Source organism: Celerinatantimonas marina (assembly GCF_046054165.1).
Classification (GTDB): Bacteria; Pseudomonadota; Gammaproteobacteria; order Enterobacterales; family Celerinatantimonadaceae; genus Celerinatantimonas.
On the sequence record NZ_JBFNXK010000005.1, the window covers coordinates 115,184 to 230,526 of the forward strand.

107 protein-coding genes, 2 tRNA genes and 1 riboswitch (2 of these 110 running past the window's edge) are annotated in these 115,343 nt (G+C 41.9%); of the genes, 49 read left to right on the forward strand and 60 right to left on the reverse strand.

Annotated features, from left to right (window positions below; all coding sequences use genetic code 11):
• Nucleotides 1-243: the 3' portion of a 23S rRNA pseudouridine(955/2504/2580) synthase RluC gene (gene rluC, locus ABUE20_RS07075; RefSeq protein ID WP_408619176.1), read on the forward strand. The gene continues 717 nt to the left of window position 1, outside the view; 243 of the gene's 960 nt are visible here — the last part of the coding sequence; its start codon lies off the left edge, out of view; the stop codon is at nucleotides 241-243.
• Between the two features lie 216 nt (nucleotides 244-459).
• Here rluC and ABUE20_RS07080 read toward each other — a convergent pair whose 3' ends face one another.
• On the reverse strand, nucleotides 460-1,047 hold the full coding sequence (locus ABUE20_RS07080) for a Maf family protein (protein ID WP_408619178.1): 588 nt from the start codon (nucleotides 1,045-1,047) through the stop codon (nucleotides 460-462).
• 132 nt (nucleotides 1,048-1,179) lie between these two features.
• Here ABUE20_RS07080 and yceD point away from each other — a divergent pair, with 132 nt between their 5' ends.
• The 12 genes from yceD (at nucleotide 1,180) to ABUE20_RS07140 (ending at nucleotide 10,719) form a co-directional block, all read left to right on the forward strand.
• Nucleotides 1,180-1,710 (forward strand): 23S rRNA accumulation protein YceD, encoded by a 531-nt coding sequence (gene yceD, locus ABUE20_RS07085; protein ID WP_408619180.1) that lies wholly within the window; start codon nucleotides 1,180-1,182, stop codon nucleotides 1,708-1,710.
• A 12-nt stretch (nucleotides 1,711-1,722) separates the two neighbouring features.
• Complete coding sequence (gene rpmF, locus ABUE20_RS07090; protein ID WP_408619181.1) at nucleotides 1,723-1,896, forward strand: 50S ribosomal protein L32; 174 nt, start codon at nucleotides 1,723-1,725, stop codon at nucleotides 1,894-1,896.
• Nucleotides 1,897-1,906: 10 nt separating this feature from the next.
• Nucleotides 1,907-2,932 (forward strand): phosphate acyltransferase PlsX, encoded by a 1,026-nt coding sequence (gene plsX / locus ABUE20_RS07095; protein WP_408619182.1) that lies wholly within the window; start codon nucleotides 1,907-1,909, stop codon nucleotides 2,930-2,932.
• 182 nt (nucleotides 2,933-3,114) lie between these two features.
• Complete coding sequence (gene fabD / locus ABUE20_RS07100) at nucleotides 3,115-4,053, forward strand: ACP S-malonyltransferase (RefSeq protein WP_408619183.1); 939 nt, start codon at nucleotides 3,115-3,117, stop codon at nucleotides 4,051-4,053.
• A 10-nt stretch (nucleotides 4,054-4,063) separates the two neighbouring features.
• Nucleotides 4,064-4,798 carry a 3-oxoacyl-ACP reductase FabG gene (gene fabG / locus ABUE20_RS07105; protein ID WP_408619184.1) on the forward strand — a complete coding sequence of 245 codons (735 nt, stop codon included), beginning with the start codon at nucleotides 4,064-4,066 and terminating at the stop codon, nucleotides 4,796-4,798.
• Between the two features lie 148 nt (nucleotides 4,799-4,946).
• Nucleotides 4,947-5,183 (forward strand): acyl carrier protein, encoded by a 237-nt coding sequence (acpP, locus tag ABUE20_RS07110; RefSeq protein WP_408619185.1) that lies wholly within the window; start codon nucleotides 4,947-4,949, stop codon nucleotides 5,181-5,183.
• 75 nt (nucleotides 5,184-5,258) lie between these two features.
• The gene (fabF, locus tag ABUE20_RS07115) at nucleotides 5,259-6,500 is read left to right on the forward strand and encodes a beta-ketoacyl-ACP synthase II (protein ID WP_408619186.1); all 1,242 of its coding nucleotides are present in this window, start codon (nucleotides 5,259-5,261) and stop codon (nucleotides 6,498-6,500) included.
• Between the two features lie 73 nt (nucleotides 6,501-6,573).
• Nucleotides 6,574-7,383: an aminodeoxychorismate lyase gene (gene pabC, locus ABUE20_RS07120; protein ID WP_408619187.1), complete on the forward strand. Its 810-nt coding sequence runs from the start codon at nucleotides 6,574-6,576 to the stop codon at nucleotides 7,381-7,383.
• Between the two features lie 3 nt (nucleotides 7,384-7,386).
• Nucleotides 7,387-8,376, forward strand: coding sequence for an endolytic transglycosylase MltG (gene mltG / locus ABUE20_RS07125; protein ID WP_408619188.1), 990 nt, complete (start codon nucleotides 7,387-7,389; stop codon nucleotides 8,374-8,376).
• Nucleotides 8,369-9,001, forward strand: coding sequence for a dTMP kinase (gene tmk, locus ABUE20_RS07130; RefSeq protein WP_408619189.1), 633 nt, complete (start codon nucleotides 8,369-8,371; stop codon nucleotides 8,999-9,001). The genes mltG and tmk overlap by 8 nt, the downstream gene beginning before the upstream one ends.
• Nucleotides 8,994-9,947 (forward strand): DNA polymerase III delta subunit-related protein, encoded by a 954-nt coding sequence (locus tag ABUE20_RS07135; RefSeq protein WP_408619190.1) that lies wholly within the window; start codon nucleotides 8,994-8,996, stop codon nucleotides 9,945-9,947. Before tmk ends, ABUE20_RS07135 begins: the two co-directional genes overlap by 8 nt.
• Nucleotides 9,937-10,719: a TatD family hydrolase gene (locus tag ABUE20_RS07140; protein ID WP_408619191.1), complete on the forward strand. Its 783-nt coding sequence runs from the start codon at nucleotides 9,937-9,939 to the stop codon at nucleotides 10,717-10,719. The genes ABUE20_RS07135 and ABUE20_RS07140 overlap by 11 nt, the downstream gene beginning before the upstream one ends.
• A gap of 121 nt (nucleotides 10,720-10,840) precedes the next feature.
• Here ABUE20_RS07140 and rsmF read toward each other — a convergent pair whose 3' ends face one another.
• Nucleotides 10,841-12,268 carry a 16S rRNA (cytosine(1407)-C(5))-methyltransferase RsmF gene (gene rsmF / locus ABUE20_RS07145; RefSeq protein WP_408619192.1) on the reverse strand — a complete coding sequence of 476 codons (1,428 nt, stop codon included), beginning with the start codon at nucleotides 12,266-12,268 and terminating at the stop codon, nucleotides 10,841-10,843.
• Between the two features lie 148 nt (nucleotides 12,269-12,416).
• Here rsmF and ABUE20_RS07150 point away from each other — a divergent pair, with 148 nt between their 5' ends.
• The 4 genes from ABUE20_RS07150 (at nucleotide 12,417) to prc (ending at nucleotide 15,917) form a co-directional block, all read left to right on the forward strand.
• The gene (locus tag ABUE20_RS07150; RefSeq protein ID WP_408619193.1) at nucleotides 12,417-12,689 is read left to right on the forward strand and encodes a YebG family protein; all 273 of its coding nucleotides are present in this window, start codon (nucleotides 12,417-12,419) and stop codon (nucleotides 12,687-12,689) included.
• The gene (locus ABUE20_RS07155) at nucleotides 12,679-13,152 is read left to right on the forward strand and encodes a free L-methionine (R)-S-oxide reductase MsrC (protein ID WP_408619194.1); all 474 of its coding nucleotides are present in this window, start codon (nucleotides 12,679-12,681) and stop codon (nucleotides 13,150-13,152) included. The genes ABUE20_RS07150 and ABUE20_RS07155 overlap by 11 nt, the downstream gene beginning before the upstream one ends.
• Nucleotides 13,153-13,237: 85 nt before the next feature.
• Nucleotides 13,238-13,864 carry an RNA chaperone ProQ gene (gene proQ, locus ABUE20_RS07160; RefSeq protein WP_408619195.1) on the forward strand — a complete coding sequence of 209 codons (627 nt, stop codon included), beginning with the start codon at nucleotides 13,238-13,240 and terminating at the stop codon, nucleotides 13,862-13,864.
• A 37-nt stretch (nucleotides 13,865-13,901) separates the two neighbouring features.
• Nucleotides 13,902-15,917: a carboxy terminal-processing peptidase gene (gene prc / locus ABUE20_RS07165; protein ID WP_408619196.1), complete on the forward strand. Its 2,016-nt coding sequence runs from the start codon at nucleotides 13,902-13,904 to the stop codon at nucleotides 15,915-15,917.
• A gap of 55 nt (nucleotides 15,918-15,972) precedes the next feature.
• On the opposite strand, the gene ABUE20_RS07170 is transcribed toward prc, so the two are convergent.
• The 3 genes from ABUE20_RS07170 to ABUE20_RS07180 all read right to left on the reverse strand — a co-directional run bounded on the left by ABUE20_RS07170 (nucleotide 15,973) and on the right by ABUE20_RS07180 (nucleotide 20,831).
• Complete coding sequence (locus tag ABUE20_RS07170) at nucleotides 15,973-16,887, reverse strand: tyrosine-type recombinase/integrase (RefSeq protein ID WP_408619323.1); 915 nt, start codon at nucleotides 16,885-16,887, stop codon at nucleotides 15,973-15,975.
• Between the two features lie 536 nt (nucleotides 16,888-17,423).
• Nucleotides 17,424-18,794: an amino acid permease gene (locus ABUE20_RS07175; protein WP_408619197.1), complete on the reverse strand. Its 1,371-nt coding sequence runs from the start codon at nucleotides 18,792-18,794 to the stop codon at nucleotides 17,424-17,426.
• A gap of 90 nt (nucleotides 18,795-18,884) precedes the next feature.
• Complete coding sequence (locus tag ABUE20_RS07180; protein WP_408619198.1) at nucleotides 18,885-20,831, reverse strand: exoribonuclease II; 1,947 nt, start codon at nucleotides 20,829-20,831, stop codon at nucleotides 18,885-18,887.
• A gap of 319 nt (nucleotides 20,832-21,150) precedes the next feature.
• Here ABUE20_RS07180 and ABUE20_RS07185 point away from each other — a divergent pair, with 319 nt between their 5' ends.
• Complete coding sequence (locus tag ABUE20_RS07185; protein WP_408619199.1) at nucleotides 21,151-22,593, forward strand: MFS transporter; 1,443 nt, start codon at nucleotides 21,151-21,153, stop codon at nucleotides 22,591-22,593.
• 11 nt (nucleotides 22,594-22,604) lie between these two features.
• On the forward strand, nucleotides 22,605-23,540 hold the full coding sequence (locus tag ABUE20_RS07190) for a family 43 glycosylhydrolase (RefSeq protein WP_408619200.1): 936 nt from the start codon (nucleotides 22,605-22,607) through the stop codon (nucleotides 23,538-23,540).
• A gap of 10 nt (nucleotides 23,541-23,550) precedes the next feature.
• Here the strand turns inward: ABUE20_RS07190 and ABUE20_RS07195 are convergent, their stop codons facing one another.
• The 3 genes from ABUE20_RS07195 to ABUE20_RS07205 form a co-directional block, all read right to left on the reverse strand.
• Complete coding sequence (locus tag ABUE20_RS07195; RefSeq protein WP_408619201.1) at nucleotides 23,551-24,561, reverse strand: LacI family DNA-binding transcriptional regulator; 1,011 nt, start codon at nucleotides 24,559-24,561, stop codon at nucleotides 23,551-23,553.
• A gap of 193 nt (nucleotides 24,562-24,754) precedes the next feature.
• Nucleotides 24,755-24,831, reverse strand: a tRNA-Val gene (locus ABUE20_RS07200).
• Nucleotides 24,832-24,841: 10 nt separating this feature from the next.
• Nucleotides 24,842-24,918: transfer RNA gene (locus tag ABUE20_RS07205), tRNA-Val, on the reverse strand.
• A 380-nt stretch (nucleotides 24,919-25,298) separates the two neighbouring features.
• On the opposite strand from ABUE20_RS07205, the gene putP reads away from it, so the two are divergent.
• Nucleotides 25,299-26,783 (forward strand): sodium/proline symporter PutP, encoded by a 1,485-nt coding sequence (putP, locus tag ABUE20_RS07210; RefSeq protein WP_408619324.1) that lies wholly within the window; start codon nucleotides 25,299-25,301, stop codon nucleotides 26,781-26,783.
• A 134-nt stretch (nucleotides 26,784-26,917) separates the two neighbouring features.
• Here putP and ABUE20_RS07215 read toward each other — a convergent pair whose 3' ends face one another.
• On the reverse strand, nucleotides 26,918-27,844 hold the full coding sequence (locus ABUE20_RS07215; RefSeq protein WP_408619202.1) for a chemotaxis protein: 927 nt from the start codon (nucleotides 27,842-27,844) through the stop codon (nucleotides 26,918-26,920).
• Between the two features lie 652 nt (nucleotides 27,845-28,496).
• Between ABUE20_RS07215 and ABUE20_RS07220 the strand changes: the two genes are divergently transcribed.
• On the forward strand, nucleotides 28,497-29,012 hold the full coding sequence (locus tag ABUE20_RS07220; RefSeq protein ID WP_408619203.1) for a helix-turn-helix transcriptional regulator: 516 nt from the start codon (nucleotides 28,497-28,499) through the stop codon (nucleotides 29,010-29,012).
• 20 nt (nucleotides 29,013-29,032) lie between these two features.
• On the opposite strand, the gene ABUE20_RS07225 is transcribed toward ABUE20_RS07220, so the two are convergent.
• The 21 genes from ABUE20_RS07225 to ABUE20_RS07325 all read right to left on the reverse strand — a co-directional run bounded on the left by ABUE20_RS07225 (nucleotide 29,033) and on the right by ABUE20_RS07325 (nucleotide 38,471).
• Nucleotides 29,033-29,239 carry a hypothetical protein gene (locus ABUE20_RS07225; RefSeq protein WP_408619204.1) on the reverse strand — a complete coding sequence of 69 codons (207 nt, stop codon included), beginning with the start codon at nucleotides 29,237-29,239 and terminating at the stop codon, nucleotides 29,033-29,035.
• A 7-nt stretch (nucleotides 29,240-29,246) separates the two neighbouring features.
• A complete protein-coding gene (locus ABUE20_RS07230; RefSeq protein WP_408619205.1) occupies nucleotides 29,247-29,402 on the reverse strand; it encodes a hypothetical protein in 156 nt (51 codons plus the stop codon).
• 3 nt (nucleotides 29,403-29,405) lie between these two features.
• Nucleotides 29,406-29,537: a hypothetical protein gene (locus tag ABUE20_RS07235; protein WP_408619206.1), complete on the reverse strand. Its 132-nt coding sequence runs from the start codon at nucleotides 29,535-29,537 to the stop codon at nucleotides 29,406-29,408.
• Entirely contained in the window at nucleotides 29,537-29,785 is a 249-nt protein-coding gene (locus ABUE20_RS07240; RefSeq protein WP_408619207.1) for a hypothetical protein, read from the reverse strand. Before ABUE20_RS07240 ends, ABUE20_RS07235 begins: the two co-directional genes overlap by 1 nt.
• An 85-nt stretch (nucleotides 29,786-29,870) precedes the next feature.
• A complete protein-coding gene (locus ABUE20_RS07245; RefSeq protein ID WP_408619208.1) occupies nucleotides 29,871-30,317 on the reverse strand; it encodes a structural protein P5 in 447 nt (148 codons plus the stop codon).
• A complete protein-coding gene (locus tag ABUE20_RS07250) occupies nucleotides 30,317-30,856 on the reverse strand; it encodes a hypothetical protein (RefSeq protein ID WP_408619209.1) in 540 nt (179 codons plus the stop codon). The genes ABUE20_RS07245 and ABUE20_RS07250 overlap by 1 nt, the downstream gene beginning before the upstream one ends.
• Nucleotides 30,853-31,497, reverse strand: a complete 645-nt coding sequence (locus ABUE20_RS07255) for a hypothetical protein (RefSeq protein WP_408619210.1) — start codon at nucleotides 31,495-31,497, stop codon at nucleotides 30,853-30,855. Before ABUE20_RS07255 ends, ABUE20_RS07250 begins: the two co-directional genes overlap by 4 nt.
• The gene (locus ABUE20_RS07260; protein ID WP_408619211.1) at nucleotides 31,497-31,955 is read right to left on the reverse strand and encodes a hypothetical protein; all 459 of its coding nucleotides are present in this window, start codon (nucleotides 31,953-31,955) and stop codon (nucleotides 31,497-31,499) included. Before ABUE20_RS07260 ends, ABUE20_RS07255 begins: the two co-directional genes overlap by 1 nt.
• Before the next feature lies 1 nt (nucleotide 31,956).
• Nucleotides 31,957-32,169 carry a hypothetical protein gene (locus ABUE20_RS07265; protein ID WP_408619212.1) on the reverse strand — a complete coding sequence of 71 codons (213 nt, stop codon included), beginning with the start codon at nucleotides 32,167-32,169 and terminating at the stop codon, nucleotides 31,957-31,959.
• The gene (locus tag ABUE20_RS07270) at nucleotides 32,162-32,329 is read right to left on the reverse strand and encodes a hypothetical protein (protein WP_408619213.1); all 168 of its coding nucleotides are present in this window, start codon (nucleotides 32,327-32,329) and stop codon (nucleotides 32,162-32,164) included. The genes ABUE20_RS07265 and ABUE20_RS07270 overlap by 8 nt, the downstream gene beginning before the upstream one ends.
• Nucleotide 32,330: 1 nt before the next feature.
• Nucleotides 32,331-32,642: a hypothetical protein gene (locus ABUE20_RS07275; protein ID WP_408619214.1), complete on the reverse strand. Its 312-nt coding sequence runs from the start codon at nucleotides 32,640-32,642 to the stop codon at nucleotides 32,331-32,333.
• A gap of 9 nt (nucleotides 32,643-32,651) precedes the next feature.
• On the reverse strand, nucleotides 32,652-33,485 hold the full coding sequence (locus ABUE20_RS07280) for a major capsid protein P2 (protein WP_408619215.1): 834 nt from the start codon (nucleotides 33,483-33,485) through the stop codon (nucleotides 32,652-32,654).
• A gap of 217 nt (nucleotides 33,486-33,702) precedes the next feature.
• Entirely contained in the window at nucleotides 33,703-34,515 is an 813-nt protein-coding gene (locus ABUE20_RS07285) for a DUF2971 domain-containing protein (protein ID WP_408619216.1), read from the reverse strand.
• Nucleotides 34,516-34,573: 58 nt separating this feature from the next.
• Nucleotides 34,574-35,299, reverse strand: a complete 726-nt coding sequence (locus tag ABUE20_RS07290; RefSeq protein ID WP_408619217.1) for a hypothetical protein — start codon at nucleotides 35,297-35,299, stop codon at nucleotides 34,574-34,576.
• Nucleotides 35,296-35,790 carry a hypothetical protein gene (locus tag ABUE20_RS07295; RefSeq protein WP_408619218.1) on the reverse strand — a complete coding sequence of 165 codons (495 nt, stop codon included), beginning with the start codon at nucleotides 35,788-35,790 and terminating at the stop codon, nucleotides 35,296-35,298. The genes ABUE20_RS07290 and ABUE20_RS07295 overlap by 4 nt, the downstream gene beginning before the upstream one ends.
• Nucleotides 35,787-36,077 carry a hypothetical protein gene (locus ABUE20_RS07300; protein WP_408619219.1) on the reverse strand — a complete coding sequence of 97 codons (291 nt, stop codon included), beginning with the start codon at nucleotides 36,075-36,077 and terminating at the stop codon, nucleotides 35,787-35,789. Before ABUE20_RS07300 ends, ABUE20_RS07295 begins: the two co-directional genes overlap by 4 nt.
• 2 nt (nucleotides 36,078-36,079) lie before the next feature.
• The gene (locus ABUE20_RS07305) at nucleotides 36,080-36,313 is read right to left on the reverse strand and encodes a hypothetical protein (protein WP_408619220.1); all 234 of its coding nucleotides are present in this window, start codon (nucleotides 36,311-36,313) and stop codon (nucleotides 36,080-36,082) included.
• Nucleotides 36,310-36,468, reverse strand: coding sequence for a hypothetical protein (locus tag ABUE20_RS07310; RefSeq protein WP_408619221.1), 159 nt, complete (start codon nucleotides 36,466-36,468; stop codon nucleotides 36,310-36,312). Before ABUE20_RS07310 ends, ABUE20_RS07305 begins: the two co-directional genes overlap by 4 nt.
• Nucleotides 36,438-38,003 (reverse strand): rolling circle replication-associated protein, encoded by a 1,566-nt coding sequence (locus ABUE20_RS07315; RefSeq protein WP_408619222.1) that lies wholly within the window; start codon nucleotides 38,001-38,003, stop codon nucleotides 36,438-36,440. The genes ABUE20_RS07310 and ABUE20_RS07315 overlap by 31 nt, the downstream gene beginning before the upstream one ends.
• The gene (locus ABUE20_RS07320; RefSeq protein ID WP_408619223.1) at nucleotides 38,000-38,206 is read right to left on the reverse strand and encodes a hypothetical protein; all 207 of its coding nucleotides are present in this window, start codon (nucleotides 38,204-38,206) and stop codon (nucleotides 38,000-38,002) included. Before ABUE20_RS07320 ends, ABUE20_RS07315 begins: the two co-directional genes overlap by 4 nt.
• Nucleotides 38,199-38,471: a hypothetical protein gene (locus ABUE20_RS07325; RefSeq protein ID WP_408619224.1), complete on the reverse strand. Its 273-nt coding sequence runs from the start codon at nucleotides 38,469-38,471 to the stop codon at nucleotides 38,199-38,201. The genes ABUE20_RS07320 and ABUE20_RS07325 overlap by 8 nt, the downstream gene beginning before the upstream one ends.
• A gap of 197 nt (nucleotides 38,472-38,668) precedes the next feature.
• On the opposite strand from ABUE20_RS07325, the gene ABUE20_RS07330 reads away from it, so the two are divergent.
• The gene (locus ABUE20_RS07330) at nucleotides 38,669-38,926 is read left to right on the forward strand and encodes a helix-turn-helix domain-containing protein (RefSeq protein WP_408619225.1); all 258 of its coding nucleotides are present in this window, start codon (nucleotides 38,669-38,671) and stop codon (nucleotides 38,924-38,926) included.
• Between the two features lie 286 nt (nucleotides 38,927-39,212).
• Here ABUE20_RS07330 and proA read toward each other — a convergent pair whose 3' ends face one another.
• The 3 genes from proA to ABUE20_RS07345 all read right to left on the reverse strand — a co-directional run bounded on the left by proA (nucleotide 39,213) and on the right by ABUE20_RS07345 (nucleotide 46,415).
• Nucleotides 39,213-45,074, reverse strand: coding sequence for an anti-phage protein ProA (gene proA / locus ABUE20_RS07335; protein WP_408619226.1), 5,862 nt, complete (start codon nucleotides 45,072-45,074; stop codon nucleotides 39,213-39,215).
• 431 nt (nucleotides 45,075-45,505) lie between these two features.
• Complete coding sequence (locus ABUE20_RS07340) at nucleotides 45,506-45,943, reverse strand: GNAT family N-acetyltransferase (protein ID WP_408619227.1); 438 nt, start codon at nucleotides 45,941-45,943, stop codon at nucleotides 45,506-45,508.
• A gap of 7 nt (nucleotides 45,944-45,950) precedes the next feature.
• Complete coding sequence (locus tag ABUE20_RS07345; protein ID WP_408619228.1) at nucleotides 45,951-46,415, reverse strand: carboxymuconolactone decarboxylase family protein; 465 nt, start codon at nucleotides 46,413-46,415, stop codon at nucleotides 45,951-45,953.
• A 62-nt stretch (nucleotides 46,416-46,477) separates the two neighbouring features.
• Here ABUE20_RS07345 and ABUE20_RS07350 point away from each other — a divergent pair, with 62 nt between their 5' ends.
• Nucleotides 46,478-46,975, forward strand: coding sequence for a MarR family winged helix-turn-helix transcriptional regulator (locus ABUE20_RS07350; RefSeq protein WP_408619229.1), 498 nt, complete (start codon nucleotides 46,478-46,480; stop codon nucleotides 46,973-46,975).
• A 64-nt stretch (nucleotides 46,976-47,039) separates the two neighbouring features.
• On the opposite strand, the gene ABUE20_RS07355 is transcribed toward ABUE20_RS07350, so the two are convergent.
• Both ABUE20_RS07355 and ABUE20_RS07360 read right to left on the reverse strand, forming a co-directional pair.
• A complete protein-coding gene (locus tag ABUE20_RS07355; protein ID WP_408619230.1) occupies nucleotides 47,040-48,257 on the reverse strand; it encodes an esterase-like activity of phytase family protein in 1,218 nt (405 codons plus the stop codon).
• Nucleotides 48,258-48,327: 70 nt separating this feature from the next.
• Nucleotides 48,328-49,704 carry an alanine/glycine:cation symporter family protein gene (locus tag ABUE20_RS07360; RefSeq protein ID WP_408619231.1) on the reverse strand — a complete coding sequence of 459 codons (1,377 nt, stop codon included), beginning with the start codon at nucleotides 49,702-49,704 and terminating at the stop codon, nucleotides 48,328-48,330.
• A gap of 112 nt (nucleotides 49,705-49,816) precedes the next feature.
• Nucleotides 49,817-49,915, reverse strand: a riboswitch (glycine riboswitch).
• Nucleotides 49,916-50,592: 677 nt separating this feature from the next.
• Between ABUE20_RS07360 and fnr the strand changes: the two genes are divergently transcribed.
• The 3 genes from fnr to ttcA all read left to right on the forward strand — a co-directional run bounded on the left by fnr (nucleotide 50,593) and on the right by ttcA (nucleotide 53,364).
• Nucleotides 50,593-51,333: a fumarate/nitrate reduction transcriptional regulator Fnr gene (gene fnr, locus ABUE20_RS07365; protein ID WP_408619232.1), complete on the forward strand. Its 741-nt coding sequence runs from the start codon at nucleotides 50,593-50,595 to the stop codon at nucleotides 51,331-51,333.
• Between the two features lie 113 nt (nucleotides 51,334-51,446).
• Nucleotides 51,447-52,367, forward strand: a complete 921-nt coding sequence (uspE, locus tag ABUE20_RS07370) for a universal stress protein UspE (protein ID WP_408619233.1) — start codon at nucleotides 51,447-51,449, stop codon at nucleotides 52,365-52,367.
• Nucleotides 52,368-52,440: 73 nt separating this feature from the next.
• Complete coding sequence (ttcA, locus tag ABUE20_RS07375; RefSeq protein ID WP_408619234.1) at nucleotides 52,441-53,364, forward strand: tRNA 2-thiocytidine(32) synthetase TtcA; 924 nt, start codon at nucleotides 52,441-52,443, stop codon at nucleotides 53,362-53,364.
• 64 nt (nucleotides 53,365-53,428) lie between these two features.
• On the opposite strand, the gene ABUE20_RS07380 is transcribed toward ttcA, so the two are convergent.
• A complete protein-coding gene (locus tag ABUE20_RS07380) occupies nucleotides 53,429-54,214 on the reverse strand; it encodes a glucosaminidase domain-containing protein (protein WP_408619235.1) in 786 nt (261 codons plus the stop codon).
• Nucleotides 54,215-54,265: 51 nt separating this feature from the next.
• A complete protein-coding gene (cobB, locus tag ABUE20_RS07385) occupies nucleotides 54,266-54,976 on the reverse strand; it encodes a Sir2 family NAD+-dependent deacetylase (protein ID WP_408619236.1) in 711 nt (236 codons plus the stop codon).
• 465 nt (nucleotides 54,977-55,441) lie between these two features.
• Between cobB and ABUE20_RS07390 the strand changes: the two genes are divergently transcribed.
• The 6 genes from ABUE20_RS07390 (at nucleotide 55,442) to ABUE20_RS07415 (ending at nucleotide 62,491) form a co-directional block, all read left to right on the forward strand.
• Nucleotides 55,442-56,464, forward strand: a complete 1,023-nt coding sequence (locus tag ABUE20_RS07390; RefSeq protein ID WP_408619237.1) for an amino acid ABC transporter substrate-binding protein — start codon at nucleotides 55,442-55,444, stop codon at nucleotides 56,462-56,464.
• A 90-nt stretch (nucleotides 56,465-56,554) separates the two neighbouring features.
• Nucleotides 56,555-57,745 (forward strand): amino acid ABC transporter permease, encoded by a 1,191-nt coding sequence (locus tag ABUE20_RS07395; RefSeq protein ID WP_408619238.1) that lies wholly within the window; start codon nucleotides 56,555-56,557, stop codon nucleotides 57,743-57,745.
• Between the two features lie 3 nt (nucleotides 57,746-57,748).
• Nucleotides 57,749-58,849, forward strand: coding sequence for an amino acid ABC transporter permease (locus tag ABUE20_RS07400; RefSeq protein ID WP_408619239.1), 1,101 nt, complete (start codon nucleotides 57,749-57,751; stop codon nucleotides 58,847-58,849).
• 19 nt (nucleotides 58,850-58,868) lie between these two features.
• Nucleotides 58,869-59,639 carry an amino acid ABC transporter ATP-binding protein gene (locus ABUE20_RS07405; protein WP_408619240.1) on the forward strand — a complete coding sequence of 257 codons (771 nt, stop codon included), beginning with the start codon at nucleotides 58,869-58,871 and terminating at the stop codon, nucleotides 59,637-59,639.
• Nucleotides 59,640-59,828: 189 nt separating this feature from the next.
• Nucleotides 59,829-60,287, forward strand: a complete 459-nt coding sequence (gene tnpA / locus ABUE20_RS07410) for an IS200/IS605 family transposase (RefSeq protein WP_408619241.1) — start codon at nucleotides 59,829-59,831, stop codon at nucleotides 60,285-60,287.
• 296 nt (nucleotides 60,288-60,583) lie between these two features.
• Nucleotides 60,584-62,491 carry a methyl-accepting chemotaxis protein gene (locus ABUE20_RS07415; protein ID WP_408619242.1) on the forward strand — a complete coding sequence of 636 codons (1,908 nt, stop codon included), beginning with the start codon at nucleotides 60,584-60,586 and terminating at the stop codon, nucleotides 62,489-62,491.
• 307 nt (nucleotides 62,492-62,798) lie between these two features.
• Here ABUE20_RS07415 and ABUE20_RS07420 read toward each other — a convergent pair whose 3' ends face one another.
• From ABUE20_RS07420 to thrS, 7 genes are all read right to left on the reverse strand, one after another.
• On the reverse strand, nucleotides 62,799-63,110 hold the full coding sequence (locus ABUE20_RS07420; protein WP_408619243.1) for an integration host factor subunit alpha: 312 nt from the start codon (nucleotides 63,108-63,110) through the stop codon (nucleotides 62,799-62,801).
• A 2-nt stretch (nucleotides 63,111-63,112) separates the two neighbouring features.
• Nucleotides 63,113-65,500, reverse strand: a complete 2,388-nt coding sequence (pheT, locus tag ABUE20_RS07425; RefSeq protein WP_408619244.1) for a phenylalanine--tRNA ligase subunit beta — start codon at nucleotides 65,498-65,500, stop codon at nucleotides 63,113-63,115.
• Nucleotides 65,501-65,511: 11 nt separating this feature from the next.
• Complete coding sequence (gene pheS / locus ABUE20_RS07430; protein ID WP_408619245.1) at nucleotides 65,512-66,492, reverse strand: phenylalanine--tRNA ligase subunit alpha; 981 nt, start codon at nucleotides 66,490-66,492, stop codon at nucleotides 65,512-65,514.
• A 173-nt stretch (nucleotides 66,493-66,665) separates the two neighbouring features.
• Nucleotides 66,666-67,019 (reverse strand): 50S ribosomal protein L20, encoded by a 354-nt coding sequence (rplT, locus tag ABUE20_RS07435; RefSeq protein ID WP_408619246.1) that lies wholly within the window; start codon nucleotides 67,017-67,019, stop codon nucleotides 66,666-66,668.
• A 17-nt stretch (nucleotides 67,020-67,036) separates the two neighbouring features.
• Entirely contained in the window at nucleotides 67,037-67,234 is a 198-nt protein-coding gene (gene rpmI, locus ABUE20_RS07440) for a 50S ribosomal protein L35 (RefSeq protein ID WP_408619247.1), read from the reverse strand.
• Between the two features lie 96 nt (nucleotides 67,235-67,330).
• Complete coding sequence (gene infC, locus ABUE20_RS07445) at nucleotides 67,331-67,873, reverse strand: translation initiation factor IF-3 (RefSeq protein WP_408619325.1); 543 nt, start codon at nucleotides 67,871-67,873, stop codon at nucleotides 67,331-67,333.
• A gap of 3 nt (nucleotides 67,874-67,876) precedes the next feature.
• The gene (gene thrS, locus ABUE20_RS07450) at nucleotides 67,877-69,802 is read right to left on the reverse strand and encodes a threonine--tRNA ligase (RefSeq protein ID WP_408619248.1); all 1,926 of its coding nucleotides are present in this window, start codon (nucleotides 69,800-69,802) and stop codon (nucleotides 67,877-67,879) included.
• Between the two features lie 413 nt (nucleotides 69,803-70,215).
• On the opposite strand from thrS, the gene ABUE20_RS07455 reads away from it, so the two are divergent.
• The 5 genes from ABUE20_RS07455 to ABUE20_RS07475 all read left to right on the forward strand — a co-directional run bounded on the left by ABUE20_RS07455 (nucleotide 70,216) and on the right by ABUE20_RS07475 (nucleotide 76,932).
• Nucleotides 70,216-71,607: an MATE family efflux transporter gene (locus ABUE20_RS07455; RefSeq protein ID WP_408619249.1), complete on the forward strand. Its 1,392-nt coding sequence runs from the start codon at nucleotides 70,216-70,218 to the stop codon at nucleotides 71,605-71,607.
• Between the two features lie 615 nt (nucleotides 71,608-72,222).
• Nucleotides 72,223-73,758 (forward strand): ABC transporter ATP-binding protein, encoded by a 1,536-nt coding sequence (locus ABUE20_RS07460; protein WP_408619250.1) that lies wholly within the window; start codon nucleotides 72,223-72,225, stop codon nucleotides 73,756-73,758.
• Nucleotides 73,755-74,831, forward strand: a complete 1,077-nt coding sequence (locus ABUE20_RS07465) for an ABC transporter permease (RefSeq protein ID WP_408619251.1) — start codon at nucleotides 73,755-73,757, stop codon at nucleotides 74,829-74,831. The genes ABUE20_RS07460 and ABUE20_RS07465 overlap by 4 nt, the downstream gene beginning before the upstream one ends.
• An 18-nt stretch (nucleotides 74,832-74,849) precedes the next feature.
• Entirely contained in the window at nucleotides 74,850-75,776 is a 927-nt protein-coding gene (locus ABUE20_RS07470) for an ABC transporter permease (RefSeq protein ID WP_408619252.1), read from the forward strand.
• 82 nt (nucleotides 75,777-75,858) lie between these two features.
• Nucleotides 75,859-76,932 carry a BMP family ABC transporter substrate-binding protein gene (locus ABUE20_RS07475; protein WP_408619253.1) on the forward strand — a complete coding sequence of 358 codons (1,074 nt, stop codon included), beginning with the start codon at nucleotides 75,859-75,861 and terminating at the stop codon, nucleotides 76,930-76,932.
• A gap of 62 nt (nucleotides 76,933-76,994) precedes the next feature.
• Here the strand turns inward: ABUE20_RS07475 and ABUE20_RS07480 are convergent, their stop codons facing one another.
• Both ABUE20_RS07480 and ABUE20_RS07485 read right to left on the reverse strand, forming a co-directional pair.
• Nucleotides 76,995-78,650, reverse strand: coding sequence for a tannase/feruloyl esterase family alpha/beta hydrolase (locus ABUE20_RS07480; RefSeq protein WP_408619254.1), 1,656 nt, complete (start codon nucleotides 78,648-78,650; stop codon nucleotides 76,995-76,997).
• Nucleotides 78,651-78,768: 118 nt separating this feature from the next.
• Nucleotides 78,769-79,653, reverse strand: coding sequence for a LysR family transcriptional regulator (locus ABUE20_RS07485; RefSeq protein ID WP_408619255.1), 885 nt, complete (start codon nucleotides 79,651-79,653; stop codon nucleotides 78,769-78,771).
• 817 nt (nucleotides 79,654-80,470) lie between these two features.
• Here ABUE20_RS07485 and ABUE20_RS07490 point away from each other — a divergent pair.
• A complete protein-coding gene (locus ABUE20_RS07490; RefSeq protein ID WP_408619256.1) occupies nucleotides 80,471-81,991 on the forward strand; it encodes a carbohydrate porin in 1,521 nt (506 codons plus the stop codon).
• 99 nt (nucleotides 81,992-82,090) lie between these two features.
• Here ABUE20_RS07490 and ABUE20_RS07495 read toward each other — a convergent pair whose 3' ends face one another.
• From ABUE20_RS07495 to ABUE20_RS07535, 9 genes are all read right to left on the reverse strand, one after another.
• Complete coding sequence (locus ABUE20_RS07495; RefSeq protein WP_408619257.1) at nucleotides 82,091-82,630, reverse strand: cell division protein ZapC domain-containing protein; 540 nt, start codon at nucleotides 82,628-82,630, stop codon at nucleotides 82,091-82,093.
• A 71-nt stretch (nucleotides 82,631-82,701) separates the two neighbouring features.
• The gene (gene pyrD / locus ABUE20_RS07500; RefSeq protein WP_408619258.1) at nucleotides 82,702-83,712 is read right to left on the reverse strand and encodes a quinone-dependent dihydroorotate dehydrogenase; all 1,011 of its coding nucleotides are present in this window, start codon (nucleotides 83,710-83,712) and stop codon (nucleotides 82,702-82,704) included.
• Between the two features lie 53 nt (nucleotides 83,713-83,765).
• Nucleotides 83,766-88,592 carry an NAD-glutamate dehydrogenase gene (locus ABUE20_RS07505; protein WP_408619259.1) on the reverse strand — a complete coding sequence of 1,609 codons (4,827 nt, stop codon included), beginning with the start codon at nucleotides 88,590-88,592 and terminating at the stop codon, nucleotides 83,766-83,768.
• A 127-nt stretch (nucleotides 88,593-88,719) separates the two neighbouring features.
• On the reverse strand, nucleotides 88,720-88,941 hold the full coding sequence (locus ABUE20_RS07510; RefSeq protein ID WP_408619260.1) for a DUF2835 domain-containing protein: 222 nt from the start codon (nucleotides 88,939-88,941) through the stop codon (nucleotides 88,720-88,722).
• Nucleotides 88,942-89,096: 155 nt separating this feature from the next.
• Nucleotides 89,097-91,706, reverse strand: a complete 2,610-nt coding sequence (gene pepN, locus ABUE20_RS07515) for an aminopeptidase N (protein ID WP_408619261.1) — start codon at nucleotides 91,704-91,706, stop codon at nucleotides 89,097-89,099.
• A gap of 164 nt (nucleotides 91,707-91,870) precedes the next feature.
• Nucleotides 91,871-93,283, reverse strand: coding sequence for a sodium-dependent transporter (locus ABUE20_RS07520; protein ID WP_408619262.1), 1,413 nt, complete (start codon nucleotides 93,281-93,283; stop codon nucleotides 91,871-91,873).
• 307 nt (nucleotides 93,284-93,590) lie between these two features.
• A complete protein-coding gene (dacB, locus tag ABUE20_RS07525) occupies nucleotides 93,591-94,961 on the reverse strand; it encodes a D-alanyl-D-alanine carboxypeptidase/D-alanyl-D-alanine endopeptidase (RefSeq protein WP_408619263.1) in 1,371 nt (456 codons plus the stop codon).
• 106 nt (nucleotides 94,962-95,067) lie between these two features.
• Nucleotides 95,068-96,735, reverse strand: a complete 1,668-nt coding sequence (locus ABUE20_RS07530) for a DEAD/DEAH box helicase (protein WP_408619264.1) — start codon at nucleotides 96,733-96,735, stop codon at nucleotides 95,068-95,070.
• A 104-nt stretch (nucleotides 96,736-96,839) separates the two neighbouring features.
• Nucleotides 96,840-97,187: a Grx4 family monothiol glutaredoxin gene (locus ABUE20_RS07535; protein WP_408619265.1), complete on the reverse strand. Its 348-nt coding sequence runs from the start codon at nucleotides 97,185-97,187 to the stop codon at nucleotides 96,840-96,842.
• A gap of 299 nt (nucleotides 97,188-97,486) precedes the next feature.
• Here ABUE20_RS07535 and sodB point away from each other — a divergent pair, with 299 nt between their 5' ends.
• Nucleotides 97,487-98,068, forward strand: a complete 582-nt coding sequence (gene sodB, locus ABUE20_RS07540) for a superoxide dismutase [Fe] (protein ID WP_408619266.1) — start codon at nucleotides 97,487-97,489, stop codon at nucleotides 98,066-98,068.
• Between the two features lie 50 nt (nucleotides 98,069-98,118).
• Here the strand turns inward: sodB and ABUE20_RS07545 are convergent, their stop codons facing one another.
• From ABUE20_RS07545 to ABUE20_RS07555, 3 genes are all read right to left on the reverse strand, one after another.
• Entirely contained in the window at nucleotides 98,119-98,427 is a 309-nt protein-coding gene (locus ABUE20_RS07545; protein WP_408619267.1) for an Rdx family protein, read from the reverse strand.
• On the reverse strand, nucleotides 98,424-102,314 hold the full coding sequence (gene hrpA / locus ABUE20_RS07550; protein ID WP_408619268.1) for an ATP-dependent RNA helicase HrpA: 3,891 nt from the start codon (nucleotides 102,312-102,314) through the stop codon (nucleotides 98,424-98,426). Before hrpA ends, ABUE20_RS07545 begins: the two co-directional genes overlap by 4 nt.
• A 76-nt stretch (nucleotides 102,315-102,390) precedes the next feature.
• On the reverse strand, nucleotides 102,391-102,810 hold the full coding sequence (locus ABUE20_RS07555; protein ID WP_408619269.1) for a CBS domain-containing protein: 420 nt from the start codon (nucleotides 102,808-102,810) through the stop codon (nucleotides 102,391-102,393).
• Between the two features lie 349 nt (nucleotides 102,811-103,159).
• Between ABUE20_RS07555 and sbcB the strand changes: the two genes are divergently transcribed.
• From sbcB to ABUE20_RS07600, 9 genes are all read left to right on the forward strand, one after another.
• Nucleotides 103,160-104,572 carry an exodeoxyribonuclease I gene (gene sbcB, locus ABUE20_RS07560; RefSeq protein WP_408619270.1) on the forward strand — a complete coding sequence of 471 codons (1,413 nt, stop codon included), beginning with the start codon at nucleotides 103,160-103,162 and terminating at the stop codon, nucleotides 104,570-104,572.
• Nucleotides 104,573-104,695: 123 nt separating this feature from the next.
• Complete coding sequence (locus ABUE20_RS07565; RefSeq protein ID WP_408619271.1) at nucleotides 104,696-105,052, forward strand: CidA/LrgA family protein; 357 nt, start codon at nucleotides 104,696-104,698, stop codon at nucleotides 105,050-105,052.
• Nucleotides 105,049-105,738 carry an LrgB family protein gene (locus ABUE20_RS07570; protein WP_408619272.1) on the forward strand — a complete coding sequence of 230 codons (690 nt, stop codon included), beginning with the start codon at nucleotides 105,049-105,051 and terminating at the stop codon, nucleotides 105,736-105,738. Before ABUE20_RS07565 ends, ABUE20_RS07570 begins: the two co-directional genes overlap by 4 nt.
• 3 nt (nucleotides 105,739-105,741) lie before the next feature.
• The gene (gene cdd / locus ABUE20_RS07575) at nucleotides 105,742-106,593 is read left to right on the forward strand and encodes a cytidine deaminase (RefSeq protein WP_408619273.1); all 852 of its coding nucleotides are present in this window, start codon (nucleotides 105,742-105,744) and stop codon (nucleotides 106,591-106,593) included.
• 251 nt (nucleotides 106,594-106,844) lie between these two features.
• Nucleotides 106,845-107,045, forward strand: a complete 201-nt coding sequence (locus ABUE20_RS07580; protein ID WP_408619274.1) for a DUF1656 domain-containing protein — start codon at nucleotides 106,845-106,847, stop codon at nucleotides 107,043-107,045.
• A gap of 8 nt (nucleotides 107,046-107,053) precedes the next feature.
• The gene (locus ABUE20_RS07585; RefSeq protein WP_408619276.1) at nucleotides 107,054-107,914 is read left to right on the forward strand and encodes an efflux RND transporter periplasmic adaptor subunit; all 861 of its coding nucleotides are present in this window, start codon (nucleotides 107,054-107,056) and stop codon (nucleotides 107,912-107,914) included.
• A gap of 37 nt (nucleotides 107,915-107,951) precedes the next feature.
• The gene (locus ABUE20_RS07590; protein ID WP_408619326.1) at nucleotides 107,952-109,994 is read left to right on the forward strand and encodes an FUSC family protein; all 2,043 of its coding nucleotides are present in this window, start codon (nucleotides 107,952-107,954) and stop codon (nucleotides 109,992-109,994) included.
• A gap of 191 nt (nucleotides 109,995-110,185) precedes the next feature.
• Nucleotides 110,186-111,364 (forward strand): formate-dependent phosphoribosylglycinamide formyltransferase, encoded by a 1,179-nt coding sequence (gene purT, locus ABUE20_RS07595; RefSeq protein WP_408619277.1) that lies wholly within the window; start codon nucleotides 110,186-110,188, stop codon nucleotides 111,362-111,364.
• Nucleotides 111,365-111,367: 3 nt separating this feature from the next.
• A complete protein-coding gene (locus ABUE20_RS07600; protein ID WP_408619279.1) occupies nucleotides 111,368-112,720 on the forward strand; it encodes a hypothetical protein in 1,353 nt (450 codons plus the stop codon).
• On the opposite strand, the gene ABUE20_RS07605 is transcribed toward ABUE20_RS07600, so the two are convergent.
• The gene (locus ABUE20_RS07605; protein WP_408619280.1) at nucleotides 112,695-113,450 is read right to left on the reverse strand and encodes a Nif3-like dinuclear metal center hexameric protein; all 756 of its coding nucleotides are present in this window, start codon (nucleotides 113,448-113,450) and stop codon (nucleotides 112,695-112,697) included. The genes ABUE20_RS07600 and ABUE20_RS07605 overlap by 26 nt on opposite strands.
• An 86-nt stretch (nucleotides 113,451-113,536) precedes the next feature.
• On the opposite strand from ABUE20_RS07605, the gene ABUE20_RS07610 reads away from it, so the two are divergent.
• Nucleotides 113,537-114,304, forward strand: a complete 768-nt coding sequence (locus tag ABUE20_RS07610) for a DUF1853 family protein (RefSeq protein ID WP_408619281.1) — start codon at nucleotides 113,537-113,539, stop codon at nucleotides 114,302-114,304.
• 40 nt (nucleotides 114,305-114,344) lie between these two features.
• Here the strand turns inward: ABUE20_RS07610 and fbp are convergent, their stop codons facing one another.
• Nucleotides 114,345-115,343, reverse strand: partial view of a class 1 fructose-bisphosphatase gene (fbp, locus tag ABUE20_RS07615; protein WP_408619282.1) — the 3' portion only. It continues 27 nt past the right edge of the window; 999 of the gene's 1,026 nt are visible here — the last part of the coding sequence; its start codon lies beyond the right edge, outside the window — the gene reads right to left on this strand; it ends in the stop codon at nucleotides 114,345-114,347.

Consider the following 115,343-nt stretch of genomic DNA (forward strand, 5'->3'; position numbering starts at 1 on the left):
CGAACTCATCAAATTCGGGTTCATTGCCAACATAGTGGCTACAGTATTGCCGGTGATACAAAATATTCATCACATGAACAACAACACGAAGCTCAGCAAAAAGGGATCGAACGATTATTTTTACACGCTTGGCAGATCCATTTTACTCATCCGAAAACAGGAGAAAAAATGACGATTCAGGCACCATTGGCACCTGAATTACAAGCGGTGGTCGATCAACTAGCAAATGAACTATCCTATTAGCGCGATCACTCCTAATCGAGTGTTTAGCATGCTAGGGCTATTGGCCTGTCAGCGTTAAATTTGTTCAGATAAACGCATTTTGATCAAGTCGTAGACTGTAAAACTCAATGAATCGAGCCAGCAGGATCAGCATAAAGTTCAAGATGCGTTTCATTCAATGAAACCTCTTTGCTCCAAGCTATCATAACGCTTATTCAATGGGCTGTTGCATTTGCATTACTCGGTGAGCAATTCAATACCCTGAGCTTCAAGAAGCTGATATAAAGCGATAAGGGGTAAACCGACTAGGGTATTTGGATCTCGCCCATAAAGCGCATCAAACAACACAATTCCAGCACCTTCGCTCTTAAAACTGCCAGCACAATCGAAAGGTTTTTCGACCGCAAGATAGCGCTCAATGATCGCTTCATCTAATGTGCGGAAGCTAACGTCAAAGGGTTCAACTAAGGATGACACCGATCCTGTTTCACTATCATACAGCGCAAGCCCAGTGACAAATCGAATCGTTTTGCCACTAGCTCTAATCAACTGCTGTCGAGCGACTGTTGCCGAATGCGGTTTTCCGACAATGTTGCCATCTAAGGTACAAACTTGATCGGAGCCGATGATCAGGTGACAGGGGAAAGAGCTAGCTAACGCTTGTGCCTTTGCAATCGCTAATCGTTCAACCAACTGTTCTGCCGTTTCACCATCCTTTGGGGTCTCATCAATTTGAGGGGATTGACAACTGAACGGAATATGTAACTTTTTGAGGATCTGTTGTCGATATTTTGAGCTAGATGCTAAAACAATGTTTTTTTGCATAAAATGATCTCGCTATTTGCTTGGGGCAATTGTAAACTTTGTCCGCTGGTTTAGCGAGAGCAGACCTAAGCGCGGGGTTTTTTCGTAAAACCCTTTGACTATCAAGCTCTCTAACTATATGATGCGCGCCTTATGCAAAAGGTTAAATTACCGGTTGAGGTCGAACCGTTCCGAGCGGCGAAACGTCGATTGGATTATCAAGGCATTTTACCGAAAGAACAGATGCCTCGACTAACGGAAGCAACCTTAGCTGTAGAGACAGATGCTGAAGCTTGGATTCGTTTTGAGGTCGATTCACAAGGATTGACTGTCATGACAGGCACAGCAACGACCGAAGTTGTATTGGAGTGTCAACGGTGTGGTGGGGCTATGCCTTTAACCTTAACTGTTGAATTTCAATATTCTCCGGTTTTCGACGAACAGCAGATGGAACAATTACCGGAAGCATATGAAGCTCTTGAGCTTAATGAAAACGGCGAGTTTCACTTACATGAACTGCTTGAAGATGAATTTTTATTAGCTCTTCCATTGATAGCGAAGCATTCTTTGGAAGACTGTGGAATTCATACCGAAGAGCAGTCTTTTGGTGAACTAGCGGCTCAAGTAGAAGATATGAAGCCAAATCCATTTGCGATTTTACAAAGTTTAAAAAAAGATAATTAGGAGAAAGGGTCAATGGCCGTTCAACAAAACCGTAAAACCCGTTCTAAGCGTGGCATGCGTCGTTCTCATGATGCGATCACTAACAATGCAGCTCTGAGCGTTGATACAACTTCAGGTGAAACTCACCGTCGCCATCATGTAACAGCTGATGGCTATTACCGTGGTCAGAAAGTTATTAACAAGTAAGGCGACGCCATTGCAAAATCTAACCATTGCGTTAGATGCTATGGGGGGCGATTATGGCCCCCTAGTAACAATTCCAGCCTTAAAACAGGCTGTTCAGGAATTTCCTCAAGTTTCATTTGCAGTGTTTGGCAGTTCTAACCAGATTATGCCATTGCTCAGCAAATATCAGTTATCTAAAAATCCTCGAGTTAAATTTTTTGCATCAGCGAGTGTCATTCATAACGATGATAAACCCATCACAGCGCTTCGTGATCGCAGGGATTCGTCCATGTATCTAGCTCTTGAATATGTGGCGCAGGGACTGGCGCATGGCTGTGTTAGTGCCGGAAATACCGGGGCTTTAGTCGCTTTATCTCGATGGATTATAAAACCATTAGCCGGAGTTAGACGACCTGCATTAGTGAGTTTATTACCAACCCGTTCAGGTAAAACGTCAGTGATGCTAGATTTGGGGGCTAATCCCAATTGTGGTGCAGATGTTTTATATCAATTCGCCGTTATGGGAAATGTTTTTGCACAACAAATTTTATCTCGGTCGACGCCTAAAATAGCATTGCTGAATATTGGGCAAGAAATGATTAAAGGGAATCAAGTCGTTCAGAAGGCTAGCCAGCAATTATCTGCGGTACAAGATTTAAATTATTGTGGCTTTGTTGAAGGGAACCGTATTTTTGATGGTGATCTAGATGTTATTGTCTGTGATGGTTTCTCGGGAAATGTTGCCTTAAAAACTGCAGAAGGGACTGCTGATTTAGTTTTATCTTCAATTAAGCGAGTTGTTGAGAAAAGTTTTTGGCAAAGGTGGCTAATTAAACTATTTATGCCAAGACTGAGTACCCATATCAATTCGCTTAAACCTTCACGACATAACGGGGCTGTGTTATTAGGTTTAAAAGGGATTGTGATAAAAAGTCATGGAAGTGCTAACGAAGATGCATTTTTTCAGGCCCTCCGTCAGGTTATTGAGTACTCAGATCAACAGATCCCTGAAAAAATTGATGCTCAGATTCAGAAAATTTTGGCACCTCATTCATGACAATCGATGATTTTAATATCGTTTTGATTATATTTTAGCCAAGCGAGCATTAACTTAGTATGATGGCACTTGGGAAGAAAGCGTTAAGTCGTTATACTCTCAACCATTCGTTGAAAGTTTAGTAGTCAGAGATAAACTATCTCAGCCGATTGCTAAAAGGATTTATTTACTAGGAACCGCTCATGCCTCAATTTGCTTTTGTATTCCCTGGGCAGGGATCTCAATCTGTCGGGATGTTGTCTGAACTGGCGGGGGCAAATGCAACCGTTCAGGAAACCTTTCAGCAAGCCTCAGCTGCTCTCGGATATGATTTGGCGAATGTTATTCTTAACGGCCCAGCCGAGAAATTAAATGATACCTCAGTCACTCAGCCTGCTTTACTTACATGTTCCGTTGCCATGTGGCGGGTATGGCAAGATAGCGTTGACTTCAAGCCGACCTTCATGGCAGGGCACAGTTTGGGCGAGTATTCAGCATTAACCTGTGCCGGTGTTTTAGATTTTGCAGATGCAGTAAAACTCGTTGAATATCGTGGACAGTTAATGCAGCAAGCAGTTCCTGCTGGTGTTGGCGCAATGGCGGCTATTATTGGCTTGGATAACGATACAATTATTCAGATATGTCAGCAGGCTGCAGGTGACGAAGTTGTATCTGCGGTGAATTTTAACTCTCCAGGGCAGGTTGTTATTGCAGGGCATAAAGCGGCTGTAGATAGAGCGAGTCAGCTATGTAAAGACGCTGGGGCAAAACGTGCGTTACCGTTATCAGTGAGCGTTCCATCTCATTGCGAATTAATGCGTCCAGCAGCACAAGAGCTCGCCGCTCATATGGAAACAATTGCATTCCGTGAACCACTTTTCAAAGTAATAAATAATGTCAATGTAGCTATGCCGAGCGATCCGGCTGCGATTAAACAGGCTTTAGTCGAACAGCTGTATAGCCCGGTTCGTTGGACTGAGACTGTAGAATTCATGGCCAAAGAAGGCGTTACACAGTTAATTGAATGTGGTCCAGGTAAAGTTTTAGCAGGATTGACAAAACGGATTAACAAACAAGTCAGTGCTGTAAGCATTAATGATAATGCCTCATTAGAGGCAGCGATTACCACTGTATCAAAATAGGGGTTAAGGAATGTCTCTGACTGGTAAAATAGCGCTCGTCACCGGAGCAAGCAGAGGAATAGGAAAAGCAATTGCTCTGCAATTAGTTAAGTCAGGTGCCACAGTAGTTGGGACTGCGACCTCTGAATCAGGTTCGGCTGCTATTTCCGAATATCTGGGTGAACATGGTTTAGGTTTGGTTTTGAATGTGACCGACAATGAATCAATTAACCAATTGTTTTCAAGAGTAAAAGAATCCCTTGGAGATATTGATATATTAGTTAATAATGCAGGTATCACTCGAGACAACTTGCTAATGCGAATGAAAGACGATGAATGGGATGAAATTATTGCGACCAATTTAACATCTGTTTTTAAACTTTCAAAAGCAGTATTGAGAGCAATGATGAAAAAACGTTCAGGGCGAGTGATTACGATTGGTTCTGTTGTCGGTTCTATGGGGAATGCAGGGCAAACTAATTATTCTGCAGCAAAAGCAGGAATATTAGGATTTACTCGCTCAATGGCTAAGGAAGTCGCCTCTCGAGGGATTACTGTTAATGCTATTGCCCCAGGCTTTATCGAAACTGACATGACCCGTCAGCTAGATGAAGCGCAGCGGGATGCAATTTTGAGTCAGGTTCCTATGAATCGTTTGGGCCAGGCTGAAGAAATTGCGAAGGTTGTGGCATTTTTAGCAAGTGATGATGCCGCGTATATAACAGGTGAAACGATTCATGTTAATGGTGGTATGTACATGTGTTAACTACTTAAAAAGTAGTTAATCTTGTATTTGTCACTTTTTTTAGTGAAAAATCACGGTATAGATTACTCTATAGGGGTTGCAACTTTCCGCGGTTTGAATACACTATCGCAACAACGTAAAAGCGTATATATAAAGGAAAATTATTGTCATGAGCACAATTGAAGAACGTGTAAAGAAGATTATCATCGAACAGCTTGGTGTTAGTGAAGAAGAAGTAAAATCAGAAGCGTCATTCGTTGACGATCTGGGTGCCGATTCTCTGGATACTGTTGAGCTGGTGATGGCTCTGGAAGAAGAATTCGATACAGAAATTCCAGATGAAGAAGCAGAAAAAATCACTACCGTTCAATCTGCTATTGATTATATTCTTGCTAATCAAGACTAATCTTCAGAAACAGGTAGCTTTGCTGCCTGTTTTGTCTTTATTTATTCTTTAATTTCCGTTTCTGGAGGCTAATCTGTGACAAAACGCAGAGTGGTTGTAACCGGCATTGGCATGCTGTCACCGGTAGGAAATACGGCGGAAGACTCTTGGAAAGCACTATTGGCAGGCCAAAGTGGTATTAGTCCTATTGAGCATTTTGACACAGAGGCCTTTCCAACTCGTTTCGCTGGTCTAGTTAAAAATTTCGATGCTGAAAAATACGTTTCTAAAAAAGATCAACGTAAAATGGATTTATTTATCCAATATGGCATCGCAGCCGGAATGATGGCTCTTGAAGATTCATCATTAGAAGTTACTGAAGACAATGCAGAACGCATTGGTGTCTCTATTGGTTCAGGTATCGGAGGTCTAGGCCTCATCGAGCAGAACCATAGTAACTTTGAAAAAGGTGGTCCTCGTAAAATTAGTCCATTTTTTGTTCCTTCAACCATTATTAATATGGTTGCAGGCCATCTGTCAATCAGGACAGGCATTAAAGGGCCTAATATTGCAGTAACAACAGCCTGTACAACAGGGACTCATTCTATCGGTTTAGCGGCTCGGATGATCTCCTATGGAGATGCGGATGTCATGCTTTCTGGTGGCGCAGAAAAAGCTTCCACCCATTTAGGAATGGGTGGATTTGCGGCTGCAAAAGCATTAAGTAGCCGTAATGATGATCCACAGGCGGCAAGTCGTCCTTGGGATAAGGATCGCGATGGTTTCGTTTTAGGTGATGGAGCCGGGGTCTTAGTCCTAGAAGAATATGAACATGCAAAAGCCCGTAATGCCAAAATCTATGCTGAATTAGTTGGCTTTGGTATGAGTGGGGATGCTTATCATATGACAGCGCCACCATCGGATGGTGCCGGTGCTGCATTAGCGATGAAAAACGCTTTAAAAGATGCGGGTATTGATGCAGCTCAAGTTGGCTATATTAATGCTCATGGCACTTCAACGCTGGTTGGGGATGCTGCTGAAAGTAAAGCTGTGGAAAGCATTTTTGGTGACTATGCTCATAACGGCTTATTGGTGAGTTCAACTAAATCAATGACCGGTCATTTGCTAGGTGCGGCAGGAGCCATTGAGGCAATCATCTCAATACTGGCTCTTCGTGATCAAATTGTACCACCGACCATCAATTTGGAAAATCCAAGTGATGACTGTACACTAGATTATGTCCCTAACCAAGCTCGTGAAGCTCAGCTGGAATATGCTCTTTCAAATTCATTTGGATTTGGTGGAACAAACGGTTCATTACTATTTAAAAAAATCTAGTTTTGGAGCTAATTGAGCTTAAAGCCTGATGCCGTTAATATGGTGTCAGGCTTTTGTATTTCAGAGATCAAGCATGTATCGAATTTGGACTGGTTGTAAAGAAATTTCTCAGGTGCCTGTTGCTGATCGAGGCTTGATGTTCGGGGATGGTTTCTTTACCACAATGGCCGTTCGGAATGGTCAAATCCATTGTTTTGAACTGCATTGCCAACGTATCCGGAATTGTGCAAATCAACTCTCCATCAATCTTTCATATGACTTCTTGCTTCAGCAACTGTTATGTTACGCTTCAGCAATAAAGCAGGGAGGATTAAAATTAATTATTACTCGAGGTCAAGGCGGACAGGGATACCAGCCTTCAAGTGATTCTGAATCACTATCGATATTATCCGATTTTCTAATTCCCGAACATTACACCGTATGGCAGAAACAGGGGATTCGAACAACCCTGGCAAAAACTAAATTAGCTGTAGGCAACATCTATAACCGATTAAAAACCTTAAATAGGTTAGAGCAAGTTGCTCTGAAACAAGAACTTTTTCAGTATCCAGATACAGATGATTTAATCGTTTGTGATCATCGGGGCTATCTTACAGAAGCGATTGCAGCGAATATTTTTTGGCGCAAAGGCAATGATATTTTCACTCCCGATCTCTCATGGGCAGGAATAGAAGGTGTTATGCGTTCAAACGTATTAAAGTTACTCAAACAACTAAATATTCATGTTTATTTTGGACAATATACTCCAGAAGAACTCAATGATGCCGATGAAATATTTCTAACAAATAGTTTGATGCCGATTATTCCTGTGCATTGTTTTAACGCTCAAAATTATTCTGATTTTTCAATCAGTCAGCTATTACTACAACAAATGGGATTCTAGTTCGTGAAGTTAAAAATTTCATTCGCATGTATAGCTATTATCGTCATTGCTATTTTAACAGGCTCTTATCATTACCTAAACACCGTATGGCTACAACCGCGGACAATAAAGCCATCACTCTATACACTGAGACTTGGAAGCCGTTTGGATAATACATTGAGCCAACTTGTACCTTTATCTAAACCAGAACAGTTTGCCATTCGATTCTATTTACGGCTTCACCCTGAACAAGCAATGGTGAAAGCTGGTACTTATAAACTTCCATCGAATTCTAACTTAAATGAAATTGCAGCTATTTTCCGTTCAGGAAAGGTTTATCAATACCGTATTACGCTGGTTGAGGGAGAAACATTCAATCAATGGTGGAACCAGCTAGTCAGCGCTCCGGGGATGGCTCACAGCACACAAACACCTGAGCAAATTGCCCACAGCTTAGGTTTAACTGAAAATCAGTTTGAAGGATTACTGTTACCCGAAACTTATTACTACACACATGATAGTCAACCGGCTCAAGTTTTATCCAGAGCCTATCAGGCTATGCAAAAAGTGGTAGAAAAAAACTGGCAGTCCCGGGCAGCCTCGTTGCCACTCAAAACATCTTACCAATTATTAATTTTGGCATCTTTGATTGAAAAAGAAACGGCAATCAATTCAGAAATGCCAATCATCGCCTCAGTTTTTATCAATCGATTAAACCATCATATGCGATTACAAACGGATCCTACCGTCATTTATGGGTTAGGGAATCGTTATAATGGCGACATAACCCGAGCCGACTTAAAAGAAAAAACACCTTATAATACTTATATTATTCAAGGCTTACCCCCAACACCTATAGCCATGCCGGGTAAAGCAGCGATAGAAGCCGCTGCTCATCCGGCCAATACAGATTACTTTTATTTTGTAGCTAATGGTCAGGGGGGGCACCACTTTTCGAAGTCACTAAATGAACACCATAAAGCCGTAAGGAAATATATTTTACAACATGAGTAACGGACAATTTTTAGTCATTGAAGGACTAGAAGGGGCAGGTAAAAGTACCGCTATTGCAACTGTTGAACAATGGCTGACCCAACAAAACATCCATTTTATTTCAACTCGTGAACCAGGAGGGACTCAGCTGGCTGAGCAGTTGCGTGATATTTTAAAATATTATGACAAGGAACCGATCACAGCTCCAAGTGAATTGCTTTTAATGTATGCCGCTCGAAGTCAGCTTTTGGAGAATAAAATAAAGCCGGCTTTATCTGCAGGCTCTTGGGTGATCGGTGATCGCCATGATCTCAGCTCCCGGGCGTATCAAGGTGGAGGAAGGCAAATTCCGATGGCACAATTGGATCATTTGCGAGAGCTGACGTTAGGAAATTTTCGGCCTAATTTGACCCTATATTTAGATATAAATCCACTCGTAGGACTAGAACGTGCTCGAAACCGGGGGGAATTGGATCGAATTGAACAGCAAACATTAGACTTCTTTCATCGAGCTAGAGAGGTTTATTTATCGGAAGCTAAATCTGATCCAGAACATATCAAAGTTGTTGATGCAAGTTGTCCCTTAGCTGAAGTACAACAACAAATTATTCAGATATTAAACGACTACGTGAATACTCATGAATAATGTAAAGCTTTTGCCTTGGCAACATTCACTCTGTCAGCAACTCAATCAAGCAATTACTCAAGAGCATCTTGGGCAAGCTTTGTTATTTGATAACGAAGAAGCTGATGATAGCGTCGTTGATTGGTTAATCCAACGATTAATGTGTCAACGGCAATCTAGTACACCTTGTGGCCAATGCCATGCTTGCTCTATGTTAGCCGCTGGGACACATTCAGATTTTTTTCAGCTTCAACCCGCGGGGAAAAATATTGGCATCGATGATGTTCGGAAAATGGGAGATTGGGCCGTCCAAAAACCCCGTCACGGCTATGTCAAAGTGGCTTCGATTAGAAATGCAGAACTCTTGACCCCTGCCGCATCAAATGGGTTACTTAAGCTATTGGAAGAACCTCGGGAAAATACTTTTTTTATATTAGTCAAACCCATACAAACTGTGCTTCTCCCAACCATTATGAGCCGAGTAACCCGTTTTATCATTCGGCCACCAACGCATCATCAGGCATTAGCATGGTTATCGACACAGCTTTCTGGTTATGACTCAAGCCTATTAAGTCATGCACTACATTGGGTTTCTCCCGGCCCCAGATATATATTACGCTTTATAACTGAACAACATGGTGACACATCATTAAAAAACTTTGAGCAGGCCATACGTCAATTACGAGATAACCAAACTCAACCATTAATCGAGCTTATAACTCAAAACCCAAATATGATTGAATGGCTCACTCAGATCATTATCGATTCATTAAAAACAGAGCTTGGCTTTCCGACCGCATATTTTACATTTGATTATTTATCTGAATCGGCTCTTATTGATGTATACCAACAAATCATTGAGTTTCAACAACATCTTAACGACACACCGGGACTCAATATTGCGTTACAACTTTACCCATTATTAGATCGCTTAACTTTATCTGCGGAGATTCGCAATGCTCATTGATTCCCACTGCCATCTTGATCGTCTAAATTATGAATCTTTACATGATAACCCGCAGCAGGTTGTCGAATTAGCCAAGGCTAGGGGTGTAGGGCATATGCTTTGTGTGAGTATTTCGCTCGACGAATATCAAACCATGCGAACTAAATTGTCCGGCATTCAAAATATCTCGTTTTCCTGTGGTGTACATCCATTACATGCACACGAGACGTCTATTGAGCCCGATCGGTTAAAAAAATTAGCCCTTGAATCAGGTGTGATAGCCATCGGTGAAACTGGACTCGATTATTTTTATAGCCCCGAGACACATGCGATTCAGCGTCAAAGTTTTATTGAGCATCTAAAGATATGCCGAGAAATTCAAAAACCCATTATTATTCATACCCGGGATGCAAAAGAAGAAACACTGGCATGTATCCAAGAGTATATTGATCCGCAAATCGGTGGAATCCTACATTGTTTCACTGAAGATTATGATATGGCAATGACAGCAATTGAATGTGGGTTCTACATTTCGGCCAGTGGTATTATCAGCTTTAAATCAGCCGAAGCCGTTCGCGAAACATTTCGGAAACTACCATTAGAGCGCTTACTGGTAGAAACTGATTCACCTTATTTGGCTCCGGCCCCTTATCGGGGAGAAGAAAACCAACCGGCCTATGTCCATCGAGTCGCAGAATGTTTAGCGGAAATACGAGGAATGACGCTTGAAGGGATCACAGAAGCAACAACACAGAACTTCAAAACACTTTTTAAAATGGATAACCAAATTTAAATTCTACAAAAAGGGCCCAGGGCTATTCCTTGCTCTGGGCTTAGGGGAAGGGCCCTCGAAGGGCCTTGCGCTAATTATTACCAACAACTTAAGTTTAGTTGGTGTCATCAGCTTTTCCAGATTATTTGAATGCGATATTGTCTCTGACTAGATCGCGAGGCAATCTATTTTTAATCTTCCCTTTCAGCTGTTTTCCTAACCCTAGCAAAATTTGGCCACAAGTTAATATCACTTCTCCTGCACCTTGTTGAGCATCAGGATAAGGGATATCTTTTCCCTGAAAATATTGTTGTGCTTGCACTAAAGATAACTCGACCTTATTTTTAGTGATTTGTGGCATAAAATGGCTTGCGGCTTCATGCGTCAACCGAAATTCCTTTTTGAACTGTTCAGCAACCTTAAGACCAATCCGATCAAAACGAATTTCTCCTGTAAGAGCCAGCAATGGCTCAGGGAATAACCAATACTCATGTTCTCTAACCATAAGAATACTAGAATTATCAATCGTTAATGAAAACTGACCTTTTAAATAACTTTTAAGTAATTGCTGCTGTTTAGTTGTCGCTGGAGTAAAAGGTAGTGCTTTGACTTTTTTCGCAACTGTAGGAGTGGGAACTGATTTCGTTTTTTTCAAAGCGGCAATGAAAAAGCCTTCACAATCGTATAACTGTGGCCACACATGAAGAAATCCTTCTGCTGTCTCAGCTTTATTGGCCTCCTCAAAAAGAGCTCCTAGGGGGAGTAATTCAACTGCATCTGGATAAAGCTCCTGCAACGATGCCACAACATCCTGATTTTCCAGATGATTCAATGTACATGTTGAATAAATAAGAATTCCCCCAGGCTTTAAAGCCTGAAAGACACTTTCAATAAGAGAGGCCTGTAATGATGCGATATCCTGTACATGAGATAAACTCCAGTTATCCATGGCTTTCGGATCTTTACGCATCGTTCCTTCTCCGGAGCAGGGAGCATCCAATAAAATTCCATCGAAAGTTTCAGGAAGCCATTTACCAAAGACATCCGCATTGTAATTTGTCAATGCCACATTTCCGATCCCACAACGCTGAAGATTGGAAAATAACCCCTTAATCCGACTCGCTGAAAATTCATTGGCAACAATGGCCCCTAAGTGATCTAAATGAGTTGCAATTTGGGTTGTCTTGGAACCTGGGGCCGCCGCTGCATCTAAAATCAGATAAGGAGCGCGGGAAGATAAATAATGAAATAATGCAGTCACCGGAAGCATCGAGCTTGCTTCTTGGATGTAAAATAATCCACCTAAATGTTCAAGTGTATTACCCAGCGCGGTGCAATCGTCATCCCGTTCAAGCCAAAAACCGTCCGGGCACCAAGGGATTGCTGTAAAATGCCAGCCTTGAGGTTGCATTCTATGAATAAATTCAGCTGTTGATATTTTAAGCGTATTGACTCGAATACTACGTCGTAGTGGTTTGTCACTAAACGCTAAAAAAGATTCATACATTTGCTCATCAGGAAGCGAACGATGCATGAGTTCAATAAAGTCTAGAGGAAGTGTATCAGGCACAATAAATTTAAATTAAGTTACAATGCCCATATTGTAATGGTCTATCTCGAAAGTGGAATATTAATTCAGATAAAAAACAATATTCGATTTATTTTTTTGATAGATTATAATAGTTATCTGTACATACATACAGTACTTGGAGATATTTGTGGCAGTTATTGTCAAATATGTTGTCGAACGCGATGGTGTCGAAAAAATGATTTTTACCTCTAAGAAAGAGGCGGATGCCTATGATAAAATGCTAGATATAGCGGATCAAATTGCAATATTTTTGAAACATTCCAAAACCGAGCTTAGTGACGCTCAGGCTGAAGGACTTGGTTTTTTTATTGCAAATAACAAAAGCTGTATCAATAACCTTTTCAAAGGGTTGCCCTTTGATAACAATGAACTGATAGATGAAGTTAATAATGACGGATAAATCGCAGTTTTATACTCGATTATTAGTGCAATTCGAGGCATTATGTGGACCTCATGTTCATTGGTTATCGGTGTTATCCAATACCAGTGCACTGTTGTGGATGGAAATGGAACGGATAAATTGGGCCGGGTTCTATCTTTTAAAAAAAGGAGAACTTATTTTAGGTCCTTATCAAGGTAATGTAGCATGTACTAATATTGGTATAGGTAAAGGCGTCTGCGGAACGGCATTCGCAAAAAAAACAGTATTATGTGTTGCCGATGTCCACCAGTTCCCTGGACATATAGCATGTGATGCTGCCAGTCGCTCTGAGATTGTTTTACCGTTATATGCTAATAATAGATTGGTTGGAGTTCTGGATATTGACAGTCCAGAAATAAATCGGTTTGATAGTGATGATGAAGTAGGGTTGCAGAAGTTTGTTCAGCGTCTATCTAACACCCTATTGGATATGGATTTTTGATAGATTTTCCAGTCCAGGCCACTATATAATAGCCGGAGCTCGTGGATGAACGATATCCGCAAAGTTGTCTAATTTAAGGTTGTTCATGGAAACCGTTAATAAACTGAAGAATAGTAAAGAAGTAATTGCCCACTTGGCAGAGTTGTTCCCGCAATGTTTTTCCGTAAAAGGTGAAGCAAAGCCTCTTAAAATCGGGATTTTTCAAGATCTGGCAGAACGACTGAAAGATGATGAAAGTGTGAGTAATACATTATTACGCAGCGCTCTTCGCCAATATACATCGAGTTGGCGCTATCTTCATGGCGTGAAAGTAGGTGTCAATCGTGTCGATCTCGATGGTCAACCTACACAATTGATTGAACAAGAACATGCTGATCATGCGCAACTGAAGTTAAAAGAGAGTAAAGAAAAAGTTTTTGGTCAACAAACTAAAGCGGCTAAGAACGATGCGTCATCGTCCTCTCATAAAAAAGCTGCCGGCAGCGAACTCAAAAATAAACCAGCTCCGCGTCGCCCTCAGAAAAATGTGAAATCCCGTACTCAGCCCAAAGTCATTCCATCTGAAGAACTTTGTACAGGAAAACAAATTCGGGTTTTAGTGGGTAAAATTCCAATGCCAGGGGTTATCACTGAAATTGTGAAAAATGATATCTCAGTTCAACTGAACTCAGGGATGCAAGTCAAAGTCAAAAAAGAGCATATTGTTGCTTGATACATCATACTCCAACCCATAGCATGAGGCGTTATCTATGAATTTATTTCGCCCGCTGGCATTGGCTCTAGCGCTATCTGCTAGTGTTGGTTCTGCCGCGTCAGCTAGCCCTACTATAAAAGCTTCAGCTTTGCCTCAATTAAGCCAAGAGAGTCAACATGCTACTGAAGCAAAACGTATAGCAGCAATTTATACTCGCTCCCATTATGTCGATGTTATTCTAAACAATCGGTTATCGGAGAAAATTTTTAAACGCTATATCGATCAATTAGATTACAACCGCGATCTTTTTTTACAATCCGATATCAAGTCTCTGGATATTTATCGAGATCAACTTGATGATGATATCGCGGCAGGCCAGTTAGAGCCGTTTTATAAAATATTTAATCTAAGTATGCAACGTCGCTATCAGCAATTAAGTTATGCTCTGTCGTTGCTGGATACCAATAAGCCAATGACATTTAATACTGATGAACGCTATCAGTATGACCGGACTAAGGCTGATTATCCCAAAACGAAAGATGAGCAACAAAAGCTGTGGCAGGAAAAAGTTAAATATGACGCGCTCAATTTGAAACTATCAGGGAAAAAATGGCCTGAAATTGTTAAGTTATTGAGTAAACGATATAACCATTCATTGAAACGCTTAACACAGACTGAAAGTGAAGACATCTTTCAGCTAGCAATGAATGCGTTTTCTCGTTCTATTGATCCTCACACTAGTTATCTATCACCGCGTTCATCTGATCGTTTTCAAACAGAAATGAGCCTTTCTCTTGAAGGTATTGGCGCAGTTCTTCAAACAAAAGATGAATATACGGTTATACGAAGCCTTATTCCTGGCGGCCCAGCCTCTAAAAGCAATCAATTAAAACCTGGAGATCGAATCGTAGGGGTTGCTCAAGATGGCAAACCGATGGTTGATGTGATTGGTTGGCGTATTGATGACGTTGTAGATTTGATTAAAGGACCCAAGGGAACAGATGTTCAGCTCGACATATTGCCGGCAGGCGTTAAGGTTGATGCTAAAACACGCCGAATTGATTTAGTTCGAGATAAAGTTCGTTTAAAAGATAGAGCAGCTAAAGGTTCTGTCATTACAGTGAATGGTCAAAAAATAGGCGTATTAACGGTTCCTAGCTTTTATGTGGGCCTCAGCAAAGATTCCGCAACAGAGATTGAAAAATTAAAACAGCAAGGAATCAAAGCTCTTGTTGTAGATCTCCGAGAAAATGGAGGAGGGGCTTTAAGCGAAGCAACAAGTGAAACTGGTTTATTTATTCCTAAAGGACCGGTCGTACAGGTTAGAGATCAACTCGGCCGTGTCACGGTTTATCAAGATACGAGTGGCACAACAGCCTATGATGGTCCGATGGTAGTGTTAGTTGATCAGTATAGCGCCTCGGCCTCTGAAATTTTTTCGGCTGCACTACAAGATTATGAACGTGCCATTATTGTAGGTCAGCAAACTTATGGTAAAGGGACTGTTCAACAGCATCGAGGTTTAGGACGCCTTTATGATCTGTTTGAAAAACCAATGGGTGATATTCAGTATACAGTAGCAAAATTTTATCGGATTACTGGCGGAAGTACCCAAGAGAAAGGGGTTATTCCAGATATCAAGTTCCCGGCGGCTATCCCATCCTCTGAAACAGGGGAGAGTGTCGCCGATAACGCGTTATCTTGGGATCAAATCGATCCGGCCCATTATCAGAAAATAGGTACTATTGATAAATTTATTCCTGTATTGACCAAAGATCATCAACAACGGATTAAAACTGACCCTGAATTTCAGTACATTGTGCAGGATATTAACCAATATAAAGCTCAAAAAGATAAAACTAGTATCAGCCTGAACTACACAGTTCGTGAAATTAAACGCAAAAAAGAAGATGACACCGATCTGATGCGTTTGAATGACAGACTCAAAAGAACAGGTAAAAAACCAGTCAAATCAATAGAGCAAGCACCCAAAGATTTTAAAGCACCTGATGCTTATTTAAATGAAGCAGCCAATATCGCCGAAGATTTGGCAGTTCAAGAAGCGAAATAAAAACCTTATCAGTATTTTTCAAAAGGCCACTCATATTCAGTGGCCTTTTTATTTTTTAAAAAATAAGTTTTTGGCTAGCCTTTCGAAGACGTTCATCTCCACGACGATCATAGCGTTGTGTTGTATTAATACTTGCATGACCCATCGCATCTTTGACCGTGACAATATCCTCACCATTATCTAGCATCATTGATGCAAACGTCCGCCGTAAATCATGGGGAGAAAAAGGTGCGATACCCGATTCTTGTTGTCTCACTTTTAAAATATGATAGATGGCTTGGTCTGTTAATCGCTCCAAGGTAACATCATCAAATCGGCGAATTCGTGTAAATAATGCTCCACCATATTCTCCCCGAACATCGTTTATCCAAGTCATCACCCGTCCCCAAACTGATTGAGGGATAAAAGATTTCCGCTGTTTATTTCCTTTCCCTGAAACAATAAATAACTGTTCACTACGCTCAATATGTTCTAAATCAAGAGTAACTAATTCTGTCCGCCGTAAACCACATCCTATTAAAACGGCCATAATCGCTGAATCACGAATCCCTTTAGGGGATGGATCCAATAATAGTGTCGAAAATATTTTGGCTATCTCATCATGTGATAATGCACGTCCTTTTGTAACTCGACTGCCATGTACTGACTTTATCTGTTTGATACGCTGAAATGTTTCCGTATCCATCAATTTCATTGACCATGCTTCTAGTACCACACCTTTAATAGCCGCTAGGTATGTATTGATAGTCGATGGGCTACGATTTTTATCCAGCAAATGCTTCAAAATAGCTTGTATATGCTGTCGCTTCAGTTGATGCCAGGGACAAGTCATCAAATCAGAAAATCCCAAAAAACGTGCCACTATATTTAAAAAGGATTGCATGGTCTGACGACTTTTTGCTGATTGTAAAGAAATTAAATAATTAATTGCAGGATTATCAATTGATTGTGATGAAATCTCTCTAGAAATTAGAGCGACCGATTGCAAGGCATTTTTACTTTTTAATGACGACAATATTGAGGCCCGAAATTCAAATTATTGTGTGTAGTAGACCAGTAGACACAAATTAAAATTTTAATTATCTTACTTTTTCAAAGATACATTTTAATAAGTAGAAAGTAACAAGTCAATTTATATTAAATAATTTTCTTATACTTCATATAGTTATGCCCGTTTATCACTTTAACAAAAAGGTCGTTCTAAAATACAGATGAGCAGCCATGAACTGCAATTTATTCAAATAAACCAGTGAAGCAGAACCGTATTAAGCTGAAATGGTCCAACAATAGATGACCTTCTGAGGGAAATGGCGATGTAGCCACAATGTTAACATTCTCTAAATCAAGCTAAGATAAATGAAGCAACCATGAACAAATATTGCTCCGCTAAGAACATCAACTAAAAGTACGATCGAAAAAACTTACATAGATATACAAAAGGGAAGAGAACGGACAAAGAAATTCTCCTGACAAAGATAAAAATCATTGTCAGGAGTGAAAATGAAATTACTCGTTAATTAATGCTTGATTGCGATTTCGTTTAGACTTGAAAAAGTAACAGATAGCTAAAGCGAAAACCCAAACTGGAATTAAATAAACACTAATGCGAGTCCCTGGTGTCAGATACATAATGACCAAAATTGCCGCCATAAATATAAGGCAAACATAATTACTTAAAGGACTCCAAAGACTTGGAAAGAAACTTTCTTTATTATATTTAATTTGATGTGATCTAAATTTGATATGTGTATAACTAATCATTCCCCAGTTGATTACTAGTGCAGAGACAACTAACGACATTAATAATCCAAATGCTTCCCCAGGTAATACATAATTAATAACAACACCCAGAGCAGTTGCTACCGCAGATGCTAAAAGCGCATTAAATGGAACACCTTTTTTATTTACTTTAAGCAGTGATTTTGGAGCATTTCCTTGATGTGCTAAACCAAATAACATTCGGCTATTGCAATAAACGCTGCTGTTGTAAACGGATAAGGCAGCAGTTAGTACAATTATGTTTAAAATATTGGCTACAAGATCACTGTTTAATGCATGGAAGATCAATACAAAAGGGCTTCCCCCCTGAACCACTTTATCCCATGGATATAACGACAATAGAATGGCTAGAGCACCAATATAGAAAATTAAAATTCTATAAATAACTTGATTTGTCGCCATTGGTATTGTTTTTTTCGGCTGATCGGATTCAGCAGCGGTAATTCCAACAAGCTCTAGACCACCAAAAGAAAACATGATAACGGCCATAGCCATTATTAACCCATTGATTCCTTTAGGGAAAAATCCACCTTTATCCCATAGGTTCGATATGGATGCATCAGGGCCTCCGGCACCACTTAATAAAAGATAAGCCCCAAAAACAATCATTCCAATAATGGCAACAACTTTAATAATTGCAAACCAAAATTCTAGTTCACCAAATAGTTTAACATGAAGCATGTTAATCACATTGATAACTAAAAAGAAAGCCAATGCAGAGATCCAAGTCGGAATTCCTGGAAACCAATATTGAATATAGATGCCTACGGCGGTCAATTCGGCCATTGAAACTAATACATATAAAACCCAATAGTTCCAACCTGAAATAAAACCAGCCAAATTTCCCCAATATTTATAAGCAAAATAACTAAATGAACCAGCTACCGGTTCTTCAACTACCATTTCACCTAATTGCCGCATAATGAGGAAGGCAATAAATCCAGCAATGGCATAGCCTAATAAAACTGAAGGCCCGGCCATTTCAATCGTCTGGGCGATTCCTAAAAAAAGCCCAGTACCAATTGCGCCACCTAGAGCAATTAACTGGATATGACGATTTTTTAATCCTCTGTTTAATTGTTGTGTTTGTTGGTCCACTTGAAATCCTTGATGTGGTCTCAAAATCTAATTTATATAGATAAAAGTAGCTCGCCTTTAGGCGAGCATGTTATAAAAATGAAACTCTAATTAACTAACTATATCAGCAATTAGGTTAGTTCCATTCGATTTTACTTCGGTTACTTTTATTGTAATATCATCGCCAAGTTGATATTTACATTCACCTTGAATCAATACTCTTCCGGTATCTGCATCACAATTTAATTGATCTTTTATCGCATGAATTTTAGTTCCAGGGATAAATGCAACCGCTCCTGTTTCTTGAATTCTAACTCGAATCCCTCCACGGCTAACATCAAATACTTGAGCATGCTGTGTTTCAATAGTGGATAGATGATCTCGATAATATTCAGCATACAGATAGTCGGCCATATTCCGCTCTGCAAATTTATGCAGTCGTCGGCATTCACCTAAATGTGTTGCCAACTCTTCAGTTAACGGATTTTCAGCCTCTTTATCTAAAATCACGGCTTTTAACAAACGATGATTTAACATGTCACCATATTTACGGATCGGAGAAGTCCAAGTTCCGTAGCATTGTTCCCCCAAGCCAAAATGAGGCTGGGCTGTTGCACTAAATTCACTATAACTATAAAACTTCCGAAGTCGTAAATCGAGATAGGTCAACTGTTCCTGATCTAACATCCGCCGTAATCGACAAAATCCATCAAATGATAGCAACTGCTCAGCATTCATATCGATACCTGCTTGCTGGACCATTTCCTCGACAAGTCCAATTTTAGTCGCATCAAATCCTGAATGGGTATTGAAAACGCCAAATCCGAAATGTTCTCTTAATAACGAAGAGGCCGCAATGTTAGCTACAATCATGGTTTCTTCAACCATTCGATTAGCAATTCTGCGAGGTTCGCAGTGAATATCAGCCACTGTACCATCTGGATTAATTGAAAAACGATAATCAGGGCGATCTACAAATATGATTGAATTTTCACTCCGCCATTCGGTTCGGGCATTGGTCATAGCTTGCAGTTCATTTAATTGCATAACTAATGCTTCAGTCGAAGGTTGCCAGGTAGCTGCAGAACTATTTTCTAAATAATCAGACACATCATTATAATTTAAACGATGTTTACTCTCGATCCATGCCGCAAAGAAACGTGTTGAATCCAATAGTTTTCCCTGAGGATCTATGGACAACCGGCAACAAATAACTGGTCGTTTCTGCTCCGGAAGCAAAGAACACAATTCATCAGCCAGCTGCCGGGGTAGCATTGGGACCGTGTGAGCAGGAAGATAAAGTGAAAAACCACGTTGTTTAGCAACGGATTCTAATTCATTATTCGTATCGATATAGGCACTTGGATCGGCAATAGCAATCCAGACGTTCCATCCATTAGCACTTGATTCGATACTGATAGCATCATCCATATCAAGTGTTGATTCAGAATCAATCGTAAAAAACTCCCGATCACTTAAATCAATTCGCTGCAAACCTTCTTCTAGCAATTCATATTGTTCTAAGTCGGATGGGGCATCCCAAGCTAAATGATGACGAGCCGTAGTTGCTTTCCAGCGAGAAAATTGGTCATCGGCTTTAGCAATAAACTGCTTTATTTCACAGAAAAAACCACGATCAGTAAGCGGATGTCGCAGCATATGAGCCACAACCCAATCATTTTTGCCTAAATTTTCAATGACACCTTTATTAACTCGAGCATTGATTGGGAAATTAATCATGGGATGATCAGCGATCACACTCGGTCGGCCATCCCGGGAAAACTGGACCTGGCCTATAAATTCATCAATTCCTGCTTCAATCAATGTTTCAGGCTCAAAACTCTGCTTTCCATCGTCGCCTTCTCGAATAATTCCTGAAACGCGATCACCATGCATGACTCGTTTCATTTGTGCAGGAGCAATGAAATAACTTTTATTGCCGTCACATTGCAAAAAACCAAATCCACGTTCAGTTGATTTCACATAACCTTCAGCAGTTGGCAAACTATCTTTGATCTGTTGCTTTAATTGTTGCAGTAATGGGTTGTCTTTAAACATCTGATGAATCCGTAAACCCTTTTCATAAAGACGCAACTATACACAATCCGAAGAGAGGCTGCCACTGATGGCCAAGCTCTTTGCCCAAATTCGTGTCCGAACCAAAATTTCTTGTCGCTACAATCTATATTTTGTTCAAGAGTTGTACGGTAAACCGGATGTGTGCCTTTTTCCATCTCAAAGATTACTAAGCCCATTCCTGTGATCTAACTCTGATTTAACAGACCACTATGTATATATAATTTTTATTACTAATATTATTAGCAAATAGTGAATTGTTATTTATCAATAAATCTATTGGATTTTGAGGGAGGGCCTCATGAAAAAATTTAAGCTATCCGTACTTGAAAAAGTAGGTTTTGGCAGTGGCGACATGGCTGTTAATGTCGTGATATCGTCAATGATGCTCATTATCACTTTCTTTTATACTGATATATTTGGTATCCGTTCTCAAGATTTAGCGTTGCTTTTCATCGTCGTTCGACTCATCGACGCCGTTACCGATCCGTTAATGGGGCTGTTAACCGATAAATTTAATACCCGTTGGGGACGTTATCGACCTTATTTTTTATTTTTAGCGGTCCCATTTGGCATCTCAGTATTTCTTACTTTTAGCACGCCTGATGTTGGTTATAACCTAAAACTTGCTTACGCATATGCCACTTATATTCTGGTTACGCTCATATTCACCGCAGTCACCATTCCTTACATTTCATTGATTGGGGTGCTGACTAATGACCCTCAGGAGCGGTTATCCGCGAATGGATACCGATTATTTTTTGCCAAAATAGCCGCGTTTCTCGTAACAATTATAGTGCCTCAACTATCGGCTTATTATGGAAACGGAAATATGCAGGTTGGGTATCAATTCTCGATGGGATTAATGGGGGCTATGGCCACACTTTTATTTCTGTTTTGTTTTTTCTCCACCAAAGAACGTGTTGAACACGATATCGAAACACGAAATATTTGGGTCCAAGTAAAAGCGCTTGCCAAAAATGATCAATGGTTGGTTTTGTGCTTTGCCTGTGTTACCGGTACTGTCGGCTATGTGATTCGAGGCTCTGTGGCCGCCTATTATGCCAAATATTATCTGGGTGGAGGTCCTGCCATGATCTCCAATTTCTTGGCCACCGGGGTAGTTGCAGCCATTTTAGCGATGGTTGCATCGACTTGGATCACCAAACGTTATTGTAAAGTTAAATTATTTCGCTATAGCCAGATATTAGTGGCTGTTTTAAGTGTTATCTTATTTTTCCTTGTTGGCCGAAATGACATTGCTTTAGCATTCACAATTTATTTTTTACTGTCATTTGTTGTCGATCTACACGCCCCGGTATTTTGGTCTGCTATTGCTGAAGCGGTTGACTACGGCGCGGTCAAAAATGGAGATAGGGCATCGGGCCTATCATTCGGCGGCATTTCATTTTGTCAAAAATTTGGAATGGGGATCGCAGGAGCTATTGTCGGCTGGCTATTAACTTATTTTAATTATGTTCCCAACCAAACTCAAACTTCGTTCACATTAACTGGGATTGCTTTAATGCTATCGATTATTCCAGGTTTCTTCCATCTACTCATGGGGTTAGCCATGTTCAAATATAAAATTACCGATACTTATTATAATAAAATGCTGGAAACCTATGCGTTATCAATGGATGGAGAAAGGGCTACTGCATCACCAGAAGTCAATCAAAATAAAAATCTCAATATATCTACTAAAAATAATTCAAAACAAAATCATCTATTTTCATCTAAATAAAAGGAATATTTATGTCGTATATTAATCCACTCATTTTACAACGAGCCGATCCCCATATGAGTAAAGGACCTGATGGCTATTACTACTTTACAGCTTCTGTTCCTGAATATAATCGAATTGAATTACGACGAGCCAAAACAATTCAAGCACTTTCTGAGTGTCAAACGGTAGATGTCTGGTATCCACCAGAACAAGGGAAATATAGTTCCCTAATTTGGGCTCCGGAACTTCACTATTTATTTGGACAATGGATTATTTATTTTGCTGCCGCCCCCAATCGGGAGATTATAAATGGTCTATTTCAGCACCGAATGTATGCTATCGGCTGTAGTGGCCACGATCCAATGAAAGATCCCTGGGAATTTTTAGGGCAGGTCGATTCTCAGCTCGATAGTTTTTGTCTTGATGCCACTCATTTCTATCATCATGAGAAGCATTACTATATATGGGCACAGAAGGATCCTCTCATCGAAGGAAACTCTAATTTATACATTGCATTGCTTAGCTCGCCGACACAATTGGCTTCTAAGCCAGTCATGCTAAGCTATCCTGAATATGATTGGGAAAAAAACGGCTTTTCAGTTAATGAAGGGCCCGCCATATTAATTCGAAATCATAAAGTGATTTTAACTTATTCAGCCAGTGCAACGGATGAAAACTATTGTCTGGGGATGTTGTGGGCTGACGAAAATGCTGATTTACTTATTCCCGGATCTTGGCATAAAACTAATCAGCCCATTTTTACAACTTGCAATGAACGCAAAATTTTTGGTCCCGGACACAATAGCTTTGTTGTCGATGAAAATGGGTGTGATTTACTTATTTATCACGCACGAAATTATACAGATATTCAAGGCGATCCTCTATGGGACCCGAATCGGCATACTCGAGTGCAGCAGATCCAGTATGATCAAGCTGGGCTTCTATCATTGGGACAAGCTTGTTAATAGCCCAGACCTAACGTATTGTGGAGTGACGAATCGTCACTTCTCCTTCAATTCGTTGGGTCAAGATTTCTACAGACGATGAACGTTTATCTAATAACCGGTTCACCGCAAGCCTAGCCATATCATCATAGGGTAGATCTATTGATGTTAAATCGGGCGTCAATTCACTGGCTAATAACTGATTATCATAGCCCGCGATAGCAACATCTTCAGGAATAGACAATCCGGCATTAGCGATGGCCTGATAACACCCAACAGCCATTAAATCACTGGCGCAGAAGATTGCATCCGGTGGAGCACTAAGGGCTAAAAAGCGCTGTGTTTGTAAATAACTCTGTTGGACCGACCAATTCCCATATCCAATTAATTCTTCCCGAGGAATATAATCAGCCTGTAATAACGCCTGCTTATATCCTTCCAGTCTTTGTTGTGAAGGTTCGGCCCAAGGTTCACCGCCAAGATATGCGATACGCTTATATCCCTGTGAAATTAAATGATTCGTGATATTAAATCCCCCCGCCAAATCCGCTGGCAATATAGCTGGAATTTTCGTCTCGGGATCTTTGCTGTAACAATTAAGCATAACAGTAGGAAGAGGAAAGGGAAGGTCAAAGCAATCAACCGCTTCTAACATATTACGCGCATAAATTAATGCACAATAATCGCCTGTACTTAGCTCATCGATCAATGATTGTTGAATATCAGATTGCTCTTCATAATCAAATACCACTAGGACATGATTATATTGCCAAGCCTGTTCTCTGGCTGCCACAACCGCATTTAAAAAAGGATCATGCATATTAATACTATTGACGACAAAAGCGATACGATGATGCAGTCGAGAATGTAACGTAGGCTTACGTGTTACATAACCAAGTTGCTGGGCAGCATTCAATACTCGTTGTCGAGTTTCTTCAGCAATACGAACACGATCAGAGTTATTTAAAATAATTGAAACTGTTGGTTGAGATACTCCAGCTAACACTGCAATATCTTTCATCGTGACTTTCTTTTTTCTCATATGATCGCCTGACGTAAAGCTCAGCAAAAACCTAACAATTATTAGTCATATTATAATAAAGATATAATCTGAGTATTATACGAGTCAAACAAGGGGATTCCCAGCTATTTAGACTATTGATTTAACTAGTAATATAAGAAATATAATGCGCGTTATTTCAGTGAGAATGAAGTAGAATATAATGTATACAAAATGGTACGACTGAGTGGACTCGAACCACCGACCCCCACCATGTCAAGGTGATGCTCTAACCAACTGAGCTACAGTCGTGCTGACTTATTGGTACGACCGAGTGGACTCGAACCACCGACCCCCACCATGTCAAGGTGATGCTCTAACCAACTGAGCTACGGTCGTACTGCTATGAAAGCGAGGCGTATCTTATCGGCAGCGTTTCAATGGTGCAAGCAATTTTTTGAACTCTTGCGATCAACTGCTTATTGTTTGTTCATTACGCTGTTTTAAACAGCAGTTGCTTTCATCCTTGATCCATTGCGAATTAAATTCATTTAACAACTAAGTATATCTCAATAAACTACAAAAAACTCACTATAAAAATAGTAGTTGAACTCCATTGAATATTTTAATACTAATAGAAAAACTGGTACAATTTTGTTTTCTATCAACTTCACTTTTTGTGTTTCACATTCATCAGGGCTATGCGTTACACGGATTGGATTAAAGGTAGGGGGCAGATTCCAATCATAAGAAGGAACTTCTAGGTGGATCGATCAACAATGGCAATCAGCATAACTTTCATAGTTTATTTAATCGCGATGCTGATTATTGGATATTATGCATATTTACGAACTAAAAACTCATCAGATTACTTTCTGGGAGGGCGATCGTTAGGTCCTTGGCCTGCTGCTTTGTCTGCCGGTGCATCTGATATGAGTGGGTGGCTTTTACTTGGATTACCCGGTTACGCCTATGCTTCGGGAGTTGAAGCAATTTGGCTTGCGGCCGGCTTACTGATTGGCACATATTTAAACTGGTTAATATGTGCTAAAAGACTACGAACCTACAGTATCGTAGCGAAAGACTCTCTAACAATTCCCGAATTTTTTGCCAACCGTTTTCAGGATCCGGGTAGATTATTACAATCAATTTCTGCATGTTTTATTTTATTATTCTTCCTTTTCTATACCAGCTCCGGTTTAGTTGCCGGTGGTAAATTATTCCACACAGTATTTGGATTAAACTATAAATGGGCCGTTGTAGCAGGGACCATTTGTATTGTTAGTTACACCTTATTTGGCGGATTTTTAGCCGTGTCTTGGACAGATTTAGTCCAAGGACTACTCATGGCAGCAGCACTCATCATCGTTCCAATGGTTGCGATTCAGCTGGATGGATATAACAGCCTAACCGGTGGACTCCGTTCAATTAATCCGGAACTATTAAATTTATTTACGGATGTCAAAGGCCAGCCTTTATCAGCAATCGCTATTATTTCACTCGTTGCCTGGGGAATGGGATACTTTGGTCAGCCCCACATTTTAGCTCGATTCAAAGCAACACGAAGCAATAAAGATATCGCAATTGCTCGTCGGATCGCCGTCACTTGGACAGGAATTTCAATGGCCGGCGCATTGCTGGTCGGACTAGCTGGAATACTATTCGTAATGTCTAGCCGGGGAGGGAAGTTAACCGATGGAGAAACCATCTTCATGGTACTGGTCAACGTTTTATTTCACCCTGTGGTTGCCGGAATTTTACTTGCAGCTGTCCTAGCAGCCATTATGAGTACAGCTGATTCTCAATTATTAGTTTCTTCTTCTGCATTAGCTGAAGATATCTATAAAAAATGGATTCGCCCTCAAGCAAGTTCTGATGAGATTGTGACCGTAGGGCGAATTGGGGTGATTGTGTTATCACTTACCGCAATGGCGTTAGCAATGGATCCTGAGAGTTCAGTGCTAGGACTAGTTTCTTATGCGTGGGCTGGCTTCGGTGCTGCATTTGGCCCCGTTATTTTACTTTCTTTATTCTGGCCACGAATGAATCACCGAGGCGCTTTAGCTGGGGTCGTCGTTGGCGGAATTACAGTCGTGATATGGAAGCAATTAACTGGCGGAATTTTCGATCTGTATGAAATTGTTCCCGGATTTATATTTGCAACGATTGCAGCCGTGGTTGTCTCATTAATCACACCAGCTCCAAGTGCTCAAGTCATGCAAGAATATCAGAAATATATCAAACAACTTGATAGTGATATTTAGAATTTAAACAAACCTTACATAAAATGAATAAAAAATGGCTACAGTTGTAGCCATTTTTTATTTCGTAAAATACCAGATTAAAATAAGACAACTCCAGAAGAAGCTCACACGATATTTTTCAAGAAAAAACTGATTCAAACACGTTTGCTCTCAACACCAGGTTCAACACTTCCGGATTCGACCTGAATAGCGCCTCGAAGCATACTATGGACTAACTCTGCCGCTTCAAATTTAGTAAGCGCTTCATTCGCACCTACTTGATGTGCTCGATCAACACTAATTTCACTGGATAAAGAAGTATGAAGAATAATATATGTATTCGCAATTTTGGGATTACTCCGAACCTCAAATGCTAACTCATAACCATCTAAGCCAGGCATCTCAATATCACTGACTAAGATATCAAATCGATCTTCAGTGTCTGCGGACTCAATCATGGCCTGTAATGCATGAGCACCATCAGTGAATACATCAAAAGGAACACTTACATAATCCAAAGCTTCACTTAACTGTTTACGGGCAACAGAAGAATCATCCACGACCAAAATACGATGATTTCGTAACGTCGCTCGCTCTTTTGCATCAATATTGGCATGAAGGTGATCTTCAGTCGTTGGAAAAATATGAGAAAGCAACATTTCTATATCTAAAAGCTGGATCATTTGTTCTTCAAAATGAGTAACCCCAAGAACATAAGCTCCTTTTCCTACAGTCGCTGGAGCAGGAGTGATTTCTCGCCAATTACACTCCATAATCCGATCAACTTTACGCACCATAAATCCGACAAGCTGACGCTGACAATCCGTGACAATGATAAAACAACGCTCAAATTCATCTGGCTGAATAGCCCTATAACCAACCGCAGCAGCCATATCTATGACCGGGATTGTCTTTCCCCGAATCGGTGTAGAACCTATCACAGTACGATGAGAATGGGGGATAGCAGTCAACGGTTGATACGGAACAATTTCTCTGACCTTGAGAGTTCCTAGTGCAAATGTTTGCCGCTCAGTTAATTTAAACAACAATAGACCCTGAGACTGTTGGCTGTTTTGCTTCATATATATTCCTTATCACCTCTGACACGCAAGAGAAATCAATAGACAATGCATATTACCTGAGCAACTCAGCTTAGATGCCAAAAACGGCCTAACTCATACCCATCATTATAGATAGTGTACGAAGCAAAGTTAAAACATTGATCAGAATAATAGTAGAGGATTCAATTTAGTATACGAATATAGTACTGGTATCCTTTTAGCTCTTCAAACAGAATATTCCACATCAAACATCATAGGATTTTATTTTAAAAAAACTCAATATCTTAGTCACATCTCGCCATCATGCTCGAAACAATTCTCTTAGTTTGGCTCATTTAATATCTTTAAAGGAAAAATCTCTTTTCTAGGTGGTTATTACTATTTGCAATATCATGATATAAATCCAATCGAATTGGATAAAATAGAAAGATATGGAAATAGTAATAACCTATTTTATGTTAAATTTTAGTTATGGTTAAATACGTTAGCCAGCAGGTAGAACAATGTATAGTATTTAACATAATATACATTATGCGAAATTACAATTTATAGTCTATATTTTTGAATCACTTAGGCTGAATCAGCTAAGAAAACCTCAAAATCAGGCCTCGCAAAAGTCAGTGATAATTTCACTTATTTTGTGATCTGAATCACATTTCATAGAGGTTAAGAAATGCCTAAACGGAGCAAAAAATATATTCCCGGAGCTAAACGTTATAACGTTTTTCGTGAAATGGTCAAAGCTAACTATGGTGGCCTTATGCAAGACGTCACCGAGCGGATGCTAAGAGATCTATTTGAAACGATGGATGAAGCCGCCCAGTATTTCGGTGTGAATCCGTCAACACTTCATCGCTGGCGAAAATCTGGACATTGGCCGACTATGCCGCTAAGACTCATGCTTATCATGCATCGGGGCTATTTACCAACGACTGGTGACTGGGCCGGTTGTAAAATCCGTAAGCTCAACGGAACAAATCCCAAACAGCCGCCCGTTGACTTGCTTTATATTCCGGGATTTCGTGAAGGTTTCAGGCCCGAAGATGTCCGCTGGTATATTATGCTTAAGGAACGATGGAACCGGCTTGAAGAAAAAGAAAAACACGAACAGAAAGCAGCACATGAAGCAGCAGAGAAACGAGAACATTTCACAGTAATTAAAGGCGGGAAACTCTGGAAACGGAAATAAATAAAGGCCCCTCGGGGCCTTTATTTGAACAGCTTGAATAATTTGCGTTTAGTGCTTTTAGCTTTGCGCTGAAATAGCGTTGATGCGCTGGGTTTCCGTTTTTTAGTTGATTTATGCGCTGCTTTCTTAGCTTCAATGATACGCCCATTTTTACCGTAACGATAACCGGGTTTCAATTTTCCTTTATTTTTGCCACTCTGATAAGTTGCATCTTTCTTAGTTACCATCGTTTGATTAATCCTTATTGATTAAATTATTGAGAACTTCCAACCGTAAGACCCGTTTGTCCATTTTGGTATTTAAGCGCCAGTTTGCTAAAAACAGTGCCATCATTAAAATATCTTGTGGTGTGAAGCCCATTGCAGTGAGTGCTTTTAATACCTCATCCATGTGCTATCCCTTAATCACTTTGGTTAGCAGAAGTACGGCAATGGCTCCGATAACCGCCAGAATAATCAACCGCTGGCCGACATCAATAATCAGCTTAAATGGTTTATCCGGGTCAAAGCCGATGGTCCCATTCATTATTTTTTAGCCCCTATTTTGGGGGTGTCAGCGCCCTGCTCTTTGGCTGCGGCCTTCCCTTCTTTGTTTTCATCACGGAAGGTGTCATAAAGGCCAATCGCCGCTGTGGCAACCGCCGGAATCGCAGATAATAGATGCCCGCCCGCAGCAACCAGCGCCGCGGGCGCACCTAATGCACTGGCTAAAGTCAATGCGATCCCACGCCATGTAGACCATTGATTCAAAAGTTCACTGGGTTTTAATTTCATGTCGGTATGTCCTATACAATGCCTAATACTTTTCCGAATACGAGTGTTATCACACCACTCAGTACCGAAAGGATTAATTGAAAAATCATGCTAATTTCACCCCCTGCCGGACCATAGCCAGCCCGTAATAGTCCGCGCCGTTCTCAAATTGCGCCATGGCCCAAAGGACACGCGGCAAATAGTCAATCGCCCGGTCTGCGGGGCTGATTTGTGCTTTATCCGCGACAAATTCGATATAGCGGCGCGTTGGGTTGTTGTCGTTCTGGGGGGCCCACGCAGTAATCACTTGTTGTAACGTCACAATCCCGCGCTGGTAGTACGCCCCTTTGATAATCCGGGCGGCAGCTCTAAAGCCGTAGAGCGGATTAATGAACACGCAATAATCATCATCGGTTTGCACCGGTGCGAGCCCGTCCCAGTCTTCACCGCGTCGGATATTCAGCGGGTTGTTGTTGCGCACCCCGCGCGGGAGCGTTTTATATAAAACAGCAGTTGTCATAATGAGTAGTCCTAAAAATACCAGTGCTTTCATTAGCTCATGACCGGCATGACGCTCATTTGTGCATCAATAATGGTTGGTGCAGTGGTCGCATCCGGGAACTTCAGCGTAATAACCCCTGACGCGCTGTAGTTGTCTAAATCACCGGCATAGGTATCTGAGCTCGCCTGCGATTGAATAGATGATTTCAGGGCGTCGATGGTTGTGGTTTGCACCGGATAAGGCGGTGTTAGCCCATTAAATCCGCCGTTCTTGATTTCATAGCCTATCTGGGTTGTAAACTCGATAGCACTGTCACTCATCTTGTCTAACCGGCTATTAAAAGAAGCCTGGCCTGTCAGCGGATACTGTTCTGTGGTTGAGCCGTACGGCGTATTGACGACTGAAAAGTCAGGCCCCCCATCTGAGTTAGGCGGTAATTGAAGCTGCTTATCCACGGTGACAGGTGCTGACTGGCCCGGCAAAATAATAGTGGGATTCGCAATCATCAGCGCATCCAGATAATCGGCCAGTGCTTCGATTTTGTTCCGGCTTGAGCCGGTCGGTAATGTTACAAATTGACGCTGGGTCATGCGTAAACGTCCTCAATGATATAAAGTATGTCGCCGTCAGTGCCGGTTACATCGATTTGTGCGGTGGTACTTAATGTGATCACTTCGCCCTTATCTAGCGGGTACTTGCCAATGGTCACAGCCCCGCTGTTACTGGCGGCAGCTTTGATGATCACTTTGCTCCGTTTAGCATTCGCGGCGAGGCTCCCAGCACTGCCAGCGATGGTGATTTCTTCACTGTTCATCGCGCTTGGCTGGGTCAATAGCCAGTCGCCGGATTGCTTCACAGATTGCACCGCTTTCCAGTTGTTAACGGTGACGCGGTAAGAATCTGGCCAGTTATCAATCTGAAGCGGTTTGGTTTGCTCAACCTTCATTTGTGCCGGCCAATTGCCGACAATCACCTGATGACCGCTATTGGATGGCACGAACGCCCCGAATCCGATTTCCAGCACTATCGGGTTCAGTTGATTGCTGGTATTTACCACCACTAACGAATGGATCGCATCGGTCTGCAATTGGTCATATTGCGCTAATGTCACCGGCAATTGCCCGTTAACCTGCACTTCAATCGCAGCACTGGCAGTATTCAGGTAAATGAATTGCCCCTGCGCATTAAATTCAGTGCGTTCATTCGGCTGTAAGGTTTTATAAATACGCATCAGCTCATCCTCCATGCCACAAAAATAATCACAACGGCAACCAGTACCCCGAAAAACAGCATCATTTCTTTGACGGTGGCTAACAAGTCGGAACCGCCACCGCTGCTCTGAGACTGTGCCAGCGATTTGAGTAAATTTAACTGCTGCGCGTTGGTGTTGGTCTGTCGGGCCTGAATGGTTTCAAGGGATTGCAAATTACTGTTGAATCCCCCCTGCACCGTATTCAGTGCCGACTGTCCGTAATTCATCACGTTGTCTGCCGATTCCTCGGCGCTGTCCATCGCCGCCTGTGCCAGTTTCATCGACTGGGCCACCGCATCATGGTCCGTCAGGGTCACCGTGTTGCTGGTTCCCCCGACCATCACCCCGTTATTGTCGCCATCAGAAGCGAGGTTATAGGTGGTAGTGTTCTGAGTGCTGTTACTAGAACTGTGGCTTGAGCCCCCAAATAATCCCATCTCAACCCCCTATCCGACGATAGAGCCAGTAGCCCAGTACCACAATCAGGGCTGCCGCAATTAACCACCACCCGGACAGGCCCCGGCTACCGAAGGTAATGCCTTCCGTCCGGGCCCCGCCGCCGTAAAGGGCGCCGGTGGTCGCCGGACCGGAAGCACCGCCCATCGTGCCGGAGTTGGTCAGTGATTTCAGACCTGAAAGAGGATTAGCCATGTAAAAACCTCAGATAGATGAAAACCCCGATCGCAGCCAGTACCAGCAACCATCCCAATACATGAGATAAAGACGTTGCGGCATCACTGGCAAACAGGCCCCCGAAAAGACCGGTTGCCCCGCCCGCTCCAAACATCAATAGAAGTGGAATAAGTGGCATATCAAAGTACCTTCACCAGAACAACGAGAATAACAATGACAAACAACGCAATCGCTCCCCACATCAAATACGTGGTGGTGGCGTTGCTGCTGATAATCGGGGTTCCGTTCGGCTGCTGAGCCGCCGTGTTGGTCGGATAACTGGCCGGATTCGCAGAATTGCCCGCATTCGGGTTATTCTTTAAACCGGCACTGGTCGCGTAAGCATTGGCGGCGGTATTGGCAATATTGGTAAATGAGTCTGCCACTTTGCCCCAGATGGATTCGCCGCTGTCATCTGCGGCCGCCTTGGTCGCTTTCTGAGTATTTGCCATAAGGCCCCCTTATGCCGGTAAATTCACAATTTCAACTAACTGTTGTAATACCGTGATCGGACCCGCCGTGGTTTTTGTCAGCTTGAAATCCAGTGAATTAGCGGCCGCTGTGGAAAGCTTGCCATCCGCCCCGAAACCGTATTCCAGAAAGTCCACCGGGAAGAATCCGTCCGGGGCTTCTAATCCCAGACGGGCTAAATCGAAGGCGTTATCGTCCCGGTCCAGTTGATATTCGATTTTGTTGTCACGAATGATTTCCAGACGGGTAATGTCGTCTTTTTCGCAGCTCAGCAGCATACGGCGAATGAACAAAAACTGGCTACGCTGTTTGTATTCGTGCGACAACTGGCCGCCGGTTGGATGGTCCCATGTATCGGTTTTTAACCGGGGTAAAAAGTAGCGCACCGGCTGAGCGTCGGTCAGTTTGGCACGTGAGGTGAGCGTCAACTGAGCCGGGTCACCGTCCTGTTTGCCATCAAATTCGACATACAGATAGACGATGTCTTGTGCGGTGGTCACCAGAGCACATTCAGTAATCCCGGTTTTTGTCCGCAATGAAAAGTCCGCAAACGGTAAAACCAACCGGTTTGGCTCGGTGTAGATTTTGCGCAGCTTATCCAGTGCGTAAATCTGTGCCGGGGTAATGTTAATGATTTCTTCCCCGTTCAGGGTTAATGAAATCCGGCGGATACGAGGAACGGCATTCGATTTGAGCTCAATTTCCTGATACACCGGGCCGCTGGTCAGTTGCAGGTTGGCTTTTGAGCCGTAACCCACCCCGTTAAACGGGTTAAGTTCGTGAGTTTTTGGGTCAAACAGCGGGGTATTGTTGGTCTGTGGCATGATGTCGCTCCTTAGTCTTCAATCAGTTTTTTAAGGGCGTCGATATGATTGACGGCGTAGAGGGTGCCGAAAGCCACAACAGCAGTGATGCCGACGATAACGGCTAACGATTTGTAATCCATGAAGGTTCCTTGTCGGTTTCAGGTATAAAAAAACGCTATGAAGGCGCTAACCTAGCAAAGCGTTTTTGGAAACTGTCAAGGAATTTAGAATAAAATTATCGCATCTTAGTTAAAGAAGGTTTGACATTCACATCTATATGATGTGATTTATAGATCATTTTTTTTATATTTAAAATATTCTCTCTATTTACTTTTGGTCCTATACAGATTTCATCTATTAGAATTTTTTCTTGCTTAAAGATAGGTAATGATACGTACTCAGTAATACCATAATATCCCATTTTATATGAAACATCTGAAATTTGGTTATTAAATTCAATGGGTGAAGTTGGGAATCTTGAAACGAAAATTCTATATTCAGACTCTCCTTTATATGCTTCTTGTTTAAAAAAAATTCTAGAATATAAATCAAATTCTGAAAATATAAAGGCCTTATTTTCAATTAAAGGCTCCATGTTATTAAGTCTATCTTTTATAATTTTTATTTGTTCCTTTCTATCATAAATGCACGGGCCATAATCAGAATAAAATAATTCAGGTGCATTTCCTTGATATCCTTTTTTATTTACTAACAATGACGTGAAATTATTACTTATACTTGAATTAAATTTAATAGATATTCCATATCCATTGTCACCATATTGTCTCCACTGAGAAACATCATCTTCTAATGAAGTTAAAGATAACAAGTATGCCCCATCATATTCTAAGCTATATAACCCTAAATCTTTTTTAAATTCTCTATACAAATCAATATGATTTTCTTTTACATATTCTTTTAATAAACGGCCACCATAAGAGTACTCTTCGGGATCATTCATCATTTCTGACTGACCAAGGTGTATCACCCCTGATTCTATTATCCCGAAAAGTGCCTTCAACGATGTATAATGATATAAATCAGTCACTGATATACTCTTATTAATCAATAATTAGGGATAACAATAATCCCTATATTTGGCAAAATCAATTATATGCGACTCCATCAAACCGCCCTGTTTGATTGAATTTCATCGGCTTTCCATTATTGGCACGTACAAAGCGCGGCGTCCCCGTGTCCCAGAGTTTACTTTTTGCCCCTTTAAAATCCACATGCCCCCGTACAACGATGCCCCGGCTTCCGGTCCACTGTAAAAACTGGAGCGGCTCACGGGGAATTTCACTCATATCAACACCTAATTTTTTAGCGATGTAATAAGCATCGTCATCAGTGCCATGCTGAGCGACATGTACAAAGCTGGCACTGTTCATGAGTGATTTATCCACCTCTTGCCCACGCTGCACCGTCCCAACAATCAAAGGACCAAACGCCATACTTTGATTAATCAGCCGGTTCCACGGTCCATCCGCTTTCCCTGCATTAGTCACGCTGGCCAGCTCTTCACAGATAATCATCGCTTCTTTTTGTCGGATCCAGTTAAACGCACAATCGCAAAAGAACAAAAAATCTCCCTTTGAAACTCCGGGATAGTTAATTTTCGCCGGACCGGTTGCAGCCTTAAGCATGCCGAATAACTCGCGGCGACTGTTAGCCTGCTCATAGCCGAGCTGGGTGTGATATTCGCCTTTTGGATCATAAACCAGTACCCGGCTCCATTTTTCGGAAATACGTTTCACCGGTACGGATTTCCCTGAGCGGGTAATTCCTAAAAATAATGCCATACTGCCATCTTTGCGAAGTATATTACTCATGCGGCTTTGTCCTCTGTCTGGTCATCGTTTGCCGCCGGTTTGGCCGTATTCACGGTCTGTGCTTTACGTGCTTCTTTGACAGCCATATACAAGCCCCACGTTGCGGTTGCGGCTCCAATTTCAACTTTGTATTTATCCAGCCATGCGAATATTTTGATTTTCGGGAAGTATTTCAACATCAAATCAGCATAGCTGCTGCCGAGATTATCAAAGACTTCCTGCGGTAACTTGAGTTTGCCGAATTTTTCGAATACGGCCTGCGAGCCATTGGCAATCACGCCCTGCGTTAATTGTTTACGCAGTTCCAGCGGCATACTGTTCATCGCATCGTCCATGCTCGGCTGTTCCGTGTCTGGTATTTGGGCATCGGCGGCCGGTTCTGCTTTTTTGGCAGGTTCGGGGGTCGGCTCAGGCTTCAATTTATACTCGGCTTCGATGCGATCCCAGTCTCGGTTCACCGTTTCTTCACTGGTGTCCACTTGGTTCATCATTTTGTTGGCTCCTGTTTTTTGGGATGTTTCCAGATGGACCAGAGTTCTTTGGCCCGTTCTTCCGTGGAACGCAGCGCCGGAGGTGTCGGGTCTTGGGAACCGCCGTCGTTCGCGGCTCCCCCGGAAAATTTCCGGAGTAAATCGGTCATGTATTGTTGCCCGCGGATACTCTGGAATTTGTACACCCCGAGCGGTCCTGATATATACAGTTGCCCCCGGGCATCTTTGCGGATTTCTGCCGGTTCCCCGGTGATGGGATCCGGCACTTGTGCAATGACTGCGGCCATGATTAGTGCTCCATTTTTTCCGATAATTCGGTAATTTTCCCGGCCATCACCTCAGTGATTTGGTCATTGACGTCCATCAGCTGGGTCATCACTGAAATAAAGGGTTGGTACTGATTTAAATCGCCTGTAAATAAACCCAGTAAGCCACTGGTAGGCATTCTGAATTGTGCCTTGAGCCGCGCAAATTCGGCGGCTAGCGTTCTTTTTTGTTCTAAAAGTGCGTTGAGTTCTTTCATTGTTGTTTTACCTTATTTGTTGCAATTATTTTGATGACTGCGAGTAATGCCCAGCATCCGAACATCACCCGGTAATTATCCAAAAGTGACCCCACTACAACGCCAACACAGGCACTGACCGCAATCAGTTGGATAGCGATGTGAATTTTTCCCATGCGATGACATCCTCCATGGTTCCGGCGTCGATTCTGATTTGCTCGTAGGTGGTGTTGAACCAGTGAAACCCGGCCCACTCTGCAGCAGTGCGCCAAGCTTTCCGGGCTCCCTTAATCCAGTCAATCCGGGTTTGCCGGTATTCGTCCGGTAATTCGTGATCATCAGGGGCGGCCAATCGCCAACCACGGCGAGCCGTTGCCCACGTTAAGAATTTATGAAGTCTGTCGCTGCCTTTCATCGTGATTTGATATTCATCGGCGCGAGCTTCACGGCTGCGCAGCTTTTGCCAGCCGCTTTTAATCGTGTTGGTGAGTTGTTCCAACCGGGCTTTGAGTTTTTGGGCTGTGTCATAGCGATGTTGCCGTTTCGCTATCATGTACGCCCGGCTTTTCTCAGTGATTTGTTCTTTTGCATTGGCGATTCGCGCACGAACTGGGGCATCTTCGAAGTGCCAACGGTCCCGGAGTTCGTTAATAATGGCAGTCATGTTGTCAGCATAAAAAGACGCGATGCACTCCCATTTTGGAGCCCTGGCATTTTTTGAAATACCATAGCGATTGCCTCGGATCACACCCTGCTCATGATCATGACCTTTCGCCATATATCCCAATGCTTTGAGCAAGTAACCGGCGGCCGCTTCGGCAGTGTGGATACGTTGTAAATTAGCAAATCCCTGCTTCCACAAGCGCTCAATGCGATAAGCCCAGTCATAGAATAAATATTCGGGAACCGTCCAGCGTAGCAGTACATGACAATGAGGGTTGATATCCCGAGACTTTCCTTTCGGACATTCCGCACACCAAATATAATCAAAGGTATCGTTATGTGCGGTTTCCTCCGGTAAACACTGGCCGCCGATAATGTCATACCCCTGTTTGTGGTTCAGAATTTCGTGATCCATTGCAAAACCGCGCTGGTACATCTTTTTAGCGGCGCTGAAAAACCGGGATACTTCTTTGCCAATGTTGGTTGCTCCCGATTGGATCCTCTCACAAGCTTCATTGTTAAATGTCAGCGTCAGGAATGTTGTGAACCCGCCGCGCACAACCTGAACATAAGCACCTGATTCCATAATTTTCCGAGCACCAGTGTTGGAAAGTTCTGAAGTTTCCCGCTCGCCGCTGTTGGTTTCCGGGGGAATAGATACCGATGTTTGCGCTTCGACCCGGACCCGATATTCATCGGACCATTTGCGAAAATACAGACGAGCACGGGCTCCTCTACGCCATTCGATGATTTCACCCGACTCATGGTCATATGCAAACGGAATATCCCCGCGACCGTCAGGATGCTCCACATTGAACAGTGTCCGATTTTTGCGCCTCTGGACGAGCCTAGGGTCCCCCGCCTCCGGCGGCGCTGCGCGGCTGGTCCTCTGGATGAGATGCAGCAGATCCAAATCGGCCTGTTTCGCATCAAAAACAGGACCTTCAATTTCAGGAATAGGTGGCAAAACTTCGGGGTGATATTCAGAACCAAAAAAAGCAGGCTCAATGCCTGCGATCGCATCATTTAAGATTTGCGGGTCAATCATTGGTGAGTCCTCGCATAAGTGAATAACTTGGACTCAATATCTTTCCATTGTTGTAAATCGTGCTCCCAGAAAGAAACCTCCAAAGCAGTTCGGGTGCGAGACATATCTCGAATGCACCATTCTGTTCGTTGCATTTCTTCACGAACATGTTTTATAAGTAGTCGCGCGTTAGCACCGCTAATTTCGATTGTTAAGTTAGCCATTTTGAACACCCCGTAAAATATTGAGGCGTTGTTCTAAGCGTGTTGATTTTTTGCGACGATTGACGGCTCTGTCTTCGCTGAGCTGTTCGCGCAGTTCTGCGCAATGTTTGAGGCCGTTGGCGCGTTGTTCTTTGGTAAGAACAACGTCACCCGGTAAAGGACCGACCCATGACGGGTCACGAGCTGGGATAACTTCAAGATTTTGAGGATTGAAGATATCCAACAATTCAGAATTCAGTGTTTCGTATAAGTCTGTGTGTTGCATAAATGCCCCCTGTTGTCAGTTGTGCGCTGTTAGAGCGTGCCGAAGCACTGCCGGGACGAGCTGCGAAAGGGAGAGTGCGACTGCGTCCCGGCCTAACAACAAATAGATAATAAACACCTAGAAGGGTGTTACACAACTAGTAGGGTGTGCGTTGTGCATTAAAAAAAAACAGCTAAACTGTCTTTGGAGGGTGCAAAATGTCTACAACAATTGATTTATTAGAAATGCTGAAGTTAGACCGGGACTTAAGTAGTGACTATAAAGTTGCTAAGTATCTCAATGTGACACAGCAAACTGTCTCTAAGTGGCGAAATGGTACATCTATGTCGGCTGAGATGGCTTTCAAAATTGCTGAAGACTTAAATCTAGATATTGATGCCGTTTATCTTTCTTTACTAATAGATAAAGCTAAAAGTGAAAAGGAAAAAAATGTACTAAAAAGGCTTACAGCATAAGTAGTTATACCCAAATAGGAATGTTACCGATCTAGTAAAACTAACCTCCTGTTTATTTATATTCCATAGTTTATTTTTAACCTAAAAAGCAACAATAAGTATAACATTTTGACCATTTAGCTTTTAAGACAAAATTGTACTTTCTACCTTATTCCCTCCATAACTAGTTGCATTTTGCAACTAAATAAACATCCAAATAACTCTTTTATTTTCAATGTGATAACCATGAACTTATTCACTTTCATAAATATACATTATGCGAACTTATGTGTTTTTATACGTGGGGCTAAACTTTACTATAGTACTGTTTAACCCATTCACGAAAATGCGTTAATGTAGTTTCGTGTCGCCGCTTCAATGCAAACTCATCACACATGAAATTGACTGGATCTGTTGGGGACTGTTGTAAAGCATATCGAACTAACCCCATAGCTTCTTGATAGGAAATTTCGCTCCATACTCGATCATAACCAAAAGGATTCAAACCTCTCCAAGCAACTTCATCAGTAATGTCATCAGGGCTTGCCCATAGTGTTGGCTCCCAGCCCGGAGTTTCTACAATGCCAGCCCAGTTAGATATTAACGACATAAGATAATCACGTTGTTTTTTACTGGTTCTTGCTAGTCCATGCAAGTTTGCTATATCAAGTGAGAATGTATGCAAAGTGATACCCGGCTTTTCCTCAAGTATTGCCTTAGCTGCAAGATTTAGTTCCGCTGTGTGACTTTCCAAAAAGTAATCTGATGCAGAAAAATTAAATTTAACTCCACTTGGTTTCGGCTCAGTTTCAGGAATAGCTGTTGAGGCCAAGTCTTCCGCAGAAACCGCTTTTGCAAAAGTTCCGGTCATTGGCTCTTTATCTTTAACAGTTAAAGCTTCATCTGGTTTTGGGAGAATAATGACATTATCTTCAATTGATTCTTGCTGAAATGAAGATTCCTCTTGTTGTCGCTCATCTTCAAGCAAGTTCTCCAGTTGCGTATGAATTTTAGAAATTGCTGCATCACTATCAACAAAATAATCAGTAGACCAAAGACGTATAATATTCCAACCAAGATTTTCAAGTACAGCTTGTCTTACTCGATCACGATCTCTCGCTGTTGGAGAGCCATGGTATGTTGCGCCATCACATTCAACACCCGCAAGATATCGACCAGGTTTATCAGGGTGGAGAATACCCAAATCAACGCGAAATTTACTTACTCCCACCTGCATTTGTACTTTCCAACCTAAGTTTCGAAGCGCTGAAGCGACAGCTTGTTCAAAGTCACTATCAAATTGGTCCACCCCATAATTTGCTGTAGCTTGTTCAGCTAACGCAATCGGTCCCCTTTCAGCAAATTCAAGATAGTGTTTTAGATCTTCCACGGCCTTAGCCGATGTACGACTTAGATCTATCATGGATGAATCGAAACTACTAAAAACGAGCACTTCTGAGGTTGCTCGAGTAATTGCAACATTAAGTCGTCTTTCGCCGCCCGTTTTATTAAGGGGTCCAAAATTCATACTCATCGTTTTAGCTTCTGGTTCAGTTGGTCCATAAGCCAAACTTAGAATTATGACGTCTCTTTCATCTCCTTGAACTGATTCAAGATTTTTGACGAACAGTGGGTCTTGACCATCCACATCATGAAAATAAGATTCTATCTCTGGATATTGTCGCCTTGCATCATCAAGCAAATCGTCGATAGTACGTTGTTGGTCAGAGTTAAGCGTGACAATCCCAATTGACAAATGTTGTAATTGGGGATCACATAATCGTTTTACAACTTCATCTACGACAGCCTTCGCTTCTATTGGATTATTTCGACCTTTCCCTTTTGCATAAATTCCATTTACTCGGCGCAAAGTCACAACGGACTCTTTCGTGTCTGAGGATGGATACGTCACGAGTGAATTCTCATAATATTTGCTATTTGAAAAAGCAATTAACGTTTCGTGTTTACTTCTGTAGTGGCCCATCAAGCGTTTCAAAGGAAGTCTGGCCGCTAATGCTTGATCGAGAATTGATTCTAAGTCTTCTTCGTCAGCTTCATCGTTTGCAGCTTGCGTATTAAAGAAGTTTGTTGGCGGCATTTGTTTCGGATCGCCAACGATTATGACATTTTTACCTCGCGCAATAGCACCAACGGAATCCCACGTTGTCATTTGTGATGCTTCATCAAAAACCACAAGATCGACGCCGTGAAAATCACTAGGAAGAAACTGAGCAACTGATAGCGGCGACATCATCAAGCAAGGGCATAGCTCTAATAGGGATTCGCCCATCTGTTCGATCAGTGATCTAATAGGAATGTGCCGAGTTTTCTTTTGTAATTCTCTCGCGAGTGTACCGAATTCTGCAGAGTGATTACCGGCCCCTTGGGCAGGGATTTTTTGTGATGCAAGAGTAACAATATACTCGCTAGTGATCTTAGCGACTCGTTCATCTAACTCTCTAAAATTACATATTGTTTCCTCGTGTGAAGATGCCTTAAAGTCACGTAAAATCGGATTTTGATCGATGAGTAACGGCGCTAACCATTTACAGTAAGCCGTAAAGAACTGTTGATTAGCGTTTTTTGCTGAAACAGCACCAGCTTCGAAAGCGTTAACCATCGCGCTCAGCCCGCTCGTTTGTGCTTCGTCCTTAGCTAACTGCCATTCACACCAATATTTCAGTTTTGTCTTATGAGACAATATGTGCGTAGATTTTTTTACTATTTCACTAAGAACTTCATCTTCAGAGAAGCTAGCACCATATTTTTCTAGTTGTATTAATATCTCTTTAAATGCAGATATTGCCTCTTCTACTTTATTCCACAACGTAACGACTTTCGACTCCTCAAGATAATCACGACCATCGACAAGCCATTTCTTAATCTGGATAATAACTGAAATAGGATCATCACTGAGAGAAAGGACCTTCGCCTGTAGTTGATTGGCCTCAGCCCCCTTACGATGTAATTTACCTAGCTCACTACCACTGGTATTCCAACCCCGCCACAAGTTATATCCTGCCAACAAAGGTAACGAATTCTCGATTTCAGTGACGAGTTCAATACATTGTTTAATAACATTGACATGTTCGATGCTTGATAGAGGAACTATCCCCAGCTTTTTGCAGGCTCTATTGAGTTTCCACTTGTTCACAATAGCCTTTAACCGCCCTGACTTGGACAAGGTTGCCAACTCAATCCAATCATCAATTGGTATCTCTTTAAGCTGTTCTACAGAAATTGTTTGTCCTAAGTTAACCACCAGCAACGCATCTAATGAAATTTTCAGTTCAGAAAGCGTTTTTAGCGCACTCAATCGCTCCTTCGCGCCCTTATCTAAGGCATAACCAATTGGGCTTTGAATCGCCGTATTAATTAACTCACCTAAACAAGAAAGTTGTGTTAACTGAAACCGAGATGGATCCGTTAAAGGTATATCGAACAATTCAACAAAATTGACAGTTTCTGAGTGGACACGTTCAGCCTTAGCGATTACTTGTTCAAATAATTGGGCAATTTGGCTTTGCCAAACATTCGACCATTGAATCGTTTTGATGACCTCAAAAGAGATGGGGTCAATTTCTTCCAGATCTTCGAATGCAATAGCTAAATTTTTAATCCTGCTTTGTGCGTTCTTTAAATCTTCTTCACCATTCAAAGGACAAGCATTTAGGTCCATCGGCCAATCCAGTTCAAACGCCAGCGATTCAAGATGATTTGCTAATGTTGCTATAGTTTCTCTGACGGATAGCCCAAATGGGCTCTGAGCATGAAGCGCTTCGACATAGTTGTTCAGTTGCGTTCTAGTTTTCTCTAACTCAGAAAGATTCATCTCCCAAGTACGTTGGTTAAGTCCATGTCTCTTTGTCCAAGCCTTGTTAAATTGATCCAGAACCGCCCGCTTGTTGGTTTTATTACTATGCAATTCAAGACATAGATGGTCTAACCCAACCTTTTGCATTCTCCGATATACAACATTGAGCGCTGCCATTTTTTCGGCAACGAATAAAACTGTTCTACCCATGCCAATATTGTGGGCAATAATGTTGGCAATCGTTTCTGATTTTCCCGTTCCAGGCGGTCCCTCTAATACAAAATCTTGCGATTGCGCTGAAGCCTCTACGGCAACCAACTGAGAGCTATCACAATTGAGTGGAGTGAATATCTTTGAAAAATCCACCTTGCGATCAATCTCTGTACGTTCGATAAAATGGGATTCTTGCGGATATGGTGCTCTGGGACTGTCAACTAGATGTTCAACGAACGGGTTCTGTTTTAGGTCATCGATTCGATCACGTAAATCCTTCCACATAAGATATTTGGAGAAGGAGAATGAAGCTAATACTAACTCTTCAGATACTTCGTAACCACGATGTTCACTAATCTCCTCTCTTACTCGACTCCAAATCCCTTCGACATCAATGCCACTATTGTCTTTAGGTAATTCTTCTTTAAATTCAGAGAGATTGATATTTTGTTCAACTTGAAGGAATTCAATAAGGGTAAGGTTAAAAATTGGCTCTTCGTCAGCTAATTGCTCTAAGTAAACAGGGGAACGAGCGCTCTTCCGACTTAATGTTACAGGGAGTAAAATCAAGGGGGCTCGGTAACTACGGTCATCCTCTGGATTTTCTTTCCATTTCAGCATGCCTAGCGCAAGAAATAATGTATTTGATCCACCCTCTTCAAGATCATTTTTTGCCTTACGGTAAAGCGCTATAGAACTACTTTCCATTTTCTTCACGCTTTGATTCGCGATAAGTATTTGACTCGTGAGTTGATCCAGAGCGTATGAACGGTGAATATCTCGACCACTTTGCATTCTAAATGCGTCAGGATCCCGTTCTCTATCGTTAAGCGGACTTTCTTCCGCCGAAACAAATTTGAATTTTTGGCCGTCCGCTAATTTATCTTCTAACGACGCAATATCAGGACAAAAAATCCGGATAGATATAGCCCTTTCACTAAAATTAAGTAAGCTATTACGTTTAGACAGATCCAGAAGTTTTCTAGACCAAGTATCAATGCGCGTTTCAGGAGACTCTTCATTAACACGTTCATCGGCCCGAACGGGAGGCAATGGCGGTATAGCAGGTGGCGGTAGCTCCTCAGCTTCTTCAGCAGACACTTCTGCTCGCGCTTCTTCTAACGTTGACAGCGGCTTGATCTGCCGCGCCCTAGCCTGCGCAATGTCGATGACGTAAACGAAATCCTCTTCATTTTCTTCAGAGATAAGTGAACGCGCGTATTCAGCCGATTGCGCAAATGTAACAGGGTTACTATTCGTTACCAGTGTCGTTTCAAAAAACACGATATCCCGGTTATCGATTCGCTTACGAACATCCATTGGATCATCGTTAGTTAATACTGGAAGGCGTTCATCGATTAGCCAAGCACCGGTAAAGGCATGCCCTTTAGTTAATGCGATTATCGGATTGAGTCCCATAGCTTCAATACAACTAGCAAAAAGCAAGGATGTATCTAAACAAGCCGCAATTTTCGAACTACTGATGTCGTTCGCAAGTCTGATTCGCTGTCCATACTTGGCGAAACTTGGTGGTGGACTGACATAAGCTAACTTCTGTTGAAACAAAACATTCCAGAGTGTTGCAACCATTAAATAGGGTTTTTGTCTGGTGTTGCTTTGATAACCATCAAGACTTCTTCCATGGCCAAGTTTTTCAATCGCATCTGCAACTTGACGTAAAAGTGACTCAACGTAAAGTCCATTAGGTTTGACAAACGCTGCCAATAGGTCAGGCTGGCGGCTTTCTCCGCCCCAATAATTGGCCGGTAAGATATCAACATCCTGGATTTCCGACGAGATTACTTCATCTAACGCGTTGTATAAATTAAAAGTAAGTTGAATTCTGAGCTCTTCTGTCAACCCAAACAATTTCTCAAATGGTAATTTGAAATCAGACATCGAAAGATCAACTCGCTGCTGTGGCCCAATTTCATCAACGAGCCACTCGTGCTGCGGTAACCATCCGTCTACCTTTTCTAATTTCAACTTCAAGTTTTTCAATGGATTAATTACATCGAGATTTTCTTCAACATCTGCCAAATATTCAATTCTGATGTTCTTTATGAGTGGATATGAATTTTGTTGGGCAGCCAATGAAAATGTAGGTATAGAAATAATTCGAATCGTGACAGTATTAAGCATAATAAACTCTTGTTGTCCGTAACAAAAAGAAGATATAAACGTTTACACAGAAACTATCGTTGACAATAATCTTATTGAACAATATATCATCTACATTATTTATCCGCATCTATAAAGGCATGCCCGATAGAGATCGCTTCGCTATAATGTGAAGTCAACTCAAAAGTATTATCAAACGTTCGATGGCCACCTTATCGACTACGGCCACTAACTTTCAAAATAAACAGTAATGTCGATGAGGCCATCTATCTTTCTAAGTTCGCTGAATGGAACCAGTCAGTGTTCCCTGTCGTTTTCACGGACTATCAACTTTCCCGGCGTTTCAGTATGTCCATCACGTCTTACCGGGAATCAGATTAGTCAAATTCCATTTCTAATAATATTTCGTTTTTGGATTCAGACTTTCTCTGACTCTGAATCCAACACCTTAATTATATCAATGGCCGACTAAAGCGTAACGCCTTAGCCAGAAGCCTTTGACGGTAATAAAAACGATGTCCCAGTTCATTCGTTAATGGCGTATCTAACACAAGTTTCAAGCAATCCATTTGCTGACCACAAGACACTAGATACTGGAGCAACTGAGCTCCAATTCCAGAACTTCGCATGCTTGTATCAGTCACTAAATCATCCACATACAAATGCCGTCCATGCATCAAGTTATGCTGAATACGATAACCCGCTAAGCCGACCGGTTGATTATCTCGGTATAATGCTATCAGTCGATATTCTTCCTGAGATTGCTTATGCCAGTGCGTGATGAATTCAGCAGAATTGGCAATATGTGGGCGCAATTGCTGGATCAGATAAAAACAGGCTTCTGCATCCGACTCTGTTTCAATTTCAACTATTGTCTCGTTAACCATCATTGCTACCTCACGATAAAGGTGGAAAATGCAAAGTACCAGCTATACGATTCCAAGCATTGATATGAGCAATCGCAACCGTCAAATAAGTTTTCTCCGATTCTGAAAAATGATCACCAAGGATGCTGTCCTGACTTTTTGAGGCGTCCAACTCCGATAAAGTCGTTACCTTTTCGGCCCACTCAAGCGCAGCCATTTCTCGAGCAGAAAAAACACCAGCATCCCGCCATACCGTAACCAAATCAATTTTGACAGCCTCAACACCGAGCCGACGCGCTATATTTTGATGATATTGGGTACAGAAGGCACAGTGATTCATCTGAGAAACGCGTATTTTCATTAGCTCGGTCAATTCTTTGGCTAACCCGGAATCATCAACGGCCTTCCCCATTGCCTGAAGTGCCGACAAAACATCAGGAGCCATTTGCTCAAACTGTTGATAAGAATTCACTTTAACACTCAATTGGCTATCCATCTTGGAGATCCTCACTTTTCATTATATTATAAGAACACGAACAACATATCAGAGTTCTGATAATGATCAAGACAAAAAACACCACCACACCTCCAAAAATTGGAGAAGGTAAACGTGGTAAAGACGGTTATTTAGGCTATTTACTCAGACAGGCTGCCGGTTCTTACCGACATTGTGTTGAACGAACTTTATCTGATTTACAACTGACACAACCCCAATTTTCTGTGATGACGATGCTCGAAGCCTATCCGGGCTATTCAAATGCTGATTTAGCTCGGCTTGCTTTGCTAACTCCTCAAACAATGAGCGTCATCGTGACCAATCTCGTAAAAAGAGTATGGGTCGTTCGCCATGCTCATCAAATTCATGGCCGAATACAAACGCTTGAGCTAACGGAACTGGGTCAGCAAACTTTGCAGGCAGCCAAACAACGTGTCTACACGATTGAAAAAGACTTATTGGCCGTAGTCCCCGAGGAGCACGAAACTATCATTAAAGAATGGTTGATTCAGGTTGCCACTCTTGGTGAACCCGCTAAAGAGCACTCCAATACACCTTGAACAAGGACGCTCTCCGGGAACTCAACCGAGATGAGTTCCCAAAGTTTTTGAGCCGTGACTCAATCTAAAAATGAACAGTCACTATCTGGGTTGTTTGGCCATCAATACCAAAATCATTGTCATTCACGAGGTACCATAGTTTGGGCGAAACATAAGCGATACCTTCTAGTTTATCTGGTGCATTCGGAATGTTATCCGTGCTCAATACTAGACTTTTTGACAATACAGGTAGATCTGTAGACTGCTCTAGTGTCGGTTGGGTTTTACGGCTATCCCATTTAGGAGCTACCTTATTTGCATCGCTTAAAGTAACTTCATAAAATTTAGTCGTCTTGGTGATTCGTTCTAACAAAATCAGTTTATCCGCCCCGACAGCTGTCATATCACTGACTTTAACGTCTGATTGTTTGGGCTTTTCGATTTGAGAATCTTTTTTAAAAGTATCGGGTCTATCCATTTGATAAAGATATTCACCAACCGGTATTTCTTGTTCCCTATTAACTTTAAATAATCGCACTAAACGCGATTTTTTATAAGCAGATGAATCTGGATTATCCAATGGACTTTGCATTGCAAAATAGATAAACATTTCATCAGGGGACAATGCGATAGATTCAATTCCTCGATTTAAATGACGCTTAGCGAGTATGGCTGGTAAAACTTCTTTGATAGGATAATCAGCACCTTTAAAACGAGCTGATGTTCCCTTTGGGATCCAGCGTTGTAAAATTGTCCCATCGGCCGCTAAATGTAAAATACTAGGGCCATATTCATCACTAATATAGAAATCACCAGCAGTTGTACGAACTAAAGATTCAGAATCGACCCCATTAGGATCATCTGGTAACCGATGTCCATTAATATCAAAGGCAGGTTCTGTATCCGGTGTAGATATGCCACTAATAGGTAAATGATGAACGGTTTTAATCTTAGTTCGTTGTATCACCGATACCCCATTTTTAGATACTTGAATGGTATAAATGGATGGCGTGAAATACGGTTCGGGAAAGATTTTCCCTGATTTACACAAAGAATGACCGATTAATTTTTCTGAATCCTTACACTTAATGTTCGGTCCTCGGTCAGAAATAGTATAGATAATGTCATTAGGATCGCTTGGGCGATGATAAGCACCACTACCAATGCCAACGGATAAATTTAAAGGATGCGGTGTTGTAATTGTATCAAGTGGGATATTTAATGACTGAACGGATAATTCAACAGCATGGCTAGAATGGCCAAACATAGCCAACAGAACAACAGATAATATTTGTTTTTGCATATGGATGTCCCCTAAAGAATGAGACATCCATCGTTACAATCTTATTTGACAAAATTATGACAATAAAATGTCAATACTCAATTGTGTCGGTTTGAGATGACTCGGCTATATTACAACTACGAGCAAAATAAAGTTTTGTTTCATTTGCAATCACATGCCGCAAACCTATTAACCCAATGAGGTTTGGAATAGCCATAAGACCATTCACAATATCGGCAATAATCCAAATTAACTCAAGGTGCAAAAATGCCCCACTCGCAACCAATACAACAAAAATAATGCGATAAGGTAAAATACCTTTAATTCCAAACAAATACTCTACACATCTTTCACCATAATAATTCCAGCCGAGTATCGTCGTAAAGGCAAAGAAAAATAAACCAATATTGACTAAATAAAATCCAATATCACTTCCCATTCCTAAGCGAAATGCAGAATTGGTCATTGCCGTACCGGCAAGATCGCTATGCCAAGCACCAGTGAGAACTAATGTAATACCCGTCATAGAACAAATAACAATCGTATCAAAAAAGGTACCAGTCATCGTTACTAATCCCTGTTCTACACAGGAATTTGTTTTAGCCGCAGCAGCTGCAATAGGTGCAGAACCCAAACCAGCTTCATTAGAAAAAACCCCTCGAGCGACCCCTGCTTGCAGCGCCATGATCATCGATGCCCCCAAGAAACCGCCGGTTGCAGCCGTAGTTGTGAATGCCGCATGGATAATCTGGGCAATAGCATCAGGAATAGCCTGAATATTGATAATCATAATCACAGCACAGCTAATGATATATAAGCCAGCCATAAAAGGTACAACCTTGGTCGACACTCGAGAAATAGACCGGATGCCGCCAATAGTGACCAATCCGACAAGGATGGCCACAACTAAACCAGTAACCCATTTAGGAATAGACAACGTCAACATGACGGCATCAGTAATTGCATTGACCTGAGCAAAGGTCCCTATCCCAAAAAAAGCAACTCCAATACCAAATAGAGCAAAAAGATAAGCTAACCAGCGACATTTTAAACCATTTTGAAGATAATACATCGGTCCGCCACTCATTTGTCCATGAGCGTCTTTTTGCCGATATTTAACTGCTAATAGCCCTTCCGAATATTTGGTCGCCATACCAAAAAATGCAGCAAGCCACATCCAGAATAAAGCTCCGGGGCCTCCCAGTTTAAGGGCTGTAGCAACACCAACGATATTACCTGTACCGATAGTTGCCGATAGTGCCGTACACAATGCGGCAAAGCTGGAAACATCCCCATCTTTGGCATGTACCGCCGAAGGGCGAAAGACAAATTTTAAAGCCAAGGGAAGTTTGATGACCTGTAAGACGCCCAAACGAATCGTCAAATAAAGGCCTGTGCCCATTAATAAAATAAGAAGAGGGGGTCCCCATATAAAGTGATCGATTGTGTTTAAAATAGATGTCAACATCTAAATTCATATGCTCCTATTACGAAATTTCGTTTTAGGAGAAGATAGAAAAAATTAATTTACTCATTATGTCTGTTTACAAAAAAACAGAGAATAATTTTTATTATACCTATCTATCTCCTCTGTCCTTTTACCTGAGAGTTTCAAATTGTATTGAACAATTTTTGCTCCTTCGGTGTCCAATTTAACGGATCTCTCCAGAGTTTCGTCCCGTAGCAGTCCTTATCCAAACTCACAACTCGGTATCAAATCCGTTCAAGACGAAATTTGCCCCAAGTTAATCGTTCTAGACACCTGAAAGAGTTACTTCTTCGGTGGGTTATAGACTAACCCTCTCCTGCCACGTTCATCCGAACCATAAAAGGTGCACGTATTTTACGATAAATTTTTTCAACAATCTTCAGGAAATTTGCTACAACCATCAGGAGTGATTAAAAATGAAACACTTATGAAATAGTTAGATGAATGAATTCACTATATTCGATAGACATATTTCATAGTTTAAACAATGAATTATTAATGTTTTATTTTTAATAAAATAACCTGGTCAATATTTCTCGAATCATTCGTTCCCTGTTGTATCCTTAAGCTTGTCTATCAAATTAGCTTATATAAATCTTAAATATCATTTATCCATTAAATAAATGCATTAAAAATACCATTTATTAATGCATTTATTTAATAAACTTATGAATTCATAACATCTAAAAAAGTATCCTCTCGGAATAGATCAAAAAGCTTGCGAATGGGTACCAAAGTCATGTATTGTGCCGTCCCGACAGTGTTTTTTTAATGTTATAAAGTTATAAATAAAATACATTATTGGTCTAGGAATGCCTTGGAAAAAATAGTAAACTTGATTCGGGTCAATTTTTTAGTTGAATGCTTATGAGTGTAAGTCACAGACATAACAGAATCCAGACCGGTGGGTGCGAGATTCATTGCCAAGAATGCAGCATATCTCAGCTTTGCATTCCTTATTCTCTTAATGAAACAGAGCTCGATCGTTTAGATCGTATCATCGAGCGCAAGAAGCCTATCCAAAAAGGAGAGGAACTTTTTGCAGCAGGTGATGAAATGCGCTGTTTGTATGCCATCCGCTCTGGCACAATCAAGTCTTATACTATTACCGAACAGGGCGACGAACAAATTACAGGTTTTCATCTAGCCGGAGATTTAGTCGGATTTGATGCAATTAACGGTGGTAGCCACCCCAGTTTTGCACAAGCTTTAGAAACGTCAATGGTTTGTGAGATCCCTTTTGAAATTCTAGACGAACTGTCCTCTGCAATGCCTAAACTTCGCCATCAAATTATGCGATTAATGAGCAATGAAATTTGTGGTGATCAAGATATGATCCTATTACTAAGTAAGAAGAACGCAGAAGAACGTTTAGCTGCATTCATTTTCGGTTTATCAAACCGATTTGCTCAGCGAGGATTTTCACCCCGGGAATTTCGATTAACGATGACTCGTGGTGATATAGGTAATTATCTGGGCCTTACGGTAGAAACGATCAGCCGGTTGTTGGGACGCTTCCAGAAATCAGAGCTGATTAGTGTTAAAGGGAAGTATATTTCCATTATTGATCATGATCAGTTGGCTGAACTAGCTGGTGCAAAGAAGTGACCAATGATAGATAGCGATATAGCATTCGGATATTTGAACTAAGTCGCTTCTTCCCTTCTGAGTTTTAGCTAAGCTAAATTTAACCGTAAGGTTAGATAGCTAAGGAGCTCGTTGTGATTAAATATAAAAATATCTTAGTAGTCATCGACCCGACTCAAGAAGACCAAGCTGCACTTTCTCGTGCCATCTATCTTTCCCAACAAAAACAGCATGCTCCAATTAAAGCACTCCTGACAATTTACGACTTTTCTTATGAAATGACTTCAATGCTTTCCTCTGTGGAACGTGAGGCCATGCGTGCTGCTGTGATTGCTGATCGTATTGAATGGCTCAAACGGCTTGTCTCTCAATATCAGGCCGATGGTGTTGAAATTGAAACAAAAGTGCTTTGGAATAACCGATTATATGAAGCCATCATCAATGAAGCTGTTGAATTTGGTCATGATTTAATCGTTAAATCGACGCACAGTCATCCTAAACTTCAGTCTGTTATATTTACACCAACAGATTGGCATTTGATTCGTAAATCCCCTATTCCATTATTGTTGGTCAAAAATAGACAATGGCCTGATCATGGACGTGTTTTAGCTGCAGTACATTTAGGGGCCGAAGATGAACTTCATCTCAAACTAAATGACGATATTACATGCTACAGCAAAGATTTAGCTAATTTGATCAACGGGGAGTTACATGTCGTTAATGCTTATCCACCGGCCCCGGCAAATATAGCGATTGAATTACCTGATTTTGATCCGGAACTCTATAACCAAAGTGTCAAAGAACAGCATGAAACGCTGGTCAAAGAATATATTGATAAATATGGACTTGAGGACGCGCGGGTTCATCTGGAAGAAGGATTACCCGATGATGCTATTATCGATACCGCATTTAATTTAGATGCAGCCGTTGTAGTATTAGGGACCTGTGGCCGAAGTGGATTATCTGGTGCTCTCATTGGTAATACCGCAGAACATGTTATCGATCAACTTGACTGTGACCTGTTAGCGTTACGCCCAGCGGCGATCGAATCCTAACGTCGAATCTGTCTTGCACAAGAAAAGCGAGCCATTATAATGGGCCCGCTTTTTCTTTTTAAGTAAACGAGATATGTCGACGAACTCAAATAACAAAGCCAAGGCTATATATAACGCAAACAAACTGCAAAAACGACTCCGTAGACAAGTGGGCCAAGCCATTGCTGATTTCAATATGATTGAGGCGGGTGATAGAGTTATGGTTTGCCTGTCAGGAGGTAAAGATAGTTATGGCATGCTAGAAATTCTGCGCAACCTTCAAGCCCATGCTCCTGTTGATTTTGAGCTCATTGCCGTCAACTTAGATCAGAAACAACCGGGGTTTCCTGAACATATCTTGCCCAATTATCTTGATACTCTCGATATCCCATATAAAATCGTTGAAGAAGACACTTATTCGATTGTCAAAGAAAAAATCCCTGAAGGTAAAACTACCTGCTCATTATGTTCTCGATTAAGACGAGGGATCCTCTATCGCACCGCTAAAGAGCTTAAAGTGACCAAAATAGCATTGGGGCATCACCGAGATGATATCTTAGAAACCTTGTTTTTGAATATGTTTCATGGTGGAAAACTCAAGGCCATGCCACCAAAGCTCATGAGTGATGACGGGCAACATATTGTCATTAGACCTTTGGCTTATTGCAAAGAGTCCGATCTCCAACGATTTGCCGAGATTAAGCAGTTTCCTATTATCCCTTGCAACTTATGTGGTTCACAAGAGAATCTACAACGTCAAGCCATTAAAGAAATGCTTAATAGGTGGGAAAAAAGCTTTCCTGGGCGAATTGAGACAATGTTTCGTTCCATTCAGAATATTGTTCCTTCTCACTTGATGGATCATCATCTGTTTGATTTCAAATCGATCGATCATGACAGTGAAATTATTGACGGCGGAGATATAGGTTTTGATCAACCCGATTTAAGAGCAGATAACAATTTTCCTGAAGTTAATCCAGAAGACATTGTTCCTATTCAGTTTATTGATGCCAGTTAATGGATGAAGACTACAGCCGCTGATGAAAACCTGGCCATAAAAACCGGGTTTTCATCAAACTAATTCATTCGGCTAGATTTAACTTCACAAGATCAGGCCATAAGTCGCTATTATGCAGCATTAACAACTTCAGTGCATCGACATAAGACTGCCCTTTCTCTGAATAATAAAGTAATCCTTCCACAAGCGCATTTCCCGAAATCTGATTCTTTTGTAAACGTTGCTGTTGACGGATCACACGTAATTGATGATACGCTGGATGTGTATTTAGATTTCGGATGTATGCAGCCAATGATTGATAGGGTGATCTAAATTTTTGGACTTCATGAGTAGCTCCGTCAGGACGCTGTTGAGGAACAAGACCACACCCTTCTTTAAAACACCACTGACCAAACAGGTTATTACCCTCCTGCGCAAATCTGGAGGTTCCCCAAGCCGATTCATTGGCAGCCTGAGCTAAAACTAAATTAGGTGGAATAACATCCACTCGCCGTTTTAACTGTTCGAACAGGGCTTCATTTACATTGCCATCAAATGTCACATTATATCGATCTGAAAGTTGTTCCATAAACTGTTCAGCTCTGGAACTCAAACTTCCTTTATTTTCGAATTGTTGTTCTGCGCGTAACAGTATTTTTCGCTCTTTTAAGATTTGAGTATTAGCCAAACGGATTAAAGGCAGCAAATATTCTGTAAAACGTTGTTTTCGCTGCTCTGTATCTGTATCGGCTAAATTGGGAAGATGCGATTTATGCACAGAAATACGCGGGAGTGACCACCGCTCCATTTCTGGAGAATTATCACACCCAACAAGAACAAATAGCATGCTCAATATAACTAACCAACGCAAACCAAAACTCCCGGGATAACAATTGGTCAGCAAGTCTACCAAAAATCGAGACTAATATGCCAATTTCTCCATAACTTGATGGACAAAATCCGGCACGACCTGAGTCGCAGGACCATAAATTTTTTCATCGAAAGCACTTTCAACCTGAGACGGTGCTAAATTTAGCTCAACTGTTTTTGCTCCATTGATACTTGCCTGACGAACGAATCCAGCCGCAGGATACACCACGCCTGAAGTTCCTATAGCAATAAACAAATCAGCCCGGCTTAAGGCATCACTAATCTCATCCATATATAAAGGCATTTCACCAAACCAAACGACATGGGGGCGTAACGAATTAGCTGGATGGCAACATTGGCAAGGCTCATCACTCGCAATATCATGATCACAAACATAGAGCTGCCCTGTTTTTACACAACGAACTTTAAGTAACTCACCATGCATATGTAAAATATTCTGACTTCCAGCTCGCTCATGCAAATTATCAATATTTTGCGTCACGAGTGTTAGATTCACACCTGGCTGCTTAGCTAATTGAGCAAGACTTTGATGGGCGGCATTCGGGGCAATGCCCGGATCAAGCAACTCCTGGCGTCGTGCATTATAGAATGATTGAACCTGCTCAGGATCTCGGTGATATCCTTCTGGCGTACATATATCTTCAATCTTGTGTTCCGCCCATAATCCCGTATCCCCCCGAAATGTTTGGATACCCGACTCAGCCGATATTCCTGCACCTGTTAAGACAACGATATTCATCATGCTTGATCCTTTACCTTCCATTGATATCAATGACAACTAGTTTTTATACCCATTAACTATTGATAAATTCTACTCTGAATGACAGTCGGTGATAGTCATTATGTCAAAATCATTGCTTATTATTCATACTGTTATATCTATATAGATATATAAAATGATTGTGATATCTGAGAATTTTTTTAGAAAAAAATGTTACGAAGCTGCTAGCGGAAAGCTCTGATTCAGATTAATCAGCTATGATATAGATAGACTAATATTCCATTTCATAGGGCTGTAGAACTATCAAAAACTTTTATTTTAGGGAGTAAGTCGAAGAATTTACTGTTTTTCATAACAAAACAGTAGAAAAATTTGATTGACAGCCTTATGGGAGAGCGTTTATTTTGTCTTCAAGCCCCAGGGATTTGGGCAACTGAATTCCTTTAGGGCTTCAATAAATCATAAAAATGTACAGGGAAGATTCTAATGTTTAAGAAAAAAAGTGTATGCGCAGCAGTAGCTGCAGCAGCTCTGGTCATTTCAGCTTCCGCAAATGCAGACACAACTCTCAACAGTGTAAAAACTAAAGGCTATGTTCAGTGTGGAGTAAGCGCAGGTTTACCTGGCTTCTCTAACCCAGACTCCAAAGGTAATTGGCAAGGTATTGACGTTGATGTCTGCCGTGCGGTTGCCGCTGCAGTCTTAGGGGATGCTAGCAAAGTCAAATATACTCCGTTGACAGCTAAAGAACGCTTCACCGCCTTACAATCAGGTGAAATCGATATGCTATCGCGGAATACTACTTGGACACTCACTCGTGATGCTTCGCTGGGACTTAACTTTGCAGGCGTAAACTACTACGATGGTCAGGGTTTCTTGGTCAGTAAAGATTTAGGCGTTAAATCAGCAAAAGAATTAGATGGTGCGGCTGTTTGTGTTCAATCAGGTACTACAACTGAAATGAACCTAGCTGATTATTTCCGAAGCAATAACATGAAATATACACCGGTTGTATTCGATACATCCGATCAAACTGTAAAAGGTTTTGAAGCCGGTCGTTGTGATGTATTGACTTCAGATCAGTCTCAGCTTTATGCCCTGCGCATTAAACTGTCTAAACCTGAAAATGCAATTGTATTACCAGAAGTTATCTCTAAAGAACCTTTAGGCCCTGTTGTTCGCCAAGGTGATGATCAATGGTTTAACATCGTTAAATGGTCACTGTTTGCCATGATTAACGCTGAAGAATTAGGGGTATCATCAACAAATGTCGACGCGATGTTGAAATCAGATAACCCTAAAATCAAACGTTTAGTCGGTGCTGATGGTGATAAAGGTGAAATGTTAGGCTTAGATAGCAAATGGTCCTATAACATTATCAAACAAGTTGGTAACTACGCTGAAGTATTCAAGCGTGATGTAGGTGCCGATTCACCTCTTAAAATTTCTCGGGGCTTGAATGCTCTATGGAAAGATGGCGGCATTCAGTATGCTCCACCAATCCGCTAATTAAGCATTTGAACGTCAGAGCTGGGCTTTCCCCCAGCTCTATCTTTATTTATTGAGTCTAAATATTAAGTAGTTTGTCAGGAGCACTTTATGGCTGAACAGCCTTCTCCTAAATCCAAGTTAACGCTTCGAACCATATGGTTCGATCCAAATGTTCGCTCATTAGTTTTCCAGATTATTGCCGTTTTGGCCGTTGTTTGGTTTCTACATGATATTATTTCTAATGCTCTTTATAACCTGGATGCCAGAGGGATCAAAACCGGATTCGGTTTTCTGGATGATCGCGCAGGTTTCGGTATTATTCAGAGTTTAATTCCTTACACTGAAGATAGTACTTTTGGTCGAACCTTCGTTGTTGGACTTTTAAATACATTACTTGTTTCAGTTTTAGGTATTATCCTTTCGACTATTCTCGGTTTCATCATTGGGATTGCCCGCCTCTCTCAAAACTGGATGCTCGCAAAACTGAGTGCCGTTTATGTCGAAGTTCTACGCAACACACCTTTATTACTACAAATATTCTTTTGGTATAATGCTGTTTTAGCCCCTCTGCCAAGCCCTCGCCAAAGTGTTCACTTAGGCGGATCGGTCTTCCTAAATAACCGTGGATTATATGTTCCCAAGCCGATATTTGAGGCTGGATCAATTGCCGTTGTGATTGCGACGCTCATAGCCATCGTCGCTATTGTTGTGATTAAACGCTGGGCGAAAGCAAGACAACTCAAAACAGGTCAGCAATTTCCTGTTTTTTGGGCATCCATCGGCATTATTATTGTCCTTCCAGTGCTGGCTTACTTTTTTAGTGGTTCACCCATTTCACTTCAATACCCCGAACTGAGAGGTTTTAATTTCCGGGGAGGTTGGACAATCATCCCAGAATTAACCGCCTTACTATTAGCTCTTGCACTATATACCTCTGCATTTATTGCCGAAATTGTGCGCTCCGGGATTGAAGCTGTAAATAAAGGCCAGACAGAAGCTGCACAATCTTTGGCACTGTCCCGAGGGCAGACATTACGCCTTGTCATTATTCCTCAGGCAATGCGAGTTATCATTCCACCTTTAACCAGTGAGTATTTAAATTTAACTAAAAACTCCTCATTAGCTACTGCGATTGGGTATCCTGAACTTGTTTCTGTCTTTATGGGAACAACCCTTAACCAAACTGGGCAAGCCATCGAAGTCATTGCAATGACAATGGCTGTTTACTTGGTGATCAGTTTAGTCACATCGTTCTTGATGAACCTATACAACCGTAAAGTTGCATTGGTGGAGAGATAATCTATGGCTGAACATCAATTTAAACCTGATCGACCAGCACCAAAATCAGAAGTTGGTCTGATTGGATGGCTAAGAAAAAATTTCTTTTCAACTTGGTACAACTCACTGTTTACAATCGTGGTTCTCTACCTAGTCATTCCTGCACTTTATCACTTTGCTCAATGGGCATTTATCGATGCCAGTTGGATTGGAAATGATCGAAATGCATGTACGGTTGGCGGTGGAGCCTGTTGGGTCTTTATTGAAGATCGCTTTCCTCAATTGATTTATGGCTTTTTCCCTGAATCAATGCGGTGGCGTCCTGACCTAGTTTACCTCGGTGCAGCACTCTTGATCGGCTGGTTAGCGTGGCCTAAAGCACCCAAAAAAATATGGGTTGGTGCTTTTACAATCTTTATTTTTCCTATTATTGCCTTAATTTTGCTAAATGGCGGATTATTTGGCATGGAGAAAGTCGAAACCAGCAAATGGGGTGGTGTTCTTGTCACACTGGTTTTAGCATTATCAGGGATTGTCATCTCACTCCCCTTCGGGACAGTACTAGCGCTGGGTCGACGCTCAAAAATGCCAATCATTCGGACGTTAAGTACCGTCTATATCGAATTTTGGCGAGCAGTTCCTCTCATTACCGTATTATTTATGGCATCCGTCATGTTGCCATTATTTACAACCAGTGATGTTGGGATTGATAAACTGTTAAGAGCCATGATTGGGATTACCATGTTCTATTCAGCTTACATGGCTGAAGTCATTCGTGGTGGGTTGCAAGCAATACCGAAAGGCCAATATGAAGCAGCAGAATCATTGGGACTGAGCTATTGGAAAACGATGATATTTGTAATTTTGCCCCAGGCATTAAAAATTACTATTCCATCAATTGTGAACACCTTCATCTCTCTGTTTAAAGATACCAGTTTAGTATTGATTATTGGTATTTTCGATCTACTGGCGATTGGCCAAGCAGCACTATCAGATCCAAGCTGGCTCGGATTTTCTGTTGAGATGTACGTATTTATTGCATTTGTTTTCTGGGTCTTCTGTTTTGGGATTTCTCGTTATTCCATTTACATCGAGAAGAAACTCCATACAGGCCACAAGAATTAAGATTTAAGGATTTTTAAGCATGACTGAACAATCATCTGTGGATCACAAAAAACAGGCAAGTGTGATCCAGCTAAAACAAATGAACAAATGGTACGGCGAGTTTCATGTTTTAAAAGATATTAATCTCGAAGTATCAAAAGGCGAAAAAATTGTGATTTGTGGCCCATCAGGGTCTGGTAAATCAACAATGATCCGCTGCATCAACCGATTAGAGGAACATCAGGCCGGACAAATTATTGTCAATGGTGTACAACTCGATAACGATTTAAAAAATATCGAACTGGTACGTCGGGATGTAGGCATGTGTTTTCAACACTTTAACCTATTCCCTCATCTGACTGTCTTGCAAAACTGTTGTTTAGCCCCTATTTGGGTTAAACGCACGCCGCAAAAGGAAGCAGAAGAAGTCGCCATGAAATATCTGGAACGCGTTAAAATTCCGGATCAAGCGAATAAATATCCAGGTCAACTCTCCGGAGGTCAGCAGCAACGAGTTGCTATCGCTCGTAGCTTGTGTATGAGCCCATCAATTATGTTATTTGATGAACCTACATCAGCTCTTGATCCAGAAATGGTTCGGGAAGTATTAGATGTTATGGTCGAATTAGCAGAAGAAGGGATGACAATGCTGTGTGTTACCCACGAAATGGGGTTTGCAAAACAAGTTGCTGATCGAGTGATTTTTATGGATCGAGGCGAAATCATTGAGGAAAATGGACCCCATGAGTTCTTTGAAAATCCTCAGTCTGATCGGACTAAATTGTTCTTAAGCCAGATACTTAATCATTAATATCTGTTAATAATTTTAAGGCATCCTCCTATGGATGCCTTTTTATTGTGCCTAGAAAACCCCCAGCTAGGCTGGGGGTTCAGTAAAGCTTTCAGCTATGAGTCAGTTATAAACCCCCTTTCAATTTGTTAAAGCCCCTTGCGGTCTGGCAACTGCAAAAGTTAAACGAAAATTGAAAGGGGGTCCCAGATGGGGGACGAAAAGAGCTTAGCGCACACACGATGGAATTGTAAATATCACATCGTATTTGCCCCGAAGTACCGAAGAAAGGTGTTTTACGGAGAAAAACGCAGGGCGATAGGCGAAATATTGAGAAAACTCTGTGAATGGAAAAATGTCAATATTCTCGAAGCGGAGTGTTGTGTGGACCATATTCACATGCTTTTAGAAATACCCCCCAAAATGAGTGTTTCAGGTTTTATGGGGTATTTGAAGGGGAAAAGTAGTCTGATGCTTTATGAGCAGTTTGGCGAATTGAAATTTAAATACAGAAATCGAGAATTTTGGTGTCGAGGGTATTATGTGGATACGGTGGGGAAAAATACCGCAAAGATACAGAATTACATAAAACATCAATTGGAGCAGGATAAACTGGGAGAGCAACTGTCGATCCCGTATCCAGGAAGCCCGTTTACGGGCCGCAAGTAATAGTCATATGCAAATGTCAGATCGCGATGCGCCGCTAGGGCGCTGCTGGCAGGAAAGCCTTACAGGCGCATATGAAAAACCTCCGGCTATGCCGGAGGATTGTTTTTTCAATAACCATTTGCCCTCAAAAACTATATTCCCCCTTGAATGACCTAATTATTGAATAATATCTTGATAATCAAAATATTAATTTTGTATAAAGTTATAATTTCACTCAAGCGAACCATCAGCTTGCCGCTATACTGGAAGTAGTACTACAAAAACCGATTCCGGCAACCTATAAGGTCGTAGTATTTATGAAACTATCACTTCAAGGAAAGCTCAGTGCAGTAACGATTATTGTTATTGCCATCATATCAATCTGTCTTGGGACACTTTCTTATTCCCAGTTGAAGGCATCCCGGGATAAATTAATTAACTCAGAAGCTCAAGCACAAGCTACTGCGTTTAAAAGCTATCTTTCAAGTTGGGCCTCAGATCATAAAAATATTATGCAGGGATTAGCAGAGCAACTCGATATAGAACTGCAGTCAGGCCCATTAGATCACCAAAAAATATTACGGTTGCTAAGCCAAACCAAAACCAGTGGCGATTTTGCCCTTACCTTCGTTGGCCTTGAAGATGGTACAATGTATCGTCATGATCCGTCACTCGATAAGTCAGGCTATGATCCCCGAGTCAGGGACTGGTATAAGTCAGCCAAAACAGAACAGCAACCCTTGATTACTGCACCATATATTGCAGCAACTGGTAAAAAACTAGCCATTACTTTTGTATATCCTTTGATCGTCAATGGAAAATTCGCCGGAGCTATCGGCGGTCTGTTTTATATGGATAAGATCGTAAACAATGTTCTTTCGATGGCTGTTCAAGGAGATGGATATGCAATGTTATTTGATCGCCGAAATGTCATCGCAGCTTATCCAGAACAATCCCTTATTCTGAAAGAGCCGACAGTGCTTTCACCCAGCTTTTCACAGAGCAATCTGCTCAATCTTGCATCGAAGAATTCAATCAGCGCGGTAACGATCAATCAGCAAAAAATGCTGGTATATTTAGGTACGATTCCACATACAGAGTGGATTTTAGGACTAGCCATGAAAAAGTCAGTGCTGGATGCACCACTTTTCAGCCTGCTGCTAAAAACTTTACTTATCGTGGTAATCTTAATTGTTATCGCCGCAATAGGCGCATCATTCCTGATCCGATGGCTTTTTAAAGATCTTAGGAATGTATCTGAAGGACTGAGTAATATAGCTAGTGGGAATGGGGATCTCACCCTCCGAATACAAACTAATTCAACGGATGAAATTGGACAGCTGGCCCATAATTTTAATAGTTTTGTCCAGTTTTTACATGGAATCATATCTCGGCTAAGGGATATTTGTGATGAACTCGTGGAACAGGCCGCAACCACAACCCGAACATCTGATCGAAGTGAAACACAAATCCATAGCCAGCAACAGGAAGTCACTCTGGTGGCAACGGCAGTCAATGAAATGACTGTTGCAACTCAAGAAATTGCGAATAATGCTGCGAATACAGCCCAAACATCCGATAACGCTGTAAGTTTAAGTAACAGTGGACAGATCCAAGTTCATCAGAGTCAGGAAAGTATTAATAAACTTGCCAGTGAACTGCAATCCACAATGAATGCTATCAGTGAATTAGACTCACATGTACAAGAAATTAGTTCAATCCTAACTACGATTTCTGGCATCGCAGAGCAAACGAATCTCCTAGCGCTTAATGCTGCGATTGAAGCCGCTCGCGCTGGAGAGCAAGGTCGTGGTTTTGCCGTCGTAGCCGATGAAGTTCGCTCATTATCCCAACGCACACATTCTTCTACCGAAGAGATTCGAAATATGATTGAGGTATTACAGCGTTCAACTCATCATGCTGTAAGCAGTATGACCAACAGCCGTGAATTAGCGGATCATAGTGTTAATGATACCGAAGCGGCAAATCGAAGCTTCGAAGAAATAAGACAGTCCATTGAAACGATTAACGAGATGGCCACCCAAATAGCCACTGCAGCAGAAGAGCAGACATCCGTAACCTCTGAAATAAATGAAAATACAACGAATATTCATTCTGCAGCTGAAGAATTAGCGCTAGTGGCAACTGAAAGTTCCCGGCAGGCTGGAGAACTCGCCAAATTAAGTGAACGGCTCCGCCAAGACATTGGCTTATTTAAATTATAATGTGCCTTCCGTGCCAATAAGTTAGGAATATTCTAGATTCTTTTTATTGGCACTATTTATTGTGCTGCAAGCATAACTATTAAATCGCATATTTTTGTAATTAAATTAAAAAAGACGAGATAGATTTTGGAAAAACTTAATCTCTACGCCGATAAATTAGGTTATCTGGCATCATATTTATGATTGTTTAGAGAAGTTCATATGAAAGAGTGGCAAAATAATGGCAAAACAATTCCATAGCATTAACGCTATTAGAGAACAAAGCCTTAAGGTAAAAACCCACCCTAAGGCTTTGGAAAGTTAACCTTTACTCATCAGAGTCAGAGGAAGATGGTTCAGCGTTCTCCACCCTACTTTTTAATTTCTGACCAGGTCTAAATGTAACAACCCGTCTGGCGCTAATAGGGATATCCTCTCCCGTTTTTGGATTTCGACCTGGGCGTTGATTTTTCTCACGCAGATCAAAATTACCGAATCCGGAAATTTTAACTTGTTCCCCAACCTCTAACGATGATCGGATTTCTTCAAAAAATGCCTCTACAACATCTTTCGACTCTTTTTTACTAAATCCCAACCGTTCAAAGAGATTCTCCGCAAGGTCAGCTTTAGTTAATGCCATATTTAATCCCTCAAGGATGCATCGAATTCGGATTTGAGCGCAGCGACAATCGTGTCGATCAGTGCAGCAATCTCACCTTCTTCCAAGGTCCGCTCTTGATCCTGAAGAGTCAGACTAATTGCAACGCTTTTCTTATCTTCAGCGATACCTTTACCTTGGTATACATCGAATAAGTTTACGCCAACTAGTTGATTTGTGCCATTTTTCCATACACATTTTAATAAATCTGAGGCATTCGTCTGCTGATCAACGACAATAGCTAAATCCCGACGATTTGATGGAAATTTAGACACAGGTTTTGCATCAGGAATAGAGCCCTTGATTAAGGCCTCTGCTTCGATTTCAAACAAGAAAACTCGGCCATTAATCGCAAACGATTTCTCCAACTGAGGATGCAGCGCACCAACCCATCCGACAGGCTTTCCACAACGTAAAATCTGAGCAGATTGACCTGGATGTAATGCGGCACATTCCGCAGAAATAAATTCAAATTCAGAGGCTAAACCGGTCGCAGAAATCAATGCTTCGACATCACCTTTAATGTCATAAAAATCAACTTCCCGGGCATCACTATTCCAGCCTTCTGAAGCAATAGAACCGCTGATAACCCCTGCCATCAATTCATCTTGTCTCACACCATTTTCAGCATTTGGATCAGGAATAAATCGCAAACCTCGTTCAAACAATCGAATGCGAGATTGTTGACGTTTTTGATTATATGACAATGTATTCAGCAAGCCTGTCCACAGATTCACTCGCATCTGAGACATATCGATAGAAATTGGATTAGGAAGGTCCATCGTTGCTTGTCCAGGTGCCAATAACTGCTGTTTTTTAGGATCGACAAAACTATAGGTCACCGCTTCCTGATAATCTCGATCAACTAAAATTTGAGCTAACCGGGTCGACAACAATTTTGACTCAGGAATCGAATGCATTTGCAGATGTGCCAGAGGGGCTAAATTAGGAATTTCATTGTATCCAAAGATACGTGCGACCTCTTCAATCAAATCCTGTTCAATTTCAATATCAAAGCGATAGCTTGGTGCAACAACACGCCAACCTTCACTTATGGCTGTCACACTTAAACCAAGTCGCTGTAGAATTTCTGTAACCAAATCACTTGTAAATGAATAACCGATCAAGCGTTCTAATCGCTGTTTTCTGAGTGTAATAGGCTGAGGTTTAGGTAATGCATCAAGATCTTCTTCAATCACAACAGGCCCAGCTTGCCCACCACAAATATCGATAATTAATTGAGTCGCTCTCTCAATGGCCTGTTCTTGCAACTGCCAGTCAACGCCACGTTCATATCGATGTGAAGCATCCGTGTGTAAACCATATTGACGGGCACGGCCTGTAATTGCGAGAGGCGCAAAAAAAGCACTCTCTAAAAAGATATGGCGACTAGTTTCTGTAACACCTGTATGAAGCCCACCAAAAATACCAGCCAATGCAATTGGACCACGTTGATCCGCAATAACTAATGTATTTGTATCCAGTTTGACTTCTTGTTCATCTAAAGTGACTAACGTTTCACCTTCTTGAGCCAACCGGACATCAATATGATCCTGTAACTTATCCAGATCAAATGCATGCAGAGGTTGGCCCAGCTCTAAAAGAACATAGTTAGTCACATCAACTACAGGATCAATCGACCGAATACCGCTTCGACGCAACTTTTCAGTCATCCAGAGTGGTGTAGATGCTTTAATATCAACATTTTCGATAACACGCCCAAGATAACGAGGACAAGCTTTAGTATCGATCACATTAACTTTAAAACTGCGATCCAAGGTAACGGCTGACGGCAAGATTTCCGGAGTCTTGACATCTAAATTATTTAGGACTCCAAGTTCCCGAGCGATCCCAGCCACACTTAAACAGTCAGCTCGGTTAGGTGTTAAATCGATCTCAATCGCATAATCATCTAAGGCCAGATAATCCCGGACAGATTGGCCAATAGGAGCATCGTCAGGAAGTTCCAATATGCCAGAATTATCATCACTAATGGCTAATTCGCTGGCACTACATAACATTCCGAAAGAAGGTTGCCCTCGTAATTTAGCTTTTTTGATTTTAAAGTCACCGGGTAATACAGCCCCGACGGTGGCAACAGCCACTTTTAATCCCTGTCGACAATTTGGAGCACCGCACACAATATCGAGTAACGCATCATGACCAATATCAATCTTAGTTACATGTAACTTATCGGCATCAGGATGTTGTTCACATTCAACAACTTTCCCAACCACAACTCCAGAAAAATCACCAGCTACGGGGATCACTTCATCAACTTCTAAGCCAGCCATCGTAATTTGTTCAACCAACTCATCCCGAGTCAGTTGCGGATTAACCCACTCACGAAGCCACGATTCACTTAATTTCATTGCTATTACCTTTAGTTAAATTGTTTCAGGAAACGCAAGTCATTTTCGAAAAATGCTCGCAAGTCATTGACGCCATAACGAAGCATCGTTAAACGTTCGACCCCCATACCAAAGGCAAAACCAGTATATTGTTCTGGATCGATATTCACCGAACTCAATACATTCGGATGGACCATTCCACAACCTAACACTTCAAGCCATCCATTTTTTCCTAAAACATCTACTTCCGCAGATGTTTCCGTAAATGGAAAATAAGATGGACGAAAACGAATTTTAAGATCCTGCTCAAAAAAGCTCTGTAGGAAATCGTAGAGGATCCCTTTTAATTCCGTAAAATTGACATTAGTGTCAACCATTAACCCCTCAACCTGATGAAACATCGGGGTATGAGTCTGATCATAATCATTGCGGTAAACGCGACCTGGAGAAATAATTCGAATCGGGGGTTTCTGAGTTTCCATCGTCCGAATCTGAACCCCAGAAGTTTGGGTCCGTAAAACTAATTCAGGATTGAAATAGAACGTATCATGATCTGCTCGGGCCGGATGATGGGCTGGAATATTTAGCGCATCAAAGTTATGAAAGCTATCTTCAACTTCCGGACCTACTTTTGTTTCAAACCCTAATTGACCAAAATAATTTTGGATCCGATCAATCGTACGAGAAACAGGATGCAAACCACCCCGCTCTGAATTTCTGCCCGGCAATGTAACATCAATACTTTCACTCGCCAACTTAGCGTCCAGCACAGCCTGTTGCAATGCTTGTCGCTTATCATTGATAGATTCTGTAATAGTTTGCTTAGCGTTATTAATGGCTTGTCCTGCCGCAGGACGCTCCTCAGGACTTAATTTGCCTAGAGTTTGCATCTGCTTAGTCATCAGACCTTTTTTGCCTAAATATTCAACGCGAACCGCGTCCAGCGCAGCTATATCACCGGCATCATCGATCTGAGAAAGTGCCTGATGAATTAGCCCTTCTAGTTCTTGCATGAGTTCCTCTATCCCGCTTAAAAATGGGTTTTGAGATGATTAGAAATTTAAACATGAATAGTAATAGAAAGTCACTAAAATGGCTAGTTTGAGAGAAAAACTCTCTTAGAGATCAAGCCTTTTCAGGCATAAAAAAACCCGGCCAAAGCCGGGTTTCTTACAAAACTGTTAAATTACAGTGCGCTTTTCGCTTTTTCTACCAAAGCTGTAAATGCAACTTTATCGAAAACAGCGATATCAGCTAAAATCTTACGATCAATTTCAACAGAAGCTTTTTTCAAGCCATTGATGAAACGACTGTAAGACAAGCCATTTTGCCGAGCTGCAGCGTTAATACGTGCAATCCATAATTGACGGAATTGACGTTTACGCTGGCGACGGTCACGATAAGCATATTGACCAGCTTTGATTACAGCTTGGAACGCTACGCGATAAACACGTGAACGAGCTCCGTAGTAACCTTTAGCTTTATTCAGAACTTTTTTGTGACGTGCGCGGGCTGTTACACCACGTTTAACTCTTGCCATCTGTTATCTCCTCTAACTTAAGCGTAAGGCAACATACGTGCGATAGCTGCAAGATCTGATTTTGCAACCATGCTTTTAGCACGAAGCTGACGTTTAACTTTTGTACGACGCTTAGTCAGAATATGACGCAGACCAGCTTGTTTACATTTAAAACCGCCAGAACCGGTTTTCTTGAAGCGCTTAGCAGCACCTCGGTCACTTTTAATTTTTGGCATTTACATGCACTCCGCATTGGATCAATTATAAACTTATAGCAAAGGCGAACAATCAGCTCCCTTTACAGGGAGCTGATCCTTACTTGAAAGCCTTAACTACTTCTTCTTAGGCGCTAAAACCATGATAGCTTGGCGACCTTCCATTTTAGGAAATGCCTCAACGATGGCTAATTCATCCAAATCGTCTTTAATACGATTTAACAAATCAAAACCCAAACGCTGATGGGCCATTTCACGACCACGGAATCGCAAGGTTACTTTGGCTTTATTGCCTTCTTCAATGAAGCGACTCAGGTTGCGTAGTTTGACCTGATAATCACCTTCATCAGTTCCAGGCCGGAATTTGATTTCCTTAACCTGAATCTGTTTTTGCTTCTTCTTCTGCTCTTTTACAGACTTACTTTTCTCGTAGAGGAATTTTCCGTAATCCATAACCCGGCAAACAGGGGGCTCTGCATTTGGGCTTATTTCCACTAAATCGACGCCTGCCTGACTGGCTTTTTCCAAGGCTTCATCGATGCTTACCACACCGACCTGTTCACCATCGATTCCAATCAGACGAACCTCAGGAACTCGGATTTCACGGTTAATTTTATTAGGTCTAACAACCTGTTGCTGACCTCTTCTTCCACCTTTTATAGCTTATTCCTCCGACGTTGCTGTCACTCGAGTGTCGATATCGGCACGCAGTTTTTCAATCAATGCACTGACGCTTAATTTACCTAAATCAACACCCTTCCGGGTACGGATGGCTACTTCCTGAGCTTCTACTTCTTTATCACCAACGACTAGTAAGTACGGCACCCGTTTTAAAGTATGTTCTCGAATTTTAAAACCTATTTTCTCGTTTCTCAAGTCTGCTTTTGCACGAATCCCTGCGTGGTTTAACGCTTCTACAGTTTCATTAACAAAATCAGCCTGTTTATCAGTAATATTCATCACCACTGCTTGGGTTGGTGCTAACCATAAAGGATAGAACCCAGCATACTCTTCTGTCAAAATACCGATAAACCGTTCAATTGACCCGAGAATGGCCCGATGAATCATGACTGGGGTCTTACGTTCATTATCTTCACCAACGTAAGAGGCACCTAAACGACCAGGCATAGAGAAATCTAACTGGATCGTACCACATTGCCACGCCCGGTCCAAACAATCATATAAAGTAAATTCAATTTTTGGTCCATAAAACGCACCTTCTCCTGGCTGAAGCTCATATTCTAGGTCATTTGCGACCAAAGCTTCTTTTAATGCGTTTTCGGCTTTATCCCAAATCTCTTCACTTCCGACACGTTTTTCAGGACGTGTTGATAGTTTTACAGCAATTTTTTCAAAACCGAATGTTGCATACATGTCATAGACCATTTTAATGCATGATGAAACTTCAGTTTGAATTTGTTGTTCTGTACAGAAAATATGAGCATCATCCTGAGTAAAGCCCCGAACTCGCATTAAGCCATGCAAAGCCCCAGAAGGTTCATTCCGATGACAACTTCCAAACTCAGCCATCCGTAATGGTAAATCGCGATACGATTTCAGCCCTTGATTAAAAATTTGTACATGGCCTGGACAGTTCATCGGTTTAATCGCGTATTCACGGTTTTCAGATGATGTGGTAAACATATTTTCAGCATATTTATCCCAGTGGCCTGATTTTTCCCACAAAACGCGGTCCATCATCAACGGCCCTTTTACTTCCTGATAATCATACTGATGCAATTTTTCACGGACGAATTTTTCTAATTCACGGAAAATGGTCCATCCATCGTTATGCCAGAACACCATTCCTGGCGCTTCTTCCTGCCAATGGAACAAGTCTAAAGCTTTACCAATTTTACGATGATCTCGTTTAGCTGCTTCTTCGAGACGTTTTAAATAACTATTTAGCTGTTTCTTATCAGCCCAAGCAGTCCCATAAATACGTTGCAACATTTTATTGTTGCTATCACCACGCCAATAAGCCCCTGCCATTTTCATTAATTTAAAATGCTGGCAAAAACGCATATTTGGCACATGAGGGCCACGACACATATCGACATATTCTAAGTGATGGTACAAGCCTGGGTGATCTGATGGATCTATTCCTTCAATAATTTCCAGTTTATATGTTTCACCACGTTCACTGAAAACACGCTTTGCTTCATCAACAGAAACTTTTTCTTTAACGACGTCATAATTGGTTTTTGCCAATTCATGCATTCTTTTTTCTAACGCATCTAAATCTTCCTGCGTCAATGAATGCTCCAGATCGACATCGTAATAAAAGCCATTTTCAATCGTTGGACCAATTGCCATTTTCACATCAGGCCATAACTGCTTAATCGCATGACCTAATAAATGCGCGCATGAATGGCGGATAATTTCCAAACCGTCATCATCTTTAGACGTAATAATCTCAACGTTGGCATCTTCACTGACAACATCACAGGCATCAACCCGTTGACCATTCACGCGTCCGGCAATACATGCTTTAGCCAGACCGGCACCAATATCAGCTGCAATTTCAGCAATTGTTACAGGTTGTTCAAATGAGCGCTGACTGCCATCAGGAAGGGTAATAACTGGCATAATATTTCCTTAAACTACAGTGGTGATGCCTACCAAACATCACATGCAGATATGGTTTTTGATGAAATGTTTAAATTGGTTATAAATTCGCCCGTTACAATCGGACGATAGCTGCCGATCCTATCGAATCATTCAAGTAAACTCAATTAATAAAAGCAAATTAATTCATGCGATTATTCATCTCATCATCGATCGCCCCTATCATCACGAGTTAAACTCGATAACTCAAATTTGAGCTAAACAATAGAAGACATAGAAAGGGGAATTTTCTATAATCATGCATAGCTTAGATTTCTTTAAACTTCATAAGCAGCAACGGTTTTTAAAATAGTTTTATATCCCGGATTGCTACCACTTTAACGCAGGAAACATAAACTACCGCCACAATTATTTGCGGCCGGTATGAGTATTCTATGAATTCATTTTATCGGCACGAGTTAGCCCAACTAATTCGTCTTGCACTGCCCGTACTTGTTGCCCAATTGATCGTTATAGGTATGGGTATTGTTGACACATTAATGGCTGGGCAAGTCAGCGCAACAGATCTGGCGGGAGTCGCTCTCGGAAGTGGACTTATTTTACCCATTATATTTTTCTGCCAAGGCGCTTTAATGGCAGTTACACCACTTGTGGCCAACCATTTTGGAGCCAAACGCTTCCGGCATATTCGGCAAACAATCATTCAATCGCTCTGGTTGGCATTCATCCTCAGTTTAATTGTGATACTGATTGCTCCTCTATTACCATTGATCCTTGCAGCTATGTCCGATGATCCTCGTTTAATTCATCTGGCAACCCAATATGTGCACTTTATGGTTTTTGGCATATTTGGAAACTGTTTTTATCAAGCTTTACGCAGCCTGAATGAAGGGATGGGTAACACACGGATCATCATGCTAATCGGAATATTAGGCTTAATGGCCAATATTCCCCTTAATTACATTTTCATTCATGGGTCATTCGGGTTTCCTCGACTTGGGGGCGCAGGTTGTGGACTAGCCAGTGCGATTGTCCTGTCTTTAATGGCTGCAGCTATGGCTGCCTATGTTTATTTAGGCCCTCGCTATCGCTCATTACATTTAACGCATATTCGACGGCGTCCCAATCCTCGAATTATCTTCCAGATGCTAAAACTAGGGCTCCCGATTGCCGGATCGATCTTTTTTGAATCGAGCCTGTTTGCTGCTATTACTATTCTCATGGCTCCTTTTGGAGCTGATACCATAGCAGCACACCAAATCACGCTAAACTTCTCTTCTATTATTTTCATGATCCCTCTCAGTATTGGGATCACATTAACGATCCGAATAGGTCATCTTTTAGGAGAACGGCGACTATACGATGCTCGAAAAGTAGGGTTCTTAGGCGTATTCGTCGGTGTTATTATTGCGCTGTTTACGGCCTCAGCAACCTTATCATTTCGATTTAATATCGCATCACTTTATACCGATTCGGAGGCTGTCTTTAGCATCGCCAGCCATCTTTTATTCGTTGCTTCCTTATTCCAGATTTCTGATGCAATTCAGGTGATATTATCCGGAGCACTACGTGGATATCAGGATACACGCAGTGTTTTAATCATCACACTAATCAGTTACTGGCCTGTCGGTCTGGGAAGTGGCTGTATTCTTGGCTTTACCGATTGGTTCACACCGCATCCTCTTGGAGCAACTGGTTTTTGGCTTTCCTTTTTATTCGGGCTCAGCTGTTCTGCGGTTCTGTTAATTTTGCGTTTTATCTGGCTCAGTCATCATTATCAGCGATGGAATCATTCTCGAACCCGAGCGCTACCAGTAAATGCATAATGCACCAAACTAACTCGCCATGATCAAATCGATGCACCATAAATAGCACGCGAGGGACTTTTACCGTTTGTGATTATTTTGCAACAAATATAAATATGTATAAATTCAAAGAACAAGATATTAAAAAGAGCACAGCCGTAACACTCGGACGCATGGGCTGCCATCAATGGGGGCCGTTCCCCCACCGGTTGGAAATAAACTCTTGCAGAACATATGCGATGACTCTGCCTCGTCCCCGGAGAATCAATGATCTTTAATTACAATCATCGGCACTACCTCGCACTACCACATCAAGCCTTGCTCACTCCACAAATCCATTAAAATATATTCTGAACTTTGTTGTGCGCTATTGGATTCACCCATGAAGCATCGTAAGCCGCACCGCATTAAAAATGTGTTTCATTTAAACAAAATTCAATCATGAAAGATCAACAGCCTCTAGCAATTGCCGACAATCAAGCTATTATAACGACCTTTATCATCACATTTTCACTAAAAAATTTGCATTATTCTAGCGGAAATGCGACATAGAACACATATAAACAATATGGATGAAACACCCTAAGTGGATTAATTTTTGCTTAGTGGATGTAAACAAGAATAAATGGATAAGTAATGACGCAGACACTTCCGCCCTTGCTAGAATTACAGCAAATCAGCAAGCACTATCCAGGCGTAATCGCAAATGATCAAATTTCGTTATCACTCGCTCAGGGAGAGATTTTAGCCTTACTGGGTGAAAATGGTGCAGGAAAATCAACACTTGTAAAAATGATTTATGGTGTCACTCAGCCGACATCAGGCAAAATAAACTGGCTGGGCCAACCAACCTCTATAAAATCACCAAACCAAGCCAGACAAATGGGAATTGGGATGGTATTTCAGCATTTTTCGGTTTTTGAAACATTAACGGTAGCAGAAAACATTGAATTAGGGCTGGATCGAGAAGTTGTTTCTAAAATTAGTGATTTACCTCAAGCCATAAAAAAACTCAGTGATACCTATGATCTGCATGTAGATCCGCAACGTTACGTTCATAATCTAAGCATTGGTGAGCGACAACGGCTAGAGATCCTCCGCTGCTTGATTCAAGATGTTAAGCTATTAATTCTGGATGAACCAACATCTGTTTTAACTCCTCAAGAAGTCGCTGGGTTATTTAAAGTTCTGCGGAAGTTAACTCATAATGGCTGTAGCATTATGTTCATCAGCCATAAGCTCAAAGAAGTAACTGAATTATGTGATCGTGCAGTAATTCTGCGAGGCGGTAAAGTTTCTGGGGAATGCCATCCAGCCCAAGAAACTCCAACCTCCATTGCGCGAATGATGGTGGGTGACGATGCCATTTTAAGTGAAACATTCCCGCATAAGCTCAATGAGACAACGGTACTTAAAATCGATCAATTAACTCTGGCACCAACCCACCCTTTTGGGACAGGTCTTAAACAAATAAATTTACAACTTCAAGCGGGTGAAATTCTCGGAATTGCGGGGGTTGCTGGCAATGGGCAGGAAGATTTACTACAGGCCCTCAGTGGTGAAGACACGCGCGCCAAACATCATCAGATTATGCTGAATCATAAACCCATTGGGCGATTTCATAGTGGGATTCGACGACAAATGGGCATGGCTTATGTTCCAACTGATCGACTCGGTCAGGGAGCTGTCCCTGAAATGAGTTTAATCGATAATACCCTTCTCACCAATTCAAAACATCCCTTGGTCAAATTCGGTTGGCTCTGTAAACATAAAATATCACAACTCTGCCAACAATTAATTCAACAAAACGATGTGAAATGTCGAAACGAATCATCCATTGCACAAAGCCTTTCTGGGGGAAATTTACAGAAATTCATCTTAGGAAGAGAAATATCACAGAATCCAGTGGTACTCATCTGTGCACATCCAACCTGGGGGGTTGATATTGGTGCGGCCAGTTTTATTCACCGGCAATTGATCCAGTTAAGAGATCAAGGCGCCGCAATCGTTGTGATTTCAGAAGATATTGATGAATTATTTATGATTAGTGATCGATTAGCAGCTCTCTATGAAGGGCAACTCAGCCAACCCGTTCCCACGGCTGAAACATCGCTAGAAGAAGTTGGACAGTGGATTGCCGGACGATTCAATAATGTAGAGGCTGCATCATGATCAAATTTCAGCCTAGACTCGAACCTTCAAGGTGGATGACTTGGGGATCTCCAATTTTTGCAATTCTACTGACAATGCTTTTTTCAAGCCTCATTTTTGTGGCGTTGGGAGTCAGTCCAGCCAAAGCATTCGATGTATTTATTATTCAACCGTTGAGTGACAGTTATAACTTAGGCGAATTGGCTGTTAAGGCAGCTCCATTGCTGCTTTGTGCCACCGGGTTAGCGCTCTGTTACCGAGCCAATATTTGGAATATTGGGGCAGAAGGACAACTATTAGTGGGTGCTTTAGCTGGAAGTTGGATGGCATTGAAAGCAACCGAACAAAGTGGCCCTTCATGGCTGGTATTAACTTTACTTGTCGGTTGTGTGGCAGGGATGCTATGGGCGGCCATTCCAACTCTGTTATATCATCTGTTTCGAACTAATGTCATTCTAACCACAATTATGCTGAATTATATTGGCATGTATCTTTTACTTTGGGCTGTTCATGGCCCACTGATTGACCCCACGGGCTTTGGTTTTCCTCAATCCGCGATGTTTGCCGATCCAGTTTTATTACCAACTTTAACCGATTCCGGACGAGCCTCCATCAGTATCGTGATCGCGGTTATCTGTGCGCTCGGGGCTGGATTATTACTTTATCGAACCCTTCCCGGCTTTAAAATGCGGGTTTATGGTGCCGATGAATCCGCTGCTAAATATGCAGGATTCAATGGAAATAAAATTGTATGGGGTGTGATGTTAACTGCCGGGGCCCTCGCAGGTTTTGCCGGTGTAGCTGAAGTGACAGGACCTATCGGACAACTTGTTCCCCAAGTTTCTCCTGGATATGGCTATGCAGCCATTATTGTGGCCTATCTTGGCCGCTTAAATCCATTTGGCGTCATTATCGCGTCTTTTTTTATGGGAATTTTATATTTAGGTAGCGATTTAGCACAGATCGATTTAGGTATCCCAACCGCAGTCACGGGATTATTTCAGGGAATGCTTTTATTCACCTTGTTGGCCAGTGATTTTCTTATTCACAATCGACTGGTATGGGGTCATTCAGGCCAAGCGGCAGAGCATTAAAAAAGGGAATAAAAAATTATGGATATCGATCTATTACAACAAGTTTTATTCGCAGCGATTAAAACTGGAACGCCATTGCTTTTAGTCGCTTTAGGTGAATTAATCTGCGAAAAATCCGGGGTCCTTAATTTAGGGCAAGAGGGAATGATGTTGATGGGCGCAATGGCTGGTTTCGCAGGCGCTTATTTTAGCCATAGCCTGATGCTGGGCATTGTTCTCGCCATTATTGCCGGGATGTTTATGTCATGGCTATTCGCCTTTTTAACACTCACATTAAATACAAATCAGGTGGCAACCGGACTGGCTTTAACTATTTTTGGCACTGGACTCAGTGCCTTCCTCGGCGCCAAATTAGTGGGGGCAACTATTGCTGGATTTCCGGTCGTGAATATCCCAGGATTAGATGCGATCCCTTTTATCGGAAAAATCTTTTTTAATCATAGTGTACTAGTCTACGCCAGCTTCATTCTGGCGGTTTTGGTCTGGTGGTTATTGCACCGCACCCGAGCTGGATTAGTCATTCGAGCCGTAGGAGAGAATCCATATTCTGCCAATGCATTAGGCATTAAAGTGATTCGAGTTCGGTATTTAACCGTATTAACAGGTGGGGCCTTTGCAGGATTAGCAGGTGCCTACATGTCCCTCGCCTATACCCCCATGTGGATGGAAAATATGACAGCTGGCCGAGGATGGATTGCCTTATCGCTGGTCGTTTTTGCATCTTGGCGTGTAGGATATATTGTTGTTGGGGCCTATTTATTTGGGTTAGCATCCATTTTGCATCTCGTCATGCAAGGAATGGGATTTGATATATCCCCAAATATTCTAGCTATGCTTCCATATGCTGCAACAATCGTTGTCATGGTATTGATTAGCTCAAACCCTATTCGCCAGAAATTGGCCGCGCCCATGAGTCTAGCTAAACCGTTTAGACGGCATGGGTAACAGGAAAAAGGAACTTAAAGCATAATTATAGTCACAGTTATGGCTGTTTATTAATCCCCTATCAGGAATGGAGTAATATTGAATGAAAATAAAAAATTGGATTGCTGCGGCGATACTTGGCGCGGCGGCTATGACAACTCAGGCCGCACAACAAGATCCGCTGAAAGTCGGATTTGTATACATTGGTCCAATTGGTGATCATGGCTGGAGTTATGAACATGAGCAAGGCCGGTTAGGATTGCAAAAACATTTTGGGGATAAAGTTAAAACGACTTATGTCGAGAATGTAGATGAAGGTGCCGATGCTGCACGAGTCATCACACAATTAGCAAAGGCCGGAAATAAACTGATCTTTACAACTTCTTTTGGTTATATGAATCCAACTCTGCAAGTTGCAAAACGCTTCCCTAAAGTCATCTTCGAACATGCAACCGGCTACAAACAATCTCGCAATATGGGCTCATATAACATTCGTACTTATGAAGGTCGATATGTTTCTGGGATTGCGGCAGGCCTTGCGACTAAAACCAATACTATTGGTTATGTAGCAACCTTCCCGATCCCTGAAGTCATCCGGGATATCAATGCAGTCTATCTGGGTGCTAAAACTGTTAATCCTAATATTAAAATTAAAGTGGTTTGGGTGAATACTTGGTATGATCCAGCTAAAGAAACTGATGCTGCCAATGCGCTAATGGATCAAGGCGCCGATATTATGTTGCAGCATACCGATAGCCCAGCACCGCTCATTGCTGCTGCTAAACGCGGCTTTTGGGGAATTGGTCAGGCTTCGGATATGTATCACTACGCTCCCGATCACACCATGTTCTCACTGCGTAACCACTGGGCCCCTTTCTATATCAAAACTACTCAAGAAGTTATGGATGGGACCTGGAAACCTAAAGATGTTTGGGGTGGCTTAGAAGATGACGTACTACAAATTACCTCTTTAAACAAAAAGCTTCCTGAAAATATTCAGACTGCAGTATTAACTGCTGAGAAGAAAATTAAATCTGGAGAACTTCATCCATTCGTAGGTCCTTTGTATGACAATACCGGCAAAAAACGTGTCGAAGAAGGCCATGTTATGACCGATGAAGAATTAGCCGGCATGATGTGGTTTGTTAAAGGCGTGGACGTTAAAATTCCAAAATAACAATCCTTCTTTTCACTTTGACAAAAACCGGGGGCAATAACTCCCGGTTTTTTATTGCACGATTATTGACAGTGATATGAATGAATATCGTTGATATTCCCAGAACCGTTATATTGAGTCGTTTGAGGATAAGGACATAAAGGTTGTTCTTTCCCCGGAAAAGCTTTGCCCTTAGCAGCTAAATAATCTGGGGCTTTCGATTTTTCAACCCAGTTTTCCAAGGCTGTTAACGGATCAATATTATCTAAAGCAGGCCCGCCACCACAATGATTCATCCCCGGAACCATGAAGAGTCGACTCCACTGCTGAAGTGCTTTGAGATTACCATTGGAGGTATCTTCTTTCGTTTTTTCGTACCATTTTTTAATATCATTCGCTGAAAAAACCGGATCCGAAATTCCCTGGATAATAATCAGCTTACCTCGATGACTAAACGTCGATAACATCGTTGACGTTGCATCATTCAGAGCACTTGTTTCTCGAATTTCAGGGGTATCGGTAGTAAAGCTAAATTGTTGTAGTGAGACGTTGGGGGCCGGAGGTGTCATAAAATAATACTGCACCGACTTCATTCCCATTGCTTCATTAAAAGAATCGGGATGTAAGGCATCCTGTGAAAAACCTAACTTCCACATGCGCCAACCATCCGTATCCACCCCGGCATCATACGGCCAGTCACTATAGAGTGGTTTGCCACTGCGAGGATCTTTCGCCCCATTAAAAATCTGTTTCAACGCAGCAACTTTCTCAGAACTGAGGCAGTGTGTCGTTTGACCTGAATGACATTCAAGAATGGTCGGATCATAATGGCATCGATTATAAGCGTTAATAATTCCATCTTTAACCCCATCTAATTGATCACATTGTGCCAGTATTGAATTTTTTAGTAATTTTAAATCCGAGGGTATCAGAGCATTCGCTAAAATTTTTCGTCCTTGAATATCTTTGGGAGCAATCTTATACAATGCCTGCGTATCCCACACCTCTGCAATAGAAGCATGACTCAAGTTAAATCCAGGATTGGCTGCAACAACCCCATCAAACTCTGTAGGATAACGCTGGGCCGCAATCATGGCTTCTCGTCCGCCGTTTGAACATCCCATGAAAAACGAATGCTTAGGTGGATGCTGATAATACTGGCGAATAATAAGTTTGGCTGTCTGGGTCACTTTACCAATCGCTGCATAGGCATAATCAAGACGCGCCTGTTGGTCGAGACCAAACTCAGCCCCAAGGCCATCATGTCCACCATTCATCGAAACCACCGCATAATTGCGTGATAAGGCCGGTAATGCAGTTGAACCATAAAGAGGAATTGTGCCAAAGGCACCGGTAATGAAGCCATCATTCCCGCCCCCGCCTTGAAAAATGAATTTCTGATTCCAATGCCTAGGAAGCCTCAGTTGGTAGCGTAAGGCATATAGCTTTTGATTTTCCCCCATTCGTTTACTAACGTAACCGCTGATCAGACAATGGCTCGGTAATTTAAATTGCCGATTTGGAGCCCCTGTCATCAGCCGCTGTGGGTCTAACTTAGACAACCCTTCTTTCACCCAATGAGCATCAGTAATAACGCCATTAAGAACGGATTTACCTTTTAACTGCTGACACTGCTCAGCCATTGTCGCCGATGCAGTAGGAATAACTAATAGACCACTTAACAAAATAAGAACTTTTTTAGGCAACTGTTCAATGCCTTGAGAAAAATATAATTTCATAGAAACATCCTTTTTCTTTCACATTAGCATTGAAAAAATCGATTAAAAATTCAAATATTTGGCGATATTAATCTAATTTATAGATTATATTAATCATTAAACCTCGGCGAACTAAACACTAATGTGCTTGATACTCAGATGCAGCATCTTTGATCATCTGTGCTAAATATTGAGTCGCAGGACCTTGTGCCAAAGAGTTTTTCTCAACCAGATAAAGTGGAATATCAATCTCAAGTTTAGGTTCAACAGGAATTTGCCGCACGATTCCAGACTCAACCAATTCTTTAATCGAATGCCATGGCAAACACCCAAAACATAAATTAGCCTTAACCGCAGAAACGGCTGATTCAACAGAATGCACCGACCAGATCCGCCGGGGAACTGAATTCTCCGAATCATCATCATCTACAAACGATCGTTTATAAAAGATCTGTTTATATTTAGAGAGATCCGATAATACATAACTACTCTGCTCACTCTGAAAGATCGGATGCTCCTTATGCGCAACAGGAAGCAACCGGACTTCAAGCAACTTGGGGCCAGGGATCAAGCCATCCTCTGAAGTAGCAATTCGTAGATCGTAATTCTGTGTATCACTGAATAACAACCGAATATGCTCATCAACCACCACTTCGGTTGCTGGGAATTTTTCACTAAATTGAGTAATCGCCTGAAACAACACATCCTTTGGAAAAATATTATCCATGCTGAGTTTAATCTGTGCTTCTATGCCATTCGAAATACCATTAGCAACTTGCTCCAGATACTCGAAATCACTAAGAATAGATTGGGCCATCTCGAGTAATCGCTTCCCTGATGCAGTCACCACACAATGTTTTCCTTCCATCTGCACCAATTGCAATCCCATCTGTGACTGTAATTTTGCCATCGAATAACTGATCGTCGATTGACTTCGATTGAGATATTCAGCCGCTGCTGAATATCCTTTTTGCTGCACAATTGTTTTAAAAACGAACCATTGATCGAGTGTAGTTTTGAACATGATCACAATCCTGATATTTATTTCAGACAATGTAATGCCAATCTTACCAAGTATTTGCGAGCGTTATCGAAAAATTAGATTTAAAACCGAGAATATTTTAATTATTCATCGAAAAATATAATGATAACCTAGTGATAAATTCTTCATTAGGGAGTATATGGTGTTTCAAATCACGTTAAAATTACTCAAACAGTATGTCTTATCCTGTTTAGGACTCACTGTTTATGAGTCTGATCGAACAAGCACCTACAAATGCCGTAACTTATCCATTCACCCCAACCTATTGGCGGTTTTGTCCATCATGCACATCACATTAAATTTAAAATGGAGAAACAAAAGTGATGAATTAAATCCCGTATTTAAATCCATACTCGAAAAAACTAATCATCATATGTGTCACATATTAATCCTAAAAAGATACATATTATTCATCAATACGACATTGATAAGTTCAGGATATTACGAATATTACAGTATAAAAAAATATTATATGCCTTTTGAATTTATTATCCCAGCGCTCTTCATCCATCCAGACTAATCAGGATTCATACGTAGATAAATTCTATTTCTCATTGTTAACCGACGAAAACACTGAGCTATTTCGTGTTAAACGACGGTCACATAAATAACACAAGGGCACGAATTTATTCATATGACCCTTCTGGATTAACTTTGTTAGAAACTATGAGAAACATGATTTAAATAGCATTACTAATAAAAAATTCTCTAAAGAAGAGAATGACGGATTTCTATATTTTTAATTAAATTCTTTAAAAACCCTATTTTTCCCTACATTAAACTTTCAAGGAATAAAGTAATGTACCAATATAAAAATGGACTCGGTTTAATATTAATAGTTATTTTATTATTTTTTACCGATGAATCACCGTCATTTGCTTCCCAAGATTTAGAAACTCAGAAAGAAATTGCTCAATTAAAAGCGGAACTCGAAGCGACTAAATTAGCTTTAGCCAGAATTGAAGAAAAATTAAATGATCGTCAAAAACTGGCTGCAAAACCGTATAAAAAACCACCTTCTACTGAAAGTGTTCAAAAAAATCCTGAAGATGTAAATAGTACATTTAACTTCAGTGGTTATTTCAGAGCCGGGATCTTTGCTTCAAATTTAGGCAATCCTCAACGCTATGCTCCCGGATCATTAGGACGCTTTGGTAATGAATATAACGGCGCTTACGACATTATTTTTCGCGAGCGAGCCTTTGAAAAAGGTGATCGTTGGATCGACGCGATTATCATGATCGATGGCAATACAGGCCTTGAAAATAATGGTGAAGTCATAGGCGCAGGCCAATATGATGACTATAACCAATTTCTAGATATGTATGTCCGGACAAAAAATTTCATTCCGGCACTCCCTGGTGCTGAACTTTGGCTTGGGCGGCATAATATCGCAGGGAATGATATTCAGATGCTGGACTGGAAAAGCTCTCGGGTAAATTCAGGAGCTGGGATTGGGATCGATAAAATAACACTTCACAAAGGCTCCCTTGATATTGCGCTAGTGCGGGAGGATTTCGATTATCACGGAAAAGATTTAACGAATAACGACAATGTCATTAATCTCAACACCTATTCAGCCTTTGCTAAATTTTATCATTATCCTATAAGCTACGGTTGGAATTTAACGCTTTCCGGAAAATACCAATATCCAAATAAAACCCATGACGTAAAACAAGCCATTAGCGATGGTAGTCACTATGAACCTCGAGGAGCTATGTTACTGACAACTCGGATCGATAAGCAAACCAATGATGGTGGTTTTCAACAATTACTCTTGCAATATGGTTCTAATTCTTATGGTTCCAGTATGGGTTGGATCTCCGATGGTGCTCATCCAGATTATGGCTATTTAAATAATTTCAGAGGCGATCACCACGGCTTTGCTACCCGATTAGTTTCTCAGGGGGAACAGTATTTTTTAAATCACCGAATGATTATGGCCCATGCTTGGGTATTGGCCTACGGCAAAGACATCTATAACTATGATCAAGATATCTCTCACACCGATATGAAGGCATTAAGATTAGTCACCCGTCCAGCCTATATCTGGAATGAATACAACCAAACTGGCTTTGAACTTGGTTATTTTCGTCAGTCTAGCCGCCATGATGGCACAACTAATTATGAAAGTGCTTATAAGTTTACTTTATTTCATACGATCAAAGTCGCAACTAGTATGTTGCGCTCACGTCCCGAACTACGTTTTTATGCAACCTATATTGATATACTAAATAATGATATTACCGATTTTTCATTTACCGATGATCGAAAAAATCAACTCAGTTTTGGAGCTCAGGCTGAAATTTGGTGGCGTTAGAAATAATATGGTATGTGAAATACTCTAAATTAAAATATGCTGTTTATGCCAAAAGCTCCATAAAGGAGCTTTTGGCAACCATCATAAATCTTATTTCGCTCATCCCGCATAGGCATACTGAGACGGTAACAATGAATGTTGATCAATAATCCGATCACGCATTACTTTAATAACCCCAAACCGATTTAATGTTTTCGTTGAACTTAAAGGTGTTTCAGGATCCAAAGCCATACATAACGCAGTTGTCGCTTCAACTTCCAATACCATAAAATCAGCATGCCCATAATGCGTTTTCATCGCAATAATGTCGCCGACTTCACAGGGTTGCATCTCACTACCTTGTTCGAAAAACCAACTTTGCGGCATAACAGGTTTATGATACTCCGCCATTGTTAAAGCATTAAGTACCACCTGCACTTTTACCGGAATAGGCCAATCAAATACCTGAAGTCGTTCGACCAACTGGTAATAACGTCGAGTCTGCTCACAAGTAAACTCTTGAGCGGAATGGCCAGCAATATTCATCTTATGCCCTTCCAACTCAGTAATGAACTGAAGATCACGTCCAAGCAGCAACGTCATCCGTTGCCGCGAAGACTCGAACAACCAGCGCCATTCTTTGTTGGGTTGCAGTAACATATCCTAGCCTTGAATAGATATTCTATAATTTATAGTTCTATTGCATATATAAAATATATTACTGCCATTTGTCAAATAATCTGACTAATTTGTCGAATTAAATCGGGACCTTTATAAATAAATCCACTATAAATTTGGACCAATTTCGCCCCTGCTAATATTTTTTCTTTCGCAGCGACAGCCGAATCAATTCCACCCACCCCAATAATGGGAAGCTGATCATTTAAATAATGATGTAATTTCCGAATAATAACTGTTGAAGCATTTTGCAATGGTCGGCCACTTAAACCTCCAGTTTCTTCAGCATAATGAAGCCCTTCAACCATACTCCGATCCAGCGTTGTATTTGTTGCAATGACACCATCCACACCGTGTCTAACCAGCGAATCGGCAATCTGTTCCAGTTCTGAATCGCTAAGATCAGGGGCAATTTTAACTGCCAATGGAACAACTTTCCCATGCTCGGTCGCTAATTCATTTCGCCGGGCCATTAGCGCACTTAATAGATCATCCAAAGCTTCGCCATATTGCAATGTCCGAAGCCCTGGAGTATTTGGACTGGAAATATTAACCGCTATATAAGAAGCATAACTATAAGCTTTTTCAAGACAAATTAAATAATCATCTTTGCCTTGTTCTACCGGAGTCGTAAAATTCTTTCCAATATTAATTCCGATAATCCCTTTATACTTAGTTTGCTTGATCTGTTGGATCAAATAATCGATCCCTTTATTATTAAACCCCATTCGATTAATAATGCCTTCCGCATCAACGAGTCGAAATAAACGAGGTTTAGCATTGCCGTCCTGAGCTTTAGGCGTCACAGTTCCAACTTCTAAGTGACCAAAACCTAAGGCCCCAAAAGCATCAAGGCACTCGCCATCCTTATCCATCCCGGCAGCTAAACCGACAGGGTTACAAAAATCAAGGCCCATAACTGATACAGGATTATCTGGTATATTTTGCCGATACAAATAATTTAAAGGCGTACGACCGGTGTGTTTCATTAACTTGATCGTCATCTCGTGAGCTCGCTCAGGCCCAAACTGAAATAACAAACTTTTTGCTAGCGGATAATACATCGGAACTCCCTAAGGTAATCCCCCCGAAGATGCGGGGCTTCGGGGGGCATAGTTTACCCTAAATCTGCACAATTTAAATTCAATAAATTGAGTTCTCTCAATAATACTGAAAATTTTGCAAATTCATGGGTTGTTGATGTTTTAAAATCAGCCAGCATATGTTCCCATCGGCCAATTAATGAAGCATGAGCATCCCGCCAGCGATACACACCTGGATAAACCTCCAATTGTTGTTGTTCTAGCCAGAGAATCGCATGGCTAGCTAAAACTCGCTGCTGCCAATCGAGTTCTTCACGGAAAGAGGCTCGCGCTAATGCCTGCCAATGATTATCAACGGGCTGTGCCAGAATCTGGTTAAGAAACCAGTGCAATCCCATTTCAGCTCCTAAGCTAAAGTATAAATCCGCGACAAAATAGGTACTGCTTTCAACATGTTCACTGATTTCAGCAATATCCAAACAGGCAAATACCGAACTGAGCTGTGCCACACTCATTGCCACCGATTCAGGCACGCCCTGCTCCGTCCAATCTATAACCTTATCGTTGATTTCCTGAACTTCTTCAGGGACAAGAACTTCGGAAAGTGAACTCACCAAAGTTTCATAAGTAGGCCGATAACGTAAAATCTGCTCATCCATCGTTAGTTTACGATTTCGCTGCCGTAAGAAACGTCGGACCGAACGACGCATTAATCGACGAACTTTTCCCATCAGCTCAAGTTGAATACTCGCTTGGACCTGATTATCCAGTTGCTCCAATTCGGTATAAAGTTGGCGGATCCCAAATATTTCTCGGCTCATCACATAGCAGATACAAATTTCTGAAGCACTCGCCCCGGTATCATCCATTAACCGGAAAACGAAGTTAAATCCCATATCATCAACAATCTGATTCGCCAGTCGTGTAGCAATAATTTCACCTTTCAAAGGATGTGCAGCCATTGCCGATTGATAACGTTGCTGAAGTAACGGGGGGAATGAATCAACCAGTACCTTCTGAAAATAATCACTCTGTGTTAACTCTTCAGTATTGAGTTGTTGCTTCAAAATCATCTTGGCATAAGCAACCAAGACAGCAAGTTCAGGGCGAGTGAAACCTCGATTATTGGCAAAACGCTCACTTAATTCATCATCACTCGGTAAAAACTCCAACGATCGATCTAGCCATCCGTTTCGTTCTAAATCATGAATAAAACGGATATTCTCTTTCACAACCCCTTGCCCTAATGATTCCGTAATACTGATGCTTTGTCCTTGACGGTAAGCATGGCGTAACACGATTTGAGCGACATCATCGGTCATTTCAGTTAAAATTTTATTGCGTTGTTTTTCGGTTAAATCCCCATTGGAAACCAGTGAATTCAATAGAATTTTAATATTGACTTCATTATCAGAACAATCAACCCCACCGACATTATCCGTAAAGTCGGTGTTTAATCGTCCACCATTGCTAGCAAATTCAATTCGACCTAACTGAGTGAGCCCAAGGTTTCCACCTTCACCGATCACTTTGGCCCGAACATCGACTCCATTGATTCGAACTGGATCATTGGTCCGATCCCCCACATCGATATCACTTTCTTGAGTTGATTTGATATAGGTTCCAATCCCACCATTCCAGATAAGATCAACCGGTGCTTTCAAAATAACTTGAATTAATTCATTCGGCGTAAGCTGAGTCTGTTCAGTACCTAATGCGAGCTGTATTTCCGGGGTCAATTTAATTGATTTTGCCGTTCTGGCAAAAACGCCACCTCCTTTTGAAATAAGCGTCGTATCATAATCGGCCCAAGTTGAACGAGGGAGGTTAAACAATCGCTGACGTTCTTTAAATGAGCTTTCCGGATTTGGATTCGGATCAATAAAAATATGCATATGGTTAAACGTGGCAATAAGCTGCGTTTGCTCAGAAAGCAACATCCCATTACCAAATACATCACCCGCCATATCGCCGATACCAACACAAGTAAACGGTTGTCGCTGGCAATCAAGTCCCAGTTCCCGGAAATGTCGTTTAACCGATTCCCAAGCACCTCGGGCGGTAATCCCCATACCTTTATGATCATAGCCGTGGCTACCGCCGGAAGCGAACGCATCCCCCATCCAAAATCCATATTCCGCACTAATACTATTCGCAATATCCGAAAAAGTAGCCGTACCTTTATCGGCCGCAACCACTAAATAAGGATCATCGTCATCATGCCGAATCACCTGAGGCGGTGGAACGATTTCACCAGCAACAATATTGTCTGTAATATCGAGCAATCCTCGGATAAACGTTTTATAACTCTCGATCCCTTCTTTTAGCCATGCATCACGATCATTACTCGATGGAAGTTGCTTGCAGAAAAAACCTCCTTTGGCCCCTACTGGAACAATTACGGTATTCTTAACTTGTTGTGCTTTCACCAATCCCAAAACTTCCGTCCGGAAATCTTCTCTACGATCCGACCAGCGGAGCCCCCCCCGGGCGACTTTACCTCCCCGCAAATGCACCCCTTCAACTCTCGGGGAATATACAAATATTTCATATTTAGGTTTGGGCGCTGGCATATCACTGATTAATTCAGGCAAAAATTTAAAACAAATGTAAGGCTTACAACCGTCCTGCTGATAATAATTGGTTCGAATTGTCGCTTGAATAAGCTCCAAAAATCGTCGGATAATTCGGTCATCATCTAAATTATCGACCCCATCAAGTGCTTCGATCAGCTGGTCCGATAATAATTTTTCTTTTGCTAAGTCATAACCATCTGGATCCAAACGCACTCTAAAAATGTCAATTAACTGACGAGCTAATTTAGGATAACGGGAAAGGGCTTCTTCAAGATATTGCTGACTGAAATTCACTCCGATTTGGCGCATATATTTAGCATAAGCTCTTAATAATGCGACTTGACGCCCACTCAAGCTCGCCTGCAGCACTAATCGGTTGAATCCATCACTTTCTAACTGTCCTTTCCAAATTAAGGCTAGTGCATCCTGAAAGTTATTGCGTTGCTGCTCAAGATCTAATGTTCCCTGCCCGGTATAACACATCGCAAATTCTAGAATCCAATAATTCTGTTCATCCTGAGAATGGATCTGATAAGGCGATTCCCCAATAACTCGCAGCCCCATATTTTCCAGCATCGGCAAAATATCTGAAAGAAACAGAGGAGCCCCTCGATGAAATAATTTAAGGTGTACCTGATCACTACTGCGTTTTTCTTCCTGAGGGCGATAGAACAGCATTCCTAACTGTTCTTCACCTGCTAATTGCTCCAGCTGCAGTAAATCCGCAACGGCAGATCCTGGCATCACTGATTCTTTATAGGAACGGGGAAACGATGACTGATATTTTTGAGCTAAACGATGGGCTTCATCTTCACCAAAATTGGCAATCAGTGAATCAAACAATTTATCATCCCATGAACGCGCCGCCTCAATCAAATTCTGCTCCAGTTCCGCTAAATTAATATCAGTTCGTAAATTATCAACACGCACTAAATAGTGCGTTCTGGCTAATGCGCCTTCGGTAAAATACGTCGTATACTCCACATCTCCAACCCCATTAAAATATTCCTTTAGAATCGATTGGGTTTTTTCACGGAATGCTGTGTTAAAGCGCTCTTTGGTGGTGTAAACCAGACATGAATAGAATCGCCCATAAATATCCCGACGAATAAACAATTTGACCTGATCACGTTCTTGGATCTGAAAAACATGGATCCCCGTTTCCAATAATTCATCTTCATTGGCCTGAATCAGTTCATCACGAGGATAAGTTTCAATAAAATTCAGAAGTGCTTTGTAAGCATGGGACCCCAGTGACAATCCGGACTTTTCCATAATCCGATTCACTTTTTCATTGATCAAGGGGATCTCCATCACACTATGGTTATAAATTACGGATGCATATAGACCAATAAAGCGATGCTCTCCAATGACCTCACCTTTGGTATTGAAGGCTTTGATTCCGACATGATCAATATAAGCCGGACGATGAACTCGGGAACGATAACGACTTTTATTTAAAACAAGTGGATTTTTATTCAATGCTAAATTACGGGCATCATCCGGCAGTTCAGAAAGGACAACCGTACGCTGTTCAATATTACCGCGAAATAGCCCCAAGGGCTCTTCATTACCCAACGTTAAATGATAATCCCCCGCTACCGGTTCCAACGCATAGAAGCAATATCCCATGAAGGTAAAGTTGTCATTCCCTAACCAACGAAGAAACGCTAATTCCTGAGAAAAATCTAACCTGAGTTTTTCAGCTGCACCGGATAATTCCTCTGACAAGGTGAGTAATTTTTGGTACATCGGTTTCCAGTCAGAAACAATGTAGATTATTTCCTCTAAAACCTGAGAAAGTTCCTCTTTAAGCCGGTCAATCATTTCTGATGAAGATTGCCGATCAATCTCGATGATAATCGCCGTTTGATGAGGGATATCCTGACGCTCTGCTGTTTTACAGATGAACTCAACTAATCCATTGGACTGGCGCTGAATGGCCATGGGCTGATGTAAAAAAAGATGCGCATTGATTCCGAGACGATTTAAGGCAATACGAAGCGAGTCGACCAGAAATGGCTGATCGTTCACGACAATTTCAACAACCGTGTGAGCAGACTGCCAACCATCCTGAGACAACTCGGGATTATAGACATTAATATAGCGTTGTCCGGCGGGTGTATCCTGAAGTGAATTCCAAAGGCTAATGCCGACACCATACAAATCACTGTCGCTATGGCGCGCTAAATCAACATTCGACAAGCCGTTAAACATGCGACTCATAAAATCAATCGCTAAAGGAGCTTCATGATCAGATAATTTGCGTTCAACAATCTGATAAACTTTCTCTAACAAGACCGATGATACATGCGCTTTTGACATTGCATAATCCTTATTTAGTACAACCCAACTGATTCAATTAAAGTGTAGAGTGCTTCAATAAAAAGGCCCACTTAAAACAAGCTTCCAAGGGGTATGAAAATTCCATTTTCAAGCATCTGTCAAATTGTTAAATTATTTTCTCCAATGATTTGAATTTATGATTGTTATCCGTTGTCAGTCGAAATCGACCGATAACCCCCAATTGCGATACAAAAGGTCTAAATCGTTCTGCTGGCAATTGCAGTGTTAGCCCATTATCACAGGTCACAATAATATTTTTGGCAGTTCCCTGGTAAACACGAAGATAATCTTCATAGCTCACCGATAGACTAAAAAGAAATTGTTGCATGTAAAATCCGCTTATTTTGGATAATCAATAGTTCATTTTATGCGGTTATGAGACATAAGATCTGATGCCAAGATCCTGAGCACACCCAGTTCATTCGAACTCATCTAAAAATAACTTGATATATGAAAACAGGAGCCTAAGCTCCTGTTGAATTTCTATTTGAATAAAGCCAGTGCCTTTTCCAACTTTTCATATAAATCTTTACTGATATCCGGTAACGCTATTAGTTTATCCAACACTATTTTGATTTTAAGTCGATGAGCTTCATCGAGTCGTCCAAATTGGATCAATGGCGTAATTAAACGCGATGCCACCTGAGGATTAGAGCGATTCAATTGCGTTAGAATGTCCCCTAAAAATTCATAACCGCTCCCATCATCCGCATGAAATGCAGCTGGATTTTCATTCGTAAAGCTACCAATGAGTGAATACAGTCGATTGGGATTACTCAAACTAAAGCTCGGATGATGCAATAAAGCTTTTACCCTTTCTAATACATCGGCCCCTTCATAGCTCCCTTGCAGCGCAAACCATTTATCCATGATCAGCCCATCATGCTGCCATTTTTGCTCAAAATGATGCATAAGCTCATCACGCACCGCTAATTGCGCCTGATTAGCTGCACTTAACGAAGCCAGAGCTAACGTCATCGTTTGAGCCTGATAATATTCATCGGCAATCAACTCGGGTTGAATATAAGCGGCGAATTTTAGTAATTGAGATTTTAAGCTTCGCCATCCCGCTTGTTGCGCTTCTAGCTCACCTTGATCCAAGAGACTCGCCTGACGAATAACCGCCAAAATTTCATCTTCTAACTGCTGAGCGATATACCGGTAGAATGCATTCCGTACATCTTGAATTAACTGCATCTGAGCGACATCAAATAACTCGACCAATTCACGGGTTGTTGGAAATGCAAATAGCAATGCGGTTAATGCCGGATCCATTTTCTCATCAAGTAACGCTCCTCGCAGCGTATCAACAAAGGCCTCTGGTAACTCAAAATTCTGCCCTGCTTCAAAATGAGCCACATTAAGACGCACATATTTATGGATCAACTGTTGCAATGCATCCCAGCGACAAAAGTCATCACTGGCGAATTGAGTAATCTGCAGCAATTGCTCATCACTATATGCAAAATTCAACTTCACTGGCGCAGAAAAATGTTGCAATAAACAAGGTGTGGGTTGTTCTGATATCTCATTGAATATAAAGGAATGCTGCGCCTGCATCAGACTAAGCACCGAACCATTTCGCTCATTCTCACACCCTTTTAGCGGCATGATATGGCCTTCAGAATCAAGTAATTCGATATCAACTGGAATATGCAATGGTAATTTATCTGTTTGATCCGCGGTTGGTGGCGTCACTTGATTAAGCGTTAGTGTATAAGTATGACGCTCTGGATCATATTGATCCGTAACGTTTAAAATGGGCGTGCCTGACTGCGAATACCACCGGCGGAAAATTTTCAGATCCACACCTGAAGCATCTTCCATCGCTTGCACAAAATCATCGCAAGTCACTGCCTGCCCATCATGCCGCTGAAAATAAAGTTTCATACCCGCCTGAAAACCTGGCTCTCCAAGTAAGGTATGCATCATACGGATCACTTCTGCACCTTTTTCATAAACTGTTAAGGTATAGAAGTTATTCATTTCGATCACTTTTTCAGGACGGATAGGATGAGCCATTGGGCCTGCATCTTCAACAAACTGACGACTGCGTAAAATGCGGACATTATTAATGCGTTGCACCGCTCTAGAATTTAAATCTGAGCTAAATTCCTGATCCCGAAAGACAGTCAATCCTTCTTTTAAAGACAGTTGAAACCAATCACGACAAGTCACGCGATCACCGGTCCAGTTATGAAAATATTCGTGCCCGATCACCGATTCGATCCCCATGAAATCTTGATCGGTTGCCGTATCCCGGCTAGCCAAAACATATTTGGAGTTAAATACATTCAGGCCTTTGTTTTCCATGGCCCCCATATTGAAGAAATCAACGGCGACAATCATGTAAATATCAAGATCATATTCAAGATCAAAGCGCTCTTCATCCCAACGCATCGCATTTTTAAGCGACGCCATCGCATGATGCGCCCGATGTAAATTGCCCTTATCTACAAAAATTTCCAGTGCGACCGACCGACCACTTCGGGTTATAAACGAATCCTGTAACTGATCAAAATCACCCGCAACTAATGCGAATAAATAAGAAGGCTTAGGAAATGGGTCCTGCCACTGCACCCAATGGTAACCATTCGCGAGGGTCCCTGATCCTATTTTATTCCCGTTAGATAATAAAAATGGATACGCCTCTTGAGGAGCTTCAATACGCGTTGTAAACGTGGCTAACACATCCGGACGATCTTGATAAAATGTAATACGTCTGAATCCTTCGGCTTCGCATTGAGTACAAAATGCAGCTCCGGACTTATATAAACCTTCTAAGGCCGTATTATTTTTAGGATCAATTTCGGTGTGCAGTGTCAACTGACAAGAACCTAGCCCATGAATCTGTAAACCTGTATCCGTGCGCTGGAAATCAGAATACTCTTGACCATCTACTTTCAGACTCACCAATTTAATGGAGACATCACCATCCAGTAATAATGGCTCTCCAGGCTTGATTTGTTCTATATCCAGCGAAGCAACAACTTGAGTTTGATGATCATCCAGTCTCACATCCAAATCGACATGACGGGTTGTAAACGCAGGAGCAACATAGTCTTTACGATATTTAGCGACAGGTGCAGACATACCAAATCCTATAGCAATGAGAATATGTCTCTAGTGTAATCAAACTAATTTTGTCAGCAACCTAAAACAGCGATACATTCCATATTGTTAAGATCTGTATAGACGTAAAAAACAAAGAACCGGCATTCAGCCGGTTCTTTATGGTAAACGATACCCAATTCTGCTTACAAAACACCAACTGCATTTAGAAAGACCAATAAGATGGCAAGCGGTGAAATAAATCGGACACAAATCAGATAGTGCCCAAATCCACGCTGCATTTCAAAACTGCGGGCCGTCCGTTTTTCAGATTTCATAAACCATCCCACAAAAATAGCAGTCACAAATCCACCTACCGGGAGCATGATATTCGCAGTCACATAATCCAGGATATCAAAGAAGCTATGTCCTATCACTCCGAATAGATTCTGAGCACCGGCGAAATCAAAAATAGCCCATTTAGAAGGGGTAGCCCAATCAGCTCCCGTCATCGAATAGATTGAGCCGAGGCTTAATAACCAAATCAAAATACCACAGACAATTGCACCACCAGTACGGCTCATCCCTCGACGTTCAACAAAATAAGCAACTGGAGATTCAAACAATGCAATCACAGATGTGAATGCTGCAAAAGTCACCATGATAAAGAATAGTGTTGAGATGAAACCACCCATTGGCATATTACTAAACGCGATGGGTAACGATTTGAACAATAATCCAGGGCCAGCACCAGGTGCAATATGATGCGCAAACACCACAGGATAAATGGCCAATCCAGCAATTAATGCAACAACCGTATCCGCAACAGCAATGGCAACTGATGTTTTAGCAATAGAAGTCCCTTCTGGCAAATAGGCTCCATACATGACCATGATGCCCAAAGACAAGCTTAATGTAAAAAAGGCATGCCCTAACGCAATGATCACCCCATTAAAACTCAGCTTACTGAAATCAGGATAAAACATGAAATGAAATGCGCCCGCAAAATCACCGGTGGCACAAGAGTAAAGCATGACAATAACCAGCAGAATAAACAATGCAGGCATCAAATATCGCACAGCCTGTTCAAGCCCTTTGTTCACACCTCGGGATAACACATAAACAGCCGCAACAATAACAATTGTCGTAAACAGAATGAGCTTACTCGCTGATCCTAATAACCCCGAGAAAACCGTTCCAATAACATCAGCATTTCCGGCTGCTGCTGAAACTTGTCCGTCCGCAGAGTAATAGATATATGCAACCGCCCAGCCGGCAATCATGGCATAGAAGCTCAGGATCAAAAATCCGGCAATGACAGCCATTGCACCGTTTAACCCCCACCGTTTTGACAAGCCATGGGTTTGGGCTACTTTAGCCATTGCATGGGCCGGTGTAGAGCGACCTTCTTTACCAATATAAACTTCTGCCATCATCACTGGAATACCAATCAGAACAATGCAGATAAGATAAACGAGGACAAATGCCCCGCCTCCGTTTTCCCCCATAATATAAGGGAACTTCCAGAGGTTTCCTAATCCAACTGCGGCACCTGTTGCAGCAAGAACATAAGCAAATTTACTGGACCAGCGGTTGCTGACCGATGTTGTATTTGTCATGAGATAGTTTCACTATTCCTTAGAATTATATAGTTCGTACCTGTTTTTCACGCGTGATCTAACCATAAAGCGGTAGGAAATAATAGAATTCAGGCATATAAGAGCAATAATTTGGATAAACTATCTAATAAAAATATAAAAATTAGTATAAATTTCTTATTATATAAATTGTGCTGGTTTATTATTCGAACAAAAACTGTTCTTTTTACAACTAACTCTCTTGTCATCTACACATTTATATCTATTTTGACAATAAATATACTAAAATTGTGCATAATTAGAGCGCACCACATCATTCGCTTATTGGTCATTTCACTGTTGGCAATGCATTAAATCCACTTTGCAAGAAATTCTGCTCAAAAATTTGGATCAATTCAGTACTGGATAATTTAGGATCTGTATCCGCAAGCTGGCTGGCTAACATCACAAAAGGCCGCAGTTGATGTGCCTTCTGAATGTATCCGGCTAAGTTTGCAACGCCCGCCATTGATCCGGTCTTAGCGAAAACGTGACTGACAAACGGTTTTTTTAACAAAGCGTGTCGATACCGTAATGTACCATCGACACCCGCCACAGGCAGATCATCAATCAAAGGGCGAAATCGCACATGGTTTTGCCATAACTGTAAAACCTTATACAGTGTATCGGCATATAATAAATTTTCACGAGACAGGCCTGAACCATCCATGAGAATCTGATTTGATTTCTGGATCCCATATTTCGCCAATATCTGCCAAACCGCTTCCGCACCACTTTGATAGCTTCCCGATTGGCTATCGTCAACCGCCACGCCAAGTCGTTTAAACAAACTATCCGCGATTAAATTATCTGAATGTTTGAGCATCTCTTTTAACAATTCAGACAGCGGTTTGGACTGATTCGACCACTGCTGCGTCACCCGAGCCAAATGCCCTTTATTAAACATCAATTGATGAGACCAGCTTATCTCATTCTGCTTAAAATACTTCGTGACAATTGCCTGTATATATAACCTTGGATCCATGACTGAAAAGGCTAATGGCATCACCCCATTTTGCTTAGGAAGGCAACCGGTTAAGACAAAATGATTATGGCTAGTCGCCATTAATAAAGGTTCACATTTTAATTGACCTACATCACCCGTAATAACCTGATTATCAAAACTAACACCTGCATAATTTTGCGTATGTAATCGCGTTAACTGCCCACTCTGAGTCGGTTTTAAGTTACCGAGAATACAGTTGCGATTCACCATAATGGCCGACACCGGAGCGGCAAAACAGATCCCATGATCGTTCCAAACCTGACCAATTCCCCAAGGATGACCCGAATAAATAGAATCATCGATATAAAAATGACGAACCGAACGGATTCCAGCTTGCTTTAAATGAGACAAAAGGGTCTGGAGTTGAGTCAGTGTTAAAGTAGGATCACCTTGGAAAATAAGCCGGATATCGGCCTGAGAAGAGCTAAATGCGTTGATTTCAAGTACTGTATTAAAGTGAAAATCAGCCCCCAACTGACTCAAGGCGGCGGTGGCCGTCACGAGTTTCATCAAACTAGCAGGTTTCACTAAATACTGTGTATTTTGATGTTGCCAAGAAGACTGCGTAACAACCAATGACCCATTGGGTTCCAGACCACGACCGACAGCCAGTGTACTGATAAGTAATAACAATCCCCCAATCACAATCCGCACTCTATATTTCCTTTACTTAAGCAGCCAAGACCCACTGAGCTTAACAAAGTGCAGATAAAAAGAAAGGCAGTTTTCACTGCCTTTCTGTATGGAAACGGATAGCTTCTTACTGCTCAACTCGGCGAATACGCAGTTTACGCTGCTTCACATAAGTTTTGCTTAAATCTTGGAAGACATTGTCCGGCATCCCTTTTGGCAATTCAACTGTACTGTGATCATCAAACAATTCAATTCGGCCTATATACTGACTTTCAATATTAGCTTCATTGGCAATTGCACCCACAATATGCTTAGGTTGAGCACCATGATTACGTCCAACTTCAACCCGATAGCGTTCCATTGGAACATTCGCAGTCGGTTGATTACGACGCCGTTCACCTCGGCTATGTACAGCAGCAGTACGACCTTGGCTCTGCCGCGGCCGACGAACTCGAGCATTAGATGAATCTTGAGCGGGTGGCTCTGCTACTTTTAATGGACGAGATCCCTGCGCGATCATCAGTAATTTGGCGGCCAACTCTTCCATTGAACCATCATTTTGTTCCGCTAAATCTCGGACCAATTCCTGATAATCAGCCAATTTTTCAGATTCACCCAGCTGCCCCAAATGCGCATTAAAACGCTCTAAACGGCGATGTTCTAATTCTTTAGCTGTAGGTAATTGAATTTCTTCAATTTTCTGACGAGTTGCCCGTTCAATCTGGAATAACATTCGTTTTTCACGGCGTGCTACAAAAAGCACCGCTTCACCGGAACGTCCTGCCCGACCTGTACGGCCAATACGATGCACATAAGCTTCAGTATCAAAAGGAATATCATAGTTTACAACTAAACCGATACGCTCAACATCAAGGCCACGCGCAGCTACATCGGTTGCAATAACAACATCAATTTTGCCATTTTTTAACTGTTCAACGGCACGTTCACGCAAGTTCTGACTCATATCACCATTAAGAGCCTCACTACGAAAACCTCTCGCTTCCATCGCACTGGCTAACTCAACAGTGGCCTGTTTTGTCCGAGCGAATACGATCGTTGCGTTATCTTGCATTTCAACAATACGCGCTAATGCTTCTTGCTTAGAATAGCGATTGACCATCCAGTAGCCCTGCTTAATATTGGCCACCGTTTCTGTTTTCTCCGCGATCTTAATCTCTTTTGGATCGCGCATATATTTTTTAGTCAATTTTTTAATGACTGATGGCATTGTCGCTGAAAACAATGCAGTCTGACGTTCCGCAGGTGTTTGTGCCATGATGGTTTCAACATCATCGATAAATCCCATGCGCAACATTTCATCGGCTTCATCAAGAACCAACGCTTTCAAACCATCTAATTTTAATGATCCGCGTTCAATATGATCAATCACACGCCCAGGAGTCCCTACAATAACCTGACTCCCCCGACGTAATGCCCGCAATTGCGATCCGTAATCCTGACCGCCATAAAGAGCAAGAATTTTTAAATGAGGAATTTGTTTTGCATATTGTTCGATTGATTCGGCCACCTGCCCGGCAAGTTCGCGAGTTGGAGCCAAAACCATTAATTGTGGGTGTTTTACATCCACATCAATACGTGCTAATAAAGGCAGAGAAAAGGCAGCAGTTTTGCCGGTTCCGGTCTGAGCCATGCCAAGCACGTCGTGACCGTCTAGCAGTAATGGAATCGTCTGTGCTTGAATTGGGGATGGTTCAGTATAACCGAGCTCGGCAACCGCCCTTAAAATCTCTGATGGTAGTGAAAATTGAGCAAAGCCTGAACAAATGTCAGTCATACTGTGCATACCTTTCGTGATAAAAGGGAGGCACTATACGCGTTTATCTGACGAATGTCTCCCAGAATTTGTTTAAATCATGTTACTAACCAATAGTGCATTGATTATTCAGCGGATTTTGTTGGCTCATCTGCATGTTTTGCGGCTGTTTCGGTAAGCATGGTCTGCAATTCACCAGCGCGGAACATCTCAAGAATGATGTCACATCCCCCAACAAGCTCGCCTTCAACCCATAATTGAGGAAAAGTTGGCCAATCTGCATATTTAGGCAATTCAGCCCGAATATCGGGATTTTGCAGAATATCGACATACGCAAATCGTTCCCCACACTGCATCAAAGCTTGAACAGCTTGAGCAGAAAAACCACAAGCCGGAAATTTCGGGGAACCTTTCATGTAAAGTAAAATCGGATTATCACCAATCTGCTGTTTGATTCGATCAATGGTCTCCATAACAACTCCATCTATTAATTTGATTGTAATTATCTATTGTTCAATGCTAATGAAAAGCTATTATTATGTTGCTATTCCAAAGCGGCTCGACAGGCACATACGTTGACTATAGCAAATTTTACACGGCGTTTCACCCTGTTGATCTACATCAATGATTTTTGATCAAAAATATTGTAACAGCACTACTTTTATTGATAGACTGATACGTGTTTATTATCAAAATAACAGCATAAGTCATTCATATTCGCAATAATTTGTGCCCGCGAATGATTCTGACTTTATAAGCATGGAGAATTATCATGGCATTTGAATTACCAGCATTACCTTATGCAAAAGATGCATTAGAACCTCATATCTCAGCAGAAACTCTCGAATACCACTACGGTAAACATCACCAGACTTATGTTACAAAACTGAATTCATTAATCGAAGGTACCGACTTCGCAGGTAAATCTTTAGAAGAGATTATCAAGTCATCTACTGGCGGTATCTTTAACAATGCAGCCCAAGTATGGAACCATACATTCTACTGGAATTGCTTGGCTCCTAATGCAGGTGGCGAACCAACCGGTGAACTGGCAACCGCCATTGTTGCAGAATTTGGTTCAATTGCAGATTTCAAAACTAAGTTCAATGAAAGTGCAGCAGGTAACTTCGGTTCAGGTTGGACTTGGCTGGTTAAAACAGCTGAAGGCAAACTGGCTATCGTAAATACCAGCAATGCTGCTAACCCATTAACAGATGGCGTAACTCCGTTACTAACTGTGGATGTATGGGAACATGCCTACTACATTGATTACCGTAACTCTCGTCCTAACTATCTGAATGGATATTGGGAACTCGTGAACTGGGAATTTGTTGCTGCTAACTTTGCAGGCTAATCACGCCAATAACAGCACATTCTAGAAGACCAGCTATACGCTGGTCTTTTTTATAGCTCATTTTTCTGAATATCGCTATGCCCCAAATCTCGTTGGGGATCAATAATATCGCGAATCCGCTGCTTAATTTCCTTAGCTTCCGGGAAACGGCCTTGTTCTTTTCGACTCCAGATGAGTTCATCATCCACATAAATGTCAAAACCTCCTCGCAAACCAGGACACAAAGCCACTTCACCCAAAGCGTCATCGAATGTAAATAAAAGCTCCTGAGCCAACCAAGATGCCCTTAATACCCACCGGCACAAATTACAGTAATGAATGGCAACCCGAGGTTTACTAGGTACCGAATTTTCACTCATAAAATATCCTTACTTATTTGATCGACCCGTTGCTGAACCCGTTTTGCCGAGATCGGAAATGCAGTCCCTAATTGCTGGGCAAACAAACTAACTCGCAGTTCTTCAATCATCCAGCGAATTTCTGACAAATACACTTCATTTAGTGGATGATTTATCAACTTACTGGCAAGCCCCTGATAAGCATCAATCGCAGGCTGCAATTGGATCATGGCTAATCGATCCTTGTTACTATCAATGGGTAGTTTTTCCAAACGACGTTCAGTCGCTTTCAGATAACGCTGCAAATCTTTCATCTTAGCAGCTCCGGTTTTCACAACGAACCCTCGATAAATCAACTGATCCAACTGGGATTTAATATCACTAAATGCCATCACTTGATCAAATGCAACCCGTCCTTTCATCCGCTTCGTAATTTGATAATGAAGCGACAAAACCTGTTCCACATCGTGTGCTAAATCCAGTGTGGTATCGGCAATTTCAGCCCGTACATGTTCCCGAGCTTGTTCAAATTGCACATGATTTCGGATAGATGCAGCATCAACCAACAGATCAATCGCCGCCATGATACAATCATCCAATAAGACGTCGATCTTCCCAAATGGATTAAAATATAATCCTAATTTAGTTTTGTTCGGTAACTTCTGTTGTAAGTATTTCACCGGTGACGGAACATTGAGCAATAAAAGCCGACGAACGCCAGCAACGTGACTGGCTTTCGCGCGTTCAGGCCGATCAAAAACCTGGACATCCACATGCTCTTTTTGATCCACCAGCGCCGGAAAACTTTTAATTGTCAGCCCATTTTGCTTTGACTCAATCTGTTCAGGTAAAGCAACTGAAGGCCACTGCTGAAGCGATTTTTCCTCAATATTCGCGCTTCGTGCCGTTTTATTGAGTTGCTCGGTAACGCGGCCTTTTAACTGATGCTGCAACGATGTTAAATCACGCCCCTGAGCCACCAATTTTCCCTGATCAATAATCTTGAAATTCATCCGTAAATGATCGGGAAGTTGCGTATCATCCCAGCTTTCAGGATCGATACGAACGCCTGTCATACGTAATAACTGATGCGCCATTGCATCAACCAACCGTTGATCTGAGTGAGCGGGCAATGCTTCGATGCATGCTTTCGCATAATTGGGGGCCGGAACAAAATTACGCCGTAAACTCTTCGGAAGAGATTTGATCCAAGCGATCATTAACTCTTCACGAAAGGCGGGGATCAACCAATCAAAACCTTGATCGTCTACCTGATTAAGCATAGGTAACGGGATCGTTACTGAGATCCCATCATCCATCTGATTTGGTTCAAAAACATAGCTTAGAGGTAATCGCAAACGCCCTTGGGCCCATTCATCCGGATACTGAACCGCAGTTACAAATTCAGCGTCATGCCGCATGAGCATTTGTTTCTCAAAATTTAACAGCTCAGCATCTTGATATTGCTGTTTTTTCCACCAGCGCTGAAAATGCCGGACGGACACGATATCATCAGGAATCCGAGCGTCATAAAATTCAAATAAGATCTGATCATCAACCCGTACATCCCGGCGACGACTCTTATGTTCGAGATCTTCAACTTCTTCCAGTAAGGATTGATTCGCTTTTAAGAATTCCGGTTGATTTCGCCACTGCCCCTCAATCAATGCACTTCGAATAAAAATTTCTCGGCTCATTGCCGGATCAACCGAGCCGTATTGACAAAGCCGCCGCGTGACAATAGCCAAACCAAACAAGGTTTGAGTCTGATAAGCCATCACAGTCCCTTGTTTTATCGACCAATGCGGCTCGCTATAACTAATTTTGACTAAATGACGCGCCAGCTTTTCCAACCATTCAGGTTGGATCGATGCCACATCCCGAGCAAATAAGCGCGACGTTTCAACCAACTCGGCACTCATAATCCATTTAGGTGATTTCTTAGCTAACGCCGATCCGGGGAAAATAACAAATCGAGTATTGCGAGCCCCTAAGTATTCCCGCTCTTTATCTCGAAAACCAATATGGCTCAACAACCCCGTCGCCATCGCCTGATGAACGGAATCATAGTCAGCACCTTGTTGGCTCACCCGAAGTCCTAATTCTATGGCAACCTGACGCAACTGCTGATAAATATCTTGCCATTCCCGAATCCGTAAATAGGATAAAAATTCCTTTTGGCACATTTTACGATACTGATTATGAGTCAGTTCCTGTTGCTGCTTGCGCAGATAATCCCACAGGTTTAAATAACTCACAAAATCCGACGCTTTATCAGCAAATCGTTGATGCTGTTGATCTGCGGCCTGCTGCGCTTCCAAAGGTCGTTCCCGTGGATCTTGAATCGACAACGCAGCACAGATGATCATCACTTCACGAACGCAGCCGAATTCACCTCCAGCGAGGATCATCCGTGCCATTCGAGGATCAACCGGCAACCGAGCCAACTGATAACCCAATGCCGTTAACTCAATACTCGGTGACGAATGACCGGTTCTTGGTTTTAAAGCCCCCAACTCTTCGAGCAGATTAATTCCATCACTGATACTGCGTTGCTCCGGAGGATCAATAAATGGAAAACTCTGAATATCACCGAGACGCAAAGAGGCCATCTGCAAAATAACCGATGCCAAATTCGTACGACGGATTTCCGGATCCGTAAACTCAGGGCGACCATTAAAATCTTCTTCTGAATACAGCCGTATACAGATCCCTTCGGCAACACGTCCACAACGTCCCTTCCGTTGGTTCGCACTCGCCTGTGAGATCGCTTCAATCGGAAGCCGTTGAACTTTTGCTCGGGCACTATAGCGACTAATGCGGGCCGTTCCCGGATCAATAACATACCGAATCCCCGGGACCGTTAAACTGGTCTCGGCAACATTGGTTGCCAACACGATTCGCCGGCCTCGATGGGCAGCAAAAATCTTGTTTTGTTCAGCATTTGAAAGCCTAGCAAAAAGTGGCAAAATCTCTGTATGCGGAAGCTGACGGCGACGTAACCAATCCGCGGTATCTCGGATCTCTCGTTCACCATTCATGAAAATCAAAATATCACCGACTTTTTCTCGATACAATTCATCAATTGCTTCATCAATAGCATCAATGAGATCTCGGTCTTTCCCCCCTTCAGCGACAGGCCTATAGCGAGTTTCTACCGGATAAGTACGACCTTCAACCAACAACATCGGTGCCGAATTAAAATGCTTTGAAAAACGTTCTGGATCAATGGTGGCCGATGTAATGATAATTTTTAAATCGCGGCGTTTGGTTAAAATATGACGTAAATAACCTAGAATAAAATCAATATTGAGGCTTCGTTCATGGGCCTCATCGATAATCAGGACTTCATACTGACTCAAGAAACGATCCTGTTGCAACTCAGCCAGCAAGACCCCATCGGTCATCAGTTTAATCAGGGTATTCTCCCCAATTTGATCGGTAAATCGGATTTTATAACCGACCTGTTCACCAACGTTAACCTTCAATTCTTCTGCTAACCGAGTTGTGACACTGCGCGCAGCCAATCGTCGAGGTTGAGTATGGCCAATCAAACCTTTCTGGCCTAATCCCAACTCCAAACAAATTTTAGGGAGCTGAGTTGTTTTACCCGACCCGGTCTCACCAGCCACAATCACAACCTGATGATTCGCGATAGCTTCCGATAACTCGTCCTTGCTACTGACAACAGGCAATTCTAGTGGATAATCAATTTCCGGGACCAACGCACGACGCCGCGCGACTTCATCCATTGATCGCTGGATTTGTGCAGCCAAACGCTCCAGTGCGGATGTTTGTTGTGACTGGGGAGAACGCTGAATTTTGCTTAACGATTGCTGGAAACGATAACGATCTTTACACAGAACCTGGGACAATTGTTCTTTTAAACGAGTTAGTTGCGATTGCAAGTCAGATACCTCTACACTCATGCAGATCGCAAATGCTAACAATTATTAACGACGAAACCAACTGCTTATCAGTTTCTCATCGGTGAGGAATAAAGCATTCATCCAATTGCTTGGCAAATGCAATGAGCATTTCCCGACGTGTGATCATGCCCACTAGTCGATTTTCCGCTACGACAGGGTACATTTTAGGCTTATCCCCTATAGCCATTTCAGCCAACGTCAGTACACTCATATCCGGTGAAACCGACAGTACATTTTTATGCATAATGTCACAGGCCAATGACACCAATTCACAGTGATAAGTCTCATCCAACAAATGCGCCAAGCAGTCTTTTTCAGATATCCAACCTAATAAATGTCCTTCGTCATCACAGACCGGTCCTCCAAGTTGCTGGTGTTCTAGTAATTGCTGGACCACTTGGGCGAGTGATTGCTGCGGATGAAAGATCAATGGTTGTTGCTGCATATAATCCCGAACGAGTAAAGAAATCATCATCATCTCTCCGATATAGCCCACGTCTATTTCAGTGTAGTCAGATTTAATCTAAGTGCCAAAATCCCTTTCTATTCCATTTATTATCTGGGTTAACCTTTTTGTTTTACACGTCCCCAAAAATAAGAGGGTCACAAAAGTGTCTCGATTTTTTATTCGACGAAAGTAAATAAATCGTATATGATTATTCACGCGTTTAGTTACTTTTTGCTGTTTTACAGCTGCTACGCTTTAGTAATACCCTCCGCAGTTCTCCCAATTGCGGAGGGCTTTTTACGAAATCCATTCTCAGGTGCCTTAACCGGTAACATCTGTTAGCATAAATTCCTCGTTATTTTCATTTGGCTTTATAATGACTGATTCATTGTTGTTTCATGATTATGAAACTTTCGGCACCTCTCCTGCGTTTGATCGCCCGGCTCAATTTGCGGCCATCCGAACTGACTTAGAATTAAATCCAATTGGCTCACCAATTGAATTATTCTGTCAGCCAGCAGATGACTATATCCCAAACCCGGAAGCCTGCCTCATTACGGGTATCACGCCCCAACAGGCCCTGCAAAAGGGAGTTAATGAAGATCAGTTTATTCATACGATCAACAACCACTTCAGTCAGCCGCAAACTTGTGGTGTGGGCTATAACAGCATTCGCTTTGACGATGAAGTCACCCGCTACACCCTATATCGTAATTTTTATGACCCATATGCGAGGGAATGGCAAAACGGGAACTCCAGATGGGATCTCATTGATGTCGTCAGAGCCTTTTACGCATTACGGCCCGAGGGAATTAACTGGCCTGAAGATGAAGATGGACATCCCAGTTTTCGACTGGAAAAATTAACGGCGGCCAACAATTTGGCCCATGAAAATGCACACGATGCTCTTGCCGATGTTCGGGCCACCATTGATCTGGCAAAATTGCTTAAACAAGCCCAACCCAAGTTATATGATTTTGCCTTTAGTTTACGCGACAAACGCCGTGTCACTCACTTTTTAGATATTGTGAATCTAAAACCCATTGTACATGTTTCAGGCATGTTCGGAGCATCTCAAGGATGTGTCTCCTGGGTGGTTCCAGTCGCTTGGCATCCAATCAATAAAAATGCCATGATTGTCATTGATCTAAACCGAGATATATCTCCACTTTTGGAACTAGATCCTGAGCAGATCCGCCAACGTCTTTACACAAAAAAGGATGAATTATCTGCCGATGAGCTCCCGATCCCAGTCAAACTCATTCATATCAATAAGTGTCCATTTGTCTCCCCAGCCGGATCCCTCACCGCGGAACGCGCCGAACAATTAGGATTAGATCGAAATCAATGCCGTCAGGGACTCAATCAGCTTCAGGGCCATCCAGAAATCCGGGATAAACTCACCGAAGTTTTTCAACAACAGCATCCGCTTTCGGATCAAGCATCTGATCCCGATGGCGCGCTTTATCAAGGATTTATCAAGCCTTCAGACAAAGCCCTCATGGAGATTTTACACAGTACAGTTCCCGACGGGATCTCAAAAGATGCCTTTGTGTTCGAAGATCCAAGACTCAATCAATTGTTGCTCCGTTATAAAGCGCGGAATTTTCCTTATGCATTAACCGAAAGCGAAACCCGACAGTGGCAAGCCTATCGACAATCCGTCTTATCACCATCCAAACTTGAACAGCAGATGTTAAATTTAGAAATATTGGTGGAACAACATCAGAATACTCCAGAAAAAATGGCCATATTGAAAGCCGTCTATCAGTATCTACAAACGCTCTGAACCAAGAAATTGATCGTCATCTACTGGCGATCAATTTCTCTTAAAAATACATGCGGCAGATCACAAAAAAAGTTACAATTGCCCCACGTTTAAATCAACCCGCTACTGCTAGTCAGTATTCTCATGTTACTGTCATTTATTCGATTAATTCGAGACTTTGTCATCATCTATGCATGCCTGTTAATTGGCAAAGGAATTGCGGCTTTATTACCGATAACATTTCCTGCCAGCATCATCGGCTTGTTAGTTCTCTTCCTGTTGCTCTCACTTCGGATCATTCCGGCTCGTTGGGTTGAATTCGGAGCAGAAAAAATATTATCTGTCATCGCCTTGTTTTTTATTCCACCCGGAGTTTCGGTCATTCAGGATCTTACAGATATTCGGTTATTTGGTTGGCAGTTAATTATTGCAATGGCGCTGGCGTGGATAGCAATGGTTGTCAGCATTACCTTTTTATTTCAGAGGATGGAGAAAAAATGATCTGGTTACTTTTCCCTCTGACCCTTGTCATTTATTATTTGAGTGTTCGGCTTTATCGCCGTTTCCCTAATCCGCTGCTGGCACCTTTTTTGGTCAGTCTGGTCATTATCATCGCCATTCTTCTTATTTTAGGGATCAGCTATCCCAGCTATGCCAAAGCAACTAAACCACTCACTTTTTTACTTGAACCGGGGATTGTCGCTTTAGCTTACCCACTATTTACATCACTTGCAGAAGTTCGCCGGCAATTTATTCCTATTATTACCTGTGTTCTAGTGGGGGCAATTGTCGGAATTATCGTGAGTGTCGGGGTCTTGTATCTACTTAAAGGGAATGCAGTCATGCTCGCCACTATTGCGCCCAGAGCCGTCACCACCCCAATTGCAATGGAAGTCTCAAAAACATTGGGCGGCAAACCTGGATTAACAGCTAGTTTAGTGATTATTGCCGGATTATTTGGTTCTGTAGGTGGTTTCCCACTTTTCAAATTACTCAGGATCCATTCTGAAGCGGCAATGGGAATGGCTTTGGGAAGTGCAAGCCATGCTTTAGGTACAGCCAAAGCAACCGAAATTAACCCCAAAATTGCCGCATTTAGTTCTATTGCATTAATTTTAAGTGCAATCGCTACCGCTTTGCTCGCACCTGTGATTCAATTAGGTATTCATTGGCTCACGAAGAGTTAGCTTATGCATCCATCTCATCTAAAAATTGAATCTGTTACTTTAAAAGAAAATATAAAACAAGCTTGGCAGGATATTATGGGGCCTGCCATTTGTTCCCACCTGACCGCACCACAAGTCCAACAACTTACCCAACGTTGCCAGTTGAGTTACACTGAATTAGCCCAACACCTGTTGCCTATAGCTGCTCAATATGCCGTCACGCCGATCTCCCAATTTAAAGTAGGTGCCATTGTCATCGACGAGCATCACCAATTTTTTATGGGGGCAAATTATGAACGAACTCAAGTTCCGCTGAATCATACCCTTCATGCAGAACAAGCCACATTATTTAACGCCATTAGTCATGGTGCTGGAAAACTACAACATCTGATTGTATCGGCAGCGCCTTGTGGTCATTGTCGTCAGTTCATTAAAGAATTTTCGGAGTCATCTGAACTCACCATTCAAATTAATGCACAACAATTTGACTTTGAGCAGTTGCTTCCATTTGCATTTGGCCCAGATGATCTTCATGTCTCTGCATCGATTACCTCTCATACCCAATCGATGTCGCAAACACCAGAGCAACTCGCTCATTATAGTTATGCTCCCTACAGTGGGTGTTTGATTGGTTTAAAAGCCTTACAAGCAGGGACACCACTGGCAGTCAGCTGGTACATTGAAAATGCCGCATTTAATCCCTCGGCATCCCCGATAACGCTACTCTTATCACAGCTTCAACTACATGGATATACATTGGCTCAGATAGATACCATTCAGATAGCCACTAACCAATCCGCGATTAGCTTTAAGAATGAATTAGACTCGATGAAAGAACATCATCCTCAGATAGCCTTTGAAATGAAGCAATTTTAAACAGACATTATTCACCAGTAACATATTCATACTCTGCTATAAAGATTATGGCAGAGTCTTTTTCAGCTTTATTTTTATAAAAGATATTATTAATTTCACAAATAAAGTATAAAATTTTATTTGATATAAAAAAGTAGGACTATATACTAATCATGAACTTGCATGATACAATCATTACTTCTGACCTATAATCATAAAAAACTGCTTTTTGCATCTTTGACGTTTCTATATACAAGGCTTATTTCATTACCATGCTTGAAGAACTGGCACTTGGTGGGTTACTTTTTAGTCCTTTAATCGTTTTTGCTCCTGTTGCTTTCCTTTTGGCCATAGTAACTCGATTAATACTGCATAAATTAAACCTGCATCAAAAAATCTGGAAAGTGGCGTGGTTTGAAGTCTCACTATTCGTGTGTTATCTGGCACTAGTCGTCTATTTGTTCGGGAGATAATTCAAACTATGGCTAAACCACAATTACGTATACTAACGACTATCGTTGTTGTTATTGCAGCGATTCTGGCTGGCTACTGGGTATGGAACTATTATCTCTACTCCCCGTGGACTCGTGATGGACGGATCCGAGCTGAAGTCATTACTATTGCTCCAGATGTATCCGGTTGGGTCACACAACTCAACATTGTCGATAATCAGGTCGTCAAACAAGGCGATGCTCTTTTTAGTGTTGATCCCACACGCTATCAAGCTATATTAGCTCAGCAACAAGCCAATACCGAAAACCGGCGCTATACTTGGGAACTCAGTAAACATCGCTATGAACGCCGTAAGCAACTGACCGATAAAGAAGCCATTAGCCAAGAAGATCTGGAGACAGCTCGGATTAATATGGCACTCGACAAAGCGAATTACGATTTAGCGCTCGCCCAGCTTCAAAGTGCACAAATCGACCTACGCCGGACCCAAATTGTAGCACCGGAATCAGGCCACATTATTAACCTGACCTTACGGCAGGGAAATTATGTCACCCAAGGCCATCCTGTTTTAGCGATTGTGAAAAAAAACTCATACTATGTCACAGGCTATTTTGAAGAAACAAAGCTCCCACTAATCCATATGGGACAAAAAGCATTAGTGACACTCATGAGCGGGGGTCAACCGCTCCCGGGTCATGTGATTAGTATCGGTCGAGCCATTGCGAACAGCAATACGGCCAGTAACAACGAATTACTGCCTCAAGTTCAGCAAACCTTCAACTGGGTTCGGCTCGCACAACGCATCCCTGTTGACATTAAACTCGATAGCATTCCCGAGCATACCATTCTTAGTGCGGGGATGACTGTCTCTATTCACTTGAAAGATTAAAAAGGAATATCGGGTGGGTATTCTGAACTATTTTTTAATGCCTGATCGTCGATCAGTTATTTATGCACTTCGAGGCGTAATCTCAATGGCAATTTCTTTGTTTATTGCCATGTATTTAAATCTCGATCGACCTTACTGGGCACTTATTTCCGCAGTTTTTTTACAATTTCGCCCAGAAAGTGGACTTGTGATTGAAAAAGCTATCTGTCAGGTGGTTGGAACACTCGTGGGTGGGATCGTCGGGATCATTATCCTGAATACGCTAATGGGTTTCCCCATCCTTGCCATTATTGCGGCCGGATTATGGATTGGATTCTGCTCCACGATGTCGGCTCTAGTCCGACGAATTAATTTTATTTATGCCTATGCGATGGCAGGTATTACTTCAACCATTATTATCATCTTAGTCGTCGTCCAGTGGCCTAATATCAATAGTCAAACGGTGTTTACCATTGCACAAGCCCGAATGAGTGAAATTATTATCGGTGCTGTCTGTGCCGCAATTATCAGTCTCCTCTTCTGGCCCAGCAAGATTAAAGATCACCTGATCACTCAGGCCAATACGGTCGCCAATCAAACACTGAGCTACTTGTCCGTAGAGCTCGCCGATGAAGCTTCTCACGAGGCCCGCCATCAATATATTGATAAGATTTTGCAATCACTCACTGAACTCAGCGATGATTCTTCCGGTGTCGTTTTCGAGGGACCCAATGGAGCCGGGCATCTGCGTGCAATCAATCTATTTTGTAATAAAATACTGACGCTGCTGGCAACCATCCAAATTTTTGGGCGACTCAAACGAGAACATCCAGAGCTACTGACTCAAAGCTTAACCAAGCTGCTCGAAAAAATGCAGTCCAACTTTTATGATATCCGACAATCCAATGACTTCGAATATTGTTACCAATTAGCCCAAAAACAGCGGCGGATGATCGCCGAGTATCAACTATCAACGATTCCACAGACGGCTCTCGAAGCTCGCCTACTTAAAGTTGCACTAGAATTTGCCTCAGACTTAACGATGGTTTTAAAAGCCTACCGAGCCATTGAAGAACCGGACAATACACTGCTGCGTTCCCCCAGCCTTAGAACCCATCGAGATATTTATGTCAGCCTAACTCGCGGCTTTCGAAGTGCACTTAGCTTTTGGATTGGTTCTTTTATCTGGTTTGAAACCAGTTCCTCTGCGGCGGTGATGCTCATGCTCTTACCCGTTGTCTTTTCAATTATGATGGCTCGAATGCCCTTAATGTTGGTATCAATGGTGCTTCGACGACTACTCATTGGTGTCTGTATCGCTATCCCTGTCACTATTTTCTATGACTTATCATTACTGATACAAAGTGGGGCTTATTTTGAAATTCTGATCCTGATTTTCGCCGGCCCATTATTTATTGGGTTACTTTGTCTGGCCAACCGACCGACCATGCCTTACGGTATTGGCTTTTCAATTACTTATATTGTCTTAGTCCGCCCAAGTACGAATATGTCCACTTCGTTTTCAATTGATTACACATTAAGTGCCGCATTGGGTATTTTTGTTGGTGTTTTCATGCTGTATTGGTTGTTTCAGCTAATCACCGGACCCAGCCGACAATTGCTACAATATCGACTGGTCAAAGCAACTTATAATGATTTAAAACATATTCCTGATCATCCCCATCCCAAAAACTGGTTTAATCAACATATGGGAGACCGGCTATTACGTATTGTGAATTCTGATCAAAACTCTAAGAGTCGAGCCCTCACTGATCTAGGACTCACGGGTCTTAATCTAGGCCATATCTCGATTCGGTTATCTCGTTATATCAGTCAACTTTCAGGCACTTTATTGCGGCCCCAACTTAAAAACTGGCAAGATGCATTAGCCGATGCTTTTCTGGCTTGTTCCCAAGGAGAAACTGCCCCCCAGTTTGTCACAGCTTGCGACACATTGGTTTCGGCACTGGTAGCCATTCAAGGAGAGAATGCACAAACGGAACTGATTAAGGGTTCTTTTGAGCGTATTCAACTCACCTTCGAGCGAACAGCCCGACTATTTCAACCGGAGCAAACCATTAGCCAATCTTCATCAAGCTAGGCTAGAGTTCTCCTCGGTTGCCCCTTATAATGGCGCGTGATCCAGTCCTGCAGCAAGGAGCTGGAAAAACTATGTCATATATATATAGATAGATTAGGAAATTCGGTGGCCATATAAGTCACCACACCATCCGGCATCGCTATATTTATTGACATATACATATTTATATTTTCCCATTAGTTGGAGTAGACATGCAATTAGGTACCGCGCTTACCCCCTCAGCGACCAAAGCATTATTATTAGGCTCTGGAGAACTCGGCAAAGAAGTAGCCATCGAATTTCAACGATATGGGGTTGAAGTCATTGCGGTTGATCGTTATCCGAATGCTCCTGCCATGCATATCGCTCATCGATTTTATGTAATTGATATGCTGGATAAAGATGCACTAGAGGCGGTCATTCAACAGGAAAAACCTGACTTTATTGTTCCAGAAATCGAAGCGATCGCAACCGCTAAATTGGTTGAATTAGAACAGCAAGGCTTTAATGTCATCCCAACAGCGAAGGCGGCTCAACTCACAATGGATCGCGAAGGGATCCGTCGACTTGCCGCAGAAACCTTGCAATTACCCACCTCGCCATACCAATTTTCTGAAGATTATCAGGATTATCTCAAGGCTGTGGACGACATTGGCTATCCATTTGTCATTAAACCGGTCATGAGTTCTTCTGGTAAAGGCCAGTCTGTCGTCAAAACCCAAGAACAGCTGCAATCAGCTTGGGAATATGCCCAATCTGGAGGACGAGCAGGTGCAGGACGGGTGATTATTGAAGGATTTGTGGATTTTGACTACGAAATTACCCTGCTCACCGTTCAGGCTATCGATGGGATTCATTTTTGTGCGCCCATAGGTCACCGTCAGGAAGATGGCGACTATCGGGAATCCTGGCAACCTCAACAGATGACTGCATTAGCTCTCCAGCGCAGTCAGCATATTGCTGCAACCGTCGTTAGTGCACTCGGAGGCTATGGGCTTTTTGGTGTTGAATTATTTGTTAAAGGTGATGATGTTTACTTTAGCGAAGTTTCTCCGCGACCACATGACACAGGAATGGTCACGATGATCTCGCAAGATCTATCTGAATTTGCCCTGCATGTTCGTGCGATTTTAGGATTTCCGATTGGACAAATTATGCAATACGGGCCCAGTGCCTCTGCCGTATTACTCGGTCAAGGACAATCAAATGCTATTCAATTCAGTGGATTAGAAACGGCTCTACAACACCCTCAATGTCAACTTCGCTTATTTGGCAAACCTGAGATCGATGGTCGTCGCCGACTCGGCGTTGCTTTAGCTCGAGCGGAAACAGTTGAACAATCGATAGAACATGCTAAAAAGGTGATAAGTCAAATCAAGATCACTTATTGAGCGATGCCTTTAAAACCGACGTTACTTGAAGAAGAGTTAGCCCTGTTAATGGCTCCGGTTAAAACAACCGGAGTTCATTCGTTGACTCGAGTCATTAGCGCCGGTAATTATCTGGAAATTAACATGCCCGATGTCCAGGTAATTTATTGTTCTAGTATTGATGAGCTCATTTTTTCGTTAATCAGTAATACCGATATCGATGCCATTATTTTGTCGGGAGAACAGTTTTCCGATAAAGATTTCTGGTTGCTCACGCCTTTACTGGTGAATATGGAACAAGCCCAGTTATTTGTGTATGGGGCTGTTCCTAAAATGATCCCAGATTTTCCCGATTTTGAATATTGTGAATCGAGTACCGAATTAATCATGGCGCTCCACCACTGGCATACTCACCTTACCGAACACTTTTCTGTTTGGCTGGAAAGCGGGCGAATTGCCATATCCAACAGCCATCAGGGATATTTGCAGCTATTACTTCCAGATATTAAATCATCGTCATTTCTTCCTATTCATCAGATCACAAATGATGATCAACCATTACTGGCGATCATCGTTTGTTCACCTCAAAATGCTGAGATTTGTGAAGAAATTCAGTTTATAGCGGATCAATCCCCAAAACTTCCCATTATTTTAATTGATCAACAAAAAACTCAATTGGCCAATACAGCCCATCATTTAGCTTTAACATTGAACTTAAATGTACTGGCAATCACCATTGACGATAAACATCAGTTACAAGCGATTATTATTCGCTACTACCGTCGTTATCTACGCTGGTTGAATCATCACTTTATTCCATCCAACCATTCAACCGGGTTCATCTACCAGGCTGAACAAAAGAAGCCTGTCGGAACATTTCAATGGCCACCACGTCAATTTATGACCGTTCAACGTTATTATGTTCGCTGGCAGGATATATGCGCCGATGGCCATTCACATGATTTGGATCAGGCATACGAAACACTACGAGCCGTATACCATTTCGATTATTCCCAGATGGTCATTGTTTTTGAAGGGGATCTTCCCAAACATCGTCATCTCCCGGCGCTAACCCGGCTGTTAGCTCGGGATGTTGGGATATGTTGGATCCCAGCCTCTATCACACAATTATTGCAAACCCGGGAACAGATCGGACTGACACAAATCTTGATCCCATTGTCGATCTGGCTCGAATTTGTTGCTGACGAACAGCGCCTTGCCGACTGGCAGCAACGTTATCAACAACGTAAGATCCAAGTTGGATTATTAGGGGCCAATAAAGAACTCTTACGCTATACTTCATCACTCGATTTTCAGCTGATGGCCGAACCCAAGGGGTCTGCACACCACCTTAAACCGGATTATCAATATCAATAAATTGAATATCCAACTGATAATTTTCCTGAAGCCACTGTCCCAGAGCCTGCACACCATACCGCTCTGTTGCATGATGTCCGGCGGCGTAATAATTGATCCCCATTTCCCGGGCAATATGAGTCGTTTGTTCCGATATTTCACCACTAATAAAAGCATCTAGTCCCTGTTCAGCGGCCAATGCCAGATAACTTTGCCCACCTCCGGTACAAATACCTACTTTACGAACAGGCCTTGAATGGCCTTCAATATAAAGAGGAGGACGATCCAGTGTCCGCTCAATCGACAATGCAAGCTGTTCTCCAGATAATGGTTGAGTCAATTCCCCCACCACAGCGACACTCCATTTATCCCAAGGCTCAAGTAGACGACGAATCGAAACCCCCAAACGCTGAGCCAACTGTGCATTGTTTCCTAACTGAGGATGAATATCTAAAGGAAGATGATACGCCAACAAATTAATCTGATGAGCTAACAATGTCGCAATTCGCTTCCCTTTCATTCGGGTAATAACCGGCGACTCACCTTTCCAAAAATAACCATGATGGACTAAAATCGCATCAGCTTGCTGCTCAATAGCCGCATCAATTAATGCCTGACTCGCGGTTACACCCGTGACAATTCTCTGAACATCCGCCCGGCCTTCAACTTGTAAACCATTCGGACAGTAATCTTGAATCGCCATTGCTTTTAATTCTTCATTTAAAATATTTTGCAGACGGTAGGGATCCATTTAAATTTTCCTTTACGGATAATGCATTTCGGCATGGTAAAATGATCACTTTATTCATGCAACTATCAAACTAAGGGAGCCCTGTCGTGACTGAACAGAGTCAGTGGATCCAGGCGTGTTTTCAGTACTGTTTACATACACCACTGCTTTATGATCTGCCAACCGAACAATCTAACCAGAAATGGCTGGATCAGTTTCGACAAACACTTCCCACACCCCTGCCTAAAAATTTACCAAGCCCCTCTCCACGGCTCGGTTTATGGTATGAACAATTATGGCTAGCCCTATTCAATCATCATCCAGATTTTGAAGTTCTCGCTTATAATCAAGCTATTATGCAGGATAAAAGGACTCTCGGGGCTATCGATTTTCTGCTGGTGGATCATCATCATCAATGTGTCATTCATTTGGAAGTGGCCGTTAAATTTTACCTGCACTTCTGTAGCCAAGGCCCATCAGCTTGGCTAGGACCTAATCCAACAGATCAACTCCCCCGCAAAATCAGTCATATGCTCCGCCATCAGTTGCCGATCGGGTATCATCCATTTATCCAACAATTACGAAGCCGTTACCCACATTACCGATTTGTACAACAAGCCATTATTCAGGGAAGATTATTTGAACCTGGACATCAACTCATGGATGGAGGCTGGTTACGTATCACCGACTTAACATCCGATCAAAAAAAACAATTAGCTTACATAAAAAAACTATATTGGCTAACGCCCGAATGGGCTCCTAACACCCCACAGCCTCAAAATATTACTCAACCAATAATGGTTTATGCTCAAGGGAAACAGATGATGCTAGTTCCCGAACAATGGCCCCAATTTGACAGCAAAAAAGGTGTTTGAGTCCTCTATCCCAAACACCTTTTAAGCAACCGGTTATCCTTTATCCGTGAAATTCCGGATGCTCTTCATGTGAGTACTGGGCCATAAAAGCCTCAACCTGCTGGACCATATTTATACTGCCACAGAAAAATGGCGTCCGTTCATGAAGTTCCGTCGGTTCAATATCCATAATCCGCCGAAATCCATCGCTGGCTTTGCCTCCAGCCTGTTCCGTTAGAAATGCAATCGGGTTACATTCATAAAGCAGCCTGAGTTTTCCCTTTGGAGCACTCGCAAATGACGGGTACATATAAATCCCCCCTTTGATCAAATTCCGATGAAAATCGGCCACCAAAGAACCAATGTAGCGAGAGGTATAAGGACGGCTGGTCTGAGGATCTCGTTCCTGACAATATTTAATATACTTTTTAACGCCATCCGGAAATTTAATATAATTGCCTTCATTGATGGAATAGATCACACCATCTTGCGGGATCTGCATATTTTCATGTGATAGATAAAATACCCCAAGAGAAGGATCACAGGTAAATCCATGCACACCATGCCCTGTGGTATAAACTAACATCGTTGATGATCCATATACCACATAACCGGCGGCTACTTGTTTATAACCGGGCTGTAAAAAATCATCCAAAATAACCGGAGTCCCTACCGGAGAGAGGCGTCGATAAATCGAAAAAATAGTTCCGACCGTCACATTGACATCAATATTAGAAGAACCATCCAATGGATCCATCAGCACCACATATTTACTGTGACTTTGCTTTTTCCCATTAAAAATAATGATGTCTTCTTCTTCTTCAGAAGCCACCCCACAAACTTCACCCCGAGCTTCCAATGCGGCCTTAAACTTTTCATTGGCATATAAATCCAACTTCTGCTGTTGTTCGCCTTGAACATTTTCAGCTCCGGTCGCCCCGATAATGTCCACTAACCCAGCCTTATTAATTTCCCGATTCACCACTTTAGCTGCTAACCGAATAGAACCCAGCAATTGTGTTAGCTCTCCAGAGGCTTCCGGAAACTCATGCTGTTTAGC

What these genes read in the sequence shown, in the direction of transcription:
- purT (WP_408619277.1), top strand. Translation starts at nt 110,186, where the DNA reads ATGCAATTAGGTACCGCGCTTACCCCCTCAGCGACCAAAGCATTATTA.
- yceD (WP_408619180.1), top strand. Translation starts at nt 1,180, where the DNA reads ATGCAAAAGGTTAAATTACCGGTTGAGGTCGAACCGTTCCGAGCGGCG.
- ABUE20_RS07545 (WP_408619267.1), bottom strand. Translation starts at nt 98,427, where the DNA reads ATGAGTGAAAATTCGGTACCTAGTAAACCTCGGGTTGCCATTCATTAC.
- ABUE20_RS07340 (WP_408619227.1), bottom strand. Translation starts at nt 45,943, where the DNA reads ATGATGGTTAACGAGACAATAGTTGAAATTGAAACAGAGTCGGATGCA.
- pheT (WP_408619244.1), bottom strand. Translation starts at nt 65,500, where the DNA reads ATGAAATTAAGTGAATCGTGGCTTCGTGAGTGGGTTAATCCGCAACTG.
- ABUE20_RS07605 (WP_408619280.1), bottom strand. Translation starts at nt 113,450, where the DNA reads ATGGATCCCTACCGTCTGCAAAATATTTTAAATGAAGAATTAAAAGCA.
- thrS (WP_408619248.1), bottom strand. Translation starts at nt 69,802, where the DNA reads ATGCCAGTTATTACCCTTCCTGATGGCAGTCAGCGCTCATTTGAACAA.
- ABUE20_RS07460 (WP_408619250.1), top strand. Translation starts at nt 72,223, where the DNA reads ATGACGCAGACACTTCCGCCCTTGCTAGAATTACAGCAAATCAGCAAG.
- ABUE20_RS07240 (WP_408619207.1), bottom strand. Translation starts at nt 29,785, where the DNA reads ATGAAATTAAAACCCAGTGAACTTTTGAATCAATGGTCTACATGGCGT.
- ABUE20_RS07570 (WP_408619272.1), top strand. Translation starts at nt 105,049, where the DNA reads ATGATCTGGTTACTTTTCCCTCTGACCCTTGTCATTTATTATTTGAGT.
- cobB (WP_408619236.1), bottom strand. Translation starts at nt 54,976, where the DNA reads ATGATGAATATCGTTGTCTTAACAGGTGCAGGAATATCGGCTGAGTCG.
- ABUE20_RS07325 (WP_408619224.1), bottom strand. Translation starts at nt 38,471, where the DNA reads ATGCAACACACAGACTTATACGAAACACTGAATTCTGAATTGTTGGAT.
- cdd (WP_408619273.1), top strand. Translation starts at nt 105,742, where the DNA reads ATGCATCCATCTCATCTAAAAATTGAATCTGTTACTTTAAAAGAAAAT.
- ABUE20_RS07405 (WP_408619240.1), top strand. Translation starts at nt 58,869, where the DNA reads ATGACTGAACAATCATCTGTGGATCACAAAAAACAGGCAAGTGTGATC.
- fabG (WP_408619184.1), top strand. Translation starts at nt 4,064, where the DNA reads ATGTCTCTGACTGGTAAAATAGCGCTCGTCACCGGAGCAAGCAGAGGA.
- ABUE20_RS07600 (WP_408619279.1), top strand. Translation starts at nt 111,368, where the DNA reads ATGCCTTTAAAACCGACGTTACTTGAAGAAGAGTTAGCCCTGTTAATG.
- sbcB (WP_408619270.1), top strand. Translation starts at nt 103,160, where the DNA reads ATGACTGATTCATTGTTGTTTCATGATTATGAAACTTTCGGCACCTCT.
- ABUE20_RS07270 (WP_408619213.1), bottom strand. Translation starts at nt 32,329, where the DNA reads ATGCCACTTATTCCACTTCTATTGATGTTTGGAGCGGGCGGGGCAACC.
- ABUE20_RS07135 (WP_408619190.1), top strand. Translation starts at nt 8,994, where the DNA reads ATGAATAATGTAAAGCTTTTGCCTTGGCAACATTCACTCTGTCAGCAA.
- ABUE20_RS07565 (WP_408619271.1), top strand. Translation starts at nt 104,696, where the DNA reads ATGTTACTGTCATTTATTCGATTAATTCGAGACTTTGTCATCATCTAT.
- ABUE20_RS07315 (WP_408619222.1), bottom strand. Translation starts at nt 38,003, where the DNA reads ATGATTGACCCGCAAATCTTAAATGATGCGATCGCAGGCATTGAGCCT.
- ABUE20_RS07350 (WP_408619229.1), top strand. Translation starts at nt 46,478, where the DNA reads ATGATCAAGACAAAAAACACCACCACACCTCCAAAAATTGGAGAAGGT.
- ABUE20_RS07290 (WP_408619217.1), bottom strand. Translation starts at nt 35,299, where the DNA reads ATGAGTAATATACTTCGCAAAGATGGCAGTATGGCATTATTTTTAGGA.
- ABUE20_RS07275 (WP_408619214.1), bottom strand. Translation starts at nt 32,642, where the DNA reads ATGGCAAATACTCAGAAAGCGACCAAGGCGGCCGCAGATGACAGCGGC.
- ABUE20_RS07230 (WP_408619205.1), bottom strand. Translation starts at nt 29,402, where the DNA reads ATGGATGAGGTATTAAAAGCACTCACTGCAATGGGCTTCACACCACAA.
- proQ (WP_408619195.1), top strand. Translation starts at nt 13,238, where the DNA reads ATGGAAACCGTTAATAAACTGAAGAATAGTAAAGAAGTAATTGCCCAC.
- ABUE20_RS07180 (WP_408619198.1), bottom strand. Translation starts at nt 20,831, where the DNA reads ATGTTTAAAGACAACCCATTACTGCAACAATTAAAGCAACAGATCAAA.
- ABUE20_RS07520 (WP_408619262.1), bottom strand. Translation starts at nt 93,283, where the DNA reads ATGACAAATACAACATCGGTCAGCAACCGCTGGTCCAGTAAATTTGCT.
- ABUE20_RS07295 (WP_408619218.1), bottom strand. Translation starts at nt 35,790, where the DNA reads ATGATGAACCAAGTGGACACCAGTGAAGAAACGGTGAACCGAGACTGG.
- ABUE20_RS07505 (WP_408619259.1), bottom strand. Translation starts at nt 88,592, where the DNA reads ATGTCAAAAGCGCATGTATCATCGGTCTTGTTAGAGAAAGTTTATCAG.
- ABUE20_RS07495 (WP_408619257.1), bottom strand. Translation starts at nt 82,630, where the DNA reads ATGTTACTGCAACCCAACAAAGAATGGCGCTGGTTGTTCGAGTCTTCG.
- ABUE20_RS07250 (WP_408619209.1), bottom strand. Translation starts at nt 30,856, where the DNA reads ATGACCCAGCGTCAATTTGTAACATTACCGACCGGCTCAAGCCGGAAC.
- ABUE20_RS07260 (WP_408619211.1), bottom strand. Translation starts at nt 31,955, where the DNA reads ATGGGATTATTTGGGGGCTCAAGCCACAGTTCTAGTAACAGCACTCAG.
- ABUE20_RS07395 (WP_408619238.1), top strand. Translation starts at nt 56,555, where the DNA reads ATGGCTGAACAGCCTTCTCCTAAATCCAAGTTAACGCTTCGAACCATA.
- ABUE20_RS07480 (WP_408619254.1), bottom strand. Translation starts at nt 78,650, where the DNA reads ATGAAATTATATTTTTCTCAAGGCATTGAACAGTTGCCTAAAAAAGTT.
- ABUE20_RS07245 (WP_408619208.1), bottom strand. Translation starts at nt 30,317, where the DNA reads ATGAAAGCACTGGTATTTTTAGGACTACTCATTATGACAACTGCTGTT.
- tnpA (WP_408619241.1), top strand. Translation starts at nt 59,829, where the DNA reads ATGGGGGACGAAAAGAGCTTAGCGCACACACGATGGAATTGTAAATAT.
- ABUE20_RS07465 (WP_408619251.1), top strand. Translation starts at nt 73,755, where the DNA reads ATGATCAAATTTCAGCCTAGACTCGAACCTTCAAGGTGGATGACTTGG.
- ABUE20_RS07255 (WP_408619210.1), bottom strand. Translation starts at nt 31,497, where the DNA reads ATGCGTATTTATAAAACCTTACAGCCGAATGAACGCACTGAATTTAAT.
- rpmF (WP_408619181.1), top strand. Translation starts at nt 1,723, where the DNA reads ATGGCCGTTCAACAAAACCGTAAAACCCGTTCTAAGCGTGGCATGCGT.
- ABUE20_RS07390 (WP_408619237.1), top strand. Translation starts at nt 55,442, where the DNA reads ATGTTTAAGAAAAAAAGTGTATGCGCAGCAGTAGCTGCAGCAGCTCTG.
- ttcA (WP_408619234.1), top strand. Translation starts at nt 52,441, where the DNA reads ATGTCGACGAACTCAAATAACAAAGCCAAGGCTATATATAACGCAAAC.
- ABUE20_RS07555 (WP_408619269.1), bottom strand. Translation starts at nt 102,810, where the DNA reads ATGATGATTTCTTTACTCGTTCGGGATTATATGCAGCAACAACCATTG.
- ABUE20_RS07490 (WP_408619256.1), top strand. Translation starts at nt 80,471, where the DNA reads ATGTACCAATATAAAAATGGACTCGGTTTAATATTAATAGTTATTTTA.
- proA (WP_408619226.1), bottom strand. Translation starts at nt 45,074, where the DNA reads ATGCTTAATACTGTCACGATTCGAATTATTTCTATACCTACATTTTCA.
- putP (WP_408619324.1), top strand. Translation starts at nt 25,299, where the DNA reads ATGGCAATCAGCATAACTTTCATAGTTTATTTAATCGCGATGCTGATT.
- ABUE20_RS07535 (WP_408619265.1), bottom strand. Translation starts at nt 97,187, where the DNA reads ATGGAGACCATTGATCGAATCAAACAGCAGATTGGTGATAATCCGATT.
- ABUE20_RS07320 (WP_408619223.1), bottom strand. Translation starts at nt 38,206, where the DNA reads ATGGCTAACTTAACAATCGAAATTAGCGGTGCTAACGCGCGACTACTT.
- pabC (WP_408619187.1), top strand. Translation starts at nt 6,574, where the DNA reads ATGTATCGAATTTGGACTGGTTGTAAAGAAATTTCTCAGGTGCCTGTT.
- rplT (WP_408619246.1), bottom strand. Translation starts at nt 67,019, where the DNA reads ATGGCAAGAGTTAAACGTGGTGTAACAGCCCGCGCACGTCACAAAAAA.
- ABUE20_RS07305 (WP_408619220.1), bottom strand. Translation starts at nt 36,313, where the DNA reads ATGAAAGAACTCAACGCACTTTTAGAACAAAAAAGAACGCTAGCCGCC.
- fnr (WP_408619232.1), top strand. Translation starts at nt 50,593, where the DNA reads ATGAGTGTAAGTCACAGACATAACAGAATCCAGACCGGTGGGTGCGAG.
- ABUE20_RS07455 (WP_408619249.1), top strand. Translation starts at nt 70,216, where the DNA reads ATGAATTCATTTTATCGGCACGAGTTAGCCCAACTAATTCGTCTTGCA.
- pepN (WP_408619261.1), bottom strand. Translation starts at nt 91,706, where the DNA reads ATGTCTGCACCTGTCGCTAAATATCGTAAAGACTATGTTGCTCCTGCG.
- ABUE20_RS07300 (WP_408619219.1), bottom strand. Translation starts at nt 36,077, where the DNA reads ATGGCCGCAGTCATTGCACAAGTGCCGGATCCCATCACCGGGGAACCG.
- fabD (WP_408619183.1), top strand. Translation starts at nt 3,115, where the DNA reads ATGCCTCAATTTGCTTTTGTATTCCCTGGGCAGGGATCTCAATCTGTC.
- ABUE20_RS07310 (WP_408619221.1), bottom strand. Translation starts at nt 36,468, where the DNA reads ATGGGAAAAATTCACATCGCTATCCAACTGATTGCGGTCAGTGCCTGT.
- ABUE20_RS07235 (WP_408619206.1), bottom strand. Translation starts at nt 29,537, where the DNA reads ATGAATGGGACCATCGGCTTTGACCCGGATAAACCATTTAAGCTGATT.
- pyrD (WP_408619258.1), bottom strand. Translation starts at nt 83,712, where the DNA reads ATGTATTATCCGCTAGCAAAAAGTTTGTTATTTCAGTTTGGGCCTGAG.
- ABUE20_RS07185 (WP_408619199.1), top strand. Translation starts at nt 21,151, where the DNA reads ATGAAAAAATTTAAGCTATCCGTACTTGAAAAAGTAGGTTTTGGCAGT.
- ABUE20_RS07155 (WP_408619194.1), top strand. Translation starts at nt 12,679, where the DNA reads ATGACGGATAAATCGCAGTTTTATACTCGATTATTAGTGCAATTCGAG.
- ABUE20_RS07585 (WP_408619276.1), top strand. Translation starts at nt 107,054, where the DNA reads ATGGCTAAACCACAATTACGTATACTAACGACTATCGTTGTTGTTATT.
- tmk (WP_408619189.1), top strand. Translation starts at nt 8,369, where the DNA reads ATGAGTAACGGACAATTTTTAGTCATTGAAGGACTAGAAGGGGCAGGT.
- acpP (WP_408619185.1), top strand. Translation starts at nt 4,947, where the DNA reads ATGAGCACAATTGAAGAACGTGTAAAGAAGATTATCATCGAACAGCTT.
- ABUE20_RS07225 (WP_408619204.1), bottom strand. Translation starts at nt 29,239, where the DNA reads ATGGTAACTAAGAAAGATGCAACTTATCAGAGTGGCAAAAATAAAGGA.
- ABUE20_RS07470 (WP_408619252.1), top strand. Translation starts at nt 74,850, where the DNA reads ATGGATATCGATCTATTACAACAAGTTTTATTCGCAGCGATTAAAACT.
- ABUE20_RS07475 (WP_408619253.1), top strand. Translation starts at nt 75,859, where the DNA reads ATGAAAATAAAAAATTGGATTGCTGCGGCGATACTTGGCGCGGCGGCT.
- ABUE20_RS07265 (WP_408619212.1), bottom strand. Translation starts at nt 32,169, where the DNA reads ATGGCTAATCCTCTTTCAGGTCTGAAATCACTGACCAACTCCGGCACG.
- ABUE20_RS07580 (WP_408619274.1), top strand. Translation starts at nt 106,845, where the DNA reads ATGCTTGAAGAACTGGCACTTGGTGGGTTACTTTTTAGTCCTTTAATC.
- ABUE20_RS07485 (WP_408619255.1), bottom strand. Translation starts at nt 79,653, where the DNA reads ATGTTCAAAACTACACTCGATCAATGGTTCGTTTTTAAAACAATTGTG.
- ABUE20_RS07420 (WP_408619243.1), bottom strand. Translation starts at nt 63,110, where the DNA reads ATGGCATTAACTAAAGCTGACCTTGCGGAGAATCTCTTTGAACGGTTG.
- ABUE20_RS07530 (WP_408619264.1), bottom strand. Translation starts at nt 96,735, where the DNA reads ATGACTGACATTTGTTCAGGCTTTGCTCAATTTTCACTACCATCAGAG.
- ABUE20_RS07415 (WP_408619242.1), top strand. Translation starts at nt 60,584, where the DNA reads ATGAAACTATCACTTCAAGGAAAGCTCAGTGCAGTAACGATTATTGTT.
- ABUE20_RS07080 (WP_408619178.1), bottom strand. Translation starts at nt 1,047, where the DNA reads ATGCAAAAAAACATTGTTTTAGCATCTAGCTCAAAATATCGACAACAG.
- ABUE20_RS07360 (WP_408619231.1), bottom strand. Translation starts at nt 49,704, where the DNA reads ATGTTGACATCTATTTTAAACACAATCGATCACTTTATATGGGGACCC.
- ABUE20_RS07190 (WP_408619200.1), top strand. Translation starts at nt 22,605, where the DNA reads ATGTCGTATATTAATCCACTCATTTTACAACGAGCCGATCCCCATATG.
- sodB (WP_408619266.1), top strand. Translation starts at nt 97,487, where the DNA reads ATGGCATTTGAATTACCAGCATTACCTTATGCAAAAGATGCATTAGAA.
- ABUE20_RS07220 (WP_408619203.1), top strand. Translation starts at nt 28,497, where the DNA reads ATGCCTAAACGGAGCAAAAAATATATTCCCGGAGCTAAACGTTATAAC.
- prc (WP_408619196.1), top strand. Translation starts at nt 13,902, where the DNA reads ATGAATTTATTTCGCCCGCTGGCATTGGCTCTAGCGCTATCTGCTAGT.
- ABUE20_RS07330 (WP_408619225.1), top strand. Translation starts at nt 38,669, where the DNA reads ATGTCTACAACAATTGATTTATTAGAAATGCTGAAGTTAGACCGGGAC.
- ABUE20_RS07510 (WP_408619260.1), bottom strand. Translation starts at nt 88,941, where the DNA reads ATGCAACAATTTCTTTTTAGTCTATCGGTGAGCTATGAAGATTATCTT.
- rpmI (WP_408619247.1), bottom strand. Translation starts at nt 67,234, where the DNA reads ATGCCAAAAATTAAAAGTGACCGAGGTGCTGCTAAGCGCTTCAAGAAA.
- ABUE20_RS07355 (WP_408619230.1), bottom strand. Translation starts at nt 48,257, where the DNA reads ATGCAAAAACAAATATTATCTGTTGTTCTGTTGGCTATGTTTGGCCAT.
- ABUE20_RS07140 (WP_408619191.1), top strand. Translation starts at nt 9,937, where the DNA reads ATGCTCATTGATTCCCACTGCCATCTTGATCGTCTAAATTATGAATCT.
- pheS (WP_408619245.1), bottom strand. Translation starts at nt 66,492, where the DNA reads ATGCAAGAACTAGAAGGGCTAATTCATCAGGCACTTTCTCAGATCGAT.
- ABUE20_RS07280 (WP_408619215.1), bottom strand. Translation starts at nt 33,485, where the DNA reads ATGCCACAGACCAACAATACCCCGCTGTTTGACCCAAAAACTCACGAA.
- ABUE20_RS07215 (WP_408619202.1), bottom strand. Translation starts at nt 27,844, where the DNA reads ATGAAGCAAAACAGCCAACAGTCTCAGGGTCTATTGTTGTTTAAATTA.
- ABUE20_RS07400 (WP_408619239.1), top strand. Translation starts at nt 57,749, where the DNA reads ATGGCTGAACATCAATTTAAACCTGATCGACCAGCACCAAAATCAGAA.
- ABUE20_RS07195 (WP_408619201.1), bottom strand. Translation starts at nt 24,561, where the DNA reads ATGAGAAAAAAGAAAGTCACGATGAAAGATATTGCAGTGTTAGCTGGA.
- ABUE20_RS07590 (WP_408619326.1), top strand. Translation starts at nt 107,952, where the DNA reads ATGCCTGATCGTCGATCAGTTATTTATGCACTTCGAGGCGTAATCTCA.
- ABUE20_RS07345 (WP_408619228.1), bottom strand. Translation starts at nt 46,415, where the DNA reads ATGGATAGCCAATTGAGTGTTAAAGTGAATTCTTATCAACAGTTTGAG.